Source organism: Pseudodesulfovibrio tunisiensis (assembly GCF_022809775.1).
In the GTDB taxonomy this organism is placed as follows: domain Bacteria; phylum Desulfobacterota; class Desulfovibrionia; order Desulfovibrionales; family Desulfovibrionaceae; genus Pseudodesulfovibrio; species Pseudodesulfovibrio tunisiensis.
Genome location: NZ_CP094380.1, coordinates 1 through 113414, shown reverse-complemented (window position 1 = coordinate 113414; position 113414 = coordinate 1). Strand labels below are relative to the sequence as shown.

Genomic DNA, 113414 nt, shown 5'->3' with positions numbered 1-113414 from the left:
GCTGGAACGCCGCCTGAACGAACGGCTCCAGCTCAACGCCATCCGTTCGGCGCGCGGATACGTGTTCGACGGCCACGCCTATCTCGTGGGCAGCTTTGCCACGCGCACGGCTGCCGACCATGCCGTCAACGTGGCTTCGGGCGTGGACGGCCTTCAGGTCATCACGGTCAAGTTCTACCCGGCAGACCACGACACCCCGGGCGAAGACATCCGACTTGCCCAAGCCATTTCCGAAGAGTTCTCGCGAACCGGCGCAGTCGGCACCTCCCGCATCCGGGCCGCAGTCGTCGCAGGCAACGCCATTGTCATGGGCGTGGCCAAAACCCCGGCCGACAAGCTCGCTGCCCTGAACGTGGTCCGCAACACCCAAGGCATCGCCGAGGTCGTGGATTACGTCAAAATCACCCAGCCCGAAACAGCTCCTGCGGATCGGAAAGTCTGCTCCGCCAACCAGAAGTAAGTCTCCGACGGCTCAAGAACCTTTTCGAGAAAAGGTTCTTGAGAATCTCCCAAAGCATTTTGGCTCTACGCCGCCTGAAAGGACAAGGGAACTTGTCTGGCTCGTTGGGCGGCGTAGTTGAGCGCGGAAACGCGAATACCTGTCCTGTCGAAAAACACAACTCGGGGGGAACAGGCAAACAAAGGAAAAACATCTCTTTCGGACCACCCGTTTCGAGAATTTGAAGAGGCTGGATGCATGTCCCGGCAGGGCATGCATCCAGCCTCTTCAAATTCTCGAAACATATGGGGATCCAAGGGGCCTTGCTCCTTGGCGGGTCCGGGCAGCGCCCGGCCTCCCGGGAGGGTCGCCGAAGGCATCTCCTACTTCAGCCCCAGACTCTCCGCAGCCTGTCTGGCCAAGGTCTCCACAGTGACATCCATGATTTGCCCCTGATCGAACAGCCGGATTTCCCGAGCATCGCCGTACAGAGCCTTGAGAGCGGGCCGGGCTTCGGTGGCCCCGAGGATACCGAGCGTCCAAGCGGCATAGCCCCGATTGTACGGGTCATCCTCGTCCAGAGCCGCAATGAGAAACCGCTCGCCCTGACTCACGAGTTCGGGCCGGACCTGCGCCAGACGACCAAGCCCCCAAAGCACGCCTCGCCGCAGCTCGGGATGATCCAGAAAATTGCCGTCGCACTTTTCGTCGCAATAGATGTAGGAAGCCAGAATGGTGTGAAATTCCCTTGCAAGCCGTTCATGCCGGGCCATGGCTTCGGCCATGAATTCCGGGATGCCCCAGCCGAGATTGCCGGACTCCTCGTTCATGTACCACATGCAGGTGCGCATGAGCACTCGGGCCTTTTCCATGCCAGCTTCGGCCATGCGCGCGGCAGTCATGCCAAACGCGACCACGGCCCGCCACCGGACATTCTCGTCCCTGTCCAGCCGCAGGGAAAACAAAGGCGGCGCAAGCAGCCCCGGAGCCCAGGCATCCAGTTCCGTCAGCCGATCCTGCCAATCCTCGGCCGCCAATATGTTCCGAACATCCTTCTTTATTTGACGAAATCTCGACATATCTGTCTCCTTTCGGAATATCCTTTATTTTCAGCATGATTCTCGCACAGGATTCATGAAAAGGAAAGCCAGACAGGAAACATTCTCAAGAATGGCAATGCTTCGAATCGACAAAAAAAACAAGCCCTGTCCACACTCGCAGACAGGGCTTGCAGATAAAGCGTCGAAAAGGACCTAGCAGTTGGCCTCGACCTCGGAACGCAGCTCTTCGGGAACGTCGAAACCGGACTCCTCGGCCTTTTTCAGGCATTCGGAAGCCTTGCTCCATTCCTCGCGGCTGGCGTGAATGATGGCCCTGTTGTTCCAGGCCGGACCGAAATGCGGCTGGATGTCGAGCACCTTGGCCAAGGTGACTTCGGCCTCCTCGAAATCGCCCTGAATCATGTAGGCGCTGCTCAGAGTGGACAGGGCCTGCACAAACTTGGGATCGTACTTCAGGGAACGCTTCAGGGCCTTGATGGCATGATCCACGTCGCCCTTCTGAAGCATGACGAATCCGATGTTGCCCCAGGGAACAGCGAAAAAAGGCCGCTGCTTGGTGGCTTCGTTGTTGTAGTTCAGGCAACCGTCCAGATCGCCGCGCTGCAGGGCGATACCGCCGAGCTGCACATAGGCTTCCGCCATCTTGGGCGAATTTGCCACGGCTTCCAGAAACTCGCGTTCGGCTTCCATGAACTCGCGCTTGGCCAGAAAGGCCACGCCCAGATTGTAATGGGTGTTGCCGCAACCGGGGTTGCCCTGGAGTTTGCCTTTGAGGTCCGCGATGTAATCATCGATGTTGTCGAACTGTTCCATGACAATCGTCCTTGATTTTAAAGCTTGATGCCCTGCTTTTCCAGAAAACGGGAATACCAGAGGCAATATTCGTAGATGGGCCGCACCTTTTCGAAATTCATGCACAACATCACGTTGAACTCGCTCACCGCGTCGATGAATTCCTGATTCACCTGACTGCCCATGTCACGGATGAAAAGCTGTGTAAGCTGATGCGCGGTGTGGCCGGACGTATCCGTGCGGATATCGATGGGGTCGAAGGGCGCAGCGAACGGGTCCCACTTGTCGTAACCGATGCGGTCCACGAACTTGCGCCGACGCGGCGACATCTTCTCATACATGAACCGCTTGCGCTCTTCGATCTCCTGCGGAGTCAGAGGCTGTTCGGGCAGATCGGACATGGCTACTCCTCTTCACCCTTGACGTAGCCGCCCAGCACCACGGTGTTTTCCTTGCAGCTGGCGCAAGCCGACTTGTCCTGAGAACAGGAACCGCAGGCATCGGAAACCGGGGCAGCTGGTTTGGGCGCGGGCTTTTTCTCGGCCTTGGGCTCGGCCTTTTTCTCGGACACGCCGAGATAGCCTTCATTGAAATCCGTGATCAGAGCCATGGACACGGGCACGAGCATCTCACCAAGCCCCTTGAAACGGGAACCGATGGATTTGGACAATTCCTCGCTGAGGGCAAGCAGCTTGTCCAGAATGATGTCCATGTTCACGGTGGGATATTTTTCGCCGGGCTTGAATCCGGTCAGGGAACAGGTGTGTGCCTTGCCGCCGATGGACGTGGGCACGCCGTACAGACGGCAGGTGATGGGACGATGCTCGTACAGGGAACAGAGATCGTCATCCGACAGCAGGGGACAGCGGACGCGTGCGCGGGAGACTTCTTCCAGCACCTCGCGGGCGCCTGCGCCATCCCGGCTTGCCTTGAAAACCTTGCGCTTGAGCTTGTGGATCTGGCGATCGGCCTTGTCGGCGCGCTCCATGATCCTGCTGCGTTCCATGCCGGAATAGGCTTGATTGAACTTGTGATTCAGATAGATGGCTTCGACCATGGTGATGTCGAAGAGGGCGTTGCAGCAGTCGCTGCACCCCTTGCCGCACTTGACCAGTTCGCCCATGTCTGCGTCGTGCTCGAACTTCTGGAACACGGCGTCCACTTCGGCGACAACGGCTTCGTACTTCTTGAAAAATTCGCTGAAATCCAGGGCCATTGGTCTCTGCTCCTCCACCGGAAGCGCATACGCGTCCCGGGCCGATGTCAATGCTTTGTGTAATTAAGTCGGATATGGCGGCCGTCAACCATGAAAGGGGAAATTTTCCGGCCTTTTCGCGGAAAGCCGCCTGCGGGGGGAATGCCTGCGGTCGCGTGGGGAAGGAGAATCCCCCGAGAGAAAATACGAGCCGGGAGCGGCAGAGGACCGCCGCTCCCGGACGTGATCGGAATTATCCGAGACTAATCTTCTTCGACGGTGATGGCGTCCTGCTCGCAAACTTCCACGCAGGATTCACAGCCAAGGCACTCTTCCTCGTTCACGGGAACAGCCTTGCCGTCCTGGAGCTCGTAGACTTCCACGGGGCAGACATCAACACATTCGCCGTCACCAACACATTTGTCATTGTCGACAGTAATTCTGTAGCCCATTTTTCCCTCCAAGATACTTTTTTGCGGGGTTGGCCTCGGGTCAAAGGCCTGTTGAGTTTTCCGCCGATCGCAGTCTATTCGCGTTTCTCGACGGGTCTCTTCCGTTAATGCGACAATCCGGAGCAAAAACACCGGACTCGGATTGCTGATATAACCATGCCAGCCCTGTGTCAAGACAGATGTGGGATTTGCCTTCAGGTGCCTGAAGTCGCGCAAATGAAACCCGGTTGTGATTGCGCCCCGACTCGTTTACCCTATCAGGCCGATTGCTACCCTATTTAACGGAAGGATATACACATGTTCACACAAGACGAACTCAAAAAATACGCGGAAACCCTGTGGTGGGGACTGGCTACGGCCCGCACCAAACCCTATGAGACCGGAGACCTGATTCTGCTCCGCTACGATCTTGAAGCTCTGCCTCTGGCCGAGGCCATGTACGACCTGCTCGTGGAAAAAGGACTGTGTCCGATCGTACGTGCCAACCCCTCCCCGAAGATGGACCTGTCCTTCTACGGCAAGGGCACCGACGAACAGCTCAAGGCCATTGCGCCCGGGGACCGGGAATTCACCGGGAATCTGAACGGCCTGATCTCCCTGATCGCGCCCTCGTCCCTGACCCATCTCAAGGATGTGGATTCCGGCCGCATCGGCATGGCTGCAGTGGCGCGCAAATTCATGCGCGAAATAATGGACGCGCGCGAACAGACCGGGGATTTCGGCTGGACCCTGTGCATCTACCCGACCAAAGCCATGGCCGAAGCCGCGGGCATGTCACTGGATGATTTCAAGCAGCAGGTGGTCAAGGCCTGCTATCTGGATCAGGAAAACCCGCCCGCCAAATGGGCATCGGTGTTCGAGGACGCGCAAAAGGTCAAGGCATGGCTCAACGGCCTCGGCATCCGCTCCCTGCACATCAAATCCGAACACACCGACCTGACCGTAGTGCCGGGCGAGCAGCCAGGCCAGTGGCTCGGCGTTTCCGGCCACAACATTCCGAGCTTCGAAATCTTCCTGTCCCCGGACCACCGCCACACCCGGGGCGTGTACTACGCGGACCAGCCCTCCTACCGCTCCGGCAACTTCGTGGAAGGTGTGCGTCTGTCCTTCAACGACGAAGGCGTTGCCGTGGACGTGCAGGCCAAGCAGGGTGAGGATTTCGTGAAAAAGCAGCTCCAGATGGACCCCGGGGCCGCCCGCATCGGAGAATTCTCCCTCACGGACCGCCGTTTCTCCCAGATCAGCGAATTCATGGCCAATACCCTGTTCGACGAAAACTTCGGCGGCGATTACGGCAACTGCCACATTGCTGTGGGCGCATCCTACGCCGACACCTTTGCCGGGGATCAATCCACGCTGGACACGGCCAAGAAAAATGAACTCGGATTCAACTCCTCGGCCCTGCACTGGGATCTGGTCAACACCGAACCCAAGACCGTGACCGCAACACTGGAAGACGGCTCCGAAGTGGTCATCTACGAAAACGGCGAATTCAAAAACGAGTAGGATCATGAGCAAACGGAACATCTACCTCAGCACAGTGCCTCCGGAACAGGCCGTGATTCTGGCCAAGCAAAACCTCGACCGCGACGCGCTGCTGGGCGTGGAGACCGTGCCGACTCATGAGGCGGCCGGGCGGGTCACGGCTGCTCCCGTGATCGCCCGGTGCTCCTCGCCGACCTTTCATTCCGCGGCCATGGACGGCATTGCCGTCCGGGCCGAGGACACCTTTGCCGCGCGCGAGGACCTGCCCGTGCGCCTGTCCCACCCCGATCAATTCCAGTTCGTGAACACGGGCAATCCCCTGCCTTCGGGCATGAATGCCGTGATCATGATCGAAAACGTGGTGCAGGTGGACGAAGTCACCGTCGAAGTGGACACCCCGGCCTTTCCGTGGCAGCACGTTCGCCGCATCGGCGAGGACATCGTGGCCACGGAACTGCTCCTGCCCCAGAACCGGGAACTCACGCCCTGCGACCTCGGTGCGCTTCTGTCCGCCGGCCTCTATGAAGTGACGGTTCATGAACGTCCCCGGGCCGCATTTCTGCCCACGGGCGATGAAGTGCTGAACTTCCGGGATCATCCCGAACCCGAGGCCGGGCAGGTCATTGAATCCAATTCACAGGTCTTCCGCGCCTACGCCGCATCCTGGGGCATGGATGCGACATGGTCCACACCGGTTCCGGATTGTGCTGCGGCTCTGGAACAGGCCGTGCTCGACGCATTGGACAAGGGCAATCACATCGTGATCGTGGGAGCCGGCTCCTCGGCTGGCAGCAAGGACTTCTCCAGAACCGTGTTCTCCTCGCTGGGCAAGGTGCTGGTCCACGGTATCAGCGTGATGCCGGGCAAACCCACCCTGCTTGCCGTGACCGACGAACGCTCGGGGCATCCGGGGCGCCTGCTTGTGGGCGCACCGGGCTATCCGGTCAGCGCCGTGGTCTGCCACGAAAAGATTCTTGCCCCCATCGCATCGTGGCTCATGCGCAAGGCCGAACCAGCCCGGGCCACAGCCGAAGTGGTCATGGCCCGCAAGACCCCGTCCAAACCCGGCATGCGCGAGGCCATTCGGCTGGCCTGCGGTCGCATCGGCGACAGGCTGATCGGCGCGCCTCTGGCTCGCGGCGCGGGCATGATCACCACCATGACCAAGGCACAGGCCGTGGCCTATGTTCCCGAGGAATCCGAAGGGGTGGAACAGGGTGAAACCCTGCGCGCGGAACTGCTGGTTCCCGAAGCGGAAATGAACCGCGTGCTGGTGCATGTGGGCAGCCACGACAATACGCTGGACCTGCTGGCCAACGAACTCATGGGCCTTGCCGAACCGCTCCGTCTCGTGTCCAGCCACGCAGGCAGCATGGGCGGACTGAACGCGCTCAAGGCAGGCTCCGCCCTGTTTGCAGGCGCACATCTGTTCGATCCGGAAACAAACGATTTCAACTTCCCGTTCCTCAAACGCTATCTGCCGGACATGGACGTGACCGTGATCAACCTCGCGATCCGTCATCAGGGCCTGATCGTGGGCAAGGGCAATCCCCTGAACATTCAGGGAGTGGCCGATCTGACGCGCGAGGACGTGAGCTTCATCAACCGTCAGCGCGGAGCCGGGACCCGAATTCTGCTCGACCATCACCTCAGACAGGCCGCCATCGATCCGCGCTCGGTGCAGGGGTATGACAACGAGGAATTCACGCATATGGCCGTGGCCGTGAACGTGCTGACCGGGGCCGCCTCCTGCGGACTGGGCATTTATGCCGCGGCAAAGGCCCTTGAGCTGGACTTCGTGCCGCTGGCCCACGAGAGGTATGATCTGGTCATTCCCACGGCACATCTGAATGATCCCCGCATCGTCAGTCTGCTCGAACTGGTGCGCTCTCCGCGCCTGCAGCAGGCTGTCCGCGACCTCGGCGGCTATGAAACCGACCTTGCGGGCCGGGAGATGCAACCGGGCATGGGACTCGGCCACTAGGCACCGAACCGTGACAGAAAAAAGCCCGGAGCATTCAGCCCCGGGCTTTTTCTGTCACGAAATCACCGGACCAGTACCGAAGCCCGGACCGCGAAATCCCGCAGTTGTTTCTCCAGCTTCAACTGAAGCATGCCCTTTTCACTGCCAGCCAGCGCAGCTTCGCATGCCTGCGAGGCCACCCCGTCCGGACCGTTGCAGCCGTCCACGGGCGTGAACGAGTCCGCATCCTTCCAAAGACTTCTGCCCGGCAGAAAGGATTGTTCCAACCCATTGCGCGAGGCCCGGACAATGGCCGCATAGTCGAATCCGTGCTCCTGCACGGCGCGCTGGTATTCATGCGTCAGGTCGATGCGCGCCACGCCCGCGTCGTCCGTGTTGAGCGTAATCGGAATTCCGGCCGACGCATAGGTTTGCAACGGATGTCGGTCGCCCTTCACTCCGAGGATCTGATCGTTGCTCGACAGACATATTTCCACGGACACGCCCTTTTCCCGCATGCCCGCCAGCAGACCGGGCATGTCCTCCTCGAACGGCAGGTCCACACCGTGGCCGATGCGTTTTGCCCCGGCCACCTCCACGGCCTGCCGAATGTGAAACCGCAACCCCTCGGGTTCCACCAGCCCCAGACGCAACTCCCCGGCATGCAGAGTCACGCTGGTTTCCGGAAAATGTTTGCGCAATCCCTGAATCATGCGCATGTGCAACGCATAGTTTCTCATGGATGCGGGGTTGTCCTCGGGAGCCACCAGATTGAACCCCACCACATGCGGCTCGTCCCGGCACAGGGCAAAGGCATAGGCAAACTGGGCGAAAACCGCTTCAGGCTGCAGCACGCGTATGCACTGCTCCAGCCAGCGCACGGTCACGCCCTGTCCCGAGGTTCCGGCAACCAGCCTGGCAGCCTCCTGTTCCACGGCGCGAATCTGTGCGCGTACCGCAGGAATGGTCTCGAACACTCCGGTGTGTCTCAGCCGTTCGAACGTCGCATCCGGATCTCCGTCCCATCCGGCCTTGCGCGCAGCCCCCTTCAGCTCCGGCGGGAAAAAGGATTTCATCAGCTCCAGATACAGCACATTGCCCTGCCCGGCCTCCTGCATTGCCTGCGCCAGCATTTTTCCGGTATTTCCGTCCGAGGCCGGGCCGAAGCGGTCGAACGTGGCAAAGAAATTGTCATGCCCCCACATGGCCCGGGTGCAATCGAAATCGCGGTTGGACATGAAGTCCACCATGCGCCCGTACAGCACCGCATCGCCCAAGGCCTGTTCCGCAGGCTGCGTCCCCGGCCCGCACGGCGGCTGGCTCAACCCCAGAGGTTCGGTTGACACGCATAATCCCTGTTCCATGCTCCAGCGCAGAAAATCCTCGGCATACACAGCGCCGCTCAGATGGGAATGCAGTTCCCCGCCCTTGGGAAACTCGGACAGAAAGGCCCGCAAGCGAACCGGATCATCCCGAACCTCCTCGAACGCCGAAGCCGCAGCCATGACAGCGTTGTCCCGGCCTTCATGCCCGCGAGCAGCGCACCCCAATGCCGTTGCCATGAACAGAAGGAGCAGCGCCCATGCCATCACCTGTTTCATGCCGCGAATCCCATGCATCATCCAGCCTCCCTGCCGTGTTTCCGATCCCGTCCACAATGGATTGTTTCCAAATACCATCCGGCCGGATTCGGGACAAGCCGGGATATCGATTTTCCAGCTTCGTCCAAAAGAAACGACCACTGCCGTGTGACGGCAGTGGTCGAGAGTTCTTCCTTTTTTCGGCAAAAGCATCAGTCGCGAATCTCGGCGTAGGCGGATCGCCCTCGCACCAGCGCCACAAGAGCGGCAACGCCGATCAGCATGGCAAGAAGCAGATGTGTCCAATCGAACAGAATCACGAACTCCGGACTGTAGAACACGTCCGGCAGATTTCGCGTCACGCGCAGACCGCCGGTCAGAATCAGACCGGCCAGCAGCACGAGGCGTACCTTGCCCATGGGCGTAATCCCGAGACGCCCCTTCCACCGGGAGAGCCAGTTCGCAACAACGAGTCCAACCACGAACAGCAGGGCGGCAGCAGCCACGTAATGCACCTTGTGGACCATGAAGAAATCCGCGAGCCAGCCCAACCCGGGCAGATCGGAAATGTAGTAGCGTCTGGCAAGCGGCATCTGGGCCAGCCCGGTCACGCCAAGCACGGTCATGGCGAACACGTACAAACGGGAAATCCAGCGCGGATAAGCCCTAGTCTTCATGATCGCCCTCCTTCTTCCCATTCCCGGCAAGCCGGGCACCGAGACCGAGCACACCCGCGGCGATTCCCGCCACCGGCGCAATGACCGTGGCCACTGCGAGATTGGTTTCGTCCTTCATGACATCCCCTGCCGGAGACAGGTGTGGCCTGCCCCTGCCCTTTTGCACGGCTGCATCCAGTTCCTCGAACGGCACCGGAGACACGTAGAAAGTGTTGGTTCCACCGTTTTCCTTGTCGCCGTAAACGTACCCGTCCATTTCCCGAGCCAGTGCATAGGCCTTTTCCAGCATTTCCTCGCGCGGGCCGATCTGCTGCACGTCTTCCGGACAGGCTTCGATGCAGGCCGGAAGCTGGCCCTGTTCCACCAATTGATAACAGCGGTCGCACTTGTACATGACTCCGTTTCCAGCCAACCGGGGCAGCACGTGCCGATACAGCCCCACGCCGGACTGCCGCTGGGGGATATGCCACGGACACACGGCCCGGCACTTGGCCCCGCCAAAGCATATCTGGTCATAGATGCGCACGATGCCATTGGTTTCCCGGGCTGCAGCGCCGAACGGACACAAGTTGGCGCAAGGCGCATTGCGACAGTGCATGCACCGCCTCGGAATGTTGATCTCATACTCCTCGCCGTTCCATGTGCCTTCGGCAGTCTGGATGTACAGCCAGTTGTACGGAGTGAGCCTGTCGTCGACATCCCGCTTGTCCGACCAGTCCTCGGGCTTTGCCCGGCTGGCGGGAACCATGTCCGGAAACGGCTTTTCCGGTTCGGGAAACTTGGCGTGATTCGATTCGCGGCAGGCATCCACGCACGCACCGCAGCCTATGCACTTGGACAAATCCAGCAGCGTGGCCAACTCCACTCCGGATTCGGCCCTTGCGGCCCCGGGCAGCAAAAGCGATGCGCCACCAGCACCCACAGCCTTGAAAAAGTTGCGGCGGCTCATTCCTGTTGCAGAGATGTTCGATTTCTTCATGATGAATCCTTGATCAACGTGTCTTCTTCAAATACCCCTCATGGGTATAAAAATACCCTAATGGGGTATTTTTGTCTTTGTCAACCATCAAATATCGGAAGTATCTTCCCGATTTCAGGCAACACGTTTCCGAAGAATAACGTCAAAGCCATTTTTAAAGTGAGAGCAGCTCCTGACAAGCAGCACTTTTTACACTATTGTCAAAACAAAGCGTAAATTATCTTGACCTGAATCTCGTTTTTGATATATTTAACAACAAAGTCAAACAACACCCGCATTTCGACCTACGGCCTCGCGCCAACGACCGGCACTTCCTGAAGCCCTGATCGGGCCGAAGACAAAAAAATGAACATCGGTTCCATCGCCGGCTGGCGGGATTACGCAATGGAGAGGACATGAGCATGTTGAAAGAAAGCAAGAACACCAGCACGAAAACCGCGTATCTCATCCTTGATGGAACAACCTATGAACTCCCCGTCATCGTGGGCACGGAAAACGAACATGCCATAGACATCCAGAAACTGCGAGCAGAGACCGGCTACATCACCTTTGATCCCGGCTACGGGAACACCGGGTCCTGCACCAGCGACATCACATTCGTGGACGGCGAACAGGGCATCCTGCGCTACCGGGGATATCCCATAGAGGAAATAGCCACCAGCGGATCGTTCATCGAAACGGCATGGCTGCTGATCTTCGGAGAACTTCCCACCCGGACCCAACGCGAGGATTTCCGTAATCTGCTGAGCGAGCAGGAACTGCTGCACGAGGACCAGCGTCACCACTTCGAGGGCTTTCCCTCCAAGGGACACCCCATGGCCATTCTGTCCGCCGTGATCAATTCACTGGGATGCTATCACCCGGACCTGCTGGAAATCGAAAACGAAAACGAATTCGAGCGTGCAGCCGCCAAGATCATCAGCAAGGTACGCACCATTGCGGCATGGTCCTACCGCAAATCGCAGGGCCTGCCGTTCATGTACCCGAATCCGGGGTTGAGCTACTGCCAGAACTTTCTGCACATGATGCACTCCATCCCGCACAAGCCATTTGAGCCGAGCCGGGCCGAGGTGCGCGCCCTGAGCCTGTTCTTTACCCTGCATGCAGACCATGAACAGAACTGCTCCTGCTCCACGGTACGAATGGTCCAATCCACCCAGGCCAACCTGTTTGCCTCGGTTTCCGCTGGCATATGTGCGCTCTGGGGCAAATTGCACGGCGGCGCCAACGCAGCCGTGATCGACATGCTCCGCCATCTGCGCGACGGTGACCTGTCCATCCCGGAATATCTGGACAAGGTGAAATCCAAGGAATGCCGTCTCATGGGCTTCGGGCACCGCATCTACAAGAATTTCGACCCGCGCGCCCGCATACTGCGTCTGGCCGCCCACGACATGCTCAAGGACAGGGAAATCGACGACCCGCTTCTGGAAATCGCCATGGAGCTTCAGGAAGCAGCCCTGAACGACGAATACTTCATCGAGCGCAAGCTCTACCCCAATGTGGACTTCTATTCCGGCATCATTCTGCGCGCCCTGAACATTCCGGTAAACATGTTCCCGGTCATGTTCGCCATCGGCCGCATGCCCGGCTGGATCGCCCACTGGTGGGAAGCGCATCGAAAAGGTGTATCCCGCATCCACCGGCCGCGCCAGATATACACCGGTCCAGTGAACAAGAAATACATCCCCATGGATGAACGCAACTAATCGTCATCCCATGCATTTCAAAAGCAAAGCCCCGGATTCGTTCGGGGCTTTTTTCGTGTATCGTCATTTTTTTTCATTTTTTCCGTTTCATGCGAAACTTCATGCAAAACAATCCCCACAACAGAACAGCTCGACTATAGCACACAAAAGCAACAAAACATTTTTCAGCAACTCTTCCTCATTTTCCACAACGTCAAAACACATCGGTGATTTGACATAAAATTCAAAAACAGGATAAATTATACGATCTTTAATCAAACAATAGACAGGAGGATTTAATGCTGAAACGGTTACTGACCGCGACTCTTTTCATCTGCATTCTTTTTTCTGCGCAAAGCAGCCTCGCGGAAAAACCGACCATCAAACTGGTTTCAACTCCCTATGCCTGCGCCATCACCACGTCGAATCTGGCGGCGGCGGTATTGGACAAGGCCGGGTACAAGACAGAAATACTCATGGTTTCCGTGGCCACAATGTGGAAGGCCCTGGAAATGGGCGAAGCCGATGCAACCATGGTTGCCTGGCTCCCAGCCACGCACGGCACCTATTATGATGCCGTGAAGGACAAGGTCGTGAACCTCGGCCCCAACACCCTTGGTGCGCGCCTCGGCTGGGTGGTTCCCAAATACGTGACCATAGACTCCATCACCGAACTCGACGCCAACAAGGAAAAGTTCGATAACGAGATCATCGGCATCGCTCCCAGTGCAGGTCTGATGCTGCTCTCGGAAAAGGCGCTCAAGGAATACGATCTCGATCTGGAGCTCAAGGAAAGCAGCGGCGCGGCCATGACCGCCGTGCTGGGCAACCGCATTCGCGAAAACCGCTGGGTGGTCGTCACTGGCTGGTCCCCGCACTGGAAGTTCGGCCGCTGGGACCTCAAATATCTGGACGACCCCAAGGGCGTTCTTGGCGGCCCCGAGGAAATCGTGACCCTCACGCGAAAGGATTTTCCCAAGGAGCATCCTGAAGCCGCAGCCATTCTCGACCGCATCGAATGGGACATCAACGACATGCAGACCGTCATGAACTGGAACGAAAAACCTGACTCCGACCCGCTGGTCAATGCCAAAAAGTTTCTGGACCAGCACCCCGATCTGCTCGCCAAATGGCTCGGCAGGAAGTAGCGGCAAACGGACCCCAAAACGAATCGCCTGCGCAATTCCGAAAAAATGAAAAAAATGCTTGCATTCCCAAAGGGGCAAATATATATCTCCACTTCCTGACCGTGCCGAAGTGGTGGAATTGGTAGACACGCTAGGTTCAGGGTCTAGTGGGGGTCCCCCCGTGGAAGTTCGAGTCTTCTCTTCGGCACCATTGAATGCACAGCCCCGATCGCAAGATCGGGGCTTTTTGCGTTTCATGGGGAATCCCGTTCCGACTTCTGGAAAAAGGCCGGATATTGGAGTAGATACCGAACAACATCACCCCAACCCCAGAGCTGTTTCATGAAACGCCTCTGCTGCCTGCTTGCTCTGATATTCCTTGCCCTGCCAGCGCCATCGTCCGCGGACATCATTCCCGAAGGCATGAAGCCCGTGCCGGTTTTCGCGGTTCTGGACAATGCTGCCGACTATCCGAACCTCGTGTTCATTGCCGTGGAAACCCGGGGCGATTCCATCCAGCGGCAGCAGGTAGTGGGCCCCGACGGCCGAATTCGCAAGGGGTACAAGCTCAACAGGCTGATTCTGGCCGCCATGCCGGTCCCTCTGTTCGATCAGCGCGGGGGCCTCGGCAGCACCGACCTGCTCGCGGATCCGAAAGTACTCCGGTGCGACACGCCGCTGGAAGCAGGCGTCCGGTATGAACCAGCAACGTCGAACCTTGCCGGACAGACCGTGCACTACCAAGTGACAACCGTGTCCGACGGCTCGCTCATTCTGGAAAAAACACGCATCGAGGACCATGAATCCGGGCCGGGCCCCTTTCCCTGGCATCTGTTCCAGAACGCATTTCTGATCACGCTGGCCGTGGAACTGCTCGTCTTCATCCTGCTGCTCAGGGTCGTGTTTCGCTCGCGTACGCCGAACAGTCTGCGTGCGCTCACGTCCGTGGCTGCGGCGCAACTGGCCACGCTGCCTCTGCTCTGGTTCGTGATCACCCGGTACGGACTGACCGGAATCGGCGTGACGCTGGCTGCCGAAGCCTTTGCCGTGGGCGTGGAAACCGTGATCTACCGTTTTCTTGCCGGCCTCACCTGGCAACAGGCGCTGGCGGCCTCGCTGGTCTGCAACGGCGCCTCATGGCTGCTCGGCATGCTAGGTTAGCGAGAGCAGCACTCCGCACAGCAGAACCGGGTCAACATGGGGAGCGCTCCGGCGGGAGACAAGACGACAGTCGATGACCCGGACACCAAGCTGTTCCACCTCGGCAATGTCCAGCCCCGTGGGATACTGGCCCCTGGCGGAATCCACCATCACGTATTGCAGCACATCCTGCGGAACCAGCGAGGAATCATCCGCGCACAGGGTGTCGAGCAGCACGCGCACCTGTCCGGCCACGGACAGCCCCACCAGTTCGGGATCATGCGAAGTGTTGGGGACAAAGACCTTGGGACAGGCGTTGTCGGCAATGGCCCTGCCCACGCCCGAGGGAAGCAGGTTGGCGATCAGGCTGGTGTAGAAGCTGCCCACCGGATAGCAGATGAGTTCGGCCTCGGACATCACTTCACGCGTCCTGCGCCGTATCGCGACCCGAACCGGCTCCCGGGAATCAAGGGATCCGGTCAGCCAGATTCGCCGTACGCCCCGTTCCAGAGGCGCGGCCTCCTTGCCGGTCAGCAGATGCTGGCCCACGACAACCTCTCCGTCATCCAGCTCCGCAGCAATATGACAATCCGCCCCCACCACGGGCAGCACCGTGCCGCACACCTGCACCAGCTTGGAAAACAGGTAGATCACCGGTTCGATCTGACGCCGGTTGGCCAGATATCCGGCAGTCAGCACCACATTGCCCAGACTGGCCCCGCGCAGATCGAAGTCTTCGGGCATGTGATTCAGAAACTCGAAAAAATAGTTGCGGATGATCTTGCGCATGGGCCCGGGTACGCGCCGCACAAGCCTGTGTCTGCCATCGGCCATGCTCCTGAGTTCCGCCAGCAGGCTCTCCCGGTCGCTGTCATGGTCCAGACGATAGGCGAACAGTTCGAAGATTTCGGGATTTCCCTTGAGCGTCTGGTCGGCCAGAGCCATGAGCCGGTTGCGTATGTCGCCCACGGCGGGCATGGCAAACGCCTTGCGCAGCACGGCGGAGCTGCCCCCGGAATCAAAGGGCGTGATGATGTGAATGGAGTTGTGCGTCAGGGAAATGAGATGATGCGAGGTGTCACGCAGGGCCGTACCGCCGCTGAAGAACAGCACGCGCGGCCCGAGCTCCGGGGTGCGGCGGTACCGCTCCAGTTTCACGGGGTCCGGTATCCGGACTTCTCTGGTAATGCCGATACGCATGACACTCCCGTTCTAGTCGTAATTGGCGTGACAATGCCCTTTCTGTCGGGCCAGTTCATCCACGGCCGAATGCATCCGCTCCAGTTCGCCCAAAGCAAAGGCCTGCTCAAGCGCCCGGCAGGCGACCCGATACTCGTCGTAGAATTCATCGCCGTAACCGGAATATGTCACCATCAGCTCGGAATCCGCCAAAAAGGATTGCACGGCCCGGGCTGGAGGCATTTCTCCCCTGTGCACCATCTTCACGATCATGCCGAAGCTGATCTTCATCCGCTTCTTGAGTTCCCGATATTCCGGCCTGCGAACGCCCCGGCTTTCCACGGACGCATCCGGAACGCACGGTTCCGAGGTCTTCACCTTGACCTTGAGATGCATCTTGCCGAACTGGTCGCGAAGCACGATCTTGGCCTTGACCAGATCATCCACGCAGGCAAGCTCCCCCTGTCCGCCGCTCTCCAGGGCATCGGCAAGTCCGCGAAAGAAGGCGGGCAGCGCCTCCCGATCCACGAATCTTTCAAAGCGGTGTTCTCTGGACATTTCCCTCTCCGGAAGTTCGCGCATGATGCGCCGAATATCTACATGAGAAAGCCCTGCTCGGCAAACTCCGGCTACTCGGGCAGAAATCCGAAACAGGCCAGAATCTCGGCCCACTCGCCGTCCCGCTTCATGGCCTCAAACCCCTTGTCGAACAGGGCAAGGTGTTCTTTCCACCCCTTCCTGTTTCTGGAAAACATCACGTACAGCTTGCGATCCCTGAGAAGGGGCTCGAGAAATTCGATATCCCCCACATCCGCAGCTATGGTCGGATTCGTCTTGAGCAGATGAATGGCCACATACTTGTCAATGACAATGGCATCAACCCGTCCCGCCAGCAACTTGCGCAGGTTGAACAGATCGCTCACGGCCTCGTCCCGAGCCAGAAACGACGCATTATCGATAAGCGGCGTGTTCACATACCCCCGGACAACGCCGATGGTATACCGCCCCAGACTTTCCGCAGTCCCGTTCCAGACAACCCCGCTCCCGCTCCGGACGCACAGGGCGAGCGGCCCGGACATGTATGACCGGCTCAAACCGAAATCCCGGTCGCGATCCGCACTGTAGTAGGCATTGAACAGGGCATCGTACTTGCCCTGGCGGACCTCCTCCTGAGCCCGGGCCCACGGCAGAAAACGAAACTCGGCCTCCAGTCCGCCCCTGCGGCATGCCTCGCGAATGATGGCCGCGGCAACCCCCTGTTGCGGCATGTTCTCCCCGGCATACGGCTCCCAGTTCACGCTGGCGAAAAGCAGGGTCCGATCCCCTGCCCACGCATTTGCGCCAAACAGCAGCCAGACCGTCAGAAACATCACGATTCCCCGCACGCGCATTCCTCCGTCCAATGGTTCCGGCTTTCCGACAATACCCGATCCCGGCCCCAAGGCGAAGGATAATCACGAAATGGTCTTGACCCGCCTCGACACAAATGTATATACAAATATACATCATCAACCATTCAAACGAGTCCAGACACATGCCGCGCATCAGCAAGACAGCCATGATTCGGGAACACATTCTCGGCAAGATCAGAAACGGGGAATGGCAGACAGGCTTTCGCATCCCGTCGGAAGCGGAATTGATGCGCCAGTTTTCCGCCAGCCGCATGACCGTGCACCGGGCTGTCAAGGAACTGGCCGCCGAGGGATTCGTGGTGCGCGAACGCGGAAGGGGCAGCTTCGTGGCTCGCCGCATCCCGCGTTCCGAGCTGCTGGAAATCGGCGACGTGGCCGAGGAAGTTCGGCGACGCGGCGGCAACTACTACTGCCGGGTCCTGCTGCTGGAACTGCTGACAGCCTCCCCCGAAGCCATCATGATATTCGGCCCCAAGTCCGAGGGCTCCATAGCCCACTCCCTGATCGTGCACTACGAGGCGGACAAGCCCCTGATGCTCGAAGACCGCTACGCAGACATGCGCGTGGCCCCCGGCTATCTGGATCACGACTTCACCTCGGCCACGGCCCACAAATTTCTCATGCGCGTGGCTCCGCTGCAAAAGGCGGAACACGAACTGACCGCAGTGCTGCCCACAACCGAACAGCAGAGACATCTCGGCATCGGCGCAGACGAGCCCTGCCTGCTGCTCAAACGCAGGACATGGTCCGGGGGCAAGCTCGCGTCCTATGCCGAGCTGCTCTACCCGGGCTCCAGATACAGCTTCGGCGGAGAATTCATTCCCGCGAAATGACATCCAGAGGGAGGCGAACCATGACCGGACGAGTGATCACGGCCCCGACCGGCCCGGAAATTTCCTGCAAGAGCTGGCAGACCGAAGCACCTCTGCGCATGCTCTGCAACAATCTTGATCCCATGGTTGCGGAACGTCCCGAGGACCTCATCATCTATGGCGGCATCGGCCGGGCCGCTCGCAACTGGGAGTGTTTCGACAGAATAGTGGAGACCCTGCGCGAAATGGACGAGGACGAAACCCTGCTCATCCAGTCCGGCAAGCCCGTGGGCGTATTCCGCACCCACACCGAAGCCCCGCGCGTGATCATCGCCAATTCCAATCTTGTGCCGCACTGGGCCAACTGGGAACATTTCAATGAACTGGACCGCAAGGGACTGATGATGTTCGGCCAGATGACGGCCGGATCATGGATATACATCGGCAGTCAGGGCATTGTGCAGGGAACCTATGAAACCTTCGTGTCCATGGGCAGAAAGCATTATGACGGCAACCTGTCCGGCAAATGGATTCTCACGGCCGGGCTGGGCGGCATGGGTGGGGCCCAGCCTCTGGCCGCCAAATTCGCCGGAGCCTCCATGCTGGCCGTGGAATGCCGGGAAAGCCGCATCCGCAAAAGGCTGGACACCGGCTATCTCGACCTGCGCGCGGACAGTCTGGAACACGGACTGGAAATCATCCGCCAATCCTGCGCGGACAAAACGCCCGTAACCGTGGCAGTTCATGGCAATGCCGCGGAAATCTATCCCGAACTGGTGAAAATGGGGGTGCGCCCGGATGCGGTCACGGACCAGACCAGTGCGCACGATCCCCTGAACGGGTACCTTCCCCTTGGCTGGACCGTGGAGGAATGGGAAGCCAGGCAGCAGACCGCGCCGGACGAGGTCATGCTTGCCGCACGCCAGTCCATGGTCGGTCATGTTCAGGCCATGCTCGACTTCCAGACCATGGGTGTGCCGGTCTTCGACTACGGCAACAACATCCGGCAGGAAGCCTTCAACATGGGGCTGAAGAACGCGTTCGATTTTCCCGGCTTCGTGCCCGCATACATCCGCGACCAGTTCTGCACGGGCAAGGGCCCGTTCCGCTGGGCTGCCCTGTCCGGCGACCCCGAGGACATCCACAGGACCGACGCCAAGGTCAGGGAACTGATTCCGGACGACGCGCACCTGCACAACTGGCTGGACATGGCCGAAAAACACATTCGTTTCCAAGGGCTTCCGGCTCGCATCTGCTGGGTGGGGCTGGGCGATCGCCACAGGCTGGGACTGGCCTTCAATGAAATGGTCGGAACCGGCGAGCTCAAGGGGCCGATCGTCATTGGCCGCGACCATCTGGATTCCGGGTCCGTGGCCAGCCCCAACCGCGAGACCGAGGCCATGAAGGACGGCTCGGACGCGGTGTCGGACTGGCCCATACTGAACTGTCTGCTCAACTGCGCCTCGGGCGCGACATGGGTGTCGTTCCATCACGGCGGCGGCGTGGGCATGGGCTATGCCCAGCACGCAGGTCTGGTCATGCTCTGCGACGGCACCGAGGACGCGGACCGCAGGATTCGGCGCGTACTCTGGAACGACCCGGCAACAGGCGTGATGCGCCACGCAGACGCGGGCTATGACACGGCCGTGCAATGCGCAAGGGACAAGGGACTCAAGCTGCCCATGATCAAGTAGAAATTTTCGGCGGCCAACCGCCGAGCAACATCACGAGGACACAATGACCGCCTTGCTCGTCAGGAATCCCGCGCAGATCGTCACTCCCCGTCCCGGGGCGGTCCCGGGCCGGGCATTCGCAAAAGCCGACGTGCTGCACAACGATTCCATCCTTGTCGCGAACGGCGTGATCCAGGACATTGCCCCTCTCCATGACCTGGAACCTCGCGCGCACGAGCTGAACGCCGACGTGCTGGACGCGACGGGCAAGGCGGTGGTCCCCGGTTTCATCGACTGCCACACCCATCTGATATTCGCGGGCAACCGGGCCGACGAATTCGCCATGCGCACGGCTGGCGCGACCTATGAGAAAATCGCGGCGGCAGGCGGTGGCATCGCCCGCACCGTGGCGGCCACGCGCGCAGCTTCCGAGGACGAACTTCGGGAATCCGCGCTGGACAGGCTGAACCGCGCCATGCACAAGGGCGTGACCACGCTGGAAATCAAGTCCGGCTACGGACTGGACCCGGAAACCGAACTCAGGATGCTCCGGGTGGCCGCCTCCCTGAACAACATTCACCCGGTCGACGTGGAAATCACCTTTCTCGGTGCACACGCCGTGCCTTCGGGGATGGCCAAGGCCGACTATCTCGCCATGCTGCGGGACATGATTCCCGAGGCTGCGAAATACGCCCGGTTCTGCGACGTATTCTGCGAACAGGGCCATTTTTCGCCGGACGAAACCCTTTCCCTGCTGGAACTGGGCAGGGAGCACGGCATGATTCCCAAGCTGCACGCGGACCAGTTCCACTCCATCGGCTGCATCGACGTTGCCGTGGAACTGAACGCGGCCAGCGTGGACCATCTGGAGGCCCTGACCGACGCGGGCGTGGAAAAACTGGCCGAAACCGATATTGCCTGCGTACTCCTGCCCGGAGTCTCCCTGTTCCTGAACATTCCCTACGCACCGGGCCGCAGGCTGGCCGAGGCAGGCTGCGTCACGGCCATTGCCACGGACTTCAATCCCGGGTCCAACATGTGCCTGAACATGCAGCTCATGATGAATCTGGCCTGCACTCAGATGGGCATGTCCGTGGACCAGTCCCTGACCGGGGCCACGCACAGCGCGGCCCACGCCCTGCGCCTTGACCGAACCGGCTGTCTTGCGCCGGGCTGGCAGGCGGATTTTCTGCTGCTGGACACTGACGACTACCGCAATCTGATGTATTTCTACGGCGAGAACCATGTGCACACGATAGTGAAAAAAGGAATGCCGCATGATCCCGCAGCCCATTCTTGACCAGCTGATCCCGCCGGACCGCCCTGCGCCGTCCCATGACCCGAACGACGTGCTCCTCGGGGACGCCGCCCTGTTCCATGCCGAAGATTTCAAACACGCGACCCATGCCATTCTGGGCTGCCCGCAGGACATGGGCGTAACGCGCAACCATGGCAGACCCGGTGCGGCCAATGCCCCGAAAGCCATTCGTTCCTTTCTGTACGGATTCAAGCCCCCGGCAAAATCCGAGGTTCGTCTGATCGATCTGGGCGACATCGTTTCCTGCGACAATCTGGAAGCCTGCCACGAACGATTGCACGCCGCAGTGCTGTTCCTGCTCGAACAGGGCAAGACCGTGCTGGTCATGGGCGGAGGCAACGATATTTCCCTGCCCGACGCCTCGGCCGTGCACACGGCCTGTCCCGACTATGTCGCCGTGAACATGGATGCGCATCTGGACATGCGCCGGGCAAAGGCCACGCATTCCGGCACGCCCTACCGGGAACTGATTGATCAGGGCCGACTCGACCCCATGCATTTCCACGAAGTGGGCATTCAGCCATGGGCCAATTCCCCGATATATCTGGAAGAAGCCGCCACACTCGGTGTCAGCGTCCACCCCCTGCATCAGGTCAGAGATCAGGGGACCGACCGATTCCTTTCGACCCTGTTCCATTCGTTCGACAACCGCCCCCTGTTCGCAGGACTGGACATGGATTGCGTACGCGCCTCGGACGCCCCCGGTAAGCAAGCGCTCCAAGCCCGACCGGATTTTTCGCCGAAGAAATTCTGGACTTTGCCGACCACTGCCGCAAGTATGGGCGCACCGCGCTCTTCGAGATTACCGAAGTCAACCCGGCCACCGACCTTGACGGCCGCACCGCCCGGCTCGCGGCATTGACCCTGTATACTTTTCTCTACGGTATCCGCTGACATCGGAGGCTTTCATGCTCGTCACCATCAACCACACCGCGAATCTCGACCTCGAACACATTGTCGCGGTTGCCCGGGACAATGCCCGGGTGGAACTCGCTCCGGAAACCCGGGACATGCTCACGCTCCGGCGCACGCAGATCGAACGCCGCATCCACGAGGATGATCTTCCGGCCTACGGCTTCAACCGGGGCTTCGGTCACAACGTGGACCTTTCGGTCAAGCCCGAACTCCTCTCCGAGCTTCAGGAAAACCTGATCAAGTCCCATGCCGTAGGCGTGGGCGAAGCAGCGGACAAGGCCACGGTGCGCGCGGCCATGCTCCTGCGCGCCAATTCCCTTGCCCGGGGATTCAGCGGAGTGCGCCCCGAACTGGTGGAGCACCTGATCTCTCTGCTCAATGCAGGCGTGACCCCGGTCGTGCCGCAACTGGGATCGGTGGGCGCAAGCGGCGACCTCGCACCCCTGTCGCACATCGCACTGGTACTGATCGGTCTGGGCCGGGCCGAATTCCAGGGCAAGGTCATGGACGGGGCCACGGCATTGCAGCAGGCGGGCATGGAGCCGATCCGTCTGGAAATGAAGGAAGGGCTGGCCCTGAACAACGGGGTGCAGTTCATGACCTCCATCGGGCTGCTGGCCTGCCATGCGCTCAAGGACCTGCTCCGCACCGCGGCCATCAATTCCGCACTCGTGGCGCAGGTCATGCTTGCGCCGGACACCTATTACCGCCCGGATTTTCATGCGGTCCGGCCCCACCCGGGGGCACAGCGCGTGGCGGACTGGATATGGCGCCTCATGCAGAACTCGCCCATCCGCGAGGCGCACCGCGACGTGAAGACCGATGGTCAGTTGCAGGACCCGTACAACATCCGGTGCGCCGCACAGGTGCTGGGTTCCTGCCATGACCTGATATCGCAGGCCGAGGCCGCCCTGATCATCGAGGCCAACAGTGCCACGGACAATCCCATCCTGCTGCCCGACGCGAATAACGAATGCATCGACGTGGTTTCCGGCGGCCATTTTCACGGCATGCCCGTGGCCGTGCAGGTCTACAACCTGTATCAGGCCCTTTCCATCATGACCACGCTGGCCCATCAGCGTTCCGCCCGATTCGTGGACCCGTTCCGCAACAAGGGCTTGGGCCGCGATCTCAAATGGCCGGGCATGAATGCGGACGACGCCTCCATTTCCAGCGGCATGATGATGCTCGAATACACCTCGGCCTCGCTGGTCAACGACATCTGGGGCCATGCCACGCCAAGCCATCTGTTCAACATCCCGACCAACTCGGGACAGGAGGACCATGTGTCCATGGGCACCACGCTGGCCGTACGACTCGCCATGGCCCTGCCCAAGGCCGCGCATGTGCTGGCCATCGAACTAGCCTACATCCTTCAGGCCGTGGCCATCCGCAAGAGCCTGAACACCATTCCCACCGAAGCCGAGCTGCCCGAATGGGTCACGCATGAGCTGGACCAACTCAAGCAGCGCATGAATGGTGAAGGCAGGGGCATGGTCTTCAGCGCCAGTGTAGTGCGCGAGCACCCGGTCTCGGATTCGGACAAGCTGCTCAGCCCGGTGTCGGAACACCTGTTCGCGGACCTGACCCGGCGCAAGGTTTTCCCCACGGTCACGCGCGACCGCTGCATGGCGGACCAGATCACGGCACTTGCCGCGCTGGTGGAAACCGGAGAGATTCCGTCTTTGGCGAACGCAACCGTGCCGCTTTCCTGGTAAATGAAACTTTTTTCAAAAAAAGGCTTGCCAACTCAGCCGTTCTCACATAGAAAGATTCCCGCCTTGAACGTGCCGAAGTGGTGGAATTGGTAGACACGCTAGGTTCAGGGTCTAGTGGGGGTTCCCCCGTGGAGGTTCGAGTCCTCTCTTCGGCACCACGCAATCAAAAGGGTCGCAACACATGTTGCGACCCTTTTTTGTTGTGTTTCGTCTGTCCGCGCGGGTCAATGCTCGTAGTGCTCCCCAGCCTGTCCGGCAGGCAGTTCGGCCATGATCATGGGACGGCTGTCCACGACACGCGCCGTGGAACTGAGGCGGAAAAAGGCCATGGACTGCTGAAGCATTTCGGCCTGAGACGCAAGCTCCTCGGCGGTGGAGGCCATTTCCTCGGCTGCCGAGGCATTGGTCTGCACGACCTGATCGAGCTGCTCCACGGCCTTGCTGATCTGGTCGGCCCCGGAACTCTGTTCCTCGCTGGCAGCCACAATCTCCTGTACAAGCTCGGCTGTCCGCTGAATATCCGGCACCAGCGATTGGAGCATCTGACCAGCCTCGTCCGAGATGTCCAGCGTCTGCACGGATATTTCGCTGATCTCGGCTGCGGCAATGCCCGAGCGTTCAGCCAGCTTGCGGACCTCGGCAGCGACCACGGCGAACCCCTTGCCGTGCGTTCCGGCCCGGGCCGCCTCGATGGCCGCGTTCAGGGCGAGCAGATTGGTCTGCCGCGCAATTTCCTCGATGATGGATATCTTCTCCGCAATGGATTTCATGGATTCAAGCGCGCCGGAAATGGACGTTCCGCTCCTTTCCGCGTCCTTGGCCGCCTTGACTGCGATTCCTTCGGTGTTGCGGGCATTTTCCGTATTCTGCTGGATATTGGAAACCATCTGCTGCACGGAGGCGGACACCTCCTCGATGGCCGCGGCCTGTTCCGTGGCTCCCTGCGACATGTTCTCGGCCGAAGCGGACAACTCCTGACTGCCTGCGGACACGTTTTCCGATGCGCTCTGCACGTCGCCCACAATGCCGGACAGGTTGCCCACCATCTCTTCCATGGCCGAGGTGAGATCACCGACTTCGTCGCGCTGCCGCACATCGATTTCCGCAGCCAGATTGCCCCTGGCCACCTCCTTGGAAAACTCCACGCCGCGCTGCAACGGCCCGGCAATGGAGCGGGCCACGGCAAGAGCCACACCCACGATGATCAGGGCCAACACCAGCGCAAGCAGCCCGATGGATGTCTGCATGGCCCTGATGGGCTCCAGAACCTCGGCTTCGTCGATCTCCGCAAGCAACGCCCATGTGGTCCCGAACACGTTGACCGGAGTAAAGGCGGAAAGCACGGGATTGCCATTGTAGTCCAGAATGATGCGTGCGCCGGACTCGCCCTTGAGCGCACTGTCCGCAGCCACGGTATCCACGCCGTTCCTTTCGATCGTCCCGGCAAAGGACGCGGAAACCGAATGGCCTTGCGGGTCGAGAAAGGAATCCGAACGCATCCGCTTGTCCGGCCCGACCAGATAGGTTTCCCCGGTTCGCCCCATGCCCTCGCGCTGCTGCATGATGGCGTTGATGGACCGCAATGAAAGCTGCAGGGCTATGACCAGTTCGGTGCTGCCATTCACCACGAGAGGCCGGGCAATGAACGAAGCCGGCGCCCCGTTGCTCGGGGCATAGGGTTTGAAATCCGCAAAACCGGACTTTCCGGTTTCCAGAACCTTTCGCACAAGCTCCCCAAGGCCGGAGCCGGCAAACTTCCCATTCACCAGATTGGTTTGATAGTCGGCTTCCTGCGCAGCGGAATAGAAGCAGTATCCGTCCGGATTGAGCAGGAACAGGTCATAGTACCCGTACAATTCCTGGTATTTCCTGAAAAAGAATTCTCCACTGGCATCCCTCGGGCTGAATGCCTCGGCAACGTCGATTTCCGCAAGCAGAGCCCAGGTGACATCCCCGATCACCACCGGGGAAAAATAGGACAGCACGGGATTGCCGTTGTAATCCGAAATCACGCGGGTTCCTGTTTCCCCAGCCAGAGCCTGACGCACGGCTGCGGTATCGGCACGCCCCTTTTCCGGGTTTGCAAAGGAGGCCGAGACCGAATGATGTACCGGGTCCAGATGGGAATCCGAACGCATGAGCATGTCCGGCCCCACAAGGTATGTTTCCCCGGTCCTTCCCAACCCGCTGCGATTCGTCATGAGCGTATTGATGGCATCGTTGGACACCTGAAGCGCGACAACGCCGATCACCCTGCCCCCCTGTTCCACAGGGGCAGCCACGAACTGGGCAGGGACACCACCGGATGGCGCGTAGGGCTTCATGTCGGACAGGGCGACCCTGCGTTCCTCGACAGCCTGCCGCCACACGTCCCTGAGCGAGGAATCCACTCCCGCCGTACGCTGGCCGAAGTCGCCTTCCTTGGTCACGGAGAACACGATGTCTCCGTTGCCCGGAGTCATGAGAAAAAGGTCATGATACCCGTATTCATCCATGAATTGCCTGAAGAAGGCATAATAGGTGTCATGCACCTGTCTGTATGCCTGCGGCGCCCGGAACTCGCCATTGGTCAAGCCCCTGAATCCGCTTCCGGCCGCAAATGCCGAGGACAGGGAGATCAGGGCGTTCCTCACATGAGGATTGCCAGCCAGCACGGATGCGTCCCCCATGCGCTCCTGAAAAAAGGCCTCGATCTGCTGTTTCCTGATGGTCCCGAGCGCAGTGAGCCTGGACATGGCCTCGGAGCGCAGCACGTCCACGGTTTCCGTCAGTACACCGAGGTCCCCCATGCGCTCCGCAAAAAAGTTTTCTATCTGGACCTTCTTGATCTGCCGCACGCCTTCAAGCTGTCCGTAGGACGTTTCCATAAGCGCCTTGTCCGCAATGCGCATGGCCCAGAATCCGGCCACGGCAAGCGGAATCAGGCCGATAACCATGAGCAGGGCTATCAGCTTCGGTTTCATCCTGATGTCCTTGAACCCCATGAGATCCTCCCGGGTCAAAAGTTTCCATTCCTTCCCATGGTAAAGGCTCTCAGACGCCACACATGACGAATATTATAATAAACAGAACAGTCGATATCCTGTAGGCGACATGTTTCCGTGAAACGGAATCGATTGGGACGACTCACCTGAAAACGGACAGGGAACGAAATGACTCTCATCTCCTGGAGCGACGATCTTTCCATAGGCGTCGACACCATTGATGCCCAGCATCAAAAGCTCATCGACATGGTCAATGACGCCTATGACGCGGTTTTCTCCGGCGGTGATCCGGACGCCGCCTTTGATCTGATCGAGCGCATGAAAGCGTATGCGCTTGAGCATTTTGCGGCCGAGGAACGCATGATGGAAGAATGCGGTTATCCCGAGACAGGCGAGCACAAGCAGCGCCACCTCCAGTTTCTTCAGGAGGTGTTCCTGTTCAACCGGGACAAGTACAAGCGGGATCAACTGCTGGAAATATTCACGTTCCTGAGTTCATGGTTCAAGGAACACATCCGCCGGGAAGACAAGGCCATTGCGGCATTCATGACAGGATCGAACGAATAGCTCGGCATCGCCGGGGTCATCCGGTCAGTTCACGCCGGGGAATCACGACGCGAACCAGAGACCCCTTGCCGAATTCGCTTTCCAGGGAAAGGTCCCACTGATGCGCCATGGCCACCTTGCGCGCAATGCACAGTCCCATGCCCGAACCCTTGGGCTTGAGCGAAAAAAATGGATCGAACACGAACGGCATGTCCTTTTCCGCTATTCCCTGCCCCTGATCCCTGATTTCCATCACGCAGGCGTGCCTTCCCGCAGCCACGGTCACTTCCACCACAGGCTGTGCGCCATCGGAAAAATCCACGGCATTGCGCAGCAACTCATAGAGAGCGAGCACCCCCATTTCCGGGTCCAGCCGAAGCAACTGGTCCGGACAGACGATTTCCCAGCGCACCCGCCTGCCCTGTTCGGCAACCTTCACGTCCACGCGGGCCATGGCCTCCTCCAGCAGTTCGCGCACGCTGACAAGCTGCATCTCCCCGATTTCAAGGGCTGCATATCCGGTCACGTCGCCGACCATCTTCTCCAGACGAGATGATTCCGAAAGAATGGTTTCCAGCATCTCGTGAATGACGGAATCTTCCGAAGACTTGCGCATGACCAGATTGGCGAACCCGGCAATGGTCATGGTCCGGTTGCGCACCTGATGCGCCACGGACATGGCTAGCAGGTGCAGCCCCCTGCGGCTTTCCTCGATGATTCTGAGATCGCGATAGGACCGTATGGCCGTGGTCACGGCCGTAACAAGCCTGTCTGCGGTGAGTTCGGTCTTCTGGTGGTAGTCGTTGATATCCAGCTCGGTCACGACCTGCCGTTCCGGAGCTTCGCCCGGCTGCCCGGTACGGAGGATGATCCGAGTGAGATGATTGCCCTTTTCCCGGACGAATCGCGCCACTTCAAGCCCTGCGTCCGTGGTTTCCATGACCACGTCGAGCAGGATCACGGCCACGTCGTCCGCGACAAGTTCCATGGCTTCCCGGCCGGAATACGCGTCAAGGCACTGGATGCCCCGACCTTCGAACACGTAGTCGTCCAGAACAAGTCGGGTAACCTTGTGCACGAACTCGTCATCATCCACCACGAGCACCTTCCAGGCCCGGGTCTCATCCGCCACGGGTTCGATATCCACGCCGGCTTCGTCGGCGAACAGCAGTTCGTCATTCATGCCTCGAACATAGCACGAGCACGACCTCTTTGAATGATTATCTTCCCGCGCCGGAAAACAAAAAAACGCGGGGACGCAATGCCCCGCGCTCCCTTCACGTAACCGAGGCCGCCCCCCACACACGCAACTAGGCGTCCACCTCGGGCGATTGGGCGGAGTGTTTGCCGCACAGCCAGACAACAGACTGGGTACGGGGATCAAAATGCGGACTGACCTGCTCGGCCGCTCCGCATACTGCGCATGTGTAGCCGTCTTCCGCCTCCGGGAAATAATTCATCTTGTTCAGAAGCTGGTTGAACCGCGAGATGTAGGGGAACATGGGGTGCTTTTCGTGACGTCGGCGGTCCTTGCTGTTCAGCTTGCCGTTCTCGTTCACCTTGACGGTGATCATCCGCGACCGCTTGATCACGCCCTCCTTCTTGTCCATGACGATCCGGGTGGGCTCTTCCCAACGGCAGATGATCCGCTTGCGGGTCTGATCGTAGCGTACAGCCATGTCGTCCTCCCTTGCGGAACGCCGAAGCGCTGTTTCCGCATTGCAGCGGGCAGCCGGGGCATTCCGGAACCGGGAAAGGCTAGATTTCGTAATCCACAGCCTTCCGGCCCGAGGCCACCTTTCTGACAAAGGCGACACACTTCCGATGCTCCGGGTGCACCTGATAGGCATCAAGGGCTTCCCTGTCCACGTGCTCGGAACACAGCACCACATGACATTCCGGGTCCGCCGCCACGATCTCGCGACTCACCTCGATATGCAGCAGTCCGGGGATGCGTCCCCGCAGCGCTTCGAGCATTTTCTTCATGACTCCGGCGTTTTCCCAAGCGGAAACGCCTTCAGCCTCGTCCTTGAGCGTCCACATGACGACGTGCCTGACCATTTTCATCTCCTTTTCAATGCAAAATCAACAATTCCAGCCGACTGCGTCATGCGGCATTCAAACGGCACTACCCTACTTATTACACTATAAGCATGCCAGCCGCGCGTGTCATCAAACAATTCGTGAATATAACGCCAAAGTGTCGGCCAACCATGTTTTCCATCCCTCTTGATCGAAAAAGCAGCCAATACGCACCGCAAACGGGCTGTTTCAACGGCATTGCCGACAAAAAGGAGGAAAAAGCGAAACGCCGGATATACGGAGGCCCCGCATTGCAGGAATGCGGGGCCTCCTTGATGAATGCCTGTCACACGGCGGAAGCGTGGCGTTGCTCCAGGGGATTGCGGTCCAACCGACATGACGGCTTCATTTTTCGTCAGTGCCTACTTCCTGTTGTCGGCCATGGCCTCGGCAACGTGGCGCACCTTGATGGACGATCCGCGCGCCTTGAGGCCGCCGCGAAGCTGCATCACGCAGCCCGGGCAGTCGGTGAGCAGGACGTCGGCCCCGGTCGCCTCGACATTGTCGAGCTTCTTGCGCAGCAGTTCGGCAGAGAGTTCCGGGAATTTCATGGAAAAGGTGCCGCCGAATCCGCAGCAGACCTCTTCCTCGTCACACTCCCTGTATTCCAGTCCCGCGGTCCTGATGAGTTCGCGCGGGGCGTCGTGCACATCCAGTCCCCGGCAAAGATGGCACGGAGCGTGGTAGGTGGCCCTGGTCCCGGTCACGCGAAACTCGCTCGGGTCCAGCTTGAGCACGTCATGGGCAAAGGAGCTGAAATCGATGACTCTGGACGAAAAATCCATGGCCAGGGATTCCAGCCGGGGATTGCCCTTCACCAGCTTGAGGTAATTGTGCTTGAGATGCGAGGCGCAGGAGGCGCACATGGTCACGATGTAATCGTACGCTCCGCTCTGGAAGGCGCGCATGTTCTGCACGGCCACGTCTCTGGCCGCCTTCTTCTCGCCCATCATCATGACGGGCAGGCCGCAGCAGGACTGTTCCATGGGGAATTCCATGTTCACGTCATGCCCTTCCAGCAGCTTGACGCAGGCTTCCATCTGCTCGGGGTAGACGAAATCCTGCACGCAGCCCGAGAACAGGGCCACGGAGAGCTTGGGGTTCGCCACATCGGGGCGGAGGTCGGGCCACTTGTCGCGAAACGGTTTCTCGGCAATGGTGGGCAGCGCCTTGAACCCGTGGTCTCTGGCAAACACCATGGGCAGGTGACGGATGAAGCCGTCATCGCCAGCCATGGGCTTCTGCGCCCACTTGGCGGACCTGAGCAGGGTGTGGAAGAGCTTGCGGTTCTTCAGCACCTTGCCAAGAAGCAGGCTGGGCAGGGGATGTCCTTCCTCGTCCTGAATGCGGGTATGGATTTCCTTGATGATGCCGGGCAGATCAATGCCGCCGGCGCAGATGTCCTTGCACGCCTCGCAGTTGATGCAGTTCTGCACCAGATTCTTCGCCTTGTCCTTGCCATGGAAGAAATAGGTCAGAATCAGGCCGATGGCGCCGATGTAGATGTGACCCATCTTGTGGCCGCCCACAAGGCGGTAGACCGGACAGACATTGGCACATGCGCCGCAGCGCACGCAGCGCAGCACCTGCGAGAACAGCGGATCCCTGGCCAGTTCGCTCCGTCCGTTGTCCAGAACAACGTAGTGGATTTCCTTTTTGCCATCGCTGGCCGCGAGACATTCGTTCTCGCCCGTGATCCAGGTCACGTAGGAAGTCAGGGCCTGCCCCGTGGCATTTCTGGGCAGCGCCTTGAGAATGGTCAAGGCCGAATGCATGTCGGGCAGCAGCTTGTCCAGCCCCATGAGCGCCACGTGCACGCGCGGCAGAGTGGACACCAGACGGGCGTTGCCCTCGTTGGTGACCAGCCCGATGGTTCCGGTCTCGGCAATGGCGAAATTCGCGCCGGTGATGCCCATGTCCGCCTCGATGTACTTCTGGCGAAGCTCGCGACGAGCCACCTTGACCAGCTTCTCGATGTCCGGCTCCTGCTTCTTGCCGGTCACGTCCGTGAACAGGTCCTTGACCTGATACCGGGACAGATGGATCGCGGGCATGACCATGTGGGACGGTCCCTCGTGGCGCAGCTGGATGATCCATTCTCCAAGGTCGGTCTCCACCACTTCAAGATTCTCGTCCTCAAGGGCATGGTTGAGCAGAGTCTCCTCGGCGGTCATGGACTTGGACTTGACGATCTTCCTCGACCGGGTGGCCTTGGCGATCTCGCAGATGATGCGATTGGCGTCCTCGGCATCCCTGGCGTAGTGCACATGCACTCCGGCGGCTTCGGCGTTCCGCTTGAACTCCTCGTAGAGGTCGTCCAGATTGGCCGCGGCCTTGTCCTTGATGCTGGCGATCTCGCCGATCAGGGCCTTGGTATCGATATCCTTGAACGCATTGGCACGCCCGGCACGGTAGGACACCGCGAAATTGTCCAGGGTGGTGCGCAGAAAATCATTGTCCAGAGCTTCCTTGAGCTCGCCCCGGTATTCCTTGAGATTCTCGGCTTTCTGCATGACTAGTCCTCCAGAAGCAGGATGTGGAGTTGCAGCGGACCATGCACGCCGAGGGCGAGCACGCGCTCGATGTCGGCGGTCCGGCTGGGGCCGGTGATGAAGGCCGTGTAGTTGGGGGCCTTCTTCATGTCCTCGGTCAGCAGGGATTCCACCTCGAACGAAGTGTCCCTGATCCGGGACTTGGGCAGCACGCAGACATGATATTCCGAGACCATGGTGGCCAGACGCAGCTCCTCGCCGGAGGAATTCAGCACCAGCGTGCCGGTCTCGGCAATGCCATGGTCGGCCACGGTGAAGCCGATGTCGATCCCGGCCAGATACTCGCGCATGCCGGACCCGATGCATTCGAATCCGTTCTCGGCACACTGGGCCGCGAGCCTGTCATAAACGACCTTGTCCAGACCGGGGGCGGCCAGCACCTTTTTCTGCTTGGTGTCGCACAGGGCCTCGGCTCCATCGGAAAGAGGCTCGGTACATCCGGACACCTGCAATTGGCAGGCCTCCTTTTCGCCACACAGGTTCACGGCGTAGTCGACCGCTGCATCCATGTCCGCGACTTCCGCCACGGTGGCAGCCACGAGTTCGGCCTTTTCCATGAATTTTTGACAAAGGGATTGCTGGGTAGTCATGCTACCGTACCTCCAACGTTTATGTACTCAAGGGGAACGCGCCCCTTCCGCAAAGGAGTGTCGGGCCGTCGGAAGGCCGGTTCGTCCGGCCTTCCGACAGTCCGTCGCATACTGTGTGGTTACGCTTCGATGAGCGCCTTGGTCTCCCGGGCGATGGCCAGTTCCTCGTTGGTGGGAATAACCCACACCTGAACCTCGCTGTCGTCGGTGCTGATCCTGAGGGGGGTGGAAACGCGCTGGTCGTTGATCTTCTCGTCGATCTTCACGCCGAAGCGCTCCAGATTCTCGACGGATTTGCTGCGCACCACGGAATCGTTTTCCCCGATGCCCGCAGTGAAGATGATGGCGTCCACGCGGCCCAGCACGCCCATGAACGAAGCAATGTATTTGCGGTTGCGGTAGGTCTGCACATCCAGAGCCAGCCTGGCCCTTTCATCGCCCTTTGCAATGGCGGCATGAATGTCGCGCATGTCGCCCATGCCGCACAGGCCCTTGAGACCGGACTCCTTGTTCAGCATGAAGTCGACCTCTTCCGGAGTCATGCCCCGGGATCGATGCAGAAAGGAATGCAATGCGGCATCCACGTCGCCGGACCGGGTGCCCATGACCAGACCTTCCAGCGGAGTGATGCCCATGGAGGTATCCACGGCCCTGCCGTTCTCGGTCGCGGTCATGGAACAGCCGTTGCCCAGATGCACGGTGATGCAGTTGAACTCCTCGAAGGGCCTGCCCATGACACGGGCGGCCTCCTTGGCCACAAAACAGTGGGAGGTTCCGTGAAAACCATAGCGGCGGATACGCAGTTCTTCGTACAGGTCATAGGGAAGCGCATACATGTATGCCTTGGGCGGCAGGGTCTGGTGGTAGGCGGTATCGATGACCACGACCTGAGGCACGGTCGGGAACAGGGCCCGGGCCACGCGCATGCCTGCCAGATGGCCAGGATTGTGCAGCGGTGCCAGAGGAATCACTTTTGCCAGTTCCTCCATGACCGAATCGTCCACCAGAGTGGGATGATGGAAGCTTTCGCCGCCATGCACGATGCGATGCCCCACGGCGCTGATCTCGGACTTGTCCTTGACCACGCCCTTTTCGCCGCAGATCAGATCAATGGCCAGACGCATGCCGACCTCGTGATCGGCAATGGGCTGTTCCAGAACGATCCTGTCAGCCCTGTCCGTATCCGGAGCGACCTTGTGGGTCAGGCTGCCCATGTCCTCGCCAATGCGTTCAACCAGACCGGAGCAAAGCACGGACTCGTCGGTCATGTCGAACAGCTGGTACTTGATGGACGAGCTTCCGGAGTTGATGACCAGTACTTTCATTCTTGTCTCCACGCTATGTTGTCCGGACCAAAGGTCCGGGTTGCTTACTGTTTCTTCTCGGCCTGCGCCTGGATGGCGGTGATGGCCACGGTGTTCACAATGTCCGGCACTGTGCACCCCCGAGACAGGTCGTTCACCGGCTTGTTCAGACCCTGAAGGACCGGGCCGATGGCCACGGCTCCGGCAGCACGCTGCACAGCCTTGTAGGTGTTGTTGCCGGTGTTCAGATCCGGGAAGATGAACACGGTCGCCTTTCCGGCGACATCGGAATCCGGCATCTTGGTCGCGGCCACATCCGGGTCGATCGCGGCGTCGTACTGCAACGGCCCTTCGATGGGCAGGCCCGGGAACCGCTCCACAGCGCGCTCTCTGGCGATGGCCGTGGCTTCGATCACGGTCTCCACGTCCGCGCCCTTGCCCGAAGCGCCCGTGGAATAGCTGAGCATGGCCACGCGGGGTTCCACGCCGAAGATGCTTGCGGTCTCGGCAGAGGAGAGCGCGATCTCGGCGAGCTGCTGGGCATTGGGGTTCGGGTTCACGGCGCAGTCGCCGTACACCAGCACGCGATCCTTGAGGCACATCAGGAAGACCGAGGACACGATGGACGCGCCGGGCTTGGTCTTCACGAACTCGAAGGCGGGACGGATGGTGTGGGCCGTGGTGGTGACGGAACCGGAAACCATGCCGTCGGCAAGTCCCTTGTACACCATCATGGTGCCGAAGTACGTGGGATCGGACATGCGATCCCGCGCGGTCTCCTCAAGCACGCCCTTGTGCTTGCGCAGCTCCATGTAGGTGGCCGTGAAGTCGTCGAAGTATTCGGACTTGGCAGGCTCGATGACCTGTGCGCCGACAAGGTTCACGCCCAGCGCCGAAGCCTTGGCGCGAATCTCTTCCTCGCGTCCGAGCAGAATCAGGTCGGCCACGCCGCGGCGGAGCAGGATGTCCGCAGCACGAAGGATGCGTTCGCCCTCGCCCTCGGCCAGCACGATGCGCTGCCGGTCGCGGGACGCCTTTTCCACCAGCATGTATTCGAACATCTTGGGCGTGACACGGGTGGATTTGGTGGAAACCACGCGCTCGCGCAGGGTGCGCACATCCACGTGGGAGGCGAATCCGCCAAGAGCCGTGGCAATGCGCTGCTGATCGTCCGGCTCGATGCGGCCGTACATCTCGCTGATCTTTTCCACGGTCTGGTAGGTATGCCCTTCCACGGACAGAACGGGCACGGGCACGCCGGTCCAGCCCTCGATCAGCCTGTGCACGGACCGGGAGGGCTGAAGCCCGCCGGTAAGCACGATGCCCGCAATGTCCGGATAGGAACCGGACAGTCGGGAAGCCAGACTGGAGATGATGATGTCCTCGCGGTCGCCCGGAGAGATGATCAGGCTGCCCGGCTCGATGTATTCGAGGAAATTGCCGATCTGCATGGCCGCAACCAGATAGTTGCTGACCAAGGTCTGCAATCCGCCGTGACCGTAGAGCACCTGAGCGTCGAGCCAGCGGCGCACGTCGTTCATGGACGGGCTGCCAAGAGCTTCGTTCTCGGGAATGGCATAGACCAGCAGGTCCTTGCTGCACCGGGCGTTCTCGCAGATGTGCTCCACGATCTCCCCGGGGTCCATGCTCCGGGGGGAGCGGTTGACCACGCAGGACACGAGATCCACGCCCTTTTCCTCAAGCGTGTCCAGCGTGAGCTGCGTCAGGCTCACGACTTCTTCCGGGGTCTTGTTCCTGCCCGAGGACACGATGAGCATGGGCGCGCCCAGATTGGCGGCGATGTCGGCATTGATGTCGAACTCGAAGGCCGCATCCTTGCCCCGGAAGTCCGTGCCTTCGCACAGCACGAAATCGTACTTGCCTTCCAGATTCTTGTATGCCTTCAGAATCCGCTCCAGCAGCACGGCGTGCTGGCCGGAATTGATCAGTTCGCGTGCTTCCTTCAGGGTGCAGGCGTAGGTTTCTTCATAGGGTACGTCCAGCCGAAAGTGTTCGAGGATGAGATTGATGTCATGATCGCGTCTGCCCCCTCGCCCGGATCATTGATCACGGGACGGAAGATGGCGACTTTGTGGATTTCCCGCAGCAGCATCTGCATGACGCCGAGAACCACTGCGGACTTGCCGCTGCGTTCCTCTGTTGCTGAGACGTAAAGGTTTTTCGACATTGCAGTTCCTTTCTTGCCTAGCCGTCCAGGCTTTCGGCATAGAGCTCGATCACGTGCTTTACCTTGATCCCGGCCTTTTTCTGGGAAAGCATGTCCGTGATCTGAAGCATGCAGGCCGGGCAGCTCGTGGCAACAATGTCCGCCCCGGAATCCATGATGTTCTGCGCCTTGCGCGATCCGATCTTCCTGGAAACGTCGTAATGAGCGACCGTGAAACTGCCGCCGCAGCCGCAACAGGTGCCGGCTTCGTTCATTTCCTTGAATTCGCATCCAGCGGCGCGGATCAGATTCCGTGGCTGTTCCGTGATGCCGAGGCTGTTTTTCAGGTGGCAGGGATCGTGATATGTAACCACCCCGTCGCCCTGAGGTTCCTTTGTATCCAGGCCAATGATATTGACCAGGAATTCGCTTATGTCCATAGTTTTCCGAGCCAAAAGCGACAGATCGTACCTGAGGGAGGCATTGCCGCCGAACATGGTCGGCCACAATTCCCTGATGGTGGACGTGCAGCTTGCGCACGAGGTCACCAGATAATCGAACTTGCCTTCCCGGAAGAGTTGCACGTTCTGAAGGATCAGCTTGTCAAAGGTATCGCTGTCTCCGCTGGACAGGGCCGGAATGCCGCAGCAGGCCTGATTCGGGGGCATGAACACGCCCACTCCGGCCTTTTCCAGCACCTTGAGGGAGGCCTGTGCCACCTCAGGGAAGAATTTGTCCACGGCGCAGCCCACGAAAAAGGCCACGCGAATGCCGCTCGACCCGGCCGGGGTGTCCAGCTCGGGCACGATCTTGTGCAGCGGGGTCCTGGCCAGAGGCTTGAAATGCCTGTCCCCGATGAGCGGAGACATGAATCTGGCACAGGAGCTGCCCAGCATGTCGTCCACCGGCTTGGTGAATACTCCCTGAAACCTCGCCCCAATGTCCATGAGCGAATTCATGAGCCGGGGGTTGGCGAGCATGCCGCGGAAGATGGCCTTCTTCACCGGGGAAAGCCCGAGGTAGCCGGTCATGATGGCCCGGGCCTTGATGAAGATGTCCATCACCTTGACCCCGCTGGGACAGTTGGCGGCGCAGGTGCCGCACAGCAGGCAGCGGTTGAGCTTCTCGTTCACGCCGTCCGGATCGCTGAGCATTTCCGAGGCAAGACCGTCGAGCAGGGCCAGCTTGCCGCGAGCCACGTCGGCTTCGCGTCCGGATTCCCTGAACACCGGGCACACGGCCTGACACATGCCGCAACGCATGCAGTTCACCAATTGGTCGTCCAATTCCTTGAGCATCTGTGCGAGTCTGTGAATGTCTGCCATGACTGCCCCCTAACCGATGATCTTGCCGGGATTGAGAATGCCCTTGGGATCGAGCACGGACTTCATGCGACGGGAATACTCCAGAGTGGCGCGGCTGGTCTCGCGTTCCATGTACTTGGACTTGGCAAGACCGATGCCGTGCTCGCCGGACAGGGTGCCGCCCATGGCCAGAGCGCGGTCGAAGATTTCGTCAATGGCCTTTTCCACACGCTCCCACTCGGCCTTGTCGCGCCTGTCGGTCAGGATCGTGGGATGCAGGTTGCCGTCACCGGCATGCCCGAACGTGCCGATGGTCACGTCGTACTTGCGGCTGACCTCGCCCAATGCGGTGATCATGGCGGGAATCATGGAGCGGGGCACGGTGGCGTCCTCCAGTACGCAGGTGGGCCGCAGCTTGGCCAGAGCGGGCAGTGCGTCGCGGCGGGCCTGCCACACGGCGTTGCGCTCGGCAGCATCATTGGCCACCTTGATATCCGTGGCACCGAGCTTCCTGCAAAGAGTCTCGACCTTTTCGGCCTCCTCCTCGACCTGTGCAGGATGGCCGTCCACCTCGATGAGCAGCAGTGCGCCCGCTTCGGTGGGCAATCCGGCCTTGCGGAAATTCTCCACGGTGCGGATGGTGAAGTTGTCCATCATCTCCAGAGTGGCGGGCACGATCTTGTTGGCAATGATTGCGGCCACGGTTTCGGACGCGGCTTCCATGGTGTCGAACACGGCCATCATGGACTTGGCGGCCTGCGCCGGGGGAATGAGCTTGAGAATGATCTTGTCGAACACGCCCAGCGTGCCCTCGGACGCGACCATGAGCCCGGCCAGATTGTAGCCGGTCACGCACTTCACGGTGCGGGAACCGGACTTGATCAGCTCGCCGTTCACGTCCCAGAAGTCCACGCCCATGACGTAGTCCTTGGTCACGCCGTACTTGAGGCCGCGAAGGCCGCCCGCGTTCTCGGCAACATTGCCGCCAAGGGTGGAGACGGTCTGGCTGCCCGGGTCCGGGGGGTAGAACAGGCCGCGCCTGGCCACTTCCGCCGCAAAGGTCGCGGTGACCACGCCGGGTTCGACCACGGCGTACATGTCCGCCTCGTTGATTTCGAGAATGCGGTCCAGTCCGTTGGTCAGCACCACCACACCGCCGGGATGCGGGATGGTGCCACCGGAAAGATTGGTGCCTGCGCCGCGAACGGTCAGGGGAATGCCGTTCTCGTTGCACAGGCGGACGGTCCTGCCGAGCGCTTCGCTGTTTTCGGGACGCACCACAAGAGCGGGCATGACGGAATCCAGCACGGCGGCATCATAGGAATAGGCATGGCGGTCGGTCTCACTGGTCATGACATTGCCGGTTCCGACAACGGCTTCGAAATCCTTTACGAGCTTTTCAGCGCCCATGAGTATTCTCCTTCGATCGTCTTGGACGTTTGGACGGAAGGGGGACGCGTTCCCCCTTCCCGATTCAGGTCGGCAAATTCCTCAGTTTCTCTCTCTGATTTCAAAATCGTTTCCGACATGCAGTCACCGGGATCGCACCAGGCATTCAACGGCGATCAGGCGGCAAGTCCGAAAAGCAAACAGGTTGCGGATGAATCCGCATTTCCGTTCCGGGGCGGGCCAGCCAACGCCGCAACGCGGTCGGTCCTTTCCGGGAATGCATTCCCCGATCCCGAAACCATGAACTCCTCTCCGGGCGTGATGCACGCATGAACCACGGGCAAGGCGAATCCCAACGCGAAGGGGGCCTGCATCATGGTCCGGGAATACGTATCCATCACGCTCCCGAAGTTTTCAAAATGCATGCGCTGAATCAAAAAGGCGCAAGCCGCAGCGCACATCAGAACAGCTCCCGGGGCATGCACCGACTTGGCGGAGTATCCGATGCCCGCGCCGAACAGATCGCCGACGGGAACACAAGCCGGAACGCTCTCAATCCAGCCCGTCAGCACACTTGGCACGGTCGAGGCCGCAAAAGCCCCTTTGGTCGGCCACCGCAAAATGGCCGGGAGGAAGTACACCGCAAGGAGGGGTACCAATGCAAGCAGTGAATACATTTGCAAAAAATCCTCTCCTGTCGTGCCGGGTCGTCAACCTGAAAACAGTATCCAGACAATCCCGGCGGCCGGGGGTACGGCCGAAGCCGTCCGCAATCCCCCTGCCGCCGGGGCATACCTATGGTCTATCTGCCGTCATCGCAGGCATCGCCGCCACCGGGGCGGGAGTGCTCGGCAGTGTCCGTGGACTCGCAGACTTCAAGCTCTTCCGGGGTGAAATGATCCGCCTCGGACATGTGCCTGTACTGCTCGTAACGGTTCTCGTAATCCCTGCCGATCTGCTCGCGCAGGGTTCTGGCCGCCTCGGGCTGGAGCTTGTCCAGAATGGCGTACCGGTTCTCTCCGAGCAGGAATTCCTCAAGGGAACCATCCGGCGCCTTGGAATCGAGGGAGAAGGGATTCTCGCCCCTGTCCGCCAGTTCCGGGTTGAAGCGGTAGAGCGGCCAGTAGCCGGACTTGACCGCAAGCTTCTGCTCGTACTGGGTCTTGCCCATGCCCTTGCGGATGCCCTGATTGATGCAGGGAGCGTAGCAGATGATCAGGGACGGGCCCTTGTAGGCTTCGGCCTCCTTGAAGGCCTTCATCATCTGCTGCTTGTCCGCGCCCATGGCCACGGAGGCCACGTACACGTAACCGTAGGTCATGGCCATGCGGCCCAGATCCTTCTTGCCGGTGCGCTTGCCAGCGGCAGCGAACTTGGCAATGGAACCGAGCGGGGTGGCCTTGGAGGACTGGCCACCGGTGTTGGAATACACCTCGGTGTCCACCACAAGAATGTTGATGTCCTCGCCGGACGCCAGCACGTGATCCACGCCGCCGTAGCCGATGTCATAGGCCCAGCCGTCGCCGCCAAAGACCCAGACGGACTTCTTGGTGAACAGGTCGGACATGGATGCGATCTCGGCCAGCTTTTCGTCACCGGTTCCGGCCAGAGCGGCCTTGAGCCTGTCTCCGGTTTCCCGGGAGGCTTCGGCATCGTCCTTGGCGGCCAGCCAGGCTTCCAGAGCATCCCTGACTTCGCCGGAAGCGGTCCGGGCAGCCTCGGCAGCCCTGGCAGCCAGGAATTCGCGGCGATGCGCCACGCCCATGTTGATGCCGAAGCCGAACTCGGCGGCATCCTCGAACAGGGAGTTGCCCCATGCCGGGCCATGACCGTCCCGGTTCACGCAGTACGGCGTGGACGGGGAGGACGCGCCCCAGATGGAGGTGCAGCCCGTGGCGTTGGCAATGACCATGCGTTCACCGAAGAGCTGGGTCAGCACCTTGACGTACGGGGTCTCGCCGCAACCGGCGCAGGCCCCGGAGAATTCCATGAGGGACTGACGGTACTGGCTGCCCTTCACGGTATCGCGCCTGCCGATTTCCTTGTAGGAAACGGTTTCGGAGAATTCGAAGTTGGGCACCTCGACTTCGGTCTGGGTCGCGATTGGCTTCATGACCAGCGCGGTTTCCCTGGCCGGGCAGATGTCGGCGCAGTTGCCGCAGCCCAGACAATCCTGCGTATTGATCTGGATGCGGACCTTCATGCCCTTCAGGTCCTTGCCCTTGCCATCAAGAGTCCTGAAGGTGGCTGGCGCGTTCTTCAGTTCGTCCTCGGTGGCCACGACAACGCGGATCGCGGAGTGCGGGCACACGAAGGCGCATTGATTGCACTGGATGCAGTTGTCGGGCAGCCATTCGGGAACCTTGATGGCCACGCCGCGCTTTTCATATCTGGAGGTGGCCAGCGGCATGGTCCCGTCCTCGGAAAACACGGACACGGGCAGGAAATCGCCCTTCTGGGCCAGAACCGGACGCATCACGTTCTTCACGTAATCCGGCTCGTCGCGCTCGACCGCGGCCTCGGGAATCAAAGACTTCCATGCCTCGGGCACGGCAATCCCGATGATGGCGTCGGCAGCCTTGTCCACGGCGGCGTTGTTCATGTTGACGATCTTGTCGCCCTTCTTGCCGTACGCGGCCTTGATGCCGACCTTGAGCAGATCCACGGCCTGATCGAACGGAATCACGTTCGCCAGCTTGAAGAAGGCGGTCTGCATGATCATGTTGATGCGTCCGCCAAGGCCGACTTCACCCGCGATCTTCACTGCGTCCACGGTGTAGAACTTCAGGTCCTTTTCCGCGATGGTGCGACGCATGGAGGCGGGGAGTTCCCGTTCCATGTCCTGAACGGTCCAGGGACAGTTCAGCACGAAGGTACCGCCCTGCTTGATGCCTTCCAGCACGTCGTACAGATGCACGTAGCTCGGGTTGTGGCAGGCCACGTAGTCGGCCGTGTTCACCAGATAGGTGGACTGGATGGGCTTTTCACCAAAGCGCAGATGGGAAATGGTGATGCCGCCGGACTTCTTGGAGTCGTAGGCAAAGTACCCCTGTGCGTACATGTCGGTGTTGTCGCCGATGATCTTGATGGCCTGCTTGTTCGCGCCCACGGTCCCGTCGGAACCGAGGCCCCAGAACTTGCACTGCACAGTGCCCTCCGGGGTAGTGTCCAGGGCCTCGGCAACAACAAGGGAGGTGTCGGTCACGTCATCCTCGATGCCCACGGTGAAATGGTCCTTCGGGGACGGCGCGGCCAGATTGTCGAAGACCGCCATGATCATGGCGGGGGTGAATTCCTTGGAACCGAGTCCGTAGCGACCGCCGATGATCTTCGGAGCGTCCTCCCTGCCCAGGAACATGGTGCACACGTCCTGATACAGGGGCTCGCCGAGGGAGCCGGGCTCCTTGGTGCGGTCCAGCACGCAGAGAGTCTTCACGGATTCGGGCAGCACGGCCAGAAAATGCCTGGGCGAGAACGGACGGTACAGGCGGACCTTGAGCAGACCGACCTTCCCGCCTCTCGCGGTCAGCACGTTGACCACTTCCTCGATGGCCTCGCACGAGGAGCCCATGGAAACGATCACGCGTTCGGCATCGGGCGCACCCACGTAGTCGAACGGCTTGTAGGAACGACCGGTCAGGGCGCTGACCTTGTCCATGTACTCCTCGACGATCTCGGGGAGCTTTTCATAGTAGGCATTGGCGGCTTCGCGACCCTGAAAGTAGATGTCCGGATTCTGGGCGGTGCCGCGAATGTTCGGATGTTCGGGGTTCATGGAACGGGCCCGGAATGCCTCGACCTTGTCCATGTTCACCAGCGGCTTCATGTCATCGTAGTCGATGACCTCGACCTTCTGGATTTCGTGGGAGGTGCGGAATCCGTCGAAATAGCTCACGAACGGCACGCTGGATTCGATGGCGGCCAGATGCGCGACCAGAGCCAGGTCCATGACTTCCTGCACCGAGGCTTCGGCCAGCATGGCAAAACCGGTCTGGCGACAGGCCATCACGTCCTGATGGTCGCCGAAGATGGACAGGGCGTGCGCGGCAATGGCACGAGCGGAAACATGGAAGACGCCGGGCAGCAGTTCGCCAGCAATCTTGTACATGTTCGGAATCATCAGCAGCAGGCCCTGCGAGGCGGTGAAGGTGCTGGTGAGGGAACCTGCGGCAAGCGCACCGTGTACCGCACCGGCCGCGCCCGCCTCGGACTGCAACTGGCGAACCTTGACGATCTGGCCGAAAATGTTCTTCCGGCCCTGGGAGGCCCATTCATCCGCGATCTCGCCCATGGTGGACGAGGGGGTGATGGGATAGATGGCCGCGGTCTCGCTCAGGGCGTAGGCCACGTGGGCGGCAGCCGTATTGCCGTCCATGGTCTTCATCTTCTTGGGCATTCGATACACTCCTTATACTGATGCCAGTTCATTGATGCCCGAAACGGGCAGTATGTTTCATCGGGTGTGAAGCATCGCCACTCCCCTTGAAACAACATCCGTGCCAATTCGCTCTTTTTCCACACTTTCATTGAATTCCGGCATGTTACAAAAAGTTGACACCGAAATCCTCGGCCTGAAAGCTTGTGATCCCGTCTGAAAAAACAGACTCGGACCTCTCTTTGTGAGAATGATTGCTGTGTTGGAATGGGATTTCGAGGAGGAGCAAAGACAACTTTCTGCAATAAAACGAAAAATGGATAGTCCTAAAAATCAGACTATCGAATCTGCAATCCGAATCGCCATGATTTTTTTCAAGACCACGGTCGGTTTCCGCCCACGAAAAAAGCCGACGCGCTTTCCGCGCGTCGGCTCATGAACCGTTTTTCTGCTCCCCTGCCTATTTCCGATGAATGTATCTCGGGCGAACCATGTTTTCCGGCTTGAGAATGTCTTCCAGTTCCTCTTTGGTCAGGCACCCCTTTTCCAGAACGATGTCGTAGACGGACCGTCCGCTGTCCATGGCCTCCTTGGCCACTTCCGTGGACATTTCGTATCCCATGTAGGGATTCAGCGCCGTGACCAGCCCGATGGAATGCTCCACCATCTCGCGGCAGCGGTCCGCATTGGCAGTGATGCCCTTGACGCACAGGTCGGCCAGCGTGAGGCACGCACGGCGGGTCATGTTGATGGACTGGAACAGGGAATAGGCAATGACCGGTTCCATGACATTGAGTTCGAGCTGTCCGGCCTCGGAGGCCATGGTCACGGTCATGTCGCTGCCGATGACCGCATAGGCCACCTGACTGACGACCTCGGGAATGACCGGATTGACCTTGCCCGGCATGATCGAGGAGCCCGGCGCGCGCGGCGGCAGATTGATCTCGTTCAGACCGCAGCGCGGACCGCTGGAAAGCAGGCGCAGGTCATTGCATATCTTGCTCATCTTGACCACGATGCGCTTGAGCACGCCGGAAAGCTGGACATAGGCTCCGGTATCCTGCGTGGCTTCCACCAGATCGGGCGAGGCCTTGAGCGGCAAGGTGGTGATCTGCACCAGCTTCTCGGTCACGGTGCGGGTATAGTCGGGATGCGAGTTCAATCCCGTGCCGATGGCCGTGGCCCCCATGTTGATCTCGTGAACCAGAGACTGGGCCTCGGAGAGCCGCTCCACGTCCTCGCCGACCATGACGCCCCAGGCCGTGAATTCCTGCCCCAGCGTCATGGGCACGGCGTCCTGAAGCTGGGTCCGTCCCATCTTGATCACGTCCCGGAACTCCACGCCCTTGTCCATGAATGCGCCGCGCAGATACTGCATGGCGTCCAGCAGTTCCCGGTTTTCCAGGATCAGGGCGATGTTCAGGGCCGACGGGTACACGTCGTTGGTGGACTGGGACATGTTCACGTGATTCAAAGGGTGAATGATGTCGTATTCCCCCTTGCAATGTCCCAGAATCTCCAATGCACGGTTGCAAATCACCTCGTTGGCGTTCATGTTGGTGGACGTGCCTGCCCCACCCTGCACCGCATCCACGACGAACTGGTCGTGCAACTTGCCCTGCAGCAGTTCCTCGCAGGCGCGGACAATGGCCCGGGCCTTGTCCTCGTCCAGCAGGCCGAGGGACGCATTGGCCTCGGCAGCCGCCATCTTGACATAGGCCAGCGCATGAATCAGCCGGGGATAGTGGGACAGGGTGATCCCGGTAATGTGATAGTTCTCCACGGCACGCAGGGTCTGGCACCCGTAGTAGGCATCGGCCGGAACTTCCAGCTCGCCCACGCAATCGTGCTCGATTCGGCAGTTTTCAGTCATGGTTCATATCCTTACTGTATGTGCTTTGCGGTCCAGTATTCCACATCCGGAGAAATGTGCAGCAATCCGGCCTCCTGCCCGACCTCGATGAGCAGCACGGCGCCGAACACCGCGATCATGGCCCATCCCGCGATCCGCTTCCAGCCCGCATCCCCGCGCATACTTGATGAGCAGCACGCCGGGCAGGATGCCGAACAGGATGTTGATGCCCACGCCGCCCGCAACGTTCAGCGCGGACAGAAACACGTTGGGATACAGGATGCCCACGGCCAGAGGTGGCAGAAACGAAAGCGCCCAGACCAGCGTCCTGTTCGAGGAATGCAGATAGGTGGAGACCAGATCGCGCATGAAGCTCTGCATGGCCGTGCCATTGGCCATGAACGAGGTGGTCATGGCGACCACGGCAAAGCCCAGCGACACCTGCGTGAAGACATTGCCGCCAATGACCTTGGCCAGCGGCACTGTGGCGGGCAGATTCTGCTGAAAGGCCTGTATCAGGTTCGCGCCGTCGTTGCCCGTCATGGGCAGAGCCAGAACGACCACCACGATCCAGATGACGTTCATGATCAGTCCGAGTCCGGTGCCGAGCCAGATGGCGCGGGTCACTGCTCCATGATCGTTGTCCAACGTATGACAGAGAGTGGGAATGATGTTGTGAAAATGAAAGGCCGTGAGCAGCACGGGCAGGCCGGACGGCAGAAACGACCAGTCGGCCAGACGGATTTCTCCGTCATGCATGTTCGGAATGGTCATGATCACCAGTGCCGCGAAACAGAGCCACAGGAAAATCATGAGAATGGCGTTGCCCCGTCGCATGACAGCCGCGCCGAATGAGGTAAGCAGCACGGCAATCACGAAATATCCGACCATGGCGCCCCATTCCGGGATGGGCAGGTCGAACAGGTTGATGACGATGGAAGCCACCCCGGACAGATACGCTGTCAGCAGTCCGTACAGGATGATGATGTTGGCTGCCACGCTCACCCACTGCCCGGTGGGACCGAGTTCGCGGCCGAAAAAGGTGGGCAGGTCCGCATCCGGGTCGTCGATCAGGGCTTTCTGCCGCGAATAGATCAGCGCTGTGCAGGTCATCATGAACCACATGAACACCGTGCCGATCAGGGCCGGAATCAGGCCGGAAGGCCCGAGATTGACGGGCAGAGCCAGAATCCCGGCACCAACCATGTTTCCTGTCACCACAAGAGCGGTCGTGACGACCTTTCCGGCACCGGGTCCGTTCGAAGTCATGTAACCTCCATGCGAGTATGCGAAATCATGGGAAATACGTTTTCCGGGAACCTACCTCAAAAAAAAAGGATTTGAAATATATAATTGCTGCCGCACAGTCTTTGCTTGCCAGTGGCAAGGTATTCGGCTATGCCGCACTGCCACCTATTTCCAGCAGGAGTAATCTTTCATGAAAACGACAACTCGTAACGAGTCCCTTCGCAATATTGCGATCATCGCCCACGTCGACCACGGCAAGACAACCCTGGTCGACGCCATGTTCAAACAGTCCGGCCTGTTCCGCGAAGGACAGGAAGTGGACGACCGGATCATGGATTCCATGGATCTGGAGCGTGAACGCGGCATTACCATTGCCGCAAAGAACTGCTCCGTCCGTTGGAAGGACGTGAAAATCAACATCATCGACACCCCGGGCCATGCCGATTTCGGCGGCGAGGTTGAGCGCTCCCTGTCCATGACGGACGGCGCCATCCTGCTGGTGGACGCCTCCGAAGGCCCTCTGCCCCAGACCCGGTTCGTGCTCAAGAAGGCCCTTGACCGGGGCCTGTCCATCATCGTGGTCATCAACAAGGTCGATCGTCAGGACGCCCGCACCGAGGAAGTTCTGGACGAAATCTACGACCTGTTCATCGATCTGGACGCCACCGAGGAGCAGCTCGAATTTCCCCTGCTCTACGCCATCGGCCGCGACGGCATCGCCATGCCCACCCCGGACGAACGCGGCGAGAACCTGCACATCCTGCTCGACATGATTCTGGACAAGGTGCCCGGCCCGGCCTACGACGCGGACGAGCCCTTCCAGATGCTGGTTTCCGACCTGTCCTATTCCGATTATCTGGGCCGCCTTGCCATCGGCAAGGTCTTCCACGGCAATGTCGAGTCCAACGAGCCGCTGGTCTGCCTCGGCGAACACGAGGAAAAACTTCTCAAGGTCACCAAGCTCCAGACCTACATGGGCGTGCAGGTCGCGCCCACGGATATCTGCGAGCCCGGCGACATCGTGGTGATCTCGGGCATCGAGGACGTGCAGATCGGCGACACCATCTGCACCCGCGAGGAACGCAAGGCCCTGCCCCGCATCACGGTCGACGAACCCACCGTGTCCATGCGCTTCACCATCAACACCTCGCCCCTTGCCGGAACCGAAGGCAAACTGGTGCAGGGAACCAAGATTCGCGAACGGTTGCGCAAGGAAACCCTGCTCAACGTTGCCATCCAGGTCGAAGAGGCCGAAGGTCGCGATGCGTTTCTGGTCAAGGGACGCGGCGAGTTCCAGATGGCCATTCTCATCGAGACCATGCGCCGCGAGGGATTCGAACTGTCCGTGGGCAGGCCCGAAGTCATCTTCAAGTACGAGGGCAGCAAGAAATTCGAACCCATGGAGCACCTGTACGTGGACTGCGACGAGTCCTTCATGGGCATTGTCACGGAAAAGCTCTCGGCCCGCAAAGGCCGCATGACCAACATGGTCAACAAGGGCACCGGCCGCGTGCGTCTGGAGTTCACCATTCCCTCCCGCGCCCTGATCGGCTACCGCGACGAATTCCTGACCGATACCAAGGGCACCGGCATTCTGAACTCGTACCTCGAAGGCTACGACGAGTACCGGGGCGATTTCCCGACCCGCTTCACCGGCTCCCTCGTGTCCGACCGCGCAGGCAAGGCCATCGCCTATGCCCTGTTCAACCTGGAGCCGCGCGGCCAGCTGTTCGTGAAACCCACCGACCCGGTCTACGAAGGCATGATCGTCGGTGAACACAACCGGGACAACGACATCAACGTCAACCCGACCAAGGGCAAGAAGCTGACCAACATGCGCGCGTCCGGCAAGGACGAGGCCGTGATCCTGACCCCGATCAAGCCCATGACCCTCGAACGTGCCCTGAACTTCATCAAGGCCGACGAGCTCGTGGAAGTCACGCCGCAGTCCATCCGCCTGCGCAAGCTGATTCTGGATGCCCATACCCGGCATCGCATGGACGGCAAGAAGAAAAAGGAAGGCGAAGCCTAGCCTCGCCTGAAGACATGAAAAAAACGAAGCGCCCTGTTCCATCCGGAACAGGGCGCTTTCCTTTCGTATCACAGGATCGGCTACTGCTTGAGATGCCAGACGCCGTTGTCATCGCGCCAGGCCTTGGCCATCACGGCCTTGCCATCAGGCCCTTTCTCCTTGATCACGATATCCCGATAAAGCCGATGATCTTCCATGTAGGGATGGCTGGGCGTGGCAGTATAGCTGTGTCCCGTATCCGGATTCGTCCATGCGGATGCCTGGTTGGAACGATTCCTTTCCAAAGCCTGCTGCACCTGCGCCTCGTCGTGTTTGTCCCATTCGTTCCCCACGATATACCCCATGAGCACGCCGACGCCAGCGCCCACGGCCGCGCCAAGCATCTTGTCCTTGAAGGTCAGCGCGCCGATTGTCGCCCCTGCGAGACCGCCTACGGTAGCGCCCTGCTGCGCCTTGTTCGTGGCGCATCCAAAACCGACGGCAAGAAAACTGCATACAACGAAAACAGCCACTATCTTCTTCATGGTTCACCTCGCGAATCTGTTTCTGGTTTCGATAATACTAGCCCCGACCGCCAAACATGTACATGATTTCATATCACCGAAACCCAAGCGGAACAACGCGTCTGACGACCGGACTCGAAGCATTTTGCCAACTCCGTCGGCTGTGCGTCCAAAGCTGAACGGCATCATCAAATTCCGCGGCAACGGCCGCCCCTCTGCACAATTTCCGCAGGCTGACAATCAAACCAGACCACAAGGACGGCCCAACCGGATTCGACCGTCCAGCACCGGAGCAGCAATGGCGCACATACTGATCATCGACGACAATCCCGACATCTGCGACACCATGGAAAGCCTGATTACCCGGCTCACCCATGAATGCGAAGCCGCACACACTCTTGCGCAGGGACTGGAGCGCATCCGGCAGGGGGATGTCGACGTGGTGTTCCTTGACGTGAGCCTGCCCGACGGCAACGGGCTGGACATCCTGCCGGAAATCATGGCCCAGCCCGAACCCCCGGAAGTGATCATCCTCACGGGACAGGGCGACCCGGACGGCGCGGAGCTCGCCATCGAGGGCGGGGCATGGGACTATCTGCTCAAACCGTCCAGCGTGCGCGACATTTCCCTGACACTGGGCCGCGCTCTGAAATACCGGGAGGAAAGGCTCGGCAAATCCGGGCCGGACAGGCTGGACCTTTCCCTCGTGGTCGGAGAAAGCAGCGTGATGCAGGCCAGCTTCAAGCTCATGGCGCAGGCCGCACGGTCCGAGACCAATGTGCTCATCACGGGCGAGACCGGCACAGGCAAGGAGCTGTTCGCCCGGACCATTCATGACAACAGCGACCGGAACAGTGGCAGTTTCGTGGTAGTGGACTGTGCCTCCCTGACCGAAAGTCTGGTGGAATCCACCCTGTTCGGCCATCGCAAGGGCGCGTTCACCGGCGCCCAGTCCGCCGCATCGGGCTGGTCAAGCTGGCGGACGGCGGCACCCTGTTTCTGGACGAGGTGGGCGAAATGCCGCTCTCCATCCAGAAATCCTTTTTGCGCGTGCTTCAGGAGCACACGTTCCGGCCCGTGGGCGACACACGCGAACAGTCCAGCGACTTCCGACTCGTGGCAGCCACGAACCGCGATCTGGACGACAGGGTCGATCAGGGGGAATTCCGTTCGGACCTGCTCTTCCGCATCAAGACCATGCGCATCCATCTGCCGCCGCTGCGCCAGCGCACCGAGGACATCAAGGCCCTTTCCATGCATCACGTGACGCGGCTCTGCGACCAGTACGGCCTGCCGTCCAAGACCTTTGGCTCGGACTTCGTGGCCATGCTCAAGAACTTCGACTGGCCGGGCAATGTGCGGGAACTGTTCAATATTCTGGAACGGGCCGTCATCGCGGCGGGTGAGGAAAAGACCCTGTACACCATGCACCTGCCGCGCAGCCTGCGCATTGCAGTTGCCCGGGCGCAAATAAGAAAGATGACGGGCACGGACGTGCCTTCCGAAAAAAACGATTCTCCCGGGGGAAACCCGGGCCGGCAGAATCGGGCAGCAGATATTCGAAGACATCTTCGACCAGCAGCTCCCATCCCTGCGGGAATTCAAGAGCACGGCGGAAAAGGTCTATCTCGGGGAACTCATCCGCCAGTGCGACGGCTCGCTTCCGGAAATTCTGAAGCGCTCGCACCTGTCACGCTCCCACCTGTATTCATTGCTGAAGAAGTACGGACTGTCCCTGTACGATGACCGACACGGAAAAACGGACGCCGCGACATTTTCCCGACAGGAAGAAATGTAAACATTCATGCTTTTATTTCAGCATATTACGCCACAGAACCAATGCGTCAGACATGGCACGCAACCTGCATAAGTACGGGACAGTATTGGAAAACCGACGGAGCAACGCCAAACCGGGAGAGGGATATTCCCGGCGGCATTCCCGGCCACGGATCGGCCGGCACAGGAGGCAAGGATGCGCCACTTCACTTCGTTTCTTTTCATCATGGCCCTGCTGGCAATGTCCGGCTGTGCGACCCTGAACAGCGTCAACCCGTTCCCCAGACATATCTATTCCACACCCGGGTCCGCCCAGCGGCAACCCCAGGCCACCGCGCCCAGAAGTGCGAAGACCAATCCCTACACGGTCATGGGCCGCACCTACCATCCGCTGAAGACGGCCGCCGGATACGCCGAAACCGGCTATGCTTCCTGGTACGGCGAGGATTTCCATGGCAGGAAGACCGCCAACGGCGAAATCTACAACATGTACGCCCTGACTGCGGCACACAAGACCCTGCCTCTGGGCACCAGAATCCGCGTCACCAATCTGGAAAACGGCCGGAACGTGATTCTGACGGTCAATGATCGAGGCCCCTTCGTGAGCGGAAGACTGCTCGACCTGTCCTATGGCGCAGCTCGACAGCTCGGTTCCGTGGACAGAGGCGTGACCAAGGTCCGCATCGAGGCCATCGGAACCGTGCCCGCAAGCCGCCCGGTCCATGCATCGGCCTCCACCAGCTACCATGTCCGCGTGGGCGCGTTCGCCAACCGCGACAACGCAGTGAACGCGCACCGCACCCTGATCCGCGCCGGATACAAGGGGTCCCGCATTACCACGATCAGCCGCAACGGCCGCACCCTGCACGTTGTTCAGGCCGGTTCCTACTCGAACCGGGACCGTGCCGAACGGGTGCGCAGTGCACTCAGACCGCATTTCCCCTCCTGCTACATCGTCGGTTGAAAGCCGCATCCCCAGACAGAACAGGGCCTGGCTCCACTTTCGGAGCCGGGCCTTTTCCTTTTTCCCTGCCAGTGTCATATCCATATGTAGTCATATCTTCATTGACCTACTATGCTTGGCAGGGCATAACCCCGAACGAGGAAAACAGTTGCCAAAGAACCCCCAAGGAGAGGAAAACCATGAAAGGCAAATCCGTGCTTACCATTGCCAGCGTTCTGATTCTCGCCTGCGCCGCGCTCGTGCTGACGCAGTCCCCGGCCCAAGCCGAACCGTCCGGAAAGGTCGTCATCTTTCATGCGGGCAGCCTGTCCGTGCCCTTCGCGGCCATGGAAAAGGCCTTCGAAGCCAAATATCCCAAGGTGGACGTGCAGCGCGAGGCTGGCGGTTCCACCAAGATGGCCCGGCTCATCTCCGAAGTGGGCAAGCCCGCTGACATCATGGCGTCGGCCGACTATGTGGTCATCGACAAGAACCTGATCCCGAAATTCGCGTCCTGGAACGTGCGCTTCGCCACCAACCAGATGGTGCTGTGCTACACGGACAAAAGCAAGTTCGCGGACAGGATCAACGCAGACAACTGGTATGACATCCTGTCCACGCCCGGCGTGGTCTGGGGCCATTCCGATCCCAATCTGGACCCCTGCGGCTACCGCTCCATCATGGTGCTCCAGCTCGCGGAAAAATTCTACAAGAAGCCCGGCCTTGCCGAACAGCTCATCGCCAACCGGCCCGAAAAGAACATCCGGCCCAAATCCGTGGAACTCATTTCCCTGCTTCAGGCCGGTCACATGGACTATGCATGGGAATACCTGTCCGTGGCCGTGCAGCACGGTCTCAAGTACGTGACGCTGGACAACCACCTGAACCTCAGCGACTACAAGCTGACCCCGTTCTACAAGAGCGCCCGCGTCAAGGTCACCGGCAAGAAGCCCGGCACCTTCATCGAACGCGTGGGCAAGTCCATCACCTACGGCATCACCATGATCGACCAGTCCGCCAACAGGGAAGCGACCGAAGCCTTTCTGGCCTACATGTTCGATCCGCAGGGCGGACTCAAGGTGCTCAAGGACATGGGCCAGCCGCCGTTCGAACCGGTGCGCACCACCAAGGACGGCATGGCCAGCCTGCCCGACAGCCTGAAGAAATTCGTGGAAATCAACGAATAACCGTTTCATGAACACCGCTGTCTGGTCCCGGGGAGGCGCGTCGATATTCCGAAGCCTCCCCGGGGCATGCTTCGGGTTCTGGCTGATCGGGTCCGCAGCGCTGGTGCTGCTGTACATCGGACTTCCCCTTGCCAGAACCATTGCCGCCCCCTCGTGGGAGCAGCTTTCCACCACTCTGGCCGATCCACAGGTGCTGGAGTCGGTCTGGCTGTCCATGTCCACGTCAGGCATGGCCGCGCTCATTGCATTCGTGACCGGAACGCCTCTGGCCTACGTCATGGCCCGACGCGAATTTCCGGGCAAGAAGCTGGTGGAAAGCCTGATCGACCTGCCGATCATGATCCCGCATCCCGTGGTGGGCATCGCCCTGCTCGGCCTCACGGGCCGGGACACGGCCTTCGGGCAGGCTTTGCAGGCCCTTGGCGTGGAAATTCTGGGCACGCGCACCGGCATAGTGGCCGTACTCGTGTTCGTGGGCATGCCCTTTTACGTGAATACGGTAAAGGCGGGCATCGAATCCGTGCCCGCACGGCTGGAAAACGTGTCCCGCTCACTCGGCGCCAACCCGGCGGCAACCTTCTTCCGGGTCACCCTGCCCCTGTCGTGGCGCTACATGCTCGTGGGCATGATCATGTGCATGGCTCGCGCCATCAGCGAATTCGGGGCCATCATCATCGTGGCCTACCATCCCATGATCGCGCCCGTGCTCATGTACGAAAGGTTCACGGCATACGGCCTTGCCTGGTCCCAGCCCGTGGCCGTGATTCTCATCGTGGTCAGCATGGTCTTTTTTCTGGCACTCAGAACCATTTCCCTGCCTCGGGAGGTCGACCAGTGATTCGTGTGGACTCCCTGCATATCGACCTGCCCGGCTTTTCCCTGCGCGACGTGTCCCTGCACGTGGCTCCCGGCGAATTCTTCGCACTCATGGGACCGACCGGCTCGGGCAAGACACTGGTTCTGGAATCCATTGCCGGGTTGATCCGCACCTCGGGCGGCACGATTTCCATCGGCGGACGCACCGTCACCAACCTGCCCCCGGAGCATCGGAAGGTGGCTCTGGTCTATCAGGACCACTCCCTTTTCCCGCACCTCACGGTGCTGGGCAATGTCACCTTCGGCCAACGCTATCACGGCATTTCCCGAACCAAAGGCAGAAAGACCGCGCTCCAGCTTCTGGAAACGCTGGGCCTGTCGGATCTGGCCGAACGCAAACCCGGCAAGCTGAGCGGCGGGGAAAAGCAGCGCGTGTCCCTTGCCCGCGCACTGGCCTGCTCCCCGGACGTGGTCCTGCTGGACGAACCGCTCTCCTCGCTGGACCCGCAATTCCGGGACGGCCTTCGCCGTACGCTCAAGAAACTGCATCAGGAGTCCGGTGTCACCTTTCTCATGGTCACGCACGATTTCGTGGATGCACTGACCCTTGCCAGTCGTGCAGCCGTGATCCGCAAGGGACGGCTGGAGCAGGAAGGCGCGGTTTCCGAAATCTTCCGCAGGCCGACCACGCCGTTCGTGGCGGATTTCGTGGGCATGGCCAACGTGTTCCCGGCCGTGTACGGCAACAACTCCTGCACGTTTGCCGGGCAGACCGTGGAAGGCCTGTCCGAACTGCCGGACTGGCAACATGGATATGCCGCATTGCGCCCCGAGGACGTGGCCGTGGCCCGCAAGAACGACTTTCCGCGGGACTGGTGCGTGTTCAACGGCAGGGTGGAACGCGTGGAGCGGGCCGGGTTCACCTGGACCGCAAAAATCCGGTGCGGCGAGGAAACCTTTCTGGCGCTGGTGGATCAACGGCTGGTCATGGATTCCGGCCTTGCCCCGGATTCTCCGGTTGCCGTGGGATTTCCCCGGGAATTTCTGCATCACATGCCGGACAGGCAATAGTCCATTCCCGGGCACAGTCTCACCACCTTGACAGCCCTTCCGGGTATGGCATGATGAAATCAGGGGAGAAGTCCCCGCCCACAGGCCGCAACCCGGGAGGCGACAATGGATGGAACCAATCGCTCGCGCAGGGAATTCCTGTCCACCACCGGAATGGGCTTTGCCGCGCTTCTTGCCGAAAGCGGGCTCGTGGCCTGCACCGGAAACAGGAGCCGTCCGCTCATCCCTCAGAACAGCATTCCGGCATGGCTCACCGAGCTGCTTGATCATCTGGATTCGGAAGAACCAATGCAGGCAATGCGCTTTTTCGCCCCCGACGCCACGATTCGCTTTGCCGGCAGTCCGGCCATGCCCATGGAGCACGGACTCGCGCATATCACCCGATTCAATGCCCAGTTCAAGGCATGCGGGCACGACATGGAATCCGCCTGGGCCAACACGTCGGAATGCATCATGGCCGGAACGGTCTGGTTCAGGGACCTGAGCGGTCCGGTCTACTCCAGTCCGTTCATGGGCACGGTCACCTGCACGGCCCAACGCAAGGTCACGAACCTGACCCTGATCTGGGATCGGGGCATCGTGCCGGACGACTACCACATCCGCTTCTCGACCTGATCGAAAAAATCCCCCCGGCCGAACCTCGACCGGGGGGATTTCATTTCACGCTTGCAAGGATCGTCTACAGCTTGTCCACCAGCAAAGGCGTGCCCTTTTCCGGGGCAAGACGCAGGGACAGCGCATCCTTGTTGCAGGTGTTCACGCAGACGCCGCAGCCCATGCAGCAATCCTCGCGAATGAACGCGGAACCATCGCGAAATCCGATGGCCTTGAACTGGCATTTGCGAGCGCATTCGCCACAGGCAACGCACTTGTCCTCGTCCACCTCGGCCAGATATCCCGAGGAAAACAGCATGGGATTGCCCATGCGATGCGCCACCATGGCCCCGCAGCAGCAGGAGCAGCAGTTGCAGATGGCATAGAACCGATCCAGCATCGCATCCTTGAAAAAGGCATGGGACACATGTCCGCGAGCATTCTCGGCCTTGAGAATGTCCACGGCCTCCTCGGCCGTGATCTGACGGCTATGGTCCGGGTGATGCTCCAGAATGAAGGAGGCGATGGGGTCCCCGATGATCAGGCACACGTCCAGAGGCAGGCAGGGATTCTCCTTGCCCATGCGGCACGGGCAGTCCAGCACCACGATGCGTTCCGGATTGCGCAGCACGATTTCCCGGGCGCGGGTAAAGGGCACCACCTGTTCCGGGAGCTGCACGTTCACGGACCTGTTCAACTGCACCAGTTTGGTGGCCTCCTCCAGAGGCATGGCCTTGCCGTGGTAGGTATCGGCCCAGGACGGCCGCTTCTGCCCCGGGTCCCCGGGCTGGGAATCCCCGGTCGGAATGAAAGGCGAATGCCGGTTGATGAACACGATCAGCGGAGAAATGAGCGCGGCCAGCCACTTGTACTTGCCGTGCACCATGCCGATGTAGTGATAGCACCAGCGTCCGTAGACATACCCGTGAAGACGGTCGAAAACCGAAAGCCCCTGCTTGCGGGCCTCCTTCCAGTAGGCAATGGTCGAAGGTTTGACAAAGGGAATATGCATGATTGTACTTGTGTCGGTTGGTATTTAAAACGAATGTTTAGATAATGTACCGCGACCAGCGGGAAAGTCAACGCGCGGGAACATCTTCACAACCTGCAGGGCCTGTCCGACTAACCCTGTTGCATTTCATTCGGGTTCCGGTATGCTTTCCACTCGTGATTCCCTTCAACCGATTCCCACTCTGGAGCAAAGCATGATTCAACTGACCCCGGACGCCGTCAATCAAATGGTGGAACAGGCCATTGGCTTTCTGAGCGTTCACAGCCTGAACATCCTCATCGCCATTGCCGTTTTCATCGTCGGCCGTTTTCTGTCCAAACGACTGGCAAAAGTGATCGGCGCAATCATGACCAAGGCCGGAGTCGAAGAAATTCTGGTCGGCTTTCTGCGCAACATCATCTACTATGCGCTGCTTGCCGCGGTTGTGGTGGCCGCTCTTGGTCAGGCCGGGATCAACGTGACCTCGTTCCTCGCCATTCTGGGCGCCGCAGGTCTGGCCATCGGTCTGGCACTCAAGGGCACCCTGTCCAACTTTGCCGCCGGCGTGATGCTCATCCTGCTCAAGTTCTTCAAGAAGGGCGACTTCATCACCATTTCCGGCCAGACAGGGACGGTTCAGGGCATCAAGACATTCTACACCATTCTGACCACCACGGACAACAAGCAGATCATCGTGCCCAACTCCTCGATTCTGGGCTCCACCATCATCAATTTCTCGGCCAATCCGACCCGCCGCGTGGATATGGTGTTCGGCATCGGCTACGACGACGACATTGCCGAAGCGCGCCGGATCATCGAGGACATCCTCGACGCGGACGAACGCATTCTCAAGGACCCCGCTCCCGTGGTGGCGGTCAGCGAACTGGCCGATTCCAGCGTCAATTTCACTGTCCGCTCCTGGGTGGCGCGGCAGGATTACATGGCCGTGTACTGGGCCCTGAACGAACGCGTCAAGATCGCCTTTGATCAGGCCGGAATATCCATTCCATACCCTCAACGCGACGTGCACGTGCACCAGATCGCCGACCAATAGTCTGCATCACGGGACCAGTCTCCCCCAGTGGCGGCTGGTCCCGTTCCTTCTTGTCATCCTTGCCGAAACCACATATTGTCTCAATTGAGACATTTTCAGCCGCGCAAGGAGAATCATGCCTCACGAACGCTTTTTCAGCTCCTACGACATGCCCGTGGTGGTCCGAGACCACGAACTGCGCGTTGTATACGCGAACGATGCCTACTGCGAACTGTTCCGGCTGTACCGGGATGAACTGCATGGCCGACGCGCGCCCCTGCCCGGCCTGAGTCCAGAGGATCAGGCTCAGCTCGAATCCGGAGACATGACGGTGCTGGAAAACGGCGAAACCGCGTGTCTGGAATTCCCCTATGCCTTTCCGGACGGGGACCAGAGCGTCTTTTCGGTCAAGAGCCTCCACTGCGACGCAACCGGCGCACGCTTCACGATCACGGTATTGCATTTTTCCGAACATGCCCGCCGTCTGCTTTTCTGTCTGGATTCCCCTGATCTGGTCATCGGACTGGCCGACATCGATCTTGCATCCGGAGCCATGGCACTGGACGCGACCTGTGCGGCCATGATCGGAGCGGACACCCCGGTCATCAATCCCGCGACCTGGCTGCCCGGACGCGCCCATCCCCGGGACACGGCGCGACTCGCCGAAGTTCTGGACAACCTCGCCCGGGGAGAATCGCGCATGGTCCGCCTGAACATGCGCATCAAATACGACGACAGGGAATACGGAAAATTCCTGCTCCACCTTTTCCCCACACTGCGCGACAGGAATTACCACCCCATTCGCGTTGCCGGAGCCGTGGTGGACCTGACCGACTACCATGCCCTGTCCGAGGAACTGGCTCTGGAACGCCAGCGGCATCAGCTCACGGACGAACGATTTCACGCCCTGCTGGATTGCACTGTGGACGGCTACGCCATGCTGGACAGCCAAGGCCGCGTTCTGGAGCGGAACAACCTGTATGCAACCCTTGCCCAGGCATCCTCCAACGGCAGAACCAGCGGCCCCGGCCTTGAGGAAATCGTGACCGAAACCCTCGACCGCAAGGTGAACAGGCACGCGGAGTTCAGCGGTCTGGTTCAGGGCACGCACATGGACGTGTCGTGCAGCACCTATTACATCCCGGGCCACGACGACTACGATCCCGTGGTCATTGTCCAGCTCCGGGACGTGACCCGCATGCGGGAGCTGGAACGCATGACCGAAGGCAGTGGCACGGACATGGGCCTTGTCGGCGAAAGCCGTGCCATGCGTCAGGTCTTTTCCATGATCCGCCGGGTGGGCAGACTGGACTCGTCCCTGCTCGTGACCGGCGAATCCGGCACGGGCAAGGAGCTGGTGGCCCGCGCCGTGCACGATCACAGCGCCCGTGGCAAGGGCCCGTTCGTGGCCGTGCATTGCGCGGCCCTGAGCGAAACCTTGCTGGAAAGCGAACTCTTCGGCCATGTCAAAGGCGCGTTTTCCGGGGCCATCGCGGACCGCGTAGGCCGTTTCGAACGCGCGGACGGGGGCACGCTCTTTCTGGACGAAATCGGTGATGTATCCCTGCCGGTGCAGGTCAAGCTGCTGCGGTTTCTGGAAAACCGGGAATTCGAACGCGTGGGGTCCTCGGACACCCGGCGGGTGGATGTACGCATCATCGCAGCCACGAATGCAGACCTGCAAGGCAGGATACGGGACGGCTCGTTTCGCGAGGACCTCTACTACCGACTCTCGGCCATCAGGCTCACCCTGCCTCCCCTGCGCATGCGCGACGAGGATGTACTGCTGCTCGCCCGCCATTACCTGAAACGCATTGCCGAAGATCGCGAACGCGCCAAGTCCCTTTCCGCCGGTGCCACAAAGGCTCTGCTTGCCTGCGCCTGGCCCGGCAATGTCCGCCAGCTCAAGCACGCCATGGAGTTCGCGCACATGATCAGCGACGGCGACGTGATCAGTGAACACCACCTGCCCGAAGAGGTTCGGGCGGCTCAACCGCTCCGGACCGGAGGCCGCGTCGCCGTCACCCGCGAGGCCATGGCCCATGCCCTTGCCCAGACCAGGGGGAAACGCACCGAAGCTGCCCGCATTCTGGGAATCTCCCGCGCCACGTTCTATCGCAAGCTCAAGGATTTCGACCTGTAATTCACGCCTCCTCCGCCTCCACGACACACCACTTTTTTTCTTGACGCTCCCGCACCATTGGTCTAACCGGATCATTGGTCCAACCAATTGTGCCTATTGTCATCCGACATGGCGAGGGCCGGTGCACGGATGGCAAGGATGGTTTGCGGCCCGACCAACAACACGGCGTTGCAGGAGAACAGCATGGATATCAAGCCAGTCAGCAAAAAATCCATTTACGAGGATATCGTCCGCCAGATTCGATCCATGATCGATTCCGGCAAGCTCCGGCCCGGGGACAGGCTTCCGCCGGAACGGGAAATGGCTGCCATGTTCCGCGTCTCCCGCAACACCGTGCGCGAAGCCATCCGCGCTCTGGCGGAAAAGGACCTTGTGGAAAGCCGACAGGGATCGGGGACCTTCGTGCGCGACGCAGGCCCGGATCAACTGGTGGAAACTCTTGCCCGGGCCATCCAGTGCGGCAAGACCCGACTTCAGGACATCTTTCAGGCCAGAATGCTCATTGAGCCGGAAATCAGCCGACTCGCTGCGGAAAACGCCACGGACGACGACGTGTTCAAGCTCCGACAGGTGATCCGCGAACAGAAGCAGGCCATCCTTTCCGGGCAATCCGCCCAGAAGCACGACAACAGCTTTCACGAACTCATTGCAGCCGCATCCGGCAACTCCGTTCTTCTGGAGCTTGTCACAGGCATGCACGGCATCCTGTATCAGACCCGGACCGGCGAACTCCAGTTCGCAGCCCGACAGGACGCTTCCCTTGCCGCCCATGCCCGAATCGTCGAGGCCATTGCCTCGGGAAACGGGCAGGAAGCTGCGGATGCCATGAAAAGCCATCTCGTCGAGATAGAATCCATGGTTCTTGCGGGAGAGATATAACAGCCAGCGAAAGGGACAGACAACGGAAAACAGCGGAAGGCGGAACGCGATTCACGAAACATCGCTGTATTCCCTCCTGTCCGACAACCAACACGGCCACGGGGCCGAAAGGAATGCTGCCATGAAGGAAATCAGGGAAAAGGCTCGTGAACTGATGAAAGGGTACTGCCGCGTCTGCAAGATCTGTGACGGCAGGGCATGCGCCGGCGAGGTGCCCGGCATGGGCGGTCTGGGAACGGGCTCGGCCTTTCGCAACAACGTGACCGCATTGGCCGATGTCACGCTGAACATGCGCCTGCTGCACAATGCAATTCAGCCGGACACCTCGACCTCGGTGCTGGGCATTCCCCTGTCCATGCCCGTGATGGCCGCCCCGATCGGCGGCATTTCCTTCAACATGGGCGGCGGAATCTCCGAAGAGGATTACGCCGAGGCCATTGTCTGCGGCTGCCGGGACAAGGGAGTGATCGGCTGTACCGGCGACGGCGTGCCCCCCATGATCCACGAAAGCGGCTTCGCTGCCATACGCAAGGCCGAGGGACATGGCATTCCGTTCATCAAGCCGTGGGATGGCAGCGAGATGGTTGAAAAGCTGGAAAAGGCGCGCGAAACCGGATGCAGCATCTTCGGCATGGATGTGGATGCGGCAGGCCTCATCACCCTGCGCCAGATGGGCCGCCCGGTCACGCCGAAGACTCCGGACGAGCTCGCTGCGATCATCGAACGCATTCATTCCTGGGGAGCGAAATTCATCCTCAAGGGCGTGATGACTCCGGACGAAGCCCTGCTTGCCGCCGAGGTCGGCGCGGACGCCATCGTGATATCCAACCACGGCGGACGCGTGCTGGATCACGCTCCGGGCACGGCCAAGGTGGTTCCGGGCATTGCCGACGCGGCCAAGGGCAGAATCCGCCTGCTCGTGGACGGCGGCATCCGCGACGGCGTGGACGTGCTCAAGATGCTGGCGCTGGGCGCGGACGCGGTCATGATCGGCCGCCCGTTCTCCATAGCCGCTCTCGGTGGCCTGCGCGAAGGCGTGGGTGCCTACATCGACACGCTCAAGGCGCAACTGGTTCAGGCCATGGTCCTGACGGGCTGCAATGACATCGCTTCCATCGACAAACGCATTCTCCACGAGGACTGATCATGCTCACCACCATCATTCTCTATGTTGCTCTGGGCGGCGTCGCCGGAATTCTGGCCGGACTTCTCGGCATCGGCGGCGGACTCGTCATCGTTCCCATGCTCGCCTTTGCCTTCCCGGCCCAGGGGTTTGCACACGAGCACATCCAGCATCTGGCTCTGGGCACATCCCTGGCCACCATCATCTTCACATCCATGTCCAGCGTCCGCGCCCACCACAGCCGGGGCGCTGTGGACTGGAAAACATTCTGGCGCATCACCCCGGGCATCATCACAGGTACCTACCTCGGCTCGGTGATCGCGGGCAGCCTGTCCACCAATTTCCTGAAGGGCTTCTTTGCCATTTTCCTCTATTTCGTGGCCGCGAACATGCTTCTGGGTGCCAAGCCCAAGGGCTCGCGCCAACTTCCCGGAACAGCAGGCATTTTCGGCGTGGGCAACGGCATCGGCATATTCTCGGCGCTGGTCGGGATCGGGGGCGGCACCCTGTCCGTGCCGTTCCTTTCGTGGTGCAACGTGGCCATGCACACGGCCATTGGCACTGCCGCGGCCATCGGCCTGCCCATCGCCATTTCCGGCACCATCGGCTACATCGTGTCGGGCTGGAACGCCACCAACCTGCCCGACTACACCATCGGCTACATCTATCTTCCGGCCCTGCTCGGCATCATCGTGACCAGCACCCTGACCGCTCCGCTGGGCGCGCGTCTGGCGCACAGCCTGCCCGTGGGCAAGCTCAAGAAGATATTCGCCATCCTGCTTCTGGTGGTCGCCACCCGCATGCTGATCAGCATATTCTGACCAGTCGGAATCCTGAAACAAGAAAAGAGGCCCGGACGCAAGACAATGCGTCCGGGCCTCTTTTGCGACAAAAAGAAAGATTGACCTTGAAGTCAATATCAAGGATACAAGCAAACGATTACGCAAAATGGCGTACAGACAGGCCAAGGCCTCGGAAAGCCACGAATCGGACGGCCGGAGGGGTGTTGTGGAAGGGAGTTCGGCAACCCGGCTGTCTTCGTGAGACCCGTGGCTTTCCGTCCCCGCTTCGCAGCGGGTTTGGCTTTGGCTGAATTCGAATACAAGCCCCATGGAATCGAGTCAATCCCAATCGGACTCCCAGAAACGGAAATCATCAAGGTCCGCTCCCCGGAATCGGGTCTTGCTGGAACCAATCCTTCATAGTATTGCTGGGAAAAAGGTTTTTGTATGCGCAGACACTTGCTTCCGATCTCCATCCTGCTTGCGGTCATCCTCCTGTCCGGCCCGGCCGCCAATGCCCGGACCGGCGACAGTCTGGTGACATGGCCATATTTCATCCTGCCGCCCATGTTCATGGAGATCGACGGCACAGTAAGGGGATACGGCGTTGAGCTTCAGGACATGCTGCAAAAGCAGCTACCCGAATACCGCCACACCCGCATCGCGGCTTCGCCCAAGCGCATACTGAGCGACATCACCGACCATGGCCAATGCATCGCCGCCGGCGTGCTCAAAAAGCGCGAAGCGGGAAAAATTCATGCAATTCGGCACGGTGCCCTGCCGCCTTGCCGTGGGCTCCATGGTCGCCATCCGCGCTCGGGACCGGGACCGACTCGCCCCCACGGGCAAGGCCTCCCTCAAGGGCCTTCTTTCCACCCCGGACCTGATCTTCGGATACATGCCCCGCGTGGACTACGGCCGGATGCAGCCCTTCCTGAACAAATACATACATCGCGCAAGAACCGTGGCCCTGCCCAACACGCAGGGCATCCGGCACATGTTCACCATGCTCATCAAGGGACGGGTGGACTGGACCGTCTTCGACCCCACGGCCACGGCCTATCTCGTCAACCAGATGGGCATTGGCGATCAGATCGCCATTGTTCCGGCGCTGGAGGCCGAACCGGAATTCACGCCCGGGTACATGGCCGGTCCCCGCGATGCATGGGGCAGGCACATGTTGTACCGCATCGATGAGATACTCGCCCGGGAGATTGTTTCCGGGCGGCTCCATGACCTGCTTGCAACATGGATTCCCCAGGATTTGCGCCCTGATTTCGATCGCCACTACAAACAGCTCATGCAAAAACCGGCACAGGCATTTCTTGATGCCAACGCCAATGAGCCCGCCGAGTAGGACAGCACAACGTCTCCCGACAAGAAAAGGGCCGGAGCAATGCCTGTTCGCATTGTCCCGGCCCATATTTTCGCAGCATCCGAAAGAGCGTGCCCGGTTCGTTGCCCAAAGGACAAATCGCTTTACCGACGCAGTCAGCTAGCCCTTGCCCCGGGTCGCCGTGCAATTGGGTCGCGCATTCTTCTCGATGTATTCGATGATGGTTCCGGCAATGTCCTTGCCCGTGGCATGCTCGATGCCCTCGATCCCGGGCGAGGAATTGACTTCCATGACCACTGGACCGTGATTGGAACGGAGCAGGTCCACGCCGGCAACACTCAGCCCCATGATCCTTGCGGCGCGCACCGCCGTGGAGCGTTCCTCGGGCGTGATCCTCACGGATGTGGCCTTGCCTCCACGATGCAGATTGGAACGGAACTCCCCTTCCTTGCCCTGCCGCTTCATGGACGCGACCACCTTGCCGCCCACCACGAAACAGCGAATGTCCGCGCCTCTGGCTTCCTGAATGTACTCCTGAACAATGAAGTTCGCCTTGAGGCCGCGAAACGCGTCGATCACGCTTTCCGCTGCCTGCTGGGTCTCGGCCAGCACAACCCCCACGCCCTGCGTGCCCTCCAGCAGCTTGACCACCAGAGGCGGACCGCCCACCAGTTCGATGAGGTCATCCGTGTACATGGTGGAGTTGGCAAACCCGGTCACGGGCAGGCCGATGCCCTTGCGGGCCAGAAGCTGCAGGCTGCGCAGCTTGTCGCGCGAACGGGTGATGGCCACGGACTCGTTCAGGCAGTAGATGCCCATCATCTCGAACTGGCGCACGACCGCGGTGCCGTAAAAGGTGATGGACGCGCCAATGCGCGGAATCACGGCCTGCACGTCGTCCAGACATTCGCCCTTGTAGCAGACACGGGGATTGTGCGCGGTGATGTTCATGTAGCACCGAAGCGGATTGATGACCCGCACCACATGTCCGCGTTCCTCGGCGGCCTCCACGAGACGACGGGTGGAGTAGAGTTCCCGCTTGCGGGACAGAATCACGATCTTCATTTCATTTCTCCCGAACGGCGCGGCGGCTTTTTGCCAAGCACGTAGGACAGTTCCGAATCGACAAGACATGTTCCACGCAGAAAATTCCTGCCAAGCAGCATGCGGTAGGACAAATCCTCGCGATTTGCCAAGGTGATCTCCGCGCACTGACGCAGCGAACCGAGCCAGACCTCGGTCATGATCACATACCGAAACTCCCTGCCCCCGCCGGAATTCATCACGCTGCGGCGATCCGAGACACAAGCCTCGCACTCCACGAGCAAGTCTTCCCGATTGCGGCGGGGATGCACGCCGAATCGGACCCACAATTGCTGGTCGCGCAAGAATTCATCAATAAAACAAGCATGCAACGCGCAGGTCTTGGCCCCGGTATCCACCTTGGCCCGAATGGACTCGATCCCGAGTCCGGGCAGGGACACAACCTCGCGCCACCCCGTGACAATTTTCATGGCAACAAACCGTTATTATTGAATAAACATGAAGAGCAGAACGCCCTTTCATCAGGTACCGCGCTGATGTAGTCGCTTTCCCGATCCCTGTCCACCAAAAAACACGGCTTTCACCGGCCTCATGCAAAAACGGCATGGAAAATCGTCAACAATCATTTGCCGTACAACGCGGGCAACGGTATTCTTGAATCAAATCCGAGGGAGGCAATCATGAGCGAATACACCGGAACCGTAACCGTCGGCGGCAAGCAGTATGAATACGATCCAGACAGGCAGGTGGCCCGGGTAATCTGCGCGGCCTGCGGCTACAAGAATGAAGTGGAGCTGGATCGCGAGGGCGCGACCCCGGGTTGGGACAGTCAGGCCTGCAACAATTGTGGCAGGCTGATCTCGGGAAAGGGCAAGCCGAGTCGGGACGAGGAATACTAGCAGGCCGTCGAAAACACCGACGGTGCAGACTGCTAGAACAGCTTGCGCTGATCCTCGCCTTCGTAGCGCAGCTTGAGGTGCTTGTATGCCTTGGCCGTGGCCACGCGGCCGCGCGGGGTGCGTTTCAGAAACCCGCACTGGATGAGGTATGGCTCGTAGATGTCTTCGATGGTGCGCACCTCTTCGGAGCAGGCTGCGGCCAGAGTCTTGACCCCGACAGGGCCGCCTCCGAAGGTCTCCACCACCAGTGACAGGATTTTGCGGTCCATGTGGTCCAGACCGAAGTCGTCCACGTCCAGACGCTGGAGCGCCATGTCCGCGATTTCCTGCGAAACCACGCCGTTGTTGTGCACATGGGCATAGTCGCGAACACGACGCAGCAAACGGTTGGCAATGCGCGGAGTGCCGCGCGAACGACGACCGATGGTCAGTGCGCCCTCGGGATCGACCTCCACGCCGAGAATCTTCGACGATCTTCGGACGATCTCGGCAAGTTCCTCGGGGCTGTAGAACTCTATGCGGAAAATGCAGCCGAACCGATCGCGCAATGGCGACGTAAGCAGGCCGAGGCGCGTTGTCGCACCAACAAGGGTGAACGGCTCGATGTCCAGCTTGACCGTGCGCGCGCCCGGACCGGAACCGATGACCAGATCGATCTGGAAATCCTCCATGGCCGGGTACAGCACTTCCTCCACCGTGGCGGGCATGCGATGAATCTCGTCCACGAACAGAATGTCGCCGCGATCCAGATTCGTGAGAATGGCGGCCAGATCACCGGAACGCTCCAGCACCGGGCCGGACGTGGACACCATGTTCACGCCCAGTTCGCTGGCCATGATCCGGGCCAAAGTGGTCTTGCCCAAACCGGGATTGCCATAGAAAAGGGTGTGGTCCAGAGGCTTGCCGCGCTCCGTGGCCGCACGGATGAACACCTGAAGATTGTCACGCAAATCTTCCTGACCGATGAAATCGGACAGATGTCTGGGACGAACGTTTTCCTCGGGGAGAGTCGACTTCATGAACGGGCCGCCGCAATTTTCCTGAGCACCTGCCGGATGGCTCCGGCAGCATCAAGGTCAGGTTCCGCTTCAAAAACTTCCTTTACCAGAGGCCGGGCCTCATCCTCAGAGTAGCCCAGCCCCTTGAGGCCTGCAAGCGCGTCCATGTATTCGCCCTGCGGCCCGGTCGGCATGGAAGGCACCGCCCCGCCGGACAGGGAAGGCTTGAGCTTCTCGACCTTTTCCTTGAGATTCCACAATATCTGACGCGCAGACTTGGGACCGATGCCCGGAACCGTGGACAGGGTCTTCACGTCCTCGCGAAACGCGATTTCCCGCAGATGATCGCCGTCGAACCGGCCGAGAATGGCCAGCGCCTTTTTCGGGCCGAGCTTGTCGATGGAGATCAGGGTACGGAACAGATCGAGATCATCGGCTGTCAGAAAGCCGTACAGGTCAATAGCTTTTTCTCCCACCTGCGTGTGCACGAAAAGCGTGACTTCGCCGCCCTTGGCAGGCAGCCTGGCCAGAACGGACGCAGGCGCGGCCACTTCGTATCCCACGCCGCCCGGCGTGAGCAGCACGAGCGAAAATTCCCCGGCGGACAGCAGCGTGCCCTGAAGATATGCGATCATGAAAAGCCTCCGTTCGATCTGCGGAAAGGAAAAAGCGTTCCGGCTCGACCCCTTATGCCATTGTGCACCGGGATATTCAAGCCGAAGCAGGACGTGGCCGACCGGTCGCTATCCGCACAGTTTGCGCATGCGCCGCTCGTTCAGATGGCAGATGGCCACGGCAAGCGCGTCCGAGGTATCCTCGGCCCAGTCCGGCCGGGTCACCCCCAGACAATGCGCAACCATGAAAGCGACCTGCGACTTGGGCGCATTGCCCAGCCCCACGAGGTTTTTCTTGATCTTGGAAGGCTCGTACTCGGCAACGGACAGACCGTGCATGGCGCAGCAGGCCATGGCAGCACCGCGCGCCTGACCGAGTTTCAGGGCACTGGAAGGGTTCTTGGAAACAAAAACGTTTTCAATGGCGGCCTCGGCCGGGCCGTGTTCCACGATCAAATCGCGAAGCTGATCGTAAATCACGCCCAACCGGGCGGCCATCTGCTTCTTTACCGGAGTGCGGATGGTCCCTGCGGCAAGGAGTTCGGCCTGCCCGGAGCGTTCCAGGACAATACCATAGCCCGTGACCCGGGAGCCCGGGTCCAGACCGAGGACGACGATTCCGCTTTCCCGGCTCATGAACTAGTCGAGATCGTCGAAGACGTCGTCGGGAAAGTCCGCGTTCACGTAGACCTTCTGCACGTCTTCGTTGTCTTCCAGAGCGTCCATGAGCCTGATGACCTTGAGGCCGGTATCCTTGTCCACTTCCAGCATGGTGTCAGGGACCTGGGAAACCTCGGCGGACTCGTAGACCATTTCCGCAGCGTCGAACGCTTCCTTCACGACCATGAAATCGCCAAGCGCGGTCTGTACGGTGAAGCTGTCGCCGTCGTCGATGATGTCTTCGGCACCGGCCTCCAGCCCAACTTCCATCAGTGCATCTTCAGTGGCGTTTTCCTTGGAGAAAATGAACACGCCCTTCTTGTTGAACATCCAGGCAACGGAACCGGCTTCGCCCATGCTGCCGTTGTTCTTGTTCAGAATGTGACGGATTTCAGCAACGGTACGGTTCTTGTTGTCCGTGGCGGCATCAATGAGCAGGGCCACGCCGTTCGGGCCATAGCCCTCGTACATCACTTCCGCGATGTCGCCGCCAGCCAGTTCGCCGGTACCCTTCTTGATGGCGTTCTCGATCTTGTCCTTGGGCAGGTTCACGGCCTTGGCCTTCTGGATGGCCAGACGCAGGGTGGAGTTGTCTTCGGGGTTGCCGCCGCCAGCCTTGGCCGCAAGAATGATGTCCTTGGCGGCCTTGGTGAAGAATTTCGCCTTCTTGGCGTCCTGACGCCCCTTCCTGTGCTGAATGTTCGCCCATTTACTGTGTCCAGCCATAAATCCTCCTGTATGCCGAAAATATTCTTCCTGATTCCAAGTTGACCGGGTAGATTACCCCTCAACTCCCTTAAAGCCAAGCCCGAGAATGAAGGTCTCCTTGCTTTCCGCGCGGGAACTCTTGGGCTTGAACACCTTGACCTTGCTGAAATACGGACGCACCCCGTCAATGTAGGCCTTTGTGTCCGGACCTTCAAATATCTTGACCACGAAATGCCCGCCCTTGACCAGCCGCCGGGTGGCGACCTCGAAAGCGCGTTCGCAGAGTTCCAGAGAGTTGGCCTGATCCGTGAACTTCACGCCCGTGGTCTTGGGGGCCATGTCGCTGATGACGAGGTCAAAGGGGAACAACGGTTCCATGGCGGCCAGCAGCTCCGGGGAATCCTCGAATGCATCGGCCTGCAAAAACGTGATGTTCGCCGGGAATTCGGTTTCCGTGGACTGGATGTCCACGCCCAGCACCCGGCCTTCCGCGCCGACCTTCTTGCCTGCGAACAGGGTCCATGAGCCCGGAGCCGCGCCCAGATCGAGCACGTTCTGGCCCTTGCGGAAAAGATGGAAACGTTTGTCCATCTCCTGTAGCTTGTAGACGGAACGGGCCGGATAGTTTTCCTTTTTCGCCCGTTTGAAGTAATGATCGCGGTACTGTTTCATGGGTCGCCCCCCTTTGTGTGGTGCGATTCCTAGCCGAAACAGCCGCAAAAGCCAAGGGGAGCCACATGACCAGACCCGAGCGCATGCGAATCACGGACGAACTCGGCCTCCTCAAATCCGTTCCGGCGGACAAGGGACAATTCGAGCTGCACGGCTGCCCCCCGGCCAAGGGAGCCAGGACGCTTCTGCTGGGTCTCGGCCCGGAACCGGACAAACTTGCGGACTGGTTCGAGCTGCCGTCCGACCATGTCCTTTATGTGGAGTGCCCGGAATTCGAAAAACAGGCAAGTCCGGCATGGGCCGAATCCATCCCCGCGCAATTCACGCACCTGTCGCCCGAAGAGGTGACTCCGGCCCTGCTCGCATCGTCTTGCGTGATCCGCTACCGTCCCAACCTGCGTCTTTTTCCGGGCTTCTGGGCACCGCTCGCGGCCCGGCTTTCCGTGGCTCTGCATCCGCCGCTGGTCAGACGCAAGTCCATATGGCTGCCCACGCGCCCCGGCGACCTCCTTGGCAGAGAACTTTCCCTTGCCTTTGAACAGGCCGGATACGCGGTGGCCTCCCCCAACCCGGAAAAACTGGAACGTTCGCCCGGAACCGAACTTGCTCCACTGCTCAGCGTGACCGTCCCCGCCCTGTTCCTATCCGTGAACTTCAAGGGACTGGAACCGTGGGGACTCGGCTACAACCTGCTGCGCGAGGCCGGAGCCGAGGTCGGCATCTGGCTGGTGGACAATCCGTTTCACCTGCTCTCTTCCGTAAAATCCCCATACTGGAAGGAGGCGCACCTGTTCGTCACGGACAGCACGTTCATCAAGCCGCTTCAGGACATGGGCGCCCGCTCCGTGCACCACCTGCCTCTGGCAGCCAGCCCCGACCTCTTTGGTGCCCCCGGCCAGTTGCCGGACGCGGCACAGGGCATCGGCGACCGGCTCGTCTTTGTCGGGAGATCGGAATTTCCGAAAAAGGAACAGTATTTCGCAGGACTGTCACCGGATGAAGCCCTGCTCGATCAGGCCGTGACCATGCTGGAACACGGCGAGCGGCCCGACTATCACTGGTGGTCGGCAAACGTCCCGGTGGATCGCAAGTGGCCGGGCAATGACCAACGCAAGGTCGGAGTCGGCGCGGAAGTCGCCTCGTTCGTCTGGAAGGCTCGCTGCCTCGCGGCATCCGGGCCGGACACCGTGATATTCGGCGACGACCGCTGGGCCAGAACCGACGGCATCACGGCTCAAGTGCGCCCGCTGCTGGACTATTACGCACATCTTCCGGCCGTCTACCGCACGGCCCGGGCCAGTCTGAACATAACCGGCATGCAGCTCCCGGCCGGGCTGACCCAACGCCATTTCGACGTGTGGTGCGCAGGCGGCTTCCTGCTCACGGATGCGAACCCGGGACTCGACATTTTCCCGGATGAGCTGACAAAACCGATCACATTCATGACTCCGGCCGAAATCCCGGCCCTGTTCGCGCACCACGCCGAGGACACCCCGAAACGCCGCGAACTGCAACGCGAATGGCAGGCCCTGATCCTTCGCGACCACACATACGCAAACCGCGTTACCGCGTTTTTTTTTCTTTTTTTGGAAAAAGGGAAAAAAAACCCCCCCCCCCCCCCCCCAACCCCGGGCCCCCCCCCCCCCCCCGGGGCCGTACCCCCCCTGGGAGAGCACTGCCTTCGCAAGGCAAGGCAGGGGTCGAGAGTTCAAATCTCTTCGTCTCCACCAAGAAAATCAAGGGTTTACGCAAATCGCGTAAACCCTTTTTTTGTTACTGACTACAAATTCTGACTACATTGCTGAATTCAGCAACCAGAAACTGTCAGCCACCTCCATCCGCACAAAAACTCTGCTTTTGGTTTGGGCACTAAGCCCCCCCTAGAACGAGGCAGACGAGGTCTGCGTAGGCTCTACTTTTCAGGGCCGCTAAAACTGGGAGGGGGGTAACAGGATCACTGCCAAAATCTTTGTAGTAAAAAATGGAAAAAAAAAACATAAGATATGAGTCTTTAATGATGACAAAAAGCACAAGCAAATGTATATGTTTTTCTAGAATCGGCCATGCAGATTGAAGACCCGCGTTAAAGCAAATCGGACGTATTTGTCGTCTATACTGCTACTGACAAAACTAATATAAACAAGTATGTGCTATGCGGCTTAAGGGTAAAAAAGTGACTAACGAACAGTAGGTTGCTCAGTATGCTTGATGACGACAGCTTCAAAGACATCAAAGCCAAAGCAAAGCCCGGTAAGTTTTCATCACCTGAGGTTCAAAGCGGAATTCCTGTACCAGCGACACAAAAAGTGAAGCTATTCTCCCCTGATGAATGGGAAGAGTTCACGGAAGAATGGACATACTCGCTTAAAGGACAATTCGACAAAGTCCAGCGGTATGGCGGGGCTGGTGACATGGGGTGTGATGTCGTTGGTTTCAAGACAAAGGACAGAGTGAAAGGGCCGTGGGTTAACTTTCAGTGCAAGCACTACGATGGTCCGCTTGTGCCTAGTAAGAGTTGGGTAGAGATAGGGAAGATTGTATACTACTCGTTTATGGGTGAGTACACCCCACCTGTCGCTTATTATTTTGTTGCTCCTCAGGGAGTCGGGACAACCCTCACCAAAATTTTGAATGCCCCTGATAAGATTAGGGAAGGTCTCATTGAGGCATGGGACAAGCACTGCAAGGACAAGATAACCTCCACCAAGTCAATCCCTTTAGTTGGTGCTTTCAAGACATATCTTGAAGAGTTTGACTACAGCATCTTTGACAGCTTGACGCTGGCTGAACTGGTAGAGGGCCATGCGCAAACTCCATTTCATGCTACCCGTTTTGGTGGAGGTCTGCCTGTTCGACCAGCCGTGGCACCTCCACCTTCAAGCTTTGCGAAGGATGAGAGCCGATATATCCAACAGCTAATGGAAGCCTACTCCGACGCCAAAAAAGTGCCAATAACAGAGGTCACTCAGCTTGATAAGTGGCCTAGCATCAAGCGGCATTTCAATCGTTCACGTGAACAGTTTTACCATGCAGAGTCTCTGAGAAATTTTGCGAGAGATAATGTGCCTGCCGGAACCTATGAGTCGTTGCAAGATGAGATTTATCAGGGTGTAGTTGATGTTTGTGAATCTGACCATGAACACGGCTTTGAACGGGTGAAAAAAACAGTCTCGAAAGCAGTGGACATTGCCCTTACGGGGAACGCCTTGTGTGGCAGAGTGCTTGTGAATGACAGGCAGGGTGTGTGCCACCAGTTAGCGAATGAAGACAAACTACTGTGGGTAGAGAATGGTGATGACTAAAACGACTCGTCCGGTAGTGTTCAACAGCCCGTTTGAGGCAGGGATGCGCTCTTTGGTTGTTCTAAATGCAACCTATCCGAACTCGATTGATTTGCACCGAATTCTTCAATTTGAATACTTGATTGTTCATTCTGCCGACATCGGTGGGCCTGAGAGTCTACATCCTCCCGTGCCACTTCGGTCTGGTGAGTTGTTGGTTAGGCGGGGACTAATTGAAAGCGGCTTACAGCTAATGCTGAGCCGGGGGTTAATAGACAGGGTTCTAGGGGAAAATGGAATAGAGTACATGGCTACTGATTCCTCAGAGCCGTTTATCCGTAGTTTGTCCTCCCCGTATATTTTAAAACTGGTCGGTCGCGCTGAGTGGGTCGCGGAGACTTTCATGTTTTACTCTCAGTCTGAGATGTCTGCCTTGATGAAAATGTCGTTTGATCGTTGGACTTCAGAGTTCCATTCAATAGACCAAAGCAGTGGGTTAGAGACATGAACTACAAAGGCATCTCCTTACGGCACTTGACCTATCTGTCACCAACCATGCCTCCTGCCAGCGTTAGTTTTGAGACTGGGTTGAATGTTATTCATGGGGCGTCCGATACAGGTAAGTCCTTCCTTGTCTCGTCTATAGATTTCATGCTTGGGGCTGGAATTGACTTGAAGGATATTCCTGAAAGAGTCCCCTATGATAGGGTATTGCTTGGTCTCCAAGATTGTGAGGGAAACGAGTACACTCTTGAAAGAAGTGTCCAAGGTGGACCCTTTAACTGTTATAACGGACTGCTTTCATCACCGGATGACGACAAGAAGCTGTTTAGTTTAGCGTCAAAGCATAATCCAAAAAAGAAAGAGAATGTTTCCCGTTTCATTTTGGGATTGATCGGCCTTGATGAAAAGAGGCTCATAAAGAATAAGAGTGGGGATACAAGATCATTGAGTTTTAGAGACCTTGCGAAGCTCGCTATTGTTCAAGAGGAAGCGATAACAAAGGAAGGTTCTCCAATTGAGAGTGGTCAGGTCATCTCCAAAACATCCGATTATGCAACATTTAAACTTTTATTAACAGGTGTAGACGACAGCGCCGTTGTGTCTGTGGCCCAGAAAGAACAAATGGCAGTGAAGACAACTGCTAAGATCGAGGTTATTGAACAACTCCTTGAAGAGTATGAAATTGAACTACAGCATTACGAGTTTGAAAATCCTGATGAATTGGACGAGCAGTTAGACAAGCTTTCGTTGACTATTGAGCGTCATAAGGATGCTGTGAACCTTAGTCAGCAGCAGTACACGGAACTCAGCAACAGACGTAAAGGGCTGTGGGACAGACAGCAGGAACAGAAAGAGCGTCTCGATGAAATAAATAAGCTTCAAGAGCGGTTCCAACTTCTTGAAGCCCATTACATGAGCGACCTGGAAAGGCTAGAGGCAATAAAAGAATCGGGGTCACTTTTTGTGTACCAAAAACAAGTTGCCTGTCCTCTTTGTGGAACTGCTCCTGAAAAACAACCTCATTGCAGCTCATGTTCCCATGATGTTGATACGGTTGTTAAAGCAGCAGGCATTGAGATTTCAAAAATCAACACACTCGCTGTCGAGCTAAAAGATACCGTCTTGGAATTGAAGGTGGAGGCCCGGTCCTTACAGGAATCACTCAAATCAACGAACTCAAGTTTGGAGAGTGTTCAGGTAGAAATAGAGGAGAAGGTTGCTCCTAAACTCAAAGAGGGCAGGGCTAGCTATTCTGACCTCGTGGATAAGCTGTCTGAGATTCATTCGGCACAAAAGCTGGCAGACAAAATTAAGAATATGAAAAAGCAGATTGAAGAATATGAAGAGGCAAAAATTGAGGCACAGGAACCAGAGGTCGTTGGTGAAGCTATTCCGAAGACTGTCTTGGAAGACATCTCTCTCATTTTAGAACGCTACCTGAAAGATTGGCACTTCCCCGAAACTGGGCGTGTGTATTTTGATGAGAAGGCTCGTGACTTCGTTGTTGCTGGCAAGCCCAGAGGAAGCCGAGGGAAGGGCTTGCGTGCTGTCACTCATGCTTCATTTTCCTGCGGCCTGCTGGATTATTGTGAGACAAAGGGCTTGCCTCATCCCGGCTTTGTCGTGCTTGATTCTCCTCTTGTTGCTTACAAAGAGCCGGAAGGGGATGAGGATGATTTGTCTGGATCAGACCTCAAAGATCAATTCTACATGGATTTAGCGTCTAGGGCAGAGGGGCAGCAGATTATTTTGATTGAAAACGTGAAACCACCATCCACCATTGATAAGGCTCAAATGAATTTGATTAAGTTCACCAAGAATCCTCACGAGGGGCGGTACGGCTTCTTCCCCGTAGCTAGTCAGTCTGTGTAGCCGATGGTGGTGTAAACCTCCCCAACTTAGTACCAATCATAAGTAGAATTTTCTGTGGTGAATAAGCATTGAGGCGCTCGACGTATTGCCAAGCGTCTCCAGCAACCGTGTTTCGTAATACCCACAAAAACAATATCCTCACCCCACCACCAACAACTCCTCCCAGCAGGTGGAGAACCTCCGCGACAGATTCTCCTGCCGCATATGCCATTCCTTGGAGCCGAGGCCTTGCCCGGCGAAGTGGAGTGAATCTCGGCCGAAGCGTGAGGTGATGGTGTCCAGCGTTCGCATGAGTGCACGTTGTCTGCCCCGCTCTTCGCTGGTTTCGGCATCGGCAAAGGTGAGTTGGCGTTGCCCTTCCGGAACGAGATCCAGCAGCAGGACGCCGACCTTCTGGTACTTGTAGCCCTTGCGGTAGATTCTGCGCAGAATGGTCAGGGCCTTGTCCTGAAGGTCGGGCGTGTATGCCGAGGGGGTGTCCAGGGCGAGACTGCCGCTGCCGGTGAACTGCGGATCATCCATGAATCGGTTGGTCAGCAGAAAGACCTGAACGGCTCCGGCCTGAAGATGCCGCGCACGCAGCTTGGCCGCAGCGCGTTGCACATAGGCGCACAGGGCTTCCTCAAGGCTTTCCAGACGTGTGATCCGCGTGCCGAAAGAGCGGGAACAGGTGATGCTTTTCGCTGTCGGCGGCTCGTCCTCGAATTCGATGCACGGGATTCCCTGCAGCTCCATCATGGTTCGCAAGCCGCACACGGTCAGTTTTTCCCGCACCCAATCCCGGGTTCGAAGCGTCAGATCCCGGGCGGTCTTCACGCCCAGGGCGTTCAGCTTGCGGGCATTGCGCCGACCGATTCCCCACACATCGCCAACTTCGAGCAGGCCCAGCTCATGGTCGATCTGGCGAGGATCGTCCAGCAACCATGCGCCCCCGGAGCTGCCCCGCTTCTTGGCCAGCCGATTGGCAACCTTGGCCAAGGTCTTGGTCCGCGCCAATCCGACACAGACCGGAATTCCGGTCCACTGCCGCACCGTCCGCCGAATTCTTCGCGCAATGGCCAACAGCTTGTCCGGATCGGTTTCCGTCATGCGCAGAAAGCATTCATCAATGGAATATGGCTCGATGTCCGGCGAGAATTGGGCAAGGGTCTGCTGCACGCGCGAGGACATGTCCCCGTACAGCGCATAGTTGGACGAAAAGACCCGCACGCCGTGCGCGGCAAAAAAATCCTTGCGCTTGAATGCTGGCTCGCCCATGCCGATCCCGAGCGCCTTGGCCTCGTTCGATCTGGCAATCACGCATCCGTCATTGTTGGACAGCACGACAACGGGCCGCCCTTCAAGGGACGGTTCAAAGACGCGTTCGCACGAAACATAGAAATTGTTGCAATCCACCATTGCGTAGAATGGGGAACTCCCGGGCCGCATCAAAACCTCCGTACAACGCCCGTGACCACGCCCCAGACAAACAGCTCCTGCTCCATCTCCACCTCAATCGGGCTGTACGCGGGATTTTCCGGGACAAGGACATATTTGCCATTGCGCTTCCGGAGACGCTTCACCGTGAGCTCGCCATCCAGAACCGCAACCACGATCTTGCCCGGCCGCGCATCCTGCGAACGATCCACAACCAGCACATCTCCGTCCTGAATGCCCGCCCCGGTCATGGAATCGCCGCTTACCCGGACCATGAATGTCGCTGCCGGATTGCTGATCAAATACTCGTTCAAATCCAATGCGCTTTCCACATAGTCATCCGCAGGGGACGGAAATCCCGCTGAAACTCGGGAAAGGTACAGGGGAACGCGCTGCGTTTCGGCCTCATCGCCGACAGCCCGGCCAAGCACTTCCACTCGTCCGTATTCCATTTTCTCGTTTTTCATCATGAAAAAAGGGGCATCCGCCCCACTCCTTTCAAGCTCGATCCGTTGAGAAGAAAAAATATCACAGAAGACCAAATCCGACAATTCAGGGGGCCGTCCGGGAGTCAGCGGAGTCGTGAAAATCCGACGCAGGATTTAGCGAGATTCTGCAAGATTTTACAGGATTCAACGAGCCGTAACGATACCGAACAGGAATCAGCAGGATTTAACGGAATATCCCAAAATGATTGCGGAATTCTTGCAAAATCGCGTACACTCCTGTGGAGCCCGAAGGCAGGACAGGTAAGGTAGGCCCACTTCGTGGAGACTACCTTACGTCCTGCCACAGCCTTGGGGGCTGGGGTGGCTTATTCGCCTTCGGCTCAACGCAGGAAAGCCCGCTTGAGGCGGGCTGAAAAGCAAGGAGCATTCATGCCAAGCAGAAAGACGGCCATGAAGGTTTACGTCTCGGACGAGGAGCATCAGCGCATCATCGACAAGGCCGGGCTGTGCGGCCTGTCCGTGTCCACCTTCGCCAAGCGCGTGTGCCTCGGCTACCAGATCCGGAGCCGGGAGGACCGGCAGGCCCGACGGGATCTGCTCACGGTCAATGCTGACCTTGGCCGACTTGGCGGACTGCTCAAGATGTGGCTCACCAACGAGGATGAGCATGAATTCGATGTCCGCGAGCTGCTTTGGCGCATCGAGGATCGGCAACGGGAAATCAAGCGAGTGGTCGCACGCATATGATCAGCCGCAAGATTCAGTGCAAGCCGGAAAACGACGATTACGGTCGTCTGGCCAGATACATCGCCGATGCCAGTCACAAGGGCGAGAAATGCCTCATGGCGTGGACGGCAGGCTGCTGGGCCGGCGACGACTTTGCACTGGCCATTCAGGAGGTGGAGGACACGCAGGATCTGAACCTGCGCACGACCAAGGAAAAGACCTATCACCTCATCATCTCGTTTCGCCCCGAGGACGAGGCCAAACTGACTCCGGAGCGTTTCAGGGAAATCGAAAAGGAATTTGCCAAGGCCCTTGGCTTCGAGGAGCATCAGCGGCATTGCGGCGTGCATAAAAACACGGCCAACATTCACATGCATGTTGCCTACAACATGATTCATCCGGAACGCCTCACCCGACACGAGCCGTTCCGCGACTATTACAAACGCGATCAGGTGTGCCGGCAGCTGGAAAAGCAATTCGGCCTCATCATCGACAATGGCCGGGATCCGGACGGTCCGCCTCGTCATGACAACGACAAGGCCAGAACCTATGAGGCGCATTCCGGGCAGCAGTCCTTTGACGGCTATGTTCAGGAACGCCGGGACAAACTGGCCCACAAGCTCAAACTGGCCAGAGCATGGCAGGAGCTTCACGAAATTCTGGCGGATCAGGGGATGGAGATTGCCCTTCGTGGCAACGGATGCGTGATCAGGAACCGATTCGGCAAGCAACAAGTCAAGGCCAGCGCCTTGGGCCGCGAGTTTTCCAAGGCCCGTCTTGAAAAGCGATTCGGAACATTCCGTGAGGCGCGGGGGCTGGAGGATGTTCCTGCCCGCAGCCGTTACGACTCCAAGCCCTTGCACCGTGCTCCGGAGCGAGGTCAGCTGTATCAGGAATATCGGACCAGCATTGACGAGAAAAAACAGCAGTACGAGGCTTTCCGCCATCAGGAGAACTCGGACCTGGCCGACATCCGAACGGAATGGAAGCGAAAACAGCGTGAGATCCGCAACAGGCCCGATCTTGTCTGGAAGGACAAGAAGGCGCTCATCTCTCAAGCCAAGGTCCAAAGCCTGAAGCAGGAGGAAGCCCTGCGCGTTCGAAAGGACAAGCAGCGCAAGCAGCTCCGCGACGAAACGCCCTACCACAACTGGATCGGCTTTCTGAAGCACAAGGCCGAGACCGGCGACAAGGTAGCCATGGCCATCCTGCGTTCAAAGAACGTGGAAGTTCGGGAGAGGGATGTCACCACTCCGGTTCAGCATCTTCAGGGCTGCAAGTTCCGCGTGGATAACCAGGGCAACGTGCTCTACACCCTCACCAACGGCGGCATGATCAAGGACATGGGCAAGGAGCTGTTCTTCAGCCGCGCCAACGAACAAGCCGCAGCCGTTGCCGAACAACTGGCCTGGCGGAAGTTTGGCAAGAATTTCGAGATGGAAGGGAATGTGGTGAGGCGGGAGACCGATAGGAACAAGACCCGAGGATTGGGACGGTAGGATTGCTACCGCGTCAATTCCTGTTCAGCTTCAGGAGCAAGCCCAAGAGCTTCACGCTGTAGCAGCATGTACATCTGATTGGCGACTTTCAAGTTCTCCTTGCGTTGCCTCAGAATATTTTTCTCCGAAACCGCCGAGGACGCCTTGAGACGATTGGTCAATCTGGCCGTATGGGACTTGGCGAACTCACGGAAGGCATCCAGTGGCAGCCCAGCCTGCTTGCGCTTCGAAGAATAGGTGACAGCAGCCTGAGTATACGCATTGTGGTCACGTACCAGCTGCAGGGTTGCCGAGGCCTCCGCGATCTGCTGCAGGGCTGGCTTGATGCTGTTGATCATCTCGGGAGCATTGGCATATGTCGCCAACTCCTGTTGCAGAGTGACCTTTTCCGCAAGCAGAATGAGCCGTGGATCCCGGACTGCTCCGAGATCCTTCAGAACTTTCAGCGTAGACTGGAGGCCAGCTTGATATTCCTTGGCTTCGGGCGTGTTTTCCTTCTGGTCAAAGGCTTCCCAATCTGAAGCTATCTTTGCGATATATCTATCGAGCAATCCAATCCTTTCCATGGCTTGCCTCGATTTCTGATAAATTCCAATCGCCTTGAATCAAGTATTCGGGACCGAATTCATCCTTCATGAACTGGGCAAGGTGCAGCGGCAGCGGCAGTTTACGCCGCAGACGATCCGCTTCATCCTTGTCGCCTCTCTCTTCGGCAAGCCGAGCAGCCCGAAGAATCTGGAACTTTTCTTCCCTAGTCAAAATAGCCATCTTTTCCTCCACTGAGTGAGCTTTCAGGCTACATGTATTTGCAAAATCGCACAACACACGTTCAACGGCAGTTCCCCATTCGGTCCCGAACCATCTCCCTCGCAATCTCGCAGAATCTCCTGTTGGGGCGCTTTTCGTCAGGCTGGTTCATCAGGTTGGCAAACCATTCGTAATCAAAGTCTATCTTCTTCCTGAAGATTTCCCTTTTCCCTTCCGAGATCACCAGTTCCATGCTTTCCTTCAGGCTGTTGTTTGCGTCACGGGACTGGCGGTGTTTGGTGATCCAGAAACGAGGCTCGACGAAGGATTTCGACTGCAACTGATTGTCCGCAGTGAAATGCACGCTGGGGCAGGCTTCGCAGATTGCCGCGCGCAGATCCTCGTCGGGGATGATCTTTCCGTACAGATCCTGACCGTGGGACATGTACCAGAATATCCAGGGGACATTGACCGGACTGGCTCCGGTGTATCGATAGCCTTCACCTCCCAGATAGGTGTCCAGCATGCTCCTGGCCAAGGCCCTGGACATGCTGATCCCGGTCTGTTTCATGAACAGATAGGCAATCTGGTCGAAGTAGTCGCACAGAATGGTCAGAATTCGATTTTCGCGGGCATCGTTTGGCTGCCGTCTTGATTCCCTTGAAAGATTGCCTTGCGGATGCGCCAGCGAGCAGCAGTCGAACGCTTCCTGATCATGGTCGGCCAGCCCTGCCACATCATGCGGATAATGCTTGGCATAGGGCTTCGGCGAATGCTTCAACTTCCTGTACAGCCCAATTATCTGAATGGGATTGTTGCAATCCGGACAAATAGCGTATTGCACGTCTTCACCCTTCCTGTTTGACTGATAGTACGGATCATTTTTCCTCGTGGAGGCCTCGAAGTCGTTCCTGTTCAAGGGCCTCCACGCCATATCTTCAGCAGACAGCTTGCAGGCGTTCATCAGCTACTCTCGTTTGTCGTACTTCCACAGTTCCTTCAGGCCGTGCCGACCTTTGACCTGAATCCACCACTCGTCCGGAAGGGACGGGACATTGCCTTCGGCTTCAGCTGCTTTAAGACAATATAGAACTGTGCGCAAGCCTACGGAAAACTGATGATGGTTGTCCTGCATGGCAAAGATCATTTCCTCACCGCAGGACTGGCAAAGCACCTGTTCGTGTCCTTCCGGCTCCGTGGCCACCCTGTTCGACAGTATGTTTTCGTGATCCATGATTGCACTCCGTGAAGAAACGGGGAGGGTCTCCCCTCCCCGTCATGTTACAGGCCGAGTCCCAGGGCCTGAGTCTGTTCCTGCTTCAGTTCCTGAAAACGCTCCAGGAATCGATCCCTGACCTCCTGCCACGGCATGGGCCTGATCGCCATGTCCTTGGGCGGCGGGGGCAGCTCCGGACGCTTGGCAAGGTCGGGCCATTTGACCACCTGAAGCATTTCCGCTGCCATGACGGCCTGATCCGCCTTCTTGATGATCTTCGGGCGCGGGAAGGTGATTTCGAAACGCTTGCAGATGGCCTTCATCACGTTGCCCTCGATGCGGCGGTAGTCCGGCAGCATGCTCTTGAGCGGCGACACCACGTCACCGAGATAGGCTTCGGTGGCGTCGTGCAGCAGGCCCTGAAGCCTGTATTCCCGAGGCAGCGCCTGTGCCACGAGCAGGCTGTGCTGGCCGACCGAATACGGGAAATGGCCGGCACCATTGTAGCGGTCGAGCTTGGACAGATGATGCGCTATGTCCCGGATGTCGATCTGCGCCGGATCCGGGTTGGCCAGATCAAGATCCCGGCCGGTGTAGGTTCGTACGATGCTCATGGAATTCTCCTGTTTGTCGTTCCGCAACGCCTGTTGAATCACATGTTCATTGCCATGTCAGGCGCTTCGCGCATGGCGTCCCTTGCCATGTCCAGAACCGGAGCCAGCTGCTTGCGCACGGCATTCAGTCCGCGCGAGGCATGCAGGTCGTTGAAGTCGGTGCGCTTTTCCAGCTTTTCGCTGGCCGTGAACTCGGGCACGGCCACCAGACCGCCCACGGCGCGCGCGGCTGCCTCGGCCTTGGTCACGCCCGGGTTGCCGGGCTGGCCGTGGTCGTTGTCCGCCAGAATGACCATGGAGCGGCCCGGGTATCTGGCCTGCAGCGCCTTGGCCACATGCTCCAGATTTCCGGCATCGAAGGCCGCGTGCACGGGCAGGCCCGTGGCCATGTGCACGCTGGCGGCCGTGGCATAGCCCTCGGCAATGAGAATGGGCGTGCGCTCGTCCTCCATTTTTGCCGGATCGATGGTGTGGAATGTGCCGGTCTTGCGGGAACCGCGAACGAAGAACTTTCCGTCCCTGCTCACGGTCTGCAGGGTGTGGATATGCCCGTCCACGTCGCGGCCGGGGATGAGCAGATCCCCCTTGTCGTCCACCTTGACGCCGTAGCCGAACACGCCCTTCCGCGCGAGGTACGGCTGACTCTGATGCGCCCAGCCCGGGGCATTCACCCATCGGGCATAGGCGGTTTTCGAGGCCTGCTCATGCTGCTTGTCCAGCGCTTCCCTGCGAGCCTGCCGGGATTGTTCCGCCTCGATGCGCAGCCTTGCCTTTTCCTCGGCAGAGAGCTTGTGACCCGAGGCTTTCCAGTTGCCCTTGTCCCCGGTCCTGTGGTTCTGGTAGAACCCGGCAGGATGTCCGTCGAGGTGGCCGACGTAGGCCCCGTCACGCGAGCCGGGTTTTCCCTCCAGAAGCGGCACACGGTGAAGCTGCCCGTCCATTGCGGGCAATTCCCCCTGGAGATCGAGTCCGGCTTCACGGAGCGCCTCGCCGAACTCCCGTTCCGGCGGCATGGCCGGGGACTGCGCAGGTTGTTTCTCAGGCACCCATTGCGCAAGCCCGGCCATGTCCACCCCGGTCGGTGCAAACCAGAGCCGCGCCTTGCGGTCCCAGCGTGCGCCGGCCTTTTTCGCGGCATCCTTCTCCTCGTACGGCACCACGAGATACGTCTTTTCCTGCGCCGGACTTGCCGCGCGTTCCGGTTCCCTTGCCCTGTCCGGCTTTTCCATGGCCTTGCCCTTTTCCAGATTCATGCAGTAATCCTTGATTTTCTCCGCATCCCGGCAGGCGCGGACGATTTCAAAGGGATCCTGTTCCAGAGCCTTGATCCAGCTGCCCACATACGCGGCGTGCTGGCTCGGGTCATGCCCGAGTCCCAGTTCCCCGCCGAGCATCCATGATCCGATTTCGGCGCGCAGTTCCTCGCGTGCATAGACCTCTGACCCGAACGGCCCGGACTCGCGGTCCAGACGCGATTCATGCCCGGTCCAGTGCCCCAGCTCGTGCAGGGCCGTGGCATAGTAGTCGCCGGAATCCCTGAACGCCCCCCTGGGCGGCAGGTGGATTTCATCCGAACTCGGCCGGTAGAAGGCGCGCTTGCGCTGATCATGCGTCAACCTTGCGCCGGAATTCTTCAGGATGGCCTCGGCCCGTTCATCGGGATTCCAGCTGATGTCGCGGCCGTCCCATGGCGGGATGCCCTCCACGTCCGCAGCATGAAAGACCCGAGAAAACCGAATCATGGGCCGGTTCAACCGGACGGACTGCATTTGCCGATTCCCGTCCTCGTCCAGAACCGGGCTGCCCTTGTCGTCCTGCGCGGGCACATCCCTGGAAAACTGCCAGTAGACAACGGGCCGGGACTTGGAGCCCTTCCTGATCCTCCAGCCGTTGGCATTGGCCTGCCGAAGCGTCAGGAAACGGGGATCGGCATAGTCCTCGCTGCCGAGCATGACGTGGTTGATGCCGCGATACACCGTGCCGGACACGGGATTGAACGGCGGATGATACTCGCCCGGCTCCCACGGCCTGATCCACGGGGCCGTGCCCTGTCTGAGCTGATCGATGATCTGTTCCGCGAACTGCTCGTGAAACGGTTTGCGTTCCCTTGTCATGACCGCCTCCTAGAATTCGAGCTGCATGTCGTCTTCCGGAAACTCGTCCAGAGACGCTTCCAGAGCCTCTTCCTCGGTGAGCGCGTCTTCGGGAAACGCGCCCATGAACTCGGCCACGTCCGGATCCACCTCGATGGCGGCGTTCGGAACCTCGGACAGATCGCGGTCGATCTGCCGGGCTGCCGCGACCAGATAGTCCATGTAGCCGGTACCGCTCAGGTCGATTGCCTCAGTCATCGCAATTCTCCTTGCTGAAGATGAACACAGGCACGGCCCGCTTCAGGCGGGCCATGTCCACCAGACCGAAATAGCGCCCGTCGAATCCGTCCGGATGGTCGGACAGCACAAGGGCCTTGCCCTGCGGCACGGTCGGGGGCGCGGGAAAAACGGGAAGCGGCCTGCCCATGCGATCGGTCGGGCGAGGCCGGGAATCCGGGACAATGCGGCCGTTCACGATCACGCCGTGGTTCGTGACCAGAATCCGGTCTCCGGGCAGGGCGGCGATGCGCTTGAGCAGGGGCCGGGGATACGTGCCGAGATAGCCGCGTTCGCGGGCAATGCGGCGATAGGGACCGGTCAGGGAAAAGCTCACGCAGTCGCCATGCCGCAGACGGCCCGGCTCCAGCCGGTACACGCCCACGGGCATGGACTGCGTGGGATTCAGACGCAGGCCCGCACCGTAGGCGCTGAGCACGATCACGGTCAGGGTCAGGATCGGGATGAGCAGGTTGAGCACGAAGCGCATCACTCGCCCTCCCCGGCTTCGGGAGAGGCCACGTTTTTGCGCCAGTAGCTCCTGCGCCAGAGATTGCGGGCCGTGTCACTGGTCGGCAGCACGCAGGCCTGTCCGTCGATGCGCTCAAGGTCCTCGGGAGACTGGGCGGCCAGCCATTCGGCATAGCCGGGCGCGTCCTGCGCCTCGGGCTTCTGCTCCGCGCGTTCGAGGCGGGTGCGGATTTCCCGGGCCTGCCGACTGGCTTCGAGATCGGCACGGGCACGCATCAGGGCGAGCTTTTCCGGCGACACATATGCATCCAGACGGCGATAGGTGCCGTTGAGCTTGAGCGTGGAGAACAGGTAGCTGGCCACGCCCTTGCGCGTGCTCGGGAATTTGTTGCCGGCCAGTTCCCATTCCGCGGAATGCAGCGAACCCTGAATGTCCTCCAGAGGCTCGCCGGCTTCGCTTCTGGCGTTCACGATCTGGCGTATCTGGTCCGGACCGAACCCATGGGAAAGCAGGTTCGGCCACACGGCCTGAAAGTCGTCACGGGTCAGACCGAGCAGCCGCCTTTCCCAGACAGATAGATCTTCTTTCTGTCTATCTAAAAGAGAGGCAGGCTGATACCGATCACCATTGGTATCACGCTGACCGCTGTTTTCCCCTGTGACCGTTGGGCGGCAACGGTTTCCCCTGTCCTGCGGATAACGATCACCATTGGTATCCGGATACCGGTCATGATTGGTATCCTGATCGGTATCAACCTGGTCATGATACCAATCAGGTTTGGTATCATGACCGGATGGATACCGATCAGCATTGGTATCAGCCGCTGAACGGATCGCCATCCAGGACGCGGCAGGCACGCGCACCAGCACGCCGTGACGCGGGCCGCGCGGATGGGTCAGCTTGCTGAAGAGTCCGGTTTCCGAGCCGCGCGACAGAGTGCGGCGGGCCGTGATTTCACTGCACCCGGCCTTGTACGCCATGCGGCTGACAATCATGGAGATTTCATCCTGTCCCTCCCCTTCAAGCACCAGCACGCCAAGCACGCGCCGGGCAGCCGGGGACAGGGTGGCCAGAAACCGGCCCGAGGCAGTGGCGCGGTCCGCTGAAACGGCACGTTCCCGCACCGGATGCGGATACTGATCACCATTGGTATCAGGCGCGGCCTGATAGTGATCACCATTGGTATCAGCCAGCAGGCCGTATTCCGTCCGGAACAGGTGCAGAAAGGTTTCGCATCGATGGCGATGCGGGGTCACGATCATGCCGTGCCGCCTGCCTGCCGGGTTCACGGACCGGGAAAAGAGCTGCTCCGCCTCGCCCCGGGCCAGATGGCGCAGCACGCTCAGCCGGGAGCATTTCGCAGGCCCGGCAAGGGCCGACACCACCAGTGCGGCGGGCGCGTCCAGATTCGGCAGGGATTCGAGCAGCGCGCCGATCACGCGGCGGCCTGTCCGGGACAGCCGATGGTAGAACCGGGAAATGTCCTGCCGCATGATGGGCGGCACATGCTCGATGGAAACGGGATCCGGATACCGGTCAGCTCTGGTATCAGCCTGAACCGGAACGGCTGGAACGCATGGGGACATCATTCCTCCACCTCCTTCTCGTGGGCGAACAGGGACAGGACGCGGCCGGCAGGACGCACAGGATCATGGCCGTTGGCAACGCGCCGCACCACGGGGCATGGAGCCGGAGCCGCCACGCGGGATTCCGGCACCCAGCCCTGACCGTGGCAGACCGGGCAGTCCGGACGGCCCACCTTGTCGGTCTGGAAGTACATGCGCCACTGCCGGCACTTGTGATCCGGACACGGCACATAGGGCTGATCATCGGGCAGCCGGCGCAGGGGCAGCATCTGCTCGATGGTCTCCATGACAAGACGGCGGTCGCACTGCTTCAGATCATTCAGATAGGAACGCGTCATAGCTTTCCTCCTCGGGCATGGAGCCGGGATCCGGGGCAAGGGAATCGGACACGGGCGGCGCGTCCATGCGGGCGCGGCGGGCAAACTCGCGGTCCAGAAAGTAGAGGATCTGGCGGCCGTACACGGGCCGGAATCCGGCAGGGAAAATCAGCATGTCGCCGGAACTCACGATGTCGCCCTGCGCGTTCTTTCGCGGGCCGGGCAGACGCATGCATTCGTCCGGAGTGAGCAGAGGCCGGGCCACTTCGGTAAAGCTCACGTTGGCCCGGTTCAGACGGCCGGAGCGGTTGCCGGACACGGACGTCTTCTTGTGCACCACCGTGGTCTTGCCCGACATCTTGGACAGTTCCTCGGCGGTCTCCATCTTGTTGGGCGCATAGGCCACGCGGATGTGGCAGTTGCTCATGATGCTTTCCTCCCGCGTGTATGCGCCGCGCAGCTGGCTCAGATCCTGAACGATAAGATAGGCCTTGAGCCCGTACCCGGCCATGAAGGCCAGACTGCGTTCGAAGATTTCCAGACGGCCCAGCGACGTGAACTCGTCCATCATGAGCAGCAGCCTGTGATTGTATCCGGCCTTTGCCCGGCCGTTCTCGAACTCCATGGACTCGGTGAGCCGACGGAAGATGAGGTTGGCCATGAGCCGGATGAGCGGCCGCAGGCGGTCGATGTCGGATGGCCGGATCACCAGATACAGGGACACGGGCGCGTCATGGTTCATGAGGTCGATGATGCGGAAATCGCAGGCCGAGGTGTTCCATGCCACGACCGGATCACGGTAGAGCGCGAGGTTGGCCACGGCCGTGGAAGCCACGCCGGAGAACTCGTTGGGAGCCTTGTTCTTCATCTCCCGCGCAGCCGAACCGATGAACTCGTGCACCTTGTTCCAGGCGCCCTCGTCCTCCTCGCCTGCCGGGAATATCCGGCCGAGCACTTCGGCATGATCCACCTCAAGCATCTCGTTGATGACTTCGTTCAGTTCCTTGTCCGGATCGGCCAGCATCACGGACAGGTCGTTCAGGGTGGCCTCGCGGTCCTGCTCGCCGCGAATCAGGATCAGGCAGTGCAGCACGGCTCCGGACAGGAAGGAAAACGCGGCCTTGTTCCAGTAGTCCTTGAGCCCCTTTCCCTCGGGATCCACGAGCATGGACGCCACGTTCTGGGCGTCCGGAATCGCGGAATGCCCTTCCAGCCGAATTTCGGCCAGCGGATTGAACCGGGCCGCGCCATGCCGGGCCGTGGGATCGAAGCGCAGCACCACATGGCCCTGACTCTTGCGCCAGCCCGAGGTCAGCGCCCAGTTCTCGCCCTTGATGTCCAGAATGAACGCGCTGTCCGGCCAGCTCAGGAGCGTGGGCAGGACAAGACCCACTCCCTTGCCCGAACGCGTCGGGGCAAAGACCAGCACATGTTCCGGCCCGTTGTGGCGCAGATAGGTCAGGTCGCGGCCCTGCTGCCAGCCGCCCACGTACACGCCCTCGCCCGAGAGCAGCCCGGCGTTCCGGATGTCCTCTTCCGTGGCCCAGCCAGCCGTGCCGTGCACGTCCTCCTCGCCTTTGGGCTGACGCAGGAACAGATGCCAGATGCCGTAGAACACGAGCTGGGGCAGCACGAAGAGCGCCTGCGCCATGTTCGTGATCGGATCCAGCACCTCGGACAGGGTGTTGAGATTCTCCCACCAGCCCACGATGGACCAGGGCCAGTAGAACCGGCCCCAGACCGGATCGCCGAGCCATGCCTGATAATCCAGCAGCCCGGCCACGCGCTGGGTGGCGTAGCCCAGAGACACCAGACCGGATATCCCGGCCAGCAGGAACGGCAGAAGCCAGCGAAGACTTCTCTTGCCCTGCCTTCTGCCCAGACCGTAGCTACTCGGCATGATCCGCCCCCATGAGCCGTTCCCGGGTTTCCTGCGTGATGGTCGCGTCGTGCCGGAACGGCTTTGCCGCCTCCGGAGCAGGTTCGGCCGGAGCGTCCCTGTGCCTGAGCACGGTCACGGCCTCGGCCACGGTGTCCACGCCGATGCGCTCCACGCCCTGACTGTCCGTGTATTCCGAGATGCTCAGCTTGCCGCGCACCAGCACGCAGGTGCCCTTGGCCAGCCGTTCGGCCAGAGACCTGGCCAGTCGTTCCCGGAACACGATCACGCGATGCCACGTCACGCTTTCCCGCCATTCGCCGGTGGCCTTGTCCACATGGCCATCGTTGGTGGCCAGACTGAACACGGCCATGGTCCTGCCGCTGCGCGTGGTGCGAAGCTCGACGCCGTTGCCGGTGTAGCCGACGAGAAGTTGCAGATTCAGGGACATGATTACCTCCATGGTCTGTAGGGTTGGTCGAACACGATGTCCTTGGTGACCACCATGTTGAAGCGGTATCCGGGTTCGATGTTCAGTTCGGGCTTGATCTGCATGTTGCGCTGCAGCAGGCCGAGGGAGGCCTGACCGAGCTGGCTGGCCAGTGCCGATCCCATCTCGTCCTGCAGGCTCGGGGAATCGTCCTCGTCCGAGGAGTGGTCGAGGTTGTCCATGCCGTAGGCCATGCCCCCGGAAATCAGGCTCATTATGGCGGCGGACCCGAATATCTTCAGATAGTGGTTGTCCACTTCGCCCCGGAATCCGGCCAGCCCGGCCATGTCCGCACCGGGCATGGCACCCAGCGAGATGGACGAGCCGTCCGGGAACAGAATCCGGTTCCACGCCACGAGCAGCCGGGTCTGGCCCATGGCAACGCGCGAATCATAGAGACCGTACAGCCGCGCACCCTGCGGGATCAGCAGATGCTCGCCCGAGGCCGTGTCGAACACATGCCCCGACACCTGAGCGATCAGGCTGCCCGGAAGATCCGAATTGATGCCCGTGAGCATGAGCGCGGGAATCACGGTTCCGGTCTTGAGTTCCATGGCATTGCCCGGAGCGCGGCGGTGCGCCAGCGTCCACTGGGAATCGGGTCGGGCGCGGGAGCTCAGGAATTCCTCCTTTTCCACGCGCTCGTCCGGTCCCTGCGTTGCAGGCATGGCCATGCCGTTCATGTCCGGCACGGGATGCCTGTCGCGCACGCTCTGCCCGGCACTTCCGGCCCGCACGGCCGAAGCTGCCTGCGAATGCGGACGACGAACGCTGGCAGGCACGTTCACCCGCAGCGGAGCGGCCAGCGCCTTTTCCAATGCGCGCACCCGCTTCTTGCGCAGGGCGTCCAGCTCGCGCTGCCGGGCCGTGTATTCGGGCGTCGGTTTGGGCGTATGGATCACGTTGACCAGAGGCGGCTTTTCCCCGGTCTCGGCCGGTTTCGGAGCCTCGGGCTCGGGTTCGGGCCGGGCCAGGCCCCTGGCCGGGGCATCTTCCACGGCCAGAGGTCTGGGATCCGGAGCCGGGGCAGCCTGTTCGGCCCGGGCGCGGTCACGCTTGTCCCTGTCCGTGGACACATGCACGGAATGGATCATCACGCCCACGACCAGCCCGACGGCCAGCAGCACCAGATACAGGGGGAGTCCTGCCGAAACGGGCCACGTCGATCCGGGGCCGCCGCGTCAGGGACTGGGGACTGTTGTCAGCCATGACAGGTCGCCCCTACTTCGTGCATTTTATGCATCCGAAGTTTTTGTTCTGCAGAATAGGAGAAGAGGTGCCCATCATGACCCGAACGTATCCGGGGGCGCAGGAATACGCGGTATAGTAGCCGCCGCTTCCGCCATCCCGATAGGATCGCGAAACCAGCACCTTTGGATCACCCCATACGCCGGTGTTTTCGCAAAACCCACCAGCGACTTCCACTTCCTGTCCCCCAATCTTGGCCTTCACCACGTTTCCAGGCTTGAACGCCGTGGAATCGTCAGCCATGCACGGCAGGGACAGGACCAGCATCAGACCGGCCAGAATCAGAAACCAGGACACTTTCATGATACGTCTCCTCTAGTTGCAGGTTGCAAACACCATGACCCGGCCGAAGTCCGGACCGGGATGTATCCAGCCCGCGTCCTTGTCCGTGGTCAGCACGCGCAGATGCACGCGCCAGTCGTCGCCTTCGTCCGTGGCCCATGCCTGAACCGCGACAAGGGAACTGGCGTCCGCGCCCTGAGCCACGATGGACGGGGCAACGAAAATTCGGGGTTCCGCATCCGTGCCCGGCGGGCAGATCGGCTTGGGCACGAGCTCGCCGTCCACGGCAATGGTCGAACCCGACAGCAGCGCGGAATTGCCGGTATCCGCCACCACGCGCGGCTTGCCGTCCCGGCACACGTACAGGCCGTGATTTCTGTCCAGAAACACGCGTCCCTCGCGACTCGGATCCGCGCAGAAGCCTGCGCCGCCCATTTCCATGAGGTCGTGCGGCTCGAACTGGAGTTCGGACACGCCGCGAATCGCGTGATCGGTCATGTCCAGTTCCGTGGACATCTCATTGAGTTCGGGCTTGCCGGGCACGGCCACGCGGTACAGGAAATCCTGATCCAGATCCTGACCGTCCATGGAGGCCACGGCCCCGAGATGCCCGGGCCCGGGATTGGGAATGCTGGTGCCGGACAGGGGCACGGACCACGCTCCGAACGAACCGCGCAGCTCTGCCGTGCTCTGGCCCGGCAGATCGCCGGACGGCACGTAGCCGCCCTGCCCGCCGGCCAGTGCGGCAGTGGACGGAACCACCACGTTGGAAAACCGGCGACCGGTGCGCGAGCCGCCATAGGTCAGAACCACGGGAACCAGCCTGCCCGGGGCGGGCTGCAGCACGAACACGCCGTAGGTCTGGCCCCATGCGTTGCGGGGCAGGAATCCGTGCGGCAGATGCGGGGAAAGCTGGGCCATGGTCACACGCGCGGCCCGGGAGGCCGTGGCCGAGGCCTGAAGCGTGTCCCGGTGCTCGCGCACATACTCTCCGGCCGCCCGGGAAACGCCCTGCAGGTGCGTGGCGACCGACCGCTTCCGCACCTCGTCCATGCCCATGTCCCACAGCCGGGCCAGCCCCGGCAGCAGAATGAGCAGCAGGGTCACTGCGCCAAGGGCCTCGAACAGGATGCCGCCCGATCTGGAAGAGTCCGCTCGCATCATTGCACCTCGACAACGCTGACCACGCACCCGGACGGAATGAACGCAGGCCGGGCATCGTGGTCGTCCAGCACCGCCACGCTGCCGCGCAGCAGGGAACGCACTTCCGCGATTTCCGCGCCCGAGGCCGGGCCGTACACGTAGCAGTTGCCGCCGTGCATCCGATTCTTCCACGCGCGCATCGGCAGCCAGCCGTCCGGCAGTTCCAGAACGCCGGACGACACGGAACCGGCAGCGCCGGGATGGGTCAGCACATGGCTGAACACCGCGTTGCGGTAGACCGCGTAATTCACGGCCACGGCCCGGGCCTGTTCCCGGTCGGTCTCCGCCTGGGGCTGCACGGCCGCAAACATGGCCATGACGCCGAGGCACAAGGTCAGAACGGTCATGGTCTTCATGCCCTGCCTCCGAATGTGAGTCTGTTGAGTTGTTCGCGCATGTCGTCTTCCAGAGACCGCAGGTCACCGGACCGCAGCTTGGCGCGCATGGCCTTGCTCCGGTTCGAGAACTCCAGCAGCAGGAACTGGGGAACGCTCAGGCGCGGCCCGTTGTCCGGGGTCGGGGTGAGCCGCTGATGCACCACGGCCAGCAGGCTCTGGGACAGATTGTGGGCCGCTGCCTCGCCGTCGAGTTCCCGGGCAAGGGTCAGCAGCCGGTCCAGCGCCGCGATCAGGTCCAGACCGTGGATCGTGGCCACCACGAGCTGACGGTCCGAGCCAAGGGCCGCGCGCAGGGTCTGGGCCGCTGCGTGCCGGGTGCGGATTTCGCCCACAAGAATGATGTCCGGCGACGCAAAGCGGTGCGCCTGCTCGATGGCCAGAGCCAGCCCGGTTTCGTCCTCAAGCTCGGACTGGAAGCAGAAGCCGTGCTGGCCATGTCTGCCGTCCAGCGGCATTTCCGCAGGGCTTTCAAAGGTCACGGCATGCCCGCCGAACTCGGCCAGTCTGGACGCGACCAGAGAGGCCGCCGTGGTGCTCTTGCCCGAGGCCTGCGCCCCGGAAATCAGGATCAGTCCCTTCTGCCGTTCCCGGGCCGAGAACCATGAGGCCAGTCCGGACGGCAGACCGAGCGAGGCGAATTCCGGCACGCTTTCGGGCATGCGCCGCAGGAAGAACGTGCGGCCGCCAAGCCCTTCCAGCGAGGCAACGCGCCAGCTGACCCCGCCGAGCTCCAGCCGGAACGCGGCTCTGGGATCCGCCTGCCACGCCTCGAGCGCGGCCCGGCCGGCAGCAAGGGCTTCGTCCCGCAGATCGCCGGGACACGCGGCAAGCCCCTGCCCCGGTCCGGCCTTGAGAAACGGACGTCCGTCCGGGGAAACAACCAGATCCGAATAGCGCTGCATGGTCATGCCCGCCCCTAGTTCGACGTGAACGCCACGGTATTGGTGTCCGCCACCTGCGCCGAAACAGCGGAAACCATGTTGCCGGACGATCCCACGCTCGTGCTGTTCACGGACACGTCCACCCACGAGCCGGTCTGGTACGTGGCCAGCTTCACGGCCGCGTCCTTGGGAACACCGGCAAAGCTGATCACGAACGTGCTGGTGTCGGACCCGGCGGTAATCGTGACCGCGCCGTTCCAGGCGTTCTTCACGGTGCCGTCCGACCTGATCATGGTGGTGGGCACCACTCCCGCCCGCACCGCAAGGTCCGTGTCCAGTCCCGAATAGTCGCCAGAGCCCGCATACAGCTGCTTGACCTGCAGCCGGAGCGAGGAAAGGGACTGCTCGGCCGACGACAGATTGCTGCTCCTGAACAGGAAGGCGATCAGGATTCCGGCTGCCGCGAGCATGACCAGATAGAAGATGATGCCGGACATGGATTCCGCGAGAATGAACCCGCTCTTGCCTTCGAACCGACCGGAACAATGCAGATGCCTCATGACAAACTCCTTAGAAGGCCATGGACTGGCCAAGCTGTTGTTGAAGAGAGGACACGGCCAGCCCCACGTTCACGAGCAGGACCAGAATGCCGAGAAAGCACGCCGTGTTCAGGATGCGGGCCTGAGCCGCGATTTTGCGCTGTCCGGCTTCGAGCCACTGGGAGGCGATCCGGGTCAGCCGCCGGTCGAAGTCGGGCAGCGTGGCATAGATCAGGATGTCTTCCACCAGCTCGGGATCGGGAAAGCCGTAGCCGGCCTCGTACAGGGCCGTGCCGAAATCCCGGCCCAGACGCAGGCCTGCGCTGATCGCGCGCACCCGCTCCCGCAGCCACGCCCGGGTGCCGGGCCGAGCCGCCATCTCGTCCAGAGCCGTGCTCAGCTGAATGCCCGCATTCATCATGGCCGCCACGGTGAACAGCCACATGGAGCCCACGATGAGCCGGTGGAACGACCACGGCGGAACGCGGTCCAGAACCCGGCGGACCGGGCCCGTGAAATGGGGAAGCGTGATCAGGGAAACCGCAAAGCCCAGAACCAGCACGCCGAAAACCGCAATGCCGGCAGGCGAATCCACGAACCGGGATACGCGGTAGAGGTTGCCTGCTCCGCCGGTCCATGCCTCGGGATTGCTGAGCAATGCGAGCTGGGGGACCACGTAGCGGCTCACCACCAGCAGGATCGCCAGCAGCAGGCCGAGCAGCAGCCCGGGATATGCCACGGCGGAAACCACGCCCGAGACAATGGCGCGCCGTGCACGCAGCAGGCCGGCGCACCGATCCAGAGCCGAAGGCAGCTCGCCCGCGTCCAGACCGCTCCTGACCAGCATGACCTCCTCGCCCGGGATGAACCGGGCCAGAGCCTGATCAAGGGAATCGCCCTGATTCAGCCGGGCCAGCACCTCGCGCAGCACCGGAGCCAGCGGATTCCTCCGCCGCTCCATGCGTTCGGCCAGAGTGCCCAGACTCGTCTTGAGGCCCAGCCCGTTGCCGATCATGGCTTCGAGCCGGTCATACAGCTGCTCGCGTGCGCCCGCGCCCAGAAACACCCGGGCCAGAATCAGATTCCTGTCCATCACTGCCCCCGGGTGCTGGCCCCGGCCAGCTGGTCGAGTTCCACGCCGGTGAGCAGGTCGTCCTCGATGGCCTTGGCAAAGTTCAGGGGCACGCCCAGACGCATTTCCGTGGTGCGCGGATCGGCCACGCCCTGTTCGATCAGGGCGATGGCGTGATCCACGAAGGACTGGCCGCTCTGCTCGTGATGCCAGTGCCGAATGGCCTCCTCCATGTTGCCGGCGCGCAGATGCGCCAGCATGGTGCGGTCCGTGGCCACCACCTCGGCCGCCACGGTCAGGCCGGAAAATCCCATGTGGCCGCACGCGTCGCATCCCGGGCCGCGCACGTACACGTTGCCCATGCGGCCCGGATCGACCGTGCGGAACAGCCGGTTCAGCACGGGCTCGGGCAGCACGCTCTGGCGCAGTTCGTCGTCCTCGGGCATGGCGGCCACCTGATGCACGGACAGCTTGCAGTGCGGGCACAGGGTCGGGACCAGACGTTGATGCACCAGCCCGGCCAGCACAGTGTAGTCGCAGAGATAGCCCAGCGGATCCGGGCAGTGCGCCTCGCGCAGCAGGGACACCATGCGCTGGATGATGCCGAACGCGGAATTCGCGTGAATCGTGGTCCATACGCCATGCCCGGTCTGGGCCGCGTCCACTGCGGCAAACGCGGCTTCCGGAAACCGGATTTCGCCCACCATCAGGGTATCCGGATCCGAACGCATGGCCCCGGCAATGGCATTGCGGTATTCGCGGCCGCGCGACGCGTCCTCGTCCCCGTTGGTGCGCACCCGGGTCTGACGCACGCGTTCCAGCGGATATTCCGGCGGATCCTCGATGGACATGAACGACTTTTCCGGGTTCTCCCGGGCCATGCACTCCATGACATGCTTCAGGGCCGTACTCTTGCCCGAGCCCGTGGGACCGGAAAACAGGACCAGCCCGGACCGCTGGGACAGGAATTCCAGCCGCCGCACATGCCGCTCGGAATATCCGAGCTGATGCAGCCGCTCGCCCAGCCTGCCCGTGGCATTGGTCTTGTCGTACAGCAGGCGCATGGCCAGAAACGTGCCGGTGCCGCCCTCGGCCAGCGGGCATTCCAGCGGCTCGGTGTGCAGCCGCACGGAATGCACGTCCGCAGGCAGGAAATCCCGGCTCACGATGCGACCGTCCTGACGTTCGCTCGGGCTGAACTGGGCGTCCGCGCTCGTGCTCATGGTCTGGTAGATGCACCGGATCAGGGCGCGGCCCTGATCGCCCATGAGCTGCCGCACGGGCTGAAGCATGGTCAGCCGCCGGAACTGGATGGTCGCGAACGGCCCGTGATCCTCGATATGGATGTCGGACGCGCCCGACTCGAACGCGTCGCGGATCAGGGTCACGGCCAGTTCCTGCACCTCGCTTTCCGTGCGCGAGGTCACGGAGCGGGACAGCAGCTTCTGGAACTCCTCGGCAGGCACGGTCCGATGCTCGGTCAGTCCCTTGCGTCCGGCATAGGAGAGAAACGAGAGCATGTCGGCGGTCATGGTGACTTCCGAGGAAATGAAGATCGTGCCGTTGTCCACGAGCACGCGGCCTTTCAACGTATCGGGAATGTTCGAGGTCATGGCGTTACTCCCTGAATCCCAGCGTCACGTTCCTGCCGCCGAGCCGCATGACAACACGATCCGGCCCGACCGACACCACGCGGCCGCCCATGGCCCGGTCTCCGGCGCGTACGTCCAGAAATCCGGTCCCGGCCCGGTACAGGGTCGCGGTCAGCCTGCCGTCCACGCCCTGAATGGAAACCACCCGGGGCCGGGCCGGCGCAGGCCGGGACACCACCACGTCGGGACTCTGCGCAAATCCGCTCGTCCCGCGCTTCGGTGCCGCAGCCTTCCCGGTCTTGTTCAACCGGCGTTCCTGCTCCTCGATGGCCACCTGCAGCTTGAGCCGTTCCAGCTTCGTGCGCAGCGCCGTGAAATCCGCCACGCTGCCCTGCTCGACTTCGGTCCGATCCGCGTCGGACCTTGCCGAGACATCGGGACTGGTCGGAGAATCCGGAGTCTTCACCTTGGAGTCCTCCTGTCCGGGCTTTTCCGGATCGGTCGCGGACGGCTTGTCCGCATCCGCCTTTGTCCCGGCCGTGTCCTTGTCCGGCGCTGGGGCCGTGTTGTCCTGCAAGGCATCAGCCTCCTTTTCAGGGGGCAGTTCCCCTTTGCCCGGTTTCGCGGAAGCGGGCATGGTCACAAGCGGCAGGTCCGCGCCCCTGTCCGGATCGGAATCCGTTCCACCAGCCGGAGCCGGGCACGGAACCGCCAGCAGAGCGGCCATGCAAAGGCACAGCATTCTATTGCCTGGCATACAGATCACCCTCCAATGTCAGTTGTTCGGGAGCCGCTTCCAGGCGCGTGACCACCAGACCGGGGATGGCCCGGAGCGCGGCAGAAAATGCGGGATCCGCCGCAGCCGACGGATTGACCGAAGACAGGGACCAGCCGCCGCGAACCCACGGGCACAGCACGGCCACGGGTTCGGCACCGTTTTCCAGCGTCTTTTTGAGCGGCGGATCGAAATTCACGGTTCTGGCCTTGCCCGCCACCATGCGGGTCAGCTCGTAGAAGCGCGCCGAGGCCTCGCCGGTCATGGCAAGAGGATTTTCGGCACGCGGAGTCAGGCCGGAAAGGGATTCCGTGGCCACGCACACGGCCGGGTTGCGGTCAAGGGATGCCCCATGAGGCAGGGTCGTGAAGGATGCGCCCGGCTGGTGCTTGCGGAAGATCGTGACGGACTCGTCCGAATATTCCACGCGCGTCAGTTCCCAGCCCGCGTCGAACAGGGGCAGGTTCAGGAAATGCGCCATGCACGCGGACACGTACTGTCCGGCACCGGGCCGCGTTGTCCACGGCTGCGGGAAATGCCGGCCCGGGTTCTCCTGCAGGGCGCGCTGCCGGGCCTGACTGGCCAGCCGTGCCCGCTCCACTGCAGCCCGGGCCTGTTCGCGGGCCTGAAAATCCTGATGACGGTCCAGACCGTACAGTGCCAGAGCAGCAAAGACCGCCGCCAGAACCACCAGCGTGGCGGGAATGAGCCTGGACCGGCCCTGAATGGGCATGACCGGCCTGCCGCCATGCACCAGCGAGGCCAGATGCTGCTGGCTTTCCTCCACGGTCAGGCACTCCACCTCGGTTCCCCAGTCGGTCAGGGCCTGCAGGTCCGCCATGCGCGCCCGGGCATCCTCCTCGGTCGCGGCCGCATGATCGCCGTCGCCGGCAATGCTGCCGCTGTTCACCGCGCACACCCACCAGCAGTCCTCGGCCAGACGGAACAGTCCGATCCATGTGGCCGGACCGCGATCCAGCAGAGCACTGGCAAGGGAAATCCCGGTCGGAATGTTTCCGCCGGATTCCCCAAGCCCGAACTGGCGGCCGTGCACCACAACGCAGTCGTACTGCGCATCGTCAAAGGAAGCGGCCCGCTCGCGTGCCTCGGCCAGCACGGCCTTGCGGCTCGGCCGGGCCGAATCCGCGATCTGCCACCACAGCCCGGCAACGTATTTCCGACGGCCTATGCGAATCTGTCGCATGTCAGGCCTCCGGGTTTTCCACGTCGATGGTGATCACCAGCACGGTGCGCGCCACCTGACGGCTTCGGCCCATGGACAGCAGACTCGCCCCGCCGGACCGCGTGTGCTTCTCCTTTTCGAAACCGGCCAGCACCAGCGTCTGGCCCATCTTGAGCCGAACGCGCTGGCTGAAGCTCCGCGTGGATATCTGGGGCAGCTGGATGCTCGTGTCTCCGGACGCAAACTCGTCCAGCTTGTCCAGAGAGGACAGCGAGACATTGTACTGGAGAATGACCCGGCGGCCGTCCAGAATGTGCGGCACCACGGTCATGGCAAAGCCCGTGGACACCTCGCCCGGCGTCATTTCCGTGGTCTTGCCGTAATCGTCCGTGGTCGAGGAGACCGACGCCAGATAGCTGTTTCGGTCCATGACCTGAATGGGCATGGGCTGGTTGCTCATGGTGATGCCCGTGCTGGACGTGACCAGAGTGGTCCGCCCCACGCGACGAAGCGCCTGCAGCACGGCCTGCGACCCGGAAAAGCTTTTGTTCACGATGGCGGCGGACAGGGAGCCCACACCGTCAAGAGCGTTGTAGGCCGACCCCGGGGTGGTGGAAATCTGCAGGTTGGCGTCCTTGAACGCGGCCTGCAGGTCCAGACCCAGATCGGAATCGTCCGCCACCTCGATGGCCCAGACGCGCACGGCCAGCGCCACCTGACGCGACAGCTTGGCATTGATGCGCGTCACGTAGGATTCGACCCGGTGCAGCACGGCCCGGGTGTCCGTGACCATCACGGTGCCGGCCGAACGGTTGGCCACGGCCACGCCCGCAGGCGACAGCATGGCCCGGATGTCCTTTTCCGCATCGGCCCAGGCATCGGCCTCGTAGGTGGTGCGGCTGGTCTGGGAGGTGCGGTGCACGTCATTGCTCGAATTCACGGTCTGGCCAACGCCGCTGATGGACTGGGAACTGGACTGCGCGCCCCGGCTCCGGTTGGTGATGTCCGATTCGTACCGGACCTTGCCCGGCGCGGTCAGGAGCGTGAACACCCGGCTCTGCACCCTGGAGAACACCACCTGTCCGGTCTCCCGCTCGTATTCCCAGCCAAGCCCGGAACGGCTCGACAGCGTATCCAGCAGGCCGGACACCGGGCCGTCGTACCGCACCGAAAGGACTCCGCTGGCCGCGCCCGGCTCCCTACCCGGAGCCATGTCCGGACCCGCTGCAGCAGGTGGATTGTCCACCCGCACGCGCATGTTCAGGATGGATGCCAGACGGCCGGTCAGCTCCTCGATGGTGCCGGAGCCGCGCAGGGTCACGCGCCGGGAAAACACCGCAGGCAGTTCCTGCTCGCGGATCTCCACAGGAATCGCGCCGAGGTACGGTCCCTGCACGATCTGCACGGTCCGGGCGCGAGCCAGCTGATGCAGCTGTTCGGCCCGGGATTCCACGTCCCTGTCGTCCACGTGCGGACGAACCGGGGCGCAGGCTGCCATCAACGCCAGAAGAAAGATGAATGCGCGCATGTCAGTCCTCCACGACTTCCAGGACCCGGTTGTTCTGATAGATGGTCGCGCGAAGCCCCACACCGGTCTGGTGCATGCGCGAAAACAGCCGCTGGGACGCGCCCGTGAACGAGTCCCGGAAAATCGCGTTCACCTGCATGGTGAAATCGTGTTCCGCCTTCCAGACCAGCTGATATCCGGCCCGGCCGCACCACGCTGCGAGCTGGTATCTCAGACTGCCCGGCTTGATCCGCCATTCCTCGGCCGGTCGCGTGGGCACGGGCTCGCCCGCATCCTTCTGCGCAAAGAACGCCGGGGTCTGGGTCATGACGCCGACAGGGGAATAGCCGGCCTCGCCAAGGGCATAGACCCGACCGAAGCTGAATCCGTCCGACACGCGCACCAGCAGGTACCAGAGCGCGCTGCCCTGCCCGGCCTGTTCCTCGCCCAGACTGTCCAGCACGAACGACACGCCGAGGTTGCCTCCGCCCTCTTCCGTCAGGGTGAAGCCCTGCCGCCGCAGCGAGTCCTCGAACAGCCTGCCGAATCCATCCTCATGCTGGGAAAAGCTCAGCCGGGTACGGCCCGGGGGATAATGCGAGGCCAGTTTCAGGCCGGCCTTGTCCGCCAGATCGGCCAGAGCCGAATCCTCGACCGGAGCAGCGGCCCGGCCCTCGTGGGAAAACCATTGTCCAAGCGTGGCGCAGCCGCCCAGCAACATGAGCGCCACCAGCAGAACAGCACGTCTCATTCTTCCACCATCCTTTGAATTTCCACCTTGGTCCGGGCCTTGCCCACGCCGGTCAACAGCAGCCCCTTGCGGAACACGCCGTCCACGACCATGCTCGTGCCGTGCACCCGGTAGTTGACCAGAGTGCGTTCCCCGGCCCGCTCCACGAGCAGCACCGGGTATTCGTTCTGGCGCACGGTCTCGGGCAGGCGGATCACGGTGTGCAATCCGTCGTTGTAGACCTGCAGGGGCTTCCATTCGGCCTCGCCCACGATGCGGTAGTTGAAGTCCAGGGCCGACAGCTTCACCGGCGTTCCCGCCACTTCCGTGGTCTCCCACTTCTGCTTGCGCTCCTTGCGCCTGAGCTGTTCGCGCAACGCCTGCTGCTGGTCCTCGGGATAGACGAACCCCACGTAGGGAGTGTGGCCCTTGCGATCCGAGACCAGCCGGACATGGTAGGTGCGGCGGTCCGTGGTGATCACGGCCGTGGTTTCCAGTCCCGCATCCAGCGGCTTGAACACGAGGTGCGTGCTCTCGCCTTCCGAATGTCCGGACCGGCCCACGGTCACCACCCAGCGCGCCGTGTCGCCCACGATCACGTCGTTCACGTTCTCCCCGGGCTGCAGTTCCAGATCCGAGGTCTTGAGCGGCGCGCACACGATGGAAGGCATGGTTGCGCCGAACACGTAGACGACCTTGCCGCCCGGATGCATGACCGGATTCACCTTCCGGTCCTTCCATTCCGTGGCCATGCTCAGGGCCTTGCGCTCCTTGTCGGTCAGCTTCACGGGCTTCGAACTGATGTATTCCGGCTCGGGCAGCGGCGGCAGTTCCACCACCACATCCTGCTCCTCGACCTGTTCCGGATCCGGAGCCTCGCGCGAGATGAACACCTTGTTCAGCAGTCCCGGCGCATCCTTGGGCGGCGGTGCCGCATGGGCCGGGATTGCGAACAGCGATCCCATGAGAATCAAAGGCAAAATCTTCATATGATTTCTCCAGCAGCTAAAACGCGATTCCGCTTGTCCTTGACACCAAAAAATGACACCACGTTTTCCGTGGGGAAAATTGCTGAAGCGTTGCACGCCCTGCAGCGCAAGGAGGAAAGACCATGTCGCTCATGAAGCATGGCCGATATCAGGCGCACATCAGCTACCGGGCTGAAATCGATTCGTTTTTCGGAGAGGTGGTGAACACCAAGAGCACCATCACCTTTTACGGAAAGACCACGGACGAGCTGAGGAAGGAGTTCGCCGTTTCGGTCAGGGAATACCTTGATACATGCAAGGAGTTGGGCATCGAGCCGGAAAAGCCGTTTTCCGGAAAGCTCACCCTGCGGATGGATCCGGAACAGCACAAGCTGTTCGCCTCCCTTGCCAGAGCAAATGACAAGAGCCTCAACGCGTGGATTGTGGACACGCTCACCCGCAACGCTCAGGAACTTCGCTGACATCGCCTACCCCTTCTGGCCGAGCAGCTCTGCCCAGGACAGGCCCGTGACAAAGACTCCGGCGGGATTGCTGATGATCTGTCGATCCGTTTTCGGGGGATGCACGGCCACGGTCAGGGTGGCTTCGTAACGGGTGTGGCTCAGGGTGGTGCCGGCATGGCTGCGCACGGTCTCGGCCCACTCGATGCGCCAGCTGGAATCGCTGACAGGCAGCGGGATGCCCGCAATGGTCACTTCCACCAGAACATCCTTGGCGCGCTCATAGGGATTGTTGCCCATGAACCATTCCCGGATCATGCCCTTGGCCGAACCCGCCACATAGGCGGACAGCCGGGTCACCATGCGCTTCTGGAGTCCCAGATCAGCAGTCACGGTGCGCCAGTTGGTCACGAACCGCGCCAGATCGGCCTGAATCACGCGATCAGGAATCTCGCCGATTGCCTCGGCGCGCTGCACGGCTCGGGCATTGCCCAGCTTGTCCACCTCGACGACATAGGGGACCACCCGATTGCGCGTGGCCTGCACCACGTTGCCGGCAATGGACAGCCCGGCCACGGTCAGACACCCGAACGCGAACATGCGCCACAGATTCCGGCTCCGGATGTAGCTGCCGTACCGCTCCAGCCATTCCTCGCGCCCGGCAAGATAGGGATTCTCGATCTGTTTGCTCATTGCTTCTTCCAGCTAGTTGCCGTTGAAAAATGATATCCGCCTGAAGACCTTCACGAATCCGTAGAAAGTGAATCCAGCAGCCATGAAAGAATTGCCCCATCTTGGAAAGGCAAGATGAATGCAGTAATCAACAAAAATGACCAAAACTGAAAGTTCTTCCAAAAATGGAACACTTCCAGAGAAATATATTCGTGACGTCTGATTCATCTTCAAACTCCAACAAAAGAGGTTTTGATGATTAAATCTGCTATAAAATTCATTTTTTGTATCTTCGTTGTTTTTTATGCGATTTCAGAGCTGGCCTACGCATTACTTGGATGTCTCACAAAATATAGATAAAAAAACTTCATCATGGAAAGGAAACAGTATAGATATAAATATGAAAAGAAATATTGCTCCCAAATAAAACACCAGAACCATCTTTGCCTTTTCGGCTGCGGCGTATTCGTTGAAGAACTCTACTCCACATGGAATTCTAAACACTAAATAGAAAAGCAAGCAGTAAGCGATAGTAATGAATGCTCCGTTTTGCAGGGGGCCTACCTCACCAAAACACCATGCCAAACCAACAACTTTCACAATTGCATTTTGAAGAGAATGTTCTTCTTCACATAATTCCAACAACCAAGAGAGGAACCGCTTCATAACAACATTTCTCCTTTGGAAGATGCGTCACTTCCCTTCCTGATCCATCTTGAATGATTCGAATTGCGCCTGAACCGCGCTGTTGATCCGATCCGTCTTGCCCGGAGTTCTTGCAGAGCCAAATGCCTTATGCATGGTGCCAGCCATGTGTTTGACCTTGTCGCCTCCCGTAAGCCCCGCCTCGTTTGCAAGATCGTTCGAGCCTCTAAAAGCCTTGACCAGATTGGTTCCGCCTATGGCTCCGGACTTCGCCCCGGCGAACGCTGCCATGCTGCCCGTGGCCACGGCAGTGGTCGCGGAAGTGATGGCCTGCCCTGTGGAAACGTGGGAACCGTTGATGATGCCGGAAACGATGTCCGGGATGGACATGGTGAGAGCGAGGAGGACGATGGAACCGCCGATGACGACCATGAGTTCATCAAAAGTAATTTGCGCTGTCCGAAATTCACTGATGAACTCCATGCCAAGACTGACCAGAAGCTGCATGACGAACAGCTTCACGGCCACTCCCAACGAATAGCGGATAAAATTGATTGCGTAGTCCTTGGTGAACTGGGAACCGCCAAAGCCGAGCAGAATGGCTCCGGCATTCAGGACTATGTAGGCTTCACATTTGACAAGCAGCACCTGCGCCGCAATCAGGGCAAACGTGATGCAGATGATCAGGGCACAGAAAATCAGCCCGGTGGAATTTGCTGGGGCCATTATGGTGATTTTGCCCCACACTCTGGATACGAGTTCCAGCCCGGCCGCAAAAATTGCGCTAGGCTCCGAAAGGGGTGCCCCCAGTCCCACAGCAATGTTTCCCAAGCCGCCAATTATGGAATTCGCCCACACCTTGTAGTAAATCACCAAGGCGTACATGAACCCGGCAAAAATCAGCAGCCGAACGAATTCCACGAGGACTTCACTCAATTCCGCCTTTTTCAGGGCAAGACGAATGCCCATCCACGCCACATCAAGGATGAGAAGGATTCGAAAGAGGGAAAGCGCATACGACTGAAGCACCGGGAACCAAGTAGATGCCTTTCGTTGCACATTTTCAGCTATGGTAGTCAGAATTTCTGTATCTTGTGTTCCCTCAGCCCCCAAGGAATCCTGAGAAAACAGAACCAACAAAACGGCAGCAAAAGAAACTATTATATAGACCTTTTTACTTCTTTTGTTTATCATGGCATTACTCGCAAAAGGAGAATTTCAATGTTAAAAAAACTGGTTTGCTCTGCCGCATTGCTTCTTTTGATATTTGGCTGCACGAATACAGATCAAAATCCACCGTCTTCAAATGCTCCTGCCGAGGAAATGACAACACAAAAGGAAATGACGCAGGAGGAATGGAAAGATCTCATTGGGGCTGATCGACTTAAAAAGTCTCTTGAAGAAGCAAAGAAACATCCCAAAAAGACTCCTTCCAATCAGTTCTAGAATTGGTTTGACGGCCCGGGGCGCATCTTTTCCATCTTCACATCGTCCAACGTATGTGAAAACAGAGTCTTCCATTCTTCATGGGACGTCTGGCTTTCCTTTTCCTGCTTGCTGTCAACCTGCGAATTCTGCTGGATTGACGAGGCCAGAAGCGCACGCAGGGAACGGGTCTCGCTGATCTGAAGCGCGGCCAGCTGGTTTGCGGCCTGAAGGGCTTCCATGCGGCCTTCGGGATCGTTGAGCAGCTTCTGCACATGGGCGTCGAAGGCGTCCGAATCCGCTATCTCGGACAGCTGGCTGCCGGAGAGCCGGAACGTGGCCATGGTGGCCTGATCCACACGTTCGGACCAATCCTTCCAACGCCGCTGACGTTCGGCTGCGTCCTCGGGCGTGTCCTTCCAGACCAGTCCCTTCACGTCCCCGTAGTTCGGGTATGTGGTGCGGTACACGTCCTCCAGCACTTCCACCTCACCCTTCTGGCGACTGACCTTGCCCACCAGACGACCCAGCCGCCTGAAGCGGTTCTGCAGGCTGCGCAGGGTGTAGCGATTCAAGGTCTTGGTGTTCTTGAGCATGTAGGCGAGCTGCTCGATGTTCTGCTTGACCATCATCACCTGCTGTTCGGTCTGCATCACATCCTCGGAGTACTGATCCATGATCGTGGCGAGCTGTTCCACGCTGGTGGCGCGCTCAAGGGACTGAACGAAACGGTTGGAGCAGTTCACGCAGTACACGGTGCGCGCACCGCTCCGCTCCGGACCGAACACCACGCACACGACGACCAGAACCATCAGGCCGATTGCGGCCATCCATCTACTTGCGAAACGATGCATGCGACCTCCTCAGTCTCACCCACTCCTCGGGCCATTTGCGGCCGAACTCGGCCTCCAGCTTGCGGATTTCCGCAATGCTCTCCTTGTCCGAAACACCCACGAACGAAAGCGCGAGCGGTCCCAGCGCAAGGCTGATGAGCCGCCGCCCTTCCGGGGAAATCACGTAGTAGTCCTGCTTGGGAACCGACTGGGCTACGATGTCGATCTGTCGGGAATTCAGGCCCATGCCCTGATACAAACCCACCTGCCGATCCTGACGCGCCGCCAGATTGGGCAGCAGGATCTTGGTCGGACAGGATTCCACCAGCACGTCGAAGATGCCGGAGTCCACGGCGTCGGAAAGGGATTGCGTGGCCAGCACGACGGCCACGTTCGCCTTGCGCATGACCTTGAGCCATTCCCGGATCTTGGCCCGGAACACGGGGTGCCCGAGCATGATCCACGCCTCGTCCAGCACCAGCAGCGCGGGCTGGCCGTGGAGGCGGGACTCCATGCGATGAAAAATGTTCAGCAGCACCGGAATCAGGTTCTTTTCCCCGAGGTTCATGAGTTCCTCGAGCTCGAAGACCATGAAGTCCGAAAGGTTCATGGTGTCGGTCTGGGCATCCAGCAGCCGCCCCATGGCTCCCTGCGTGGTGTAGTGTTCCAGCGCGGCGCGCAGCTCCTGATCCTGAAGCAGATGATAGAAGTCCGTGAGGGACCGCATGTCCGCAGGCGATTCGCGCAGCAGAAGCATGGCCTGATGCATGGCGTTGCGATGCGCCGGCAGCACGTCCACGCCCTGAAGCGCGACCAGATTGCCGACGTATTCCTCTGCCCAGCCCTGCTCGGCCTCGGAATCCACATGCTGCAACGGGCAGAAGGCCAGCTCGTCCGATTCGGAGCCCACGTCGTAATGCGTGCCGCCGACCGCCTTGCACAGCGCGTACATGGACCGGCCCTTGTCAAAGCAGAACACCGTGGCCCCGGCATAACGCCGGAACTGGGCCGCGAGAATTCCGAGCAGCGTACTCTTGCCCGCGCCCGTGGGACCGAAGATCAGGGTATGCCCGAGGTCGCCCACATGCAGGTTCAGCCGGAACGGGGTGGCCCCGTCCGTGGCACACTGCATCAGGGGAGGCGACCCGACCGGGAAAAGGGGGGATGGATTGGTTTCCCGGCCGGGCCATATGGAGGCAAGCGGAAGGAGGTCGGCAAAATTCAGGGTATTGATCATGGGGCGACGGACATTGGCAAAGAAGTTGCCGGGATGCGTGCCCAGCCACGCTTCAAGCGCGTTCACGTTCTCGATCCGGCACCCGAAGCCCAGGGACTGGATTTCCCGCCGCAGCTCGCGCGTCCAGTCCCGAAGCAGATTCGCGTCCTCGTGCATAAGCACGATGCACGAGGTGTAGAATCCGGCTCCGACCTGTGCGCCCTGCACAGCGGCAATGGCCTCTTCCGCATCCTCGGACATGCGCAGTGCGTCCCGGTTGGCCCGGGCATTGGGATTGTTGAACATGGCGTCGAAAATCCGGAAGACCTGCTGCCGCCATGTCTTGCGGTACCGATCCAGTTCCTTGAGCGCGTCCACCTGATCCATGAAGATGAACCGGGAGCAGAAGCGCGAGGCCAGAGGCAGCCCTTCCAGCGCCGACAACATGGCGGGCCAGCTTTCCAGAGGCAGACCGTCCAGCGACAGCACGGCCAGTTCCCGGCCGTCCACGCGCGGAGCCAGTCCGCCGACCAGATCCACGCCGCCCAGAACAGCGTCCAGATACATGGGCGTTTGCGGCAGGTTCACGGGCTGCACCGTTCCGGTCACGCATTCCTGCAGGTAGGACAGCAGCGCGGAACGCACCTGAGTCACGCCATGCTCGTCCTGAAATTCGGTTTCCCCGAGGCGTTCCAGCCGCATGACCGACGCCAGAGCGTCTTCCAGCTCCAGACACCGGGTCTTGAACACGGAGAGATGCTTGGTCAGCGGATTTTCCGATGTTGCCCGATTGTTGGTGTAGACCAGCCGGTTCAGCTTTTCCGTGGTCAGTTCGGGGCGATACGTCAGACTCAGGACCGTGCGGGTCGCGTAGTACGCGCCGCAGGTCTCGAAGGTCAGCCGCCGTTCATTGTCGATGGTTCGGGTCACGCAATCCGGGAAATGACTCAGTCCCGGTTCGGGGTACCCGTCCGCAGGCGTGCGCAGCGCGTCCACATGGCACATCCAGCCGGAATCCATGTTTTTGAACGCCTGATTCACGCGCTCGCTCACGAACGCCAGTTCCTCGTCAGTGGAAGAAGCCGTGTCCTGAGCACGAAATTCCCAGGCCGCCAGAAACGAGCCGTCCTTGCAGAGCACCACGCCGTTGTCGAGCATGGCGGCATAGGGAAGCAGATCCGGCAAGCCCTTGGCGTTTTCCCGATAGTCCGTGAGATGCAACATCATAACCTCCAGAAGGTGGACCGGGCCGGATAGAATTCCTGCTGCCGGACATGGCGCAGCCAGACCTTGGACATCACCGGATCATGCTTGGCCATGCGCCGGAGCACGAACGAGGCCGCGACCCAGAACAGGAAGCCGGCCAGAGCGGAATACAGGGTGAAGCCCCCTACCCCGACCAGCAGGGCGAGCAGGCCCGAACACAGAAGCAGGTCACGCTCCGCGCCCAGAATCAGAGCGGGCCGCAGCAGGGATTGGTGGATCGGAATGCGCCTCATACCAACGCTCCGGTAAAGACGAAAACTCCGTCCACGATGGACGCGGCAAACGCGATGAACGAGATTCCGAACACCACGCCGAGCAGCATCTTGAAGGCACCGGAAACCTCCTCGCGCTTGAAGATGAACGTCACGCCGCAGACGGCCATGGCCGCGATGGCAAAGTACCGGCCTACATCACCGGTGATCGTGCCGACCACGGCTTCAAACGGACTGTTGAACTCGGAAATGCCGTTGGAAGCCAAAGCCGCTTCGGGCAGCAGACAGGCCGCGATCAGCGCGGCAAGCAGAATCGTTTTACGCATCGACAAACTCCAAAATGTACTTCCGGCTGACGGCATCGAAGCCGGAGACCCGCACCACTTCGGCCACCTTGCGGCTGGTCGGTGTGCGACGGATGAAGACGACCAGATCCACGGCCTCGCCGATCAGCGAGGGCATGGGCGATCTGGACGCCTCGGCCACAAGCTGTTCCAGCCGGAACAGACCGCCACGCGCGGAATTCGCATGCACCGTGGCCACGCCGCCGGGATGGCCCGTGTTCCATGCCTTGAGCAATTCCAGAGCCTCGCCCCCGCGCACTTCGCCGACCAGAATCCGGTCGGGCCGAAGCCGCATGGTGGCGCGCACCAGCGTGGCAATGGGGACGAACGTGGTGGAACGCAGAAACACCGTGTTTTCCCCGGAGCTCTGCAACTCGCAGGTATCCTCGATCACCACGAGCCGATCCCCGGGACACATGTCGGAAATGGAATCGATGATGCCGTTGACCAGCGTGGTCTTGCCCGAGCCGGTGCCGCCCACGACCAGAATGTTCTTCCGGCTCTCGATGGCGCACCGGATTTCCCAGTGATGCGCGGGAGACATGATGTGGGCATTTTCGTATTCCGCCAGTGTGAAAATCCGGTCCGCCTTCTTGCGAATGTTGAAGATGGGACGCGGCACCACGGGATTCAGCAGCCCTTCGAATCGGCTTCCATCAAGGGGCAGCTCCCCTTCCACGATGGGATTCTCCCGGGCCACAGATTCCTCGAGCGAACTGGCGATGAGCGAAATCACGCGCGCGGTGTCCACGGCGGACATCTCCCCCACCACCTTCATGGGTTCCCCCAGACGTTCCACCCAGAGCCGCCCGTCGGGATTCACGAAAATCTCCACCACGTTCGGGTCGGCCAGTGCGTCCATGATCACCGGACCGAGACTGTGCTCAAGGCTTCTGCGCAGACGTTCGTCAATCATTGCGCCCCCACGATCAGCGTAGTCACGAGTATTCCGGAGCACAGGGTCAGGACCGCGCACGCGAACGTGTAGAGCCGCAGATGCCGCTCGTGCCGCTTCATCTCGCCGAGAAGCGTGTCCATGCCGCTCTTGTGGGCCGCGATTTCCTGAATGGTGTGTTCGGAGCTGACGCGCACGGCCTTGCCGAGGATGGCCTGCCGGTGTCCCTTCAATTCATTGGAGTATTGGCGAGCCAGCTTTTTCAGAAACGTGGCCAGTTCCTGACCATGCCTGTCCAGCACGCCGTCGTACTGATCCAGAAACGCGTTGTGCAGGGTCACGTACATGAGGATGGGATCATCCTTGCCCAGCAGCACGTCATGCTGTTCCGCCAGCAGGTCGCGAATCCGGTCCGGAGTGAGCCTGTACGGAGCCAAAGGGTCTTTCTGCTTGTCCACGGCGCACCGCCTACAGATTGGCCTTGTCCAGTTCCGCGCGGATTTCGCGCCACATCATCCGCAGCCGCTGCCGGACCATGATGGAATACCGATCCCCGGTCAGGGCCTCGGTAAAGCTCAGGCGGTCCGCCAACAGATTTTCCAGATCGCGGCCAAAGGTCTCCTTGCGCTTGTTCGGCAGCCGAATCACGGCCTCGAAGCTCGACATGTGGTCGCGGAAGACCGGGAATTCCTCGAAGGGCTTGCCGTTGCTGGTGATGGGTCCGAAAAACGGATTGAGCCAGACATAGAGCGGTTTTCCCTCGAAATTCGTGATCAGGGAATCCAGTCCGTTCAGCGTGTCCAGAATGGCCTGACCGCCAGTGACCACGCTATGCAGCCGGACGGTCTGGCCGGAGTCGTGCAGCACGTCGAACACCGCGTTTTCCGCCAGATAGGAGCAGAACGGCAGAAAGGTCGCCGCACCGTTGTCCACCACGACCTGCGTGTCCTCGGGCAGGGTCACGATGGCGTCCACCAGCCGGTCGAACTGGCGCGGATCCACGTCGTCGCCCCCGTTCATGATGTCCAGTGCAATGGCGTCGAGCGCCCGATATCCGGCCAGCGTGGCATTCACGGGATCGGTGTCGATGCAGACGGTCTTCCGCCCAGCTTCCAGAAAATACTGGGACAGCAGCCCGGCAGCCAGACTCTTCCCGACACCGCCCTTTCCCTGCAGAATCATGTTGATGGTCGCCATGAACGTACTCCTTTACTCGTCACCAAGAAGACGATGACGCGTCTCCTCGGTAACCTGGTTGTTGTGATCGAAGGGCTTGGATGAAGAAGCGGAAACGGAGGTCGATTCAATCGAAACCACGGGCTGCACGGAAACTCTTTTTGTTCTTCCCTTCCCGCTCACGTAATGACAGAACCGCTGATAGCTCATCGTGATTTTCCCCTTGCTGGCCAGTTCGTCATAAACCGCCCGCCGCGTATGCCCTTTCCGGAGCTGCTCCAGAATCTCAGGCTGATTCGCGATGAACTCGACTCGTGCGAAACCTCTATCCTTTTGCACGATCCCCTCCCGACTTTTTCTTTGAGTGAGGGCGTTGATCTCCGTAGAGGTATGGCCACAGCTTTTCCAAGGTGGAGCTATGAATGCCCTTGCTTGCCCCATTCAAAATTTTGGATATTGTTGACTGAGGTACTTGGCTGGCCCTAGCGAGGTTTGTTTGACTCCAACCACTTTCAGTCAGCATTTTTTGAAGATCTTCTCGTATGTTCATGAGTCTTAGATATTCCAACTAGAATTCTTTTGTCAACAAAACAATTCTAATTCGACTGTGACAAGATTCCTTCATATAGATATGCGAGGGATATGAAAAACTATGACAAGCTACTTGAAGGGCTTAGGGAGCTCGCAATCCGCGAGTATGGAAGCGTTACTGCGATGGCAACTTCCATCGACTTTTCACAGTCAACACTTTCCAAGATGATGAACCGCAAATCATGTCCGAGAATTGACACGATCTGCGAATTATTTGACAAGCTTGGGATTGGCTTCACCTTCCCAGGAGAAGCTAAGGAGGGGCCTCAATATCGCACTCCCGAGGCTGCATTGCTGGATGCACACATTGCGGACCTGAGAGCAAAGAAAGCCCCAGAAGAAGCCATAAAAGATTTCGCACTCAAGGCACTCAAGATAGAATTCGAAAAAAATGAGCAGGCCGAACCCAAGCAAGAAAGACGACAAGCAATTTAAGATTGTTAAAAGGCGGCAAGTCGCCCAATCGGCATAAAATGCAGTTATAATTACCCTACTTTCACCCTCAAACACCCCTACCCCCCCTCTTGGGGAAAACTCCTTTCGCCCCTCTCCTATTTTTTTATGTCTTTTTTTAATTCTAATTAGAATTAAAATTCTTGACCTTTGATTCTTTTTAGAATTAACCTTGTTTTCCAAGACACAGAACAAGGTAAGACAATGCCGACAACCAGACACACTCCATGCGCAACCCTCCCGAAGTTCAAGGGGAAATACGGGACACCGAAACTGTCCTTCTTTCCTGCTGAACTCTGGGACGGCCCGGAAGGCCGCTGGCGGGTCATGCAAGGGGAAACGTGGGTTGTCCGCAAGGACGAAGGCCGAAGCTATTTCACTCTGAAAGGAATTACCGCACTGGTCATGGATCACCTGCGAGCCGGACTCGGCATCCAAAAGGACACCCCGTCCCTTCAGCCCGACCTCGCCCCTCACACACCCGTGACCTACTACCCCGAGGAGATCGCCGATCCCCCGATGGCAACACGAACGCGCACCCATCCTTTCAGGGACGCCAACAACGAATGGAGAGTCTGGATATTCTTCAAGGACCGCCCGGTCCTACTGGATGATTTGGAGCTTCGCCCAAAAGCACAGGAGCCAAACAAGGCAGGTTGAGTATGCCGCAGATCAAAGGACCTTTTTTTTCAAGACAAAGAGCCGCCGCCTATTGTGGCATCTCGACTCGTGAATTTGATCGCTGGCGAAAGAGATATCATATTCCGACTCACGGGCCGACAGAACGGTGCTACGCAGCGTCGATCCTCGATGACTTCATGGCTGAACCGGATAGATATCTGATCATACCCGGCTCCCGAAAAGCCAGATCCATTTCCGTCGATGAAATATTTTCGTAACCCAAGTCGGGATAATTCGTGGCTTTTCAAAAAAAAGGATCACAGTGGTGGTACGTAACCGTACGCGAGCGGGACACGGGACGCGTTTTGACTTTCAAGGCAAAAACCCGATCCGAAGCAGACGCCCTTGCCTTGGAGTATCGAGCCAAAAAGAAACGCAAGGACATGGGGGTCAGCCCAATAGTAGGCACCTCCCCAACCTTTCGAGAGCTTGCTGTCGAACATTTAAGAATGCTCAAACCGGAAACCGCTCAAAACGAACTCTATTATGTCAACCAGTTATACATTCCCCTGTTCGGACACAAGCCTATTGAATTCTTCACATCATCAGACCTTCGAGATGCACTGAAAGCCTTGCAGGACAGAGGGCTGAAGCCAAACACCATCAAACGACGCATGGGATTCCTTCGAGCCCTGCTCAACCGCGCGGCCAAAAACGGCTACATTGAAAACGCCCCCGCCATTCCAGTACCTTGCGGTGAAGATGAAGTAATCGTCCCACCTTCACGAAATGAGTTGAAACGGCTATTGGAGCAAGCACCTCCACACCTTTTCCGAGCCATCCTCCTGGCCGTATACACAGGCATTAGGGCAGGGAAATCGGAACTGCTGGCGCTGACCTGGGCCGATGTAGACATGGAAGCCAAAACAATCCGCGTTACGTCGGCCAAAAAAGGCGGCTTGCCTTGGCGAGAGATCCCGATTGCACCTCAGCTCTTCACGCACCTTCGGAAATGGAAAAGTGAGGATGAGGCAAATGGGGACGTTTATTTGATCCACTACAAGGGAAAGCATGTCGCCAGCATAAAAAAGGCATGGAACGCAGCCAAGGAACGTGCAGGAATCACACGCCGCCTTAGAATGTATGACCTCAGACATGCCTTTGTCACCAATCTCGTCAGCGCGGGAGTAGACCTCACAACCGCCGCCTACCTCGCAGGCCATGCCGATCCGTCAACAACCGCAAAAGTCTACCGCCACATTCAAAGCAAGGACACCCAAGAAGCCATCCAAAAAGTCGGAGCCATTTTCACAGACTCGGCCGAACCCAGCAAAAAGTAGAACTCGCCCCCAAAGTGGGGTCAGCACTTTGAATCAAGCCACGCCAAATATTTTCTGCTCATCCACTTCTCCTGAGTTGTGTCCCGTCAAGTGGTGTAATTCCGTGTCCACAACTCTGTAGCAGGATCAGACGCTCCGCAGTCTCAAAAACCAGTCAGGGACAAATCCCCACACTTTCCGGTCTTTCCAGACTTCGATGGAGCGTCCTACGCTAAACGCTACGACATCCTTTGCCGAAAAATGATGCAGGAGCAACTATACACAAACGCATCAATAATCCTTGCGCCTCGAGCATCCATCGACACCGGGGATTATTCCGACATGTCTGAAACAACAGGGCTTAAAAACTTTGTAGCCAGTCTTGCTGGCCACGTGGCGGCAGAAGCCGCTAGATAAGGGTTCAAAATAGACATCCCACCGTCCCGCCCCTAGGGGGTGGGACGGTGGGATGCTATCCATACAGCTTGTCGCTGTTGGCCTTCCTACCCTGCCGATCGCGCTCCTGGACCAGCCTGATTCCTAAAGAATGAACTTGGCTAAAAGAACTGATAGACCTCGACTACAACACTGACTACAAAGGCCGTTTTTAGCCCGGAATTTGACTACAAATTTAAACGTAAAATATTGTTTTAATTGATAAACAAAAG

The 113414-nt window shown here is 59.8% G+C and carries 107 protein-coding genes, 2 tRNA genes, 6 pseudogenes and 1 riboswitch (1 of these 116 running past the window's edge); of the genes and pseudogenes, 42 read left to right on the top strand and 73 right to left on the bottom strand.

Annotation, left to right across the window (positions count from 1 at the left end; translation table 11 throughout):
• A protein-coding gene (locus MPN23_RS00565; protein ID WP_243545530.1) for a BON domain-containing protein crosses the window boundary here: on the top strand, nucleotides 1–460 show its 3' portion. 191 nt of this gene lie to the left of the window's left edge; the window shows 460 of its 651 coding nt (coding positions 192–651); its start codon lies off the left edge, out of view; its stop codon occupies nucleotides 458–460.
• Between the two features lie 362 nt (nucleotides 461–822).
• Here the strand turns inward: MPN23_RS00565 and MPN23_RS00560 are convergent, their stop codons facing one another.
• The 5 genes from MPN23_RS00560 to MPN23_RS00540 all read right to left on the bottom strand — a co-directional run bounded on the left by MPN23_RS00560 (nucleotide 823) and on the right by MPN23_RS00540 (nucleotide 3939).
• The gene (locus MPN23_RS00560) at nucleotides 823–1518 is read right to left on the bottom strand and encodes a DVU0298 family protein (RefSeq protein ID WP_243545529.1); all 696 of its coding nucleotides are present in this window, start codon (nucleotides 1516–1518) and stop codon (nucleotides 823–825) included.
• Nucleotides 1519–1692: 174 nt separating this feature from the next.
• Complete coding sequence (locus MPN23_RS00555) at nucleotides 1693–2313, bottom strand: tetratricopeptide repeat protein (protein WP_243545528.1); 621 nt, start codon at nucleotides 2311–2313, stop codon at nucleotides 1693–1695.
• A 17-nt stretch (nucleotides 2314–2330) separates the two neighbouring features.
• Complete coding sequence (locus tag MPN23_RS00550) at nucleotides 2331–2693, bottom strand: hypothetical protein (protein WP_243545527.1); 363 nt, start codon at nucleotides 2691–2693, stop codon at nucleotides 2331–2333.
• Between the two features lie 2 nt (nucleotides 2694–2695).
• Nucleotides 2696–3508 (bottom strand): YkgJ family cysteine cluster protein, encoded by an 813-nt coding sequence (locus MPN23_RS00545; protein WP_243545526.1) that lies wholly within the window; start codon nucleotides 3506–3508, stop codon nucleotides 2696–2698.
• Nucleotides 3509–3750: 242 nt separating this feature from the next.
• A complete protein-coding gene (locus tag MPN23_RS00540) occupies nucleotides 3751–3939 on the bottom strand; it encodes a ferredoxin (protein WP_243545525.1) in 189 nt (62 codons plus the stop codon).
• Nucleotides 3940–4236: 297 nt separating this feature from the next.
• Between MPN23_RS00540 and MPN23_RS00535 the strand changes: the two genes are divergently transcribed.
• Nucleotides 4237–5445 (top strand): aminopeptidase, encoded by a 1209-nt coding sequence (locus MPN23_RS00535; protein WP_243545524.1) that lies wholly within the window; start codon nucleotides 4237–4239, stop codon nucleotides 5443–5445.
• A 4-nt stretch (nucleotides 5446–5449) separates the two neighbouring features.
• Complete coding sequence (locus tag MPN23_RS00530; RefSeq protein ID WP_243545523.1) at nucleotides 5450–7408, top strand: molybdopterin biosynthesis protein; 1959 nt, start codon at nucleotides 5450–5452, stop codon at nucleotides 7406–7408.
• A 62-nt stretch (nucleotides 7409–7470) separates the two neighbouring features.
• Here MPN23_RS00530 and MPN23_RS00525 read toward each other — a convergent pair whose 3' ends face one another.
• The 3 genes from MPN23_RS00525 to MPN23_RS00515 all read right to left on the bottom strand — a co-directional run bounded on the left by MPN23_RS00525 (nucleotide 7471) and on the right by MPN23_RS00515 (nucleotide 10623).
• Nucleotides 7471–8988 carry an adenosine deaminase family protein gene (locus tag MPN23_RS00525; RefSeq protein WP_243545522.1) on the bottom strand — a complete coding sequence of 506 codons (1518 nt, stop codon included), beginning with the start codon at nucleotides 8986–8988 and terminating at the stop codon, nucleotides 7471–7473.
• Nucleotides 8989–9179: 191 nt separating this feature from the next.
• Nucleotides 9180–9644 carry a 4Fe-4S ferredoxin gene (locus MPN23_RS00520; protein ID WP_243545521.1) on the bottom strand — a complete coding sequence of 155 codons (465 nt, stop codon included), beginning with the start codon at nucleotides 9642–9644 and terminating at the stop codon, nucleotides 9180–9182.
• Nucleotides 9634–10623, bottom strand: coding sequence for a 4Fe-4S dicluster domain-containing protein (locus MPN23_RS00515; protein ID WP_243545520.1), 990 nt, complete (start codon nucleotides 10621–10623; stop codon nucleotides 9634–9636). The genes MPN23_RS00520 and MPN23_RS00515 overlap by 11 nt, the downstream gene beginning before the upstream one ends.
• Nucleotides 10624–11024: 401 nt before the next feature.
• On the opposite strand from MPN23_RS00515, the gene MPN23_RS00510 reads away from it, so the two are divergent.
• The 4 genes from MPN23_RS00510 to MPN23_RS00495 all read left to right on the top strand — a co-directional run bounded on the left by MPN23_RS00510 (nucleotide 11025) and on the right by MPN23_RS00495 (nucleotide 14599).
• Complete coding sequence (locus tag MPN23_RS00510; protein WP_243547415.1) at nucleotides 11025–12332, top strand: citrate synthase; 1308 nt, start codon at nucleotides 11025–11027, stop codon at nucleotides 12330–12332.
• Between the two features lie 278 nt (nucleotides 12333–12610).
• A complete protein-coding gene (locus MPN23_RS00505) occupies nucleotides 12611–13459 on the top strand; it encodes a glycine betaine ABC transporter substrate-binding protein (RefSeq protein WP_243545519.1) in 849 nt (282 codons plus the stop codon).
• A 103-nt stretch (nucleotides 13460–13562) separates the two neighbouring features.
• A tRNA-Leu gene (locus MPN23_RS00500) sits at nucleotides 13563–13649 on the top strand.
• Between the two features lie 131 nt (nucleotides 13650–13780).
• Complete coding sequence (locus tag MPN23_RS00495; protein ID WP_243545518.1) at nucleotides 13781–14599, top strand: hypothetical protein; 819 nt, start codon at nucleotides 13781–13783, stop codon at nucleotides 14597–14599.
• Here the strand turns inward: MPN23_RS00495 and MPN23_RS00490 are convergent.
• The 3 genes from MPN23_RS00490 to MPN23_RS00480 form a co-directional block, all read right to left on the bottom strand.
• Nucleotides 14591–15778 (bottom strand): GAK system CofD-like protein, encoded by a 1188-nt coding sequence (locus tag MPN23_RS00490; protein WP_243545517.1) that lies wholly within the window; start codon nucleotides 15776–15778, stop codon nucleotides 14591–14593. The two genes, MPN23_RS00495 and MPN23_RS00490, sit on opposite strands and share 9 nt — an antisense overlap.
• 12 nt (nucleotides 15779–15790) lie before the next feature.
• Nucleotides 15791–16315: a GAK system XXXCH domain-containing protein gene (locus tag MPN23_RS00485; RefSeq protein ID WP_243545516.1), complete on the bottom strand. Its 525-nt coding sequence runs from the start codon at nucleotides 16313–16315 to the stop codon at nucleotides 15791–15793.
• Nucleotides 16316–16386: 71 nt separating this feature from the next.
• Nucleotides 16387–17148, bottom strand: coding sequence for a substrate-binding periplasmic protein (locus tag MPN23_RS00480; RefSeq protein WP_243545515.1), 762 nt, complete (start codon nucleotides 17146–17148; stop codon nucleotides 16387–16389).
• A 143-nt stretch (nucleotides 17149–17291) separates the two neighbouring features.
• Here MPN23_RS00480 and hutC point away from each other — a divergent pair, with 143 nt between their 5' ends.
• The 7 genes and pseudogenes from hutC to MPN23_RS00450 all read left to right on the top strand — a co-directional run bounded on the left by hutC (nucleotide 17292) and on the right by MPN23_RS00450 (nucleotide 23763).
• Entirely contained in the window at nucleotides 17292–18002 is a 711-nt protein-coding gene (hutC, locus tag MPN23_RS00475; protein WP_243545514.1) for a histidine utilization repressor, read from the top strand.
• A gap of 20 nt (nucleotides 18003–18022) precedes the next feature.
• Complete coding sequence (gene hutU, locus MPN23_RS00470) at nucleotides 18023–19675, top strand: urocanate hydratase (RefSeq protein WP_243545513.1); 1653 nt, start codon at nucleotides 18023–18025, stop codon at nucleotides 19673–19675.
• 43 nt (nucleotides 19676–19718) lie between these two features.
• Complete coding sequence (gene hutI, locus MPN23_RS00465; protein WP_243545512.1) at nucleotides 19719–20954, top strand: imidazolonepropionase; 1236 nt, start codon at nucleotides 19719–19721, stop codon at nucleotides 20952–20954.
• Nucleotides 20932–21666, top strand: a pseudogene (locus MPN23_RS00460) (arginase family protein); the annotation flags it as partial. The gene hutI and the pseudogene MPN23_RS00460, both read left to right, overlap by 23 nt.
• Before the next feature lie 53 nt (nucleotides 21667–21719).
• Nucleotides 21720–21866, top strand: a complete 147-nt coding sequence (locus tag MPN23_RS17135; RefSeq protein WP_424450082.1) for a hypothetical protein — start codon at nucleotides 21720–21722, stop codon at nucleotides 21864–21866.
• A 14-nt stretch (nucleotides 21867–21880) separates the two neighbouring features.
• Entirely contained in the window at nucleotides 21881–23605 is a 1725-nt protein-coding gene (locus tag MPN23_RS00455) for an HAL/PAL/TAL family ammonia-lyase (RefSeq protein WP_243545510.1), read from the top strand.
• Nucleotides 23606–23676: 71 nt separating this feature from the next.
• Nucleotides 23677–23763 (top strand) — tRNA-Leu (locus MPN23_RS00450).
• 90 nt (nucleotides 23764–23853) lie between these two features.
• On the opposite strand, the pseudogene MPN23_RS00445 reads toward MPN23_RS00450, so the two are convergent.
• Together MPN23_RS00445 and MPN23_RS17065 are read right to left on the bottom strand one after the other, a co-directional pair.
• Nucleotides 23854–24786 (bottom strand): annotated as a pseudogene (locus tag MPN23_RS00445) (methyl-accepting chemotaxis protein); the annotation flags it as partial.
• Between the two features lie 762 nt (nucleotides 24787–25548).
• A pseudogene (locus MPN23_RS17065) lies at nucleotides 25549–26340 on the bottom strand (cache domain-containing protein); the annotation flags it as partial.
• A 417-nt stretch (nucleotides 26341–26757) separates the two neighbouring features.
• On the opposite strand from MPN23_RS17065, the gene MPN23_RS00435 reads away from it, so the two are divergent.
• On the top strand, nucleotides 26758–27156 hold the full coding sequence (locus MPN23_RS00435; protein WP_243545509.1) for a bacteriohemerythrin: 399 nt from the start codon (nucleotides 26758–26760) through the stop codon (nucleotides 27154–27156).
• A gap of 16 nt (nucleotides 27157–27172) precedes the next feature.
• Here the strand turns inward: MPN23_RS00435 and MPN23_RS00430 are convergent, their stop codons facing one another.
• From MPN23_RS00430 to MPN23_RS00375, 12 genes and pseudogenes are all read right to left on the bottom strand, one after another.
• Entirely contained in the window at nucleotides 27173–28318 is a 1146-nt protein-coding gene (locus tag MPN23_RS00430) for an ATP-binding response regulator (RefSeq protein ID WP_243545508.1), read from the bottom strand.
• A gap of 127 nt (nucleotides 28319–28445) precedes the next feature.
• The gene (locus tag MPN23_RS00425) at nucleotides 28446–28814 is read right to left on the bottom strand and encodes a hypothetical protein (protein ID WP_243545507.1); all 369 of its coding nucleotides are present in this window, start codon (nucleotides 28812–28814) and stop codon (nucleotides 28446–28448) included.
• Nucleotides 28815–28893: 79 nt separating this feature from the next.
• Nucleotides 28894–29196: a Dabb family protein gene (locus MPN23_RS00420; RefSeq protein WP_243545506.1), complete on the bottom strand. Its 303-nt coding sequence runs from the start codon at nucleotides 29194–29196 to the stop codon at nucleotides 28894–28896.
• 383 nt (nucleotides 29197–29579) lie between these two features.
• The gene (ldhH, locus tag MPN23_RS00415) at nucleotides 29580–31730 is read right to left on the bottom strand and encodes an L-lactate dehydrogenase (quinone) large subunit LdhH (protein ID WP_243545505.1); all 2151 of its coding nucleotides are present in this window, start codon (nucleotides 31728–31730) and stop codon (nucleotides 29580–29582) included.
• 2 nt (nucleotides 31731–31732) lie between these two features.
• Nucleotides 31733–32359 carry a LutC/YkgG family protein gene (locus tag MPN23_RS00410; RefSeq protein WP_243545504.1) on the bottom strand — a complete coding sequence of 209 codons (627 nt, stop codon included), beginning with the start codon at nucleotides 32357–32359 and terminating at the stop codon, nucleotides 31733–31735.
• Nucleotides 32360–32478: 119 nt separating this feature from the next.
• The gene (locus MPN23_RS00405) at nucleotides 32479–33684 is read right to left on the bottom strand and encodes an acetate kinase (RefSeq protein ID WP_243545503.1); all 1206 of its coding nucleotides are present in this window, start codon (nucleotides 33682–33684) and stop codon (nucleotides 32479–32481) included.
• Between the two features lie 44 nt (nucleotides 33685–33728).
• Nucleotides 33729–35851, bottom strand: a pseudogene (pta, locus tag MPN23_RS00400) (phosphate acetyltransferase).
• A 17-nt stretch (nucleotides 35852–35868) separates the two neighbouring features.
• Complete coding sequence (locus MPN23_RS00395) at nucleotides 35869–37155, bottom strand: (Fe-S)-binding protein (protein WP_243545502.1); 1287 nt, start codon at nucleotides 37153–37155, stop codon at nucleotides 35869–35871.
• Nucleotides 37156–37164: 9 nt separating this feature from the next.
• Nucleotides 37165–38544, bottom strand: a complete 1380-nt coding sequence (locus tag MPN23_RS00390; protein WP_243545501.1) for an FAD-binding oxidoreductase — start codon at nucleotides 38542–38544, stop codon at nucleotides 37165–37167.
• Between the two features lie 781 nt (nucleotides 38545–39325).
• Nucleotides 39326–42919 (bottom strand): pyruvate:ferredoxin (flavodoxin) oxidoreductase, encoded by a 3594-nt coding sequence (gene nifJ / locus MPN23_RS00385; protein WP_243545500.1) that lies wholly within the window; start codon nucleotides 42917–42919, stop codon nucleotides 39326–39328.
• Between the two features lie 439 nt (nucleotides 42920–43358).
• Nucleotides 43359–44771 carry an aspartate ammonia-lyase gene (aspA, locus tag MPN23_RS00380; RefSeq protein WP_243545499.1) on the bottom strand — a complete coding sequence of 471 codons (1413 nt, stop codon included), beginning with the start codon at nucleotides 44769–44771 and terminating at the stop codon, nucleotides 43359–43361.
• A 3-nt stretch (nucleotides 44772–44774) separates the two neighbouring features.
• On the bottom strand, nucleotides 44775–46019 hold the full coding sequence (locus tag MPN23_RS00375; RefSeq protein WP_243545498.1) for an aromatic amino acid transport family protein: 1245 nt from the start codon (nucleotides 46017–46019) through the stop codon (nucleotides 44775–44777).
• A 169-nt stretch (nucleotides 46020–46188) separates the two neighbouring features.
• On the opposite strand from MPN23_RS00375, the gene typA reads away from it, so the two are divergent.
• Complete coding sequence (gene typA / locus MPN23_RS00370; RefSeq protein WP_243545497.1) at nucleotides 46189–48030, top strand: translational GTPase TypA; 1842 nt, start codon at nucleotides 46189–46191, stop codon at nucleotides 48028–48030.
• An 80-nt stretch (nucleotides 48031–48110) separates the two neighbouring features.
• Here typA and MPN23_RS00365 read toward each other — a convergent pair whose 3' ends face one another.
• The gene (locus MPN23_RS00365; RefSeq protein WP_243545496.1) at nucleotides 48111–48554 is read right to left on the bottom strand and encodes a glycine zipper domain-containing protein; all 444 of its coding nucleotides are present in this window, start codon (nucleotides 48552–48554) and stop codon (nucleotides 48111–48113) included.
• On the opposite strand from MPN23_RS00365, the pseudogene MPN23_RS00360 reads away from it, so the two are divergent.
• The 7 genes and pseudogenes from MPN23_RS00360 to MPN23_RS00325 form a co-directional block, all read left to right on the top strand.
• Nucleotides 48553–49694, top strand: a pseudogene (locus tag MPN23_RS00360) (sigma-54-dependent transcriptional regulator); the annotation flags it as partial. The gene MPN23_RS00365 and the pseudogene MPN23_RS00360 overlap by 2 nt on opposite strands.
• Nucleotides 49695–49730: 36 nt before the next feature.
• On the top strand, nucleotides 49731–50279 hold the full coding sequence (locus MPN23_RS00350; protein ID WP_243547426.1) for an AAA-type ATPase lid domain-containing protein: 549 nt from the start codon (nucleotides 49731–49733) through the stop codon (nucleotides 50277–50279).
• Between the two features lie 226 nt (nucleotides 50280–50505).
• Nucleotides 50506–51273 (top strand): septal ring lytic transglycosylase RlpA family protein, encoded by a 768-nt coding sequence (locus MPN23_RS00345; protein WP_243545495.1) that lies wholly within the window; start codon nucleotides 50506–50508, stop codon nucleotides 51271–51273.
• A gap of 179 nt (nucleotides 51274–51452) precedes the next feature.
• Entirely contained in the window at nucleotides 51453–52439 is a 987-nt protein-coding gene (wtpA, locus tag MPN23_RS00340) for a tungstate ABC transporter substrate-binding protein WtpA (protein ID WP_243545494.1), read from the top strand.
• A 7-nt stretch (nucleotides 52440–52446) separates the two neighbouring features.
• Nucleotides 52447–53277: an ABC transporter permease gene (locus MPN23_RS00335; RefSeq protein ID WP_243545493.1), complete on the top strand. Its 831-nt coding sequence runs from the start codon at nucleotides 52447–52449 to the stop codon at nucleotides 53275–53277.
• The gene (locus MPN23_RS00330; RefSeq protein ID WP_243545492.1) at nucleotides 53274–54326 is read left to right on the top strand and encodes an ABC transporter ATP-binding protein; all 1053 of its coding nucleotides are present in this window, start codon (nucleotides 53274–53276) and stop codon (nucleotides 54324–54326) included. The genes MPN23_RS00335 and MPN23_RS00330 overlap by 4 nt, the downstream gene beginning before the upstream one ends.
• A gap of 105 nt (nucleotides 54327–54431) precedes the next feature.
• Nucleotides 54432–54941 (top strand): nuclear transport factor 2-like protein, encoded by a 510-nt coding sequence (locus MPN23_RS00325; RefSeq protein ID WP_243545491.1) that lies wholly within the window; start codon nucleotides 54432–54434, stop codon nucleotides 54939–54941.
• Between the two features lie 64 nt (nucleotides 54942–55005).
• Here MPN23_RS00325 and MPN23_RS00320 read toward each other — a convergent pair whose 3' ends face one another.
• A complete protein-coding gene (locus MPN23_RS00320) occupies nucleotides 55006–55932 on the bottom strand; it encodes a 4Fe-4S binding protein (RefSeq protein WP_243545490.1) in 927 nt (308 codons plus the stop codon).
• 193 nt (nucleotides 55933–56125) lie between these two features.
• Between MPN23_RS00320 and MPN23_RS00315 the strand changes: the two genes are divergently transcribed.
• From MPN23_RS00315 to MPN23_RS00290, 6 genes are all read left to right on the top strand, one after another.
• The gene (locus tag MPN23_RS00315; RefSeq protein ID WP_243545489.1) at nucleotides 56126–56965 is read left to right on the top strand and encodes a mechanosensitive ion channel family protein; all 840 of its coding nucleotides are present in this window, start codon (nucleotides 56126–56128) and stop codon (nucleotides 56963–56965) included.
• Nucleotides 56966–57080: 115 nt separating this feature from the next.
• Nucleotides 57081–59087, top strand: a complete 2007-nt coding sequence (locus tag MPN23_RS00310; protein WP_243545488.1) for a sigma 54-interacting transcriptional regulator — start codon at nucleotides 57081–57083, stop codon at nucleotides 59085–59087.
• Nucleotides 59088–59270: 183 nt separating this feature from the next.
• Nucleotides 59271–59966 (top strand): FadR/GntR family transcriptional regulator, encoded by a 696-nt coding sequence (locus MPN23_RS00305; RefSeq protein ID WP_243545487.1) that lies wholly within the window; start codon nucleotides 59271–59273, stop codon nucleotides 59964–59966.
• 121 nt (nucleotides 59967–60087) lie between these two features.
• Nucleotides 60088–61110: an alpha-hydroxy-acid oxidizing protein gene (locus MPN23_RS00300; RefSeq protein ID WP_243545486.1), complete on the top strand. Its 1023-nt coding sequence runs from the start codon at nucleotides 60088–60090 to the stop codon at nucleotides 61108–61110.
• A 2-nt stretch (nucleotides 61111–61112) separates the two neighbouring features.
• The gene (locus MPN23_RS00295; protein WP_243545485.1) at nucleotides 61113–61910 is read left to right on the top strand and encodes a sulfite exporter TauE/SafE family protein; all 798 of its coding nucleotides are present in this window, start codon (nucleotides 61113–61115) and stop codon (nucleotides 61908–61910) included.
• 198 nt (nucleotides 61911–62108) lie between these two features.
• Nucleotides 62109–62183: riboswitch (cyclic di-GMP riboswitch) on the bottom strand.
• 445 nt (nucleotides 62184–62628) lie between these two features.
• Nucleotides 62629–63228, top strand: a complete 600-nt coding sequence (locus MPN23_RS00290; RefSeq protein WP_243545484.1) for a transporter substrate-binding domain-containing protein — start codon at nucleotides 62629–62631, stop codon at nucleotides 63226–63228.
• Between the two features lie 138 nt (nucleotides 63229–63366).
• Here MPN23_RS00290 and rimK read toward each other — a convergent pair whose 3' ends face one another.
• Nucleotides 63367–64272 (bottom strand): 30S ribosomal protein S6--L-glutamate ligase, encoded by a 906-nt coding sequence (gene rimK, locus MPN23_RS00285; protein WP_243545483.1) that lies wholly within the window; start codon nucleotides 64270–64272, stop codon nucleotides 63367–63369.
• Nucleotides 64269–64721, bottom strand: coding sequence for an ATP-dependent zinc protease family protein (locus tag MPN23_RS00280; protein WP_243545482.1), 453 nt, complete (start codon nucleotides 64719–64721; stop codon nucleotides 64269–64271). The genes rimK and MPN23_RS00280 overlap by 4 nt, the downstream gene beginning before the upstream one ends.
• Nucleotides 64722–64931: 210 nt before the next feature.
• Here MPN23_RS00280 and MPN23_RS00275 point away from each other — a divergent pair, with 210 nt between their 5' ends.
• On the top strand, nucleotides 64932–65150 hold the full coding sequence (locus MPN23_RS00275; protein ID WP_243545481.1) for a hypothetical protein: 219 nt from the start codon (nucleotides 64932–64934) through the stop codon (nucleotides 65148–65150).
• Between the two features lie 32 nt (nucleotides 65151–65182).
• Here MPN23_RS00275 and ruvB read toward each other — a convergent pair whose 3' ends face one another.
• The 5 genes from ruvB to MPN23_RS00250 form a co-directional block, all read right to left on the bottom strand.
• A complete protein-coding gene (gene ruvB / locus MPN23_RS00270) occupies nucleotides 65183–66169 on the bottom strand; it encodes a Holliday junction branch migration DNA helicase RuvB (RefSeq protein WP_243545480.1) in 987 nt (328 codons plus the stop codon).
• Nucleotides 66166–66783, bottom strand: a complete 618-nt coding sequence (gene ruvA / locus MPN23_RS00265) for a Holliday junction branch migration protein RuvA (RefSeq protein WP_243545479.1) — start codon at nucleotides 66781–66783, stop codon at nucleotides 66166–66168. Before ruvA ends, ruvB begins: the two co-directional genes overlap by 4 nt.
• Before the next feature lie 108 nt (nucleotides 66784–66891).
• Nucleotides 66892–67398, bottom strand: a complete 507-nt coding sequence (ruvC, locus tag MPN23_RS00260) for a crossover junction endodeoxyribonuclease RuvC (RefSeq protein ID WP_243545478.1) — start codon at nucleotides 67396–67398, stop codon at nucleotides 66892–66894.
• A gap of 3 nt (nucleotides 67399–67401) precedes the next feature.
• The gene (locus tag MPN23_RS00255) at nucleotides 67402–68148 is read right to left on the bottom strand and encodes a YebC/PmpR family DNA-binding transcriptional regulator (protein ID WP_243545477.1); all 747 of its coding nucleotides are present in this window, start codon (nucleotides 68146–68148) and stop codon (nucleotides 67402–67404) included.
• A 54-nt stretch (nucleotides 68149–68202) separates the two neighbouring features.
• Nucleotides 68203–68802, bottom strand: a complete 600-nt coding sequence (locus tag MPN23_RS00250; RefSeq protein ID WP_243545476.1) for an RlmE family RNA methyltransferase — start codon at nucleotides 68800–68802, stop codon at nucleotides 68203–68205.
• Between the two features lie 65 nt (nucleotides 68803–68867).
• Here MPN23_RS00250 and MPN23_RS00245 point away from each other — a divergent pair, with 65 nt between their 5' ends.
• The 4 genes from MPN23_RS00245 (at nucleotide 68868) to MPN23_RS00235 (ending at nucleotide 74459) form a co-directional block, all read left to right on the top strand.
• Nucleotides 68868–70595: a glycosyltransferase family protein gene (locus MPN23_RS00245; protein ID WP_243545475.1), complete on the top strand. Its 1728-nt coding sequence runs from the start codon at nucleotides 68868–68870 to the stop codon at nucleotides 70593–70595.
• Nucleotides 70596–71003: 408 nt separating this feature from the next.
• Nucleotides 71004–72104 carry an ABC-three component system protein gene (locus MPN23_RS00240; RefSeq protein ID WP_243545474.1) on the top strand — a complete coding sequence of 367 codons (1101 nt, stop codon included), beginning with the start codon at nucleotides 71004–71006 and terminating at the stop codon, nucleotides 72102–72104.
• A complete protein-coding gene (locus tag MPN23_RS17130; RefSeq protein ID WP_424450059.1) occupies nucleotides 72091–72591 on the top strand; it encodes an ABC-three component system middle component 2 in 501 nt (166 codons plus the stop codon). Before MPN23_RS00240 ends, MPN23_RS17130 begins: the two co-directional genes overlap by 14 nt.
• The gene (locus MPN23_RS00235; RefSeq protein WP_243545473.1) at nucleotides 72588–74459 is read left to right on the top strand and encodes a hypothetical protein; all 1872 of its coding nucleotides are present in this window, start codon (nucleotides 72588–72590) and stop codon (nucleotides 74457–74459) included. Before MPN23_RS17130 ends, MPN23_RS00235 begins: the two co-directional genes overlap by 4 nt.
• A 138-nt stretch (nucleotides 74460–74597) precedes the next feature.
• Here MPN23_RS00235 and MPN23_RS00230 read toward each other — a convergent pair whose 3' ends face one another.
• Nucleotides 74598–75887, bottom strand: coding sequence for a Y-family DNA polymerase (locus MPN23_RS00230; protein ID WP_243545472.1), 1290 nt, complete (start codon nucleotides 75885–75887; stop codon nucleotides 74598–74600).
• The gene (locus MPN23_RS00225) at nucleotides 75887–76327 is read right to left on the bottom strand and encodes a LexA family protein (protein ID WP_243545471.1); all 441 of its coding nucleotides are present in this window, start codon (nucleotides 76325–76327) and stop codon (nucleotides 75887–75889) included. The genes MPN23_RS00230 and MPN23_RS00225 overlap by 1 nt, the downstream gene beginning before the upstream one ends.
• A 426-nt stretch (nucleotides 76328–76753) precedes the next feature.
• On the opposite strand from MPN23_RS00225, the gene MPN23_RS00220 reads away from it, so the two are divergent.
• Nucleotides 76754–77071 carry a plasmid mobilization protein gene (locus MPN23_RS00220; protein WP_243545470.1) on the top strand — a complete coding sequence of 106 codons (318 nt, stop codon included), beginning with the start codon at nucleotides 76754–76756 and terminating at the stop codon, nucleotides 77069–77071.
• Complete coding sequence (gene traI, locus MPN23_RS00215) at nucleotides 77068–78549, top strand: TraI/MobA(P) family conjugative relaxase (RefSeq protein ID WP_243545469.1); 1482 nt, start codon at nucleotides 77068–77070, stop codon at nucleotides 78547–78549. Before MPN23_RS00220 ends, traI begins: the two co-directional genes overlap by 4 nt.
• 5 nt (nucleotides 78550–78554) lie before the next feature.
• Here the strand turns inward: traI and MPN23_RS00210 are convergent, their stop codons facing one another.
• The 25 genes from MPN23_RS00210 to trbG all read right to left on the bottom strand — a co-directional run bounded on the left by MPN23_RS00210 (nucleotide 78555) and on the right by trbG (nucleotide 100638).
• The gene (locus MPN23_RS00210) at nucleotides 78555–79115 is read right to left on the bottom strand and encodes a hypothetical protein (RefSeq protein ID WP_243545468.1); all 561 of its coding nucleotides are present in this window, start codon (nucleotides 79113–79115) and stop codon (nucleotides 78555–78557) included.
• The gene (locus tag MPN23_RS00205; protein WP_243545467.1) at nucleotides 79090–79317 is read right to left on the bottom strand and encodes a hypothetical protein; all 228 of its coding nucleotides are present in this window, start codon (nucleotides 79315–79317) and stop codon (nucleotides 79090–79092) included. The genes MPN23_RS00210 and MPN23_RS00205 overlap by 26 nt, the downstream gene beginning before the upstream one ends.
• A gap of 61 nt (nucleotides 79318–79378) precedes the next feature.
• A complete protein-coding gene (locus MPN23_RS00200; protein WP_243545466.1) occupies nucleotides 79379–80140 on the bottom strand; it encodes a hypothetical protein in 762 nt (253 codons plus the stop codon).
• Between the two features lie 123 nt (nucleotides 80141–80263).
• Nucleotides 80264–80530: an XRE family transcriptional regulator gene (locus tag MPN23_RS00195; RefSeq protein ID WP_243545465.1), complete on the bottom strand. Its 267-nt coding sequence runs from the start codon at nucleotides 80528–80530 to the stop codon at nucleotides 80264–80266.
• 47 nt (nucleotides 80531–80577) lie between these two features.
• Nucleotides 80578–81126: a hypothetical protein gene (locus MPN23_RS00190; protein ID WP_243545464.1), complete on the bottom strand. Its 549-nt coding sequence runs from the start codon at nucleotides 81124–81126 to the stop codon at nucleotides 80578–80580.
• 38 nt (nucleotides 81127–81164) lie between these two features.
• A complete protein-coding gene (locus MPN23_RS00185; RefSeq protein ID WP_243545463.1) occupies nucleotides 81165–83240 on the bottom strand; it encodes a zincin-like metallopeptidase domain-containing protein in 2076 nt (691 codons plus the stop codon).
• Nucleotides 83241–83249: 9 nt separating this feature from the next.
• Nucleotides 83250–83477 (bottom strand): hypothetical protein, encoded by a 228-nt coding sequence (locus MPN23_RS00180; RefSeq protein WP_243545462.1) that lies wholly within the window; start codon nucleotides 83475–83477, stop codon nucleotides 83250–83252.
• The gene (gene traF, locus MPN23_RS00175) at nucleotides 83470–83985 is read right to left on the bottom strand and encodes a conjugative transfer signal peptidase TraF (RefSeq protein ID WP_243545461.1); all 516 of its coding nucleotides are present in this window, start codon (nucleotides 83983–83985) and stop codon (nucleotides 83470–83472) included. Before traF ends, MPN23_RS00180 begins: the two co-directional genes overlap by 8 nt.
• Nucleotides 83985–85556, bottom strand: coding sequence for a hypothetical protein (locus MPN23_RS00170; protein WP_243545460.1), 1572 nt, complete (start codon nucleotides 85554–85556; stop codon nucleotides 83985–83987). Before MPN23_RS00170 ends, traF begins: the two co-directional genes overlap by 1 nt.
• Nucleotides 85553–85891, bottom strand: a complete 339-nt coding sequence (locus tag MPN23_RS00165) for a hypothetical protein (RefSeq protein ID WP_243545459.1) — start codon at nucleotides 85889–85891, stop codon at nucleotides 85553–85555. Before MPN23_RS00165 ends, MPN23_RS00170 begins: the two co-directional genes overlap by 4 nt.
• Nucleotides 85869–87770: a type IV secretory system conjugative DNA transfer family protein gene (locus tag MPN23_RS00160; RefSeq protein ID WP_243545458.1), complete on the bottom strand. Its 1902-nt coding sequence runs from the start codon at nucleotides 87768–87770 to the stop codon at nucleotides 85869–85871. The genes MPN23_RS00165 and MPN23_RS00160 overlap by 23 nt, the downstream gene beginning before the upstream one ends.
• On the bottom strand, nucleotides 87760–88200 hold the full coding sequence (locus MPN23_RS00155) for a single-stranded DNA-binding protein (RefSeq protein ID WP_243545457.1): 441 nt from the start codon (nucleotides 88198–88200) through the stop codon (nucleotides 87760–87762). Before MPN23_RS00155 ends, MPN23_RS00160 begins: the two co-directional genes overlap by 11 nt.
• A gap of 2 nt (nucleotides 88201–88202) precedes the next feature.
• Complete coding sequence (locus MPN23_RS00150) at nucleotides 88203–89366, bottom strand: TrbI/VirB10 family protein (RefSeq protein ID WP_243545456.1); 1164 nt, start codon at nucleotides 89364–89366, stop codon at nucleotides 88203–88205.
• A 94-nt stretch (nucleotides 89367–89460) separates the two neighbouring features.
• Nucleotides 89461–89790, bottom strand: a complete 330-nt coding sequence (locus tag MPN23_RS00145) for a hypothetical protein (protein ID WP_243545455.1) — start codon at nucleotides 89788–89790, stop codon at nucleotides 89461–89463.
• Nucleotides 89791–89802: 12 nt separating this feature from the next.
• Entirely contained in the window at nucleotides 89803–90933 is a 1131-nt protein-coding gene (pilV, locus tag MPN23_RS00140; protein ID WP_243545454.1) for a shufflon system plasmid conjugative transfer pilus tip adhesin PilV, read from the bottom strand.
• On the bottom strand, nucleotides 90930–91328 hold the full coding sequence (gene pilM / locus MPN23_RS00135; protein ID WP_243545453.1) for a type IV pilus biogenesis protein PilM: 399 nt from the start codon (nucleotides 91326–91328) through the stop codon (nucleotides 90930–90932). The genes pilV and pilM overlap by 4 nt, the downstream gene beginning before the upstream one ends.
• On the bottom strand, nucleotides 91325–92278 hold the full coding sequence (locus MPN23_RS00130; protein ID WP_243545452.1) for an ATPase, T2SS/T4P/T4SS family: 954 nt from the start codon (nucleotides 92276–92278) through the stop codon (nucleotides 91325–91327). The genes pilM and MPN23_RS00130 overlap by 4 nt, the downstream gene beginning before the upstream one ends.
• A gap of 8 nt (nucleotides 92279–92286) precedes the next feature.
• On the bottom strand, nucleotides 92287–92811 hold the full coding sequence (locus tag MPN23_RS00125) for a type 4 pilus major pilin (protein WP_243545451.1): 525 nt from the start codon (nucleotides 92809–92811) through the stop codon (nucleotides 92287–92289).
• A 10-nt stretch (nucleotides 92812–92821) separates the two neighbouring features.
• A complete protein-coding gene (locus tag MPN23_RS00120; protein WP_243545450.1) occupies nucleotides 92822–93883 on the bottom strand; it encodes a type II secretion system F family protein in 1062 nt (353 codons plus the stop codon).
• Nucleotides 93883–95475 (bottom strand): GspE/PulE family protein, encoded by a 1593-nt coding sequence (locus MPN23_RS00115; protein WP_243545449.1) that lies wholly within the window; start codon nucleotides 95473–95475, stop codon nucleotides 93883–93885. Before MPN23_RS00115 ends, MPN23_RS00120 begins: the two co-directional genes overlap by 1 nt.
• A 4-nt stretch (nucleotides 95476–95479) precedes the next feature.
• On the bottom strand, nucleotides 95480–96211 hold the full coding sequence (gene pilP / locus MPN23_RS00110) for a type IV pilus biogenesis protein PilP (RefSeq protein WP_243545448.1): 732 nt from the start codon (nucleotides 96209–96211) through the stop codon (nucleotides 95480–95482).
• Entirely contained in the window at nucleotides 96198–97433 is a 1236-nt protein-coding gene (gene pilO2, locus MPN23_RS00105; RefSeq protein WP_243545447.1) for a type 4b pilus protein PilO2, read from the bottom strand. Before pilO2 ends, pilP begins: the two co-directional genes overlap by 14 nt.
• Before the next feature lies 1 nt (nucleotide 97434).
• Nucleotides 97435–98940, bottom strand: coding sequence for a type II secretory pathway component PulD-like protein (locus MPN23_RS00100; protein ID WP_243545446.1), 1506 nt, complete (start codon nucleotides 98938–98940; stop codon nucleotides 97435–97437).
• Between the two features lies 1 nt (nucleotide 98941).
• Nucleotides 98942–99670, bottom strand: coding sequence for a TcpQ domain-containing protein (locus MPN23_RS00095; RefSeq protein ID WP_243545445.1), 729 nt, complete (start codon nucleotides 99668–99670; stop codon nucleotides 98942–98944).
• Nucleotides 99667–100638 (bottom strand): P-type conjugative transfer protein TrbG, encoded by a 972-nt coding sequence (gene trbG, locus MPN23_RS00090; RefSeq protein WP_243545444.1) that lies wholly within the window; start codon nucleotides 100636–100638, stop codon nucleotides 99667–99669. The genes MPN23_RS00095 and trbG overlap by 4 nt, the downstream gene beginning before the upstream one ends.
• A 122-nt stretch (nucleotides 100639–100760) precedes the next feature.
• Here trbG and MPN23_RS00085 point away from each other — a divergent pair, with 122 nt between their 5' ends.
• Nucleotides 100761–101099 (top strand): type II toxin-antitoxin system HicB family antitoxin, encoded by a 339-nt coding sequence (locus tag MPN23_RS00085; RefSeq protein ID WP_243545443.1) that lies wholly within the window; start codon nucleotides 100761–100763, stop codon nucleotides 101097–101099.
• A gap of 6 nt (nucleotides 101100–101105) precedes the next feature.
• On the opposite strand, the gene MPN23_RS00080 is transcribed toward MPN23_RS00085, so the two are convergent.
• From MPN23_RS00080 to trbL, 3 genes are all read right to left on the bottom strand, one after another.
• Nucleotides 101106–101771, bottom strand: coding sequence for a VirB8/TrbF family protein (locus MPN23_RS00080; protein WP_243545442.1), 666 nt, complete (start codon nucleotides 101769–101771; stop codon nucleotides 101106–101108).
• A 309-nt stretch (nucleotides 101772–102080) separates the two neighbouring features.
• A complete protein-coding gene (locus tag MPN23_RS00075; RefSeq protein ID WP_243545441.1) occupies nucleotides 102081–102416 on the bottom strand; it encodes a hypothetical protein in 336 nt (111 codons plus the stop codon).
• Between the two features lie 27 nt (nucleotides 102417–102443).
• Nucleotides 102444–103589 carry a P-type conjugative transfer protein TrbL gene (gene trbL / locus MPN23_RS00070; RefSeq protein WP_243545440.1) on the bottom strand — a complete coding sequence of 382 codons (1146 nt, stop codon included), beginning with the start codon at nucleotides 103587–103589 and terminating at the stop codon, nucleotides 102444–102446.
• A 27-nt stretch (nucleotides 103590–103616) separates the two neighbouring features.
• On the opposite strand from trbL, the gene MPN23_RS00065 reads away from it, so the two are divergent.
• Nucleotides 103617–103841: a hypothetical protein gene (locus tag MPN23_RS00065; RefSeq protein ID WP_243545439.1), complete on the top strand. Its 225-nt coding sequence runs from the start codon at nucleotides 103617–103619 to the stop codon at nucleotides 103839–103841.
• Here the strand turns inward: MPN23_RS00065 and trbJ are convergent.
• The 9 genes from trbJ to MPN23_RS17125 are packed head-to-tail and all read right to left on the bottom strand — an operon-like array spanning nucleotide 103838 to nucleotide 110285.
• Nucleotides 103838–104674, bottom strand: a complete 837-nt coding sequence (trbJ, locus tag MPN23_RS00060) for a P-type conjugative transfer protein TrbJ (RefSeq protein WP_243545438.1) — start codon at nucleotides 104672–104674, stop codon at nucleotides 103838–103840. The two genes, MPN23_RS00065 and trbJ, sit on opposite strands and share 4 nt — an antisense overlap.
• Nucleotides 104655–107093 (bottom strand): VirB4 family type IV secretion/conjugal transfer ATPase, encoded by a 2439-nt coding sequence (locus MPN23_RS00055; protein ID WP_243545437.1) that lies wholly within the window; start codon nucleotides 107091–107093, stop codon nucleotides 104655–104657. Before MPN23_RS00055 ends, trbJ begins: the two co-directional genes overlap by 20 nt.
• Nucleotides 107093–107368: a conjugal transfer protein TrbD gene (gene trbD, locus MPN23_RS00050; RefSeq protein ID WP_243545436.1), complete on the bottom strand. Its 276-nt coding sequence runs from the start codon at nucleotides 107366–107368 to the stop codon at nucleotides 107093–107095. Before trbD ends, MPN23_RS00055 begins: the two co-directional genes overlap by 1 nt.
• Nucleotides 107365–107673 (bottom strand): TrbC/VirB2 family type IV secretion system protein, encoded by a 309-nt coding sequence (locus MPN23_RS00045; protein ID WP_243545435.1) that lies wholly within the window; start codon nucleotides 107671–107673, stop codon nucleotides 107365–107367. The genes trbD and MPN23_RS00045 overlap by 4 nt, the downstream gene beginning before the upstream one ends.
• On the bottom strand, nucleotides 107666–108607 hold the full coding sequence (gene trbB / locus MPN23_RS00040; RefSeq protein WP_243545434.1) for a P-type conjugative transfer ATPase TrbB: 942 nt from the start codon (nucleotides 108605–108607) through the stop codon (nucleotides 107666–107668). Before trbB ends, MPN23_RS00045 begins: the two co-directional genes overlap by 8 nt.
• Entirely contained in the window at nucleotides 108604–109044 is a 441-nt protein-coding gene (locus tag MPN23_RS00035) for a hypothetical protein (RefSeq protein ID WP_243545433.1), read from the bottom strand. The genes trbB and MPN23_RS00035 overlap by 4 nt, the downstream gene beginning before the upstream one ends.
• Before the next feature lie 10 nt (nucleotides 109045–109054).
• On the bottom strand, nucleotides 109055–109783 hold the full coding sequence (locus MPN23_RS00030) for a nucleotide-binding protein (RefSeq protein ID WP_243545432.1): 729 nt from the start codon (nucleotides 109781–109783) through the stop codon (nucleotides 109055–109057).
• Nucleotides 109784–109795: 12 nt separating this feature from the next.
• Nucleotides 109796–110104, bottom strand: a complete 309-nt coding sequence (locus MPN23_RS00025; protein WP_424450081.1) for a TraK family protein — start codon at nucleotides 110102–110104, stop codon at nucleotides 109796–109798.
• Nucleotides 110088–110285: a helix-turn-helix domain-containing protein gene (locus tag MPN23_RS17125; RefSeq protein ID WP_424450080.1), complete on the bottom strand. Its 198-nt coding sequence runs from the start codon at nucleotides 110283–110285 to the stop codon at nucleotides 110088–110090. The genes MPN23_RS00025 and MPN23_RS17125 overlap by 17 nt, the downstream gene beginning before the upstream one ends.
• A 119-nt stretch (nucleotides 110286–110404) precedes the next feature.
• Here MPN23_RS17125 and MPN23_RS00020 point away from each other — a divergent pair, with 119 nt between their 5' ends.
• The 4 genes and pseudogenes from MPN23_RS00020 to MPN23_RS00005 form a co-directional block, all read left to right on the top strand.
• Nucleotides 110405–110788, top strand: coding sequence for a hypothetical protein (locus MPN23_RS00020; protein ID WP_243545430.1), 384 nt, complete (start codon nucleotides 110405–110407; stop codon nucleotides 110786–110788).
• 222 nt (nucleotides 110789–111010) lie between these two features.
• On the top strand, nucleotides 111011–111466 hold the full coding sequence (locus tag MPN23_RS00015; protein ID WP_243545429.1) for a hypothetical protein: 456 nt from the start codon (nucleotides 111011–111013) through the stop codon (nucleotides 111464–111466).
• Nucleotides 111467–111723: 257 nt separating this feature from the next.
• On the top strand, nucleotides 111724–112767 hold the full coding sequence (locus MPN23_RS00010) for a tyrosine-type recombinase/integrase (protein WP_243545428.1): 1044 nt from the start codon (nucleotides 111724–111726) through the stop codon (nucleotides 112765–112767).
• Between the two features lie 141 nt (nucleotides 112768–112908).
• Nucleotides 112909–113163, top strand: a pseudogene (locus MPN23_RS00005) (PaeR7I family type II restriction endonuclease); the annotation flags it as partial.
• Nucleotides 113164–113414: the final 251 nt, after the last annotated feature.

Excerpts from the sequence above, each read along its gene's own strand:
- ruvB (WP_243545480.1), bottom strand. The coding sequence starts at position 66,169 with ATGAAGTCGACTCTCCCCGAGGAAAACGTTCGTCCCAGACATCTGTCC.
- MPN23_RS00485 (WP_243545516.1), bottom strand. The coding sequence starts at position 16,315 with ATGTCCAGAGAACACCGCTTTGAAAGATTCGTGGATCGGGAGGCGCTG.
- MPN23_RS00275 (WP_243545481.1), top strand. The coding sequence starts at position 64,932 with ATGAGCGAATACACCGGAACCGTAACCGTCGGCGGCAAGCAGTATGAA.
- MPN23_RS00165 (WP_243545459.1), bottom strand. The coding sequence starts at position 85,891 with ATGACGCGTTCCTATCTGAATGATCTGAAGCAGTGCGACCGCCGTCTT.
- MPN23_RS00535 (WP_243545524.1), top strand. The coding sequence starts at position 4,237 with ATGTTCACACAAGACGAACTCAAAAAATACGCGGAAACCCTGTGGTGG.
- MPN23_RS00280 (WP_243545482.1), bottom strand. The coding sequence starts at position 64,721 with ATGAAAATTGTCACGGGGTGGCGCGAGGTTGTGTCCCTGCCCGGACTC.
- MPN23_RS00100 (WP_243545446.1), bottom strand. The coding sequence starts at position 98,940 with ATGCGCGCATTCATCTTTCTTCTGGCGTTGATGGCAGCCTGCGCCCCG.
- MPN23_RS00235 (WP_243545473.1), top strand. The coding sequence starts at position 72,588 with ATGAACTACAAAGGCATCTCCTTACGGCACTTGACCTATCTGTCACCA.
- MPN23_RS00290 (WP_243545484.1), top strand. The coding sequence starts at position 62,629 with ATGCAATTCGGCACGGTGCCCTGCCGCCTTGCCGTGGGCTCCATGGTC.
- MPN23_RS00300 (WP_243545486.1), top strand. The coding sequence starts at position 60,088 with ATGAAGGAAATCAGGGAAAAGGCTCGTGAACTGATGAAAGGGTACTGC.
- MPN23_RS00305 (WP_243545487.1), top strand. The coding sequence starts at position 59,271 with ATGGATATCAAGCCAGTCAGCAAAAAATCCATTTACGAGGATATCGTC.
- trbG (WP_243545444.1), bottom strand. The coding sequence starts at position 100,638 with ATGAAGATTTTGCCTTTGATTCTCATGGGATCGCTGTTCGCAATCCCG.
- MPN23_RS00505 (WP_243545519.1), top strand. The coding sequence starts at position 12,611 with ATGCTGAAACGGTTACTGACCGCGACTCTTTTCATCTGCATTCTTTTT.
- MPN23_RS00205 (WP_243545467.1), bottom strand. The coding sequence starts at position 79,317 with ATGGCTATTTTGACTAGGGAAGAAAAGTTCCAGATTCTTCGGGCTGCT.
- MPN23_RS00065 (WP_243545439.1), top strand. The coding sequence starts at position 103,617 with ATGTTAAAAAAACTGGTTTGCTCTGCCGCATTGCTTCTTTTGATATTT.
- MPN23_RS00095 (WP_243545445.1), bottom strand. The coding sequence starts at position 99,670 with ATGAGACGTGCTGTTCTGCTGGTGGCGCTCATGTTGCTGGGCGGCTGC.
- MPN23_RS00015 (WP_243545429.1), top strand. The coding sequence starts at position 111,011 with ATGCCGACAACCAGACACACTCCATGCGCAACCCTCCCGAAGTTCAAG.
- MPN23_RS00045 (WP_243545435.1), bottom strand. The coding sequence starts at position 107,673 with ATGCGTAAAACGATTCTGCTTGCCGCGCTGATCGCGGCCTGTCTGCTG.
- MPN23_RS00075 (WP_243545441.1), bottom strand. The coding sequence starts at position 102,416 with ATGAAGCGGTTCCTCTCTTGGTTGTTGGAATTATGTGAAGAAGAACAT.
- aspA (WP_243545499.1), bottom strand. The coding sequence starts at position 44,771 with ATGACTGAAAACTGCCGAATCGAGCACGATTGCGTGGGCGAGCTGGAA.
- MPN23_RS00225 (WP_243545471.1), bottom strand. The coding sequence starts at position 76,327 with ATGGAATACGGACGAGTGGAAGTGCTTGGCCGGGCTGTCGGCGATGAG.
- MPN23_RS17130 (WP_424450059.1), top strand. The coding sequence starts at position 72,091 with ATGGTGATGACTAAAACGACTCGTCCGGTAGTGTTCAACAGCCCGTTT.
- MPN23_RS00390 (WP_243545501.1), bottom strand. The coding sequence starts at position 38,544 with ATGGGCGCTGAAAAGCTCGTAAAGGATTTCGAAGCCGTTGTCGGAACC.
- MPN23_RS00515 (WP_243545520.1), bottom strand. The coding sequence starts at position 10,623 with ATGAAGAAATCGAACATCTCTGCAACAGGAATGAGCCGCCGCAACTTT.
- MPN23_RS00395 (WP_243545502.1), bottom strand. The coding sequence starts at position 37,155 with ATGGCAGACATTCACAGACTCGCACAGATGCTCAAGGAATTGGACGAC.
- MPN23_RS00425 (WP_243545507.1), bottom strand. The coding sequence starts at position 28,814 with ATGGCTGTACGCTACGATCAGACCCGCAAGCGGATCATCTGCCGTTGG.
- MPN23_RS00405 (WP_243545503.1), bottom strand. The coding sequence starts at position 33,684 with ATGAAAGTACTGGTCATCAACTCCGGAAGCTCGTCCATCAAGTACCAG.
- MPN23_RS00435 (WP_243545509.1), top strand. The coding sequence starts at position 26,758 with ATGACTCTCATCTCCTGGAGCGACGATCTTTCCATAGGCGTCGACACC.
- MPN23_RS00020 (WP_243545430.1), top strand. The coding sequence starts at position 110,405 with ATGAAAAACTATGACAAGCTACTTGAAGGGCTTAGGGAGCTCGCAATC.
- MPN23_RS00085 (WP_243545443.1), top strand. The coding sequence starts at position 100,761 with ATGTCGCTCATGAAGCATGGCCGATATCAGGCGCACATCAGCTACCGG.
- MPN23_RS00145 (WP_243545455.1), bottom strand. The coding sequence starts at position 89,790 with ATGAAAGTGTCCTGGTTTCTGATTCTGGCCGGTCTGATGCTGGTCCTG.
- MPN23_RS00155 (WP_243545457.1), bottom strand. The coding sequence starts at position 88,200 with ATGTCCCTGAATCTGCAACTTCTCGTCGGCTACACCGGCAACGGCGTC.
- MPN23_RS00295 (WP_243545485.1), top strand. The coding sequence starts at position 61,113 with ATGCTCACCACCATCATTCTCTATGTTGCTCTGGGCGGCGTCGCCGGA.
- hutU (WP_243545513.1), top strand. The coding sequence starts at position 18,023 with ATGACCGGACGAGTGATCACGGCCCCGACCGGCCCGGAAATTTCCTGC.
- MPN23_RS00310 (WP_243545488.1), top strand. The coding sequence starts at position 57,081 with ATGCCTCACGAACGCTTTTTCAGCTCCTACGACATGCCCGTGGTGGTC.
- MPN23_RS00030 (WP_243545432.1), bottom strand. The coding sequence starts at position 109,783 with ATGGCGACCATCAACATGATTCTGCAGGGAAAGGGCGGTGTCGGGAAG.
- MPN23_RS00520 (WP_243545521.1), bottom strand. The coding sequence starts at position 9,644 with ATGAAGACTAGGGCTTATCCGCGCTGGATTTCCCGTTTGTACGTGTTC.
- hutC (WP_243545514.1), top strand. The coding sequence starts at position 17,292 with ATGCCGCGCATCAGCAAGACAGCCATGATTCGGGAACACATTCTCGGC.
- nifJ (WP_243545500.1), bottom strand. The coding sequence starts at position 42,919 with ATGCCCAAGAAGATGAAGACCATGGACGGCAATACGGCTGCCGCCCAC.
- wtpA (WP_243545494.1), top strand. The coding sequence starts at position 51,453 with ATGAAAGGCAAATCCGTGCTTACCATTGCCAGCGTTCTGATTCTCGCC.
- MPN23_RS00055 (WP_243545437.1), bottom strand. The coding sequence starts at position 107,093 with ATGTTGCATCTCACGGACTATCGGGAAAACGCCAAGGGCTTGCCGGAT.
- MPN23_RS00540 (WP_243545525.1), bottom strand. The coding sequence starts at position 3,939 with ATGGGCTACAGAATTACTGTCGACAATGACAAATGTGTTGGTGACGGC.
- MPN23_RS00195 (WP_243545465.1), bottom strand. The coding sequence starts at position 80,530 with ATGGATCACGAAAACATACTGTCGAACAGGGTGGCCACGGAGCCGGAA.
- MPN23_RS00495 (WP_243545518.1), top strand. The coding sequence starts at position 13,781 with ATGAAACGCCTCTGCTGCCTGCTTGCTCTGATATTCCTTGCCCTGCCA.
- MPN23_RS00220 (WP_243545470.1), top strand. The coding sequence starts at position 76,754 with ATGCCAAGCAGAAAGACGGCCATGAAGGTTTACGTCTCGGACGAGGAG.
- MPN23_RS00555 (WP_243545528.1), bottom strand. The coding sequence starts at position 2,313 with ATGGAACAGTTCGACAACATCGATGATTACATCGCGGACCTCAAAGGC.
- MPN23_RS00550 (WP_243545527.1), bottom strand. The coding sequence starts at position 2,693 with ATGTCCGATCTGCCCGAACAGCCTCTGACTCCGCAGGAGATCGAAGAG.
- MPN23_RS00125 (WP_243545451.1), bottom strand. The coding sequence starts at position 92,811 with ATGAGGCATCTGCATTGTTCCGGTCGGTTCGAAGGCAAGAGCGGGTTC.
- MPN23_RS00210 (WP_243545468.1), bottom strand. The coding sequence starts at position 79,115 with ATGGAAAGGATTGGATTGCTCGATAGATATATCGCAAAGATAGCTTCA.
- MPN23_RS00525 (WP_243545522.1), bottom strand. The coding sequence starts at position 8,988 with ATGAAACAGGTGATGGCATGGGCGCTGCTCCTTCTGTTCATGGCAACG.
- trbD (WP_243545436.1), bottom strand. The coding sequence starts at position 107,368 with ATGAGGCGCATTCCGATCCACCAATCCCTGCTGCGGCCCGCTCTGATT.
- MPN23_RS00325 (WP_243545491.1), top strand. The coding sequence starts at position 54,432 with ATGGATGGAACCAATCGCTCGCGCAGGGAATTCCTGTCCACCACCGGA.
- pilM (WP_243545453.1), bottom strand. The coding sequence starts at position 91,328 with ATGAAGACCATGACCGTTCTGACCTTGTGCCTCGGCGTCATGGCCATG.
- MPN23_RS00490 (WP_243545517.1), bottom strand. The coding sequence starts at position 15,778 with ATGCGTATCGGCATTACCAGAGAAGTCCGGATACCGGACCCCGTGAAA.
- rimK (WP_243545483.1), bottom strand. The coding sequence starts at position 64,272 with ATGAAGATCGTGATTCTGTCCCGCAAGCGGGAACTCTACTCCACCCGT.
- MPN23_RS00255 (WP_243545477.1), bottom strand. The coding sequence starts at position 68,148 with ATGGCTGGACACAGTAAATGGGCGAACATTCAGCACAGGAAGGGGCGT.
- ruvA (WP_243545479.1), bottom strand. The coding sequence starts at position 66,783 with ATGATCGCATATCTTCAGGGCACGCTGCTGTCCGCCGGGGAATTTTCG.
- MPN23_RS00375 (WP_243545498.1), bottom strand. The coding sequence starts at position 46,019 with ATGACTTCGAACGGACCCGGTGCCGGAAAGGTCGTCACGACCGCTCTT.
- MPN23_RS00320 (WP_243545490.1), bottom strand. The coding sequence starts at position 55,932 with ATGCATATTCCCTTTGTCAAACCTTCGACCATTGCCTACTGGAAGGAG.
- MPN23_RS00230 (WP_243545472.1), bottom strand. The coding sequence starts at position 75,887 with ATGCGGCCCGGGAGTTCCCCATTCTACGCAATGGTGGATTGCAACAAT.
- MPN23_RS00185 (WP_243545463.1), bottom strand. The coding sequence starts at position 83,240 with ATGACAAGGGAACGCAAACCGTTTCACGAGCAGTTCGCGGAACAGATC.
- MPN23_RS00335 (WP_243545493.1), top strand. The coding sequence starts at position 52,447 with ATGAACACCGCTGTCTGGTCCCGGGGAGGCGCGTCGATATTCCGAAGC.
- MPN23_RS00350 (WP_243547426.1), top strand. The coding sequence starts at position 49,731 with ATGCGCATCCATCTGCCGCCGCTGCGCCAGCGCACCGAGGACATCAAG.
- MPN23_RS00190 (WP_243545464.1), bottom strand. The coding sequence starts at position 81,126 with ATGAGCATCGTACGAACCTACACCGGCCGGGATCTTGATCTGGCCAAC.
- MPN23_RS00240 (WP_243545474.1), top strand. The coding sequence starts at position 71,004 with ATGCTTGATGACGACAGCTTCAAAGACATCAAAGCCAAAGCAAAGCCC.
- MPN23_RS00530 (WP_243545523.1), top strand. The coding sequence starts at position 5,450 with ATGAGCAAACGGAACATCTACCTCAGCACAGTGCCTCCGGAACAGGCC.
- MPN23_RS00115 (WP_243545449.1), bottom strand. The coding sequence starts at position 95,475 with ATGACCTCGAACATTCCCGATACGTTGAAAGGCCGCGTGCTCGTGGAC.
- MPN23_RS00510 (WP_243547415.1), top strand. The coding sequence starts at position 11,025 with ATGTTGAAAGAAAGCAAGAACACCAGCACGAAAACCGCGTATCTCATC.
- trbL (WP_243545440.1), bottom strand. The coding sequence starts at position 103,589 with ATGATAAACAAAAGAAGTAAAAAGGTCTATATAATAGTTTCTTTTGCT.
- MPN23_RS00170 (WP_243545460.1), bottom strand. The coding sequence starts at position 85,556 with ATGATGTCCCCATGCGTTCCAGCCGTTCCGGTTCAGGCTGATACCAGA.
- pilO2 (WP_243545447.1), bottom strand. The coding sequence starts at position 97,433 with ATGCGACAGATTCGCATAGGCCGTCGGAAATACGTTGCCGGGCTGTGG.
- MPN23_RS00455 (WP_243545510.1), top strand. The coding sequence starts at position 21,881 with ATGCTCGTCACCATCAACCACACCGCGAATCTCGACCTCGAACACATT.
- ldhH (WP_243545505.1), bottom strand. The coding sequence starts at position 31,730 with ATGCAGAAAGCCGAGAATCTCAAGGAATACCGGGGCGAGCTCAAGGAA.
- MPN23_RS00420 (WP_243545506.1), bottom strand. The coding sequence starts at position 29,196 with ATGGTCAGGCACGTCGTCATGTGGACGCTCAAGGACGAGGCTGAAGGC.
- MPN23_RS00245 (WP_243545475.1), top strand. The coding sequence starts at position 68,868 with ATGACCAGACCCGAGCGCATGCGAATCACGGACGAACTCGGCCTCCTC.
- pilV (WP_243545454.1), bottom strand. The coding sequence starts at position 90,933 with ATGATGCGAGCGGACTCTTCCAGATCGGGCGGCATCCTGTTCGAGGCC.
- trbB (WP_243545434.1), bottom strand. The coding sequence starts at position 108,607 with ATGATTGACGAACGTCTGCGCAGAAGCCTTGAGCACAGTCTCGGTCCG.
- MPN23_RS00080 (WP_243545442.1), bottom strand. The coding sequence starts at position 101,771 with ATGAGCAAACAGATCGAGAATCCCTATCTTGCCGGGCGCGAGGAATGG.
- MPN23_RS00410 (WP_243545504.1), bottom strand. The coding sequence starts at position 32,359 with ATGACTACCCAGCAATCCCTTTGTCAAAAATTCATGGAAAAGGCCGAA.
- MPN23_RS00345 (WP_243545495.1), top strand. The coding sequence starts at position 50,506 with ATGCGCCACTTCACTTCGTTTCTTTTCATCATGGCCCTGCTGGCAATG.
- MPN23_RS00365 (WP_243545496.1), bottom strand. The coding sequence starts at position 48,554 with ATGAAGAAGATAGTGGCTGTTTTCGTTGTATGCAGTTTTCTTGCCGTC.
- trbJ (WP_243545438.1), bottom strand. The coding sequence starts at position 104,674 with ATGCATCGTTTCGCAAGTAGATGGATGGCCGCAATCGGCCTGATGGTT.
- MPN23_RS00560 (WP_243545529.1), bottom strand. The coding sequence starts at position 1,518 with ATGTCGAGATTTCGTCAAATAAAGAAGGATGTTCGGAACATATTGGCG.
- pilP (WP_243545448.1), bottom strand. The coding sequence starts at position 96,211 with ATGCCAGGCAATAGAATGCTGTGCCTTTGCATGGCCGCTCTGCTGGCG.
- traI (WP_243545469.1), top strand. The coding sequence starts at position 77,068 with ATGATCAGCCGCAAGATTCAGTGCAAGCCGGAAAACGACGATTACGGT.
- MPN23_RS17125 (WP_424450080.1), bottom strand. The coding sequence starts at position 110,285 with ATGCTGACTGAAAGTGGTTGGAGTCAAACAAACCTCGCTAGGGCCAGC.
- MPN23_RS00250 (WP_243545476.1), bottom strand. The coding sequence starts at position 68,802 with ATGAAACAGTACCGCGATCATTACTTCAAACGGGCGAAAAAGGAAAAC.
- MPN23_RS00120 (WP_243545450.1), bottom strand. The coding sequence starts at position 93,883 with ATGGACAGGAATCTGATTCTGGCCCGGGTGTTTCTGGGCGCGGGCGCA.
- MPN23_RS00160 (WP_243545458.1), bottom strand. The coding sequence starts at position 87,770 with ATGCCGAGTAGCTACGGTCTGGGCAGAAGGCAGGGCAAGAGAAGTCTT.
- MPN23_RS00545 (WP_243545526.1), bottom strand. The coding sequence starts at position 3,508 with ATGGCCCTGGATTTCAGCGAATTTTTCAAGAAGTACGAAGCCGTTGTC.
- MPN23_RS00430 (WP_243545508.1), bottom strand. The coding sequence starts at position 28,318 with ATGAATGACGAACTGCTGTTCGCCGACGAAGCCGGCGTGGATATCGAA.
- MPN23_RS00130 (WP_243545452.1), bottom strand. The coding sequence starts at position 92,278 with ATGACCATGCAGCGCTATTCGGATCTGGTTGTTTCCCCGGACGGACGT.
- MPN23_RS00180 (WP_243545462.1), bottom strand. The coding sequence starts at position 83,477 with ATGACTGAGGCAATCGACCTGAGCGGTACCGGCTACATGGACTATCTG.
- MPN23_RS00480 (WP_243545515.1), bottom strand. The coding sequence starts at position 17,148 with ATGCGCGTGCGGGGAATCGTGATGTTTCTGACGGTCTGGCTGCTGTTT.
- ruvC (WP_243545478.1), bottom strand. The coding sequence starts at position 67,398 with ATGAGCCGGGAAAGCGGAATCGTCGTCCTCGGTCTGGACCCGGGCTCC.
- traF (WP_243545461.1), bottom strand. The coding sequence starts at position 83,985 with ATGCGCTTCGTGCTCAACCTGCTCATCCCGATCCTGACCCTGACCGTG.
- hutI (WP_243545512.1), top strand. The coding sequence starts at position 19,719 with ATGACCGCCTTGCTCGTCAGGAATCCCGCGCAGATCGTCACTCCCCGT.
- MPN23_RS00315 (WP_243545489.1), top strand. The coding sequence starts at position 56,126 with ATGATTCAACTGACCCCGGACGCCGTCAATCAAATGGTGGAACAGGCC.
- typA (WP_243545497.1), top strand. The coding sequence starts at position 46,189 with ATGAAAACGACAACTCGTAACGAGTCCCTTCGCAATATTGCGATCATC.